General features: G+C 66.9%; 104 protein-coding genes and 2 tRNA genes (2 of these 106 running past the window's edge). 58 read left to right on the top strand and 48 right to left on the bottom strand.

Annotation, left to right across the window (positions count from 1 at the left end):
* Positions 1–324 carry the beginning of a complex I NDUFA9 subunit family protein gene (locus R5H32_RS06720; RefSeq protein WP_318337920.1) on the bottom strand. Its footprint begins 663 nt before the window's first position, so 324 of the gene's 987 nt are visible here — the first part of the coding sequence; it begins with the start codon at positions 322–324; its stop codon lies beyond the left edge, outside the window.
* Between the two features lie 148 nt (positions 325–472).
* Here R5H32_RS06720 and R5H32_RS06725 point away from each other — a divergent pair.
* Positions 473–557, top strand: a tRNA-Leu gene (locus R5H32_RS06725).
* A 179-nt stretch (positions 558–736) separates the two neighbouring features.
* Positions 737–1,324 carry a VOC family protein gene (locus tag R5H32_RS06730; RefSeq protein ID WP_318337921.1) on the top strand — a complete coding sequence of 196 codons (588 nt, stop codon included), beginning with the start codon at positions 737–739 and terminating at the stop codon, positions 1,322–1,324.
* 94 nt (positions 1,325–1,418) lie between these two features.
* Here the strand turns inward: R5H32_RS06730 and R5H32_RS06735 are convergent, their stop codons facing one another.
* From R5H32_RS06735 to R5H32_RS06750, 4 genes are all read right to left on the bottom strand, one after another.
* On the bottom strand, positions 1,419–2,660 hold the full coding sequence (locus tag R5H32_RS06735) for a saccharopine dehydrogenase family protein (protein WP_318337922.1): 1,242 nt from the start codon (positions 2,658–2,660) through the stop codon (positions 1,419–1,421).
* A gap of 38 nt (positions 2,661–2,698) precedes the next feature.
* Entirely contained in the window at positions 2,699–3,793 is a 1,095-nt protein-coding gene (locus R5H32_RS06740) for a carboxynorspermidine decarboxylase (protein ID WP_318337923.1), read from the bottom strand.
* A gap of 90 nt (positions 3,794–3,883) precedes the next feature.
* The gene (locus tag R5H32_RS06745; RefSeq protein WP_318337924.1) at positions 3,884–4,588 is read right to left on the bottom strand and encodes a helix-turn-helix domain-containing protein; all 705 of its coding nucleotides are present in this window, start codon (positions 4,586–4,588) and stop codon (positions 3,884–3,886) included.
* Positions 4,589–4,607: 19 nt separating this feature from the next.
* Entirely contained in the window at positions 4,608–4,856 is a 249-nt protein-coding gene (locus R5H32_RS06750; RefSeq protein WP_318337925.1) for a hypothetical protein, read from the bottom strand.
* 172 nt (positions 4,857–5,028) lie between these two features.
* Here R5H32_RS06750 and R5H32_RS06755 point away from each other — a divergent pair, with 172 nt between their 5' ends.
* The 7 genes from R5H32_RS06755 (at position 5,029) to R5H32_RS06785 (ending at position 13,897) form a co-directional block, all read left to right on the top strand.
* Complete coding sequence (locus R5H32_RS06755) at positions 5,029–5,556, top strand: hypothetical protein (protein WP_318337926.1); 528 nt, start codon at positions 5,029–5,031, stop codon at positions 5,554–5,556.
* A 122-nt stretch (positions 5,557–5,678) separates the two neighbouring features.
* Complete coding sequence (locus R5H32_RS06760) at positions 5,679–6,314, top strand: ribonuclease HII (RefSeq protein ID WP_318337927.1); 636 nt, start codon at positions 5,679–5,681, stop codon at positions 6,312–6,314.
* 84 nt (positions 6,315–6,398) lie between these two features.
* On the top strand, positions 6,399–7,514 hold the full coding sequence (locus R5H32_RS06765) for a site-specific DNA-methyltransferase (protein WP_318337928.1): 1,116 nt from the start codon (positions 6,399–6,401) through the stop codon (positions 7,512–7,514).
* A gap of 303 nt (positions 7,515–7,817) precedes the next feature.
* A complete protein-coding gene (locus tag R5H32_RS06770) occupies positions 7,818–9,164 on the top strand; it encodes a DUF3300 domain-containing protein (protein WP_318337929.1) in 1,347 nt (448 codons plus the stop codon).
* 1 nt (position 9,165) lies between these two features.
* The gene (locus R5H32_RS06775; protein ID WP_318337930.1) at positions 9,166–10,071 is read left to right on the top strand and encodes a DUF2950 family protein; all 906 of its coding nucleotides are present in this window, start codon (positions 9,166–9,168) and stop codon (positions 10,069–10,071) included.
* 184 nt (positions 10,072–10,255) lie between these two features.
* The gene (locus tag R5H32_RS06780; RefSeq protein WP_318337931.1) at positions 10,256–12,379 is read left to right on the top strand and encodes an amidohydrolase family protein; all 2,124 of its coding nucleotides are present in this window, start codon (positions 10,256–10,258) and stop codon (positions 12,377–12,379) included.
* 435 nt (positions 12,380–12,814) lie between these two features.
* Positions 12,815–13,897 carry a saccharopine dehydrogenase C-terminal domain-containing protein gene (locus tag R5H32_RS06785; RefSeq protein WP_318337932.1) on the top strand — a complete coding sequence of 361 codons (1,083 nt, stop codon included), beginning with the start codon at positions 12,815–12,817 and terminating at the stop codon, positions 13,895–13,897.
* A 59-nt stretch (positions 13,898–13,956) separates the two neighbouring features.
* Here R5H32_RS06785 and R5H32_RS06790 read toward each other — a convergent pair whose 3' ends face one another.
* The gene (locus R5H32_RS06790) at positions 13,957–14,154 is read right to left on the bottom strand and encodes a hypothetical protein (RefSeq protein ID WP_318337933.1); all 198 of its coding nucleotides are present in this window, start codon (positions 14,152–14,154) and stop codon (positions 13,957–13,959) included.
* A gap of 146 nt (positions 14,155–14,300) precedes the next feature.
* Here R5H32_RS06790 and R5H32_RS06795 point away from each other — a divergent pair, with 146 nt between their 5' ends.
* Positions 14,301–16,301 carry a BTAD domain-containing putative transcriptional regulator gene (locus R5H32_RS06795; protein ID WP_318337934.1) on the top strand — a complete coding sequence of 667 codons (2,001 nt, stop codon included), beginning with the start codon at positions 14,301–14,303 and terminating at the stop codon, positions 16,299–16,301.
* Positions 16,302–16,473: 172 nt separating this feature from the next.
* Here the strand turns inward: R5H32_RS06795 and R5H32_RS06800 are convergent, their stop codons facing one another.
* The gene (locus tag R5H32_RS06800; RefSeq protein WP_318337935.1) at positions 16,474–18,300 is read right to left on the bottom strand and encodes a DUF3604 domain-containing protein; all 1,827 of its coding nucleotides are present in this window, start codon (positions 18,298–18,300) and stop codon (positions 16,474–16,476) included.
* A gap of 124 nt (positions 18,301–18,424) precedes the next feature.
* Between R5H32_RS06800 and R5H32_RS06805 the strand changes: the two genes are divergently transcribed.
* The 3 genes from R5H32_RS06805 to R5H32_RS06815 all read left to right on the top strand — a co-directional run bounded on the left by R5H32_RS06805 (position 18,425) and on the right by R5H32_RS06815 (position 21,467).
* A complete protein-coding gene (locus tag R5H32_RS06805) occupies positions 18,425–19,135 on the top strand; it encodes a Crp/Fnr family transcriptional regulator (protein ID WP_318337936.1) in 711 nt (236 codons plus the stop codon).
* A 462-nt stretch (positions 19,136–19,597) separates the two neighbouring features.
* The gene (gene cysK / locus R5H32_RS06810) at positions 19,598–20,668 is read left to right on the top strand and encodes a cysteine synthase A (protein WP_318337937.1); all 1,071 of its coding nucleotides are present in this window, start codon (positions 19,598–19,600) and stop codon (positions 20,666–20,668) included.
* 97 nt (positions 20,669–20,765) lie between these two features.
* Positions 20,766–21,467, top strand: coding sequence for a DUF1194 domain-containing protein (locus R5H32_RS06815; protein WP_318337938.1), 702 nt, complete (start codon positions 20,766–20,768; stop codon positions 21,465–21,467).
* A gap of 13 nt (positions 21,468–21,480) precedes the next feature.
* Here R5H32_RS06815 and R5H32_RS06820 read toward each other — a convergent pair whose 3' ends face one another.
* The 7 genes from R5H32_RS06820 to R5H32_RS06850 form a co-directional block, all read right to left on the bottom strand.
* A complete protein-coding gene (locus R5H32_RS06820) occupies positions 21,481–22,248 on the bottom strand; it encodes a hypothetical protein (RefSeq protein WP_318337939.1) in 768 nt (255 codons plus the stop codon).
* An 82-nt stretch (positions 22,249–22,330) separates the two neighbouring features.
* Positions 22,331–23,362 (bottom strand): trans-3-hydroxy-L-proline dehydratase, encoded by a 1,032-nt coding sequence (locus R5H32_RS06825; protein WP_318337940.1) that lies wholly within the window; start codon positions 23,360–23,362, stop codon positions 22,331–22,333.
* A 14-nt stretch (positions 23,363–23,376) separates the two neighbouring features.
* A complete protein-coding gene (locus R5H32_RS06830; RefSeq protein WP_318337941.1) occupies positions 23,377–25,050 on the bottom strand; it encodes an aconitase family protein in 1,674 nt (557 codons plus the stop codon).
* Positions 25,051–25,066: 16 nt separating this feature from the next.
* Positions 25,067–26,068, bottom strand: a complete 1,002-nt coding sequence (locus tag R5H32_RS06835; RefSeq protein ID WP_318337942.1) for a 4-hydroxyproline epimerase — start codon at positions 26,066–26,068, stop codon at positions 25,067–25,069.
* Positions 26,065–27,351 (bottom strand): NAD(P)/FAD-dependent oxidoreductase, encoded by a 1,287-nt coding sequence (locus R5H32_RS06840; protein ID WP_318337943.1) that lies wholly within the window; start codon positions 27,349–27,351, stop codon positions 26,065–26,067. The genes R5H32_RS06835 and R5H32_RS06840 overlap by 4 nt, the downstream gene beginning before the upstream one ends.
* A gap of 22 nt (positions 27,352–27,373) precedes the next feature.
* A complete protein-coding gene (locus R5H32_RS06845; protein WP_318337944.1) occupies positions 27,374–27,499 on the bottom strand; it encodes a hypothetical protein in 126 nt (41 codons plus the stop codon).
* Positions 27,499–28,389, bottom strand: a complete 891-nt coding sequence (locus R5H32_RS06850; protein WP_318337945.1) for a dihydrodipicolinate synthase family protein — start codon at positions 28,387–28,389, stop codon at positions 27,499–27,501. The genes R5H32_RS06845 and R5H32_RS06850 overlap by 1 nt, the downstream gene beginning before the upstream one ends.
* Positions 28,390–28,528: 139 nt before the next feature.
* Here R5H32_RS06850 and R5H32_RS06855 point away from each other — a divergent pair, with 139 nt between their 5' ends.
* Positions 28,529–29,188: a GntR family transcriptional regulator gene (locus R5H32_RS06855; RefSeq protein ID WP_318337946.1), complete on the top strand. Its 660-nt coding sequence runs from the start codon at positions 28,529–28,531 to the stop codon at positions 29,186–29,188.
* A gap of 117 nt (positions 29,189–29,305) precedes the next feature.
* On the opposite strand, the gene R5H32_RS06860 is transcribed toward R5H32_RS06855, so the two are convergent.
* From R5H32_RS06860 to R5H32_RS06895, 8 genes are read right to left on the bottom strand one after another with little or no spacing between them, the layout of a single operon-like run.
* On the bottom strand, positions 29,306–29,821 hold the full coding sequence (locus R5H32_RS06860) for a DUF2478 domain-containing protein (RefSeq protein ID WP_318337947.1): 516 nt from the start codon (positions 29,819–29,821) through the stop codon (positions 29,306–29,308).
* A 12-nt stretch (positions 29,822–29,833) separates the two neighbouring features.
* Positions 29,834–30,448 carry a carbonic anhydrase gene (locus tag R5H32_RS06865; RefSeq protein ID WP_318337948.1) on the bottom strand — a complete coding sequence of 205 codons (615 nt, stop codon included), beginning with the start codon at positions 30,446–30,448 and terminating at the stop codon, positions 29,834–29,836.
* Between the two features lies 1 nt (position 30,449).
* Entirely contained in the window at positions 30,450–31,241 is a 792-nt protein-coding gene (locus tag R5H32_RS06870; RefSeq protein WP_318337949.1) for a peptidylprolyl isomerase, read from the bottom strand.
* Position 31,242: 1 nt separating this feature from the next.
* Positions 31,243–31,926, bottom strand: a complete 684-nt coding sequence (gene narI, locus R5H32_RS06875) for a respiratory nitrate reductase subunit gamma (RefSeq protein ID WP_318337950.1) — start codon at positions 31,924–31,926, stop codon at positions 31,243–31,245.
* Positions 31,927–31,938: 12 nt separating this feature from the next.
* Complete coding sequence (narJ, locus tag R5H32_RS06880; RefSeq protein ID WP_318337951.1) at positions 31,939–32,640, bottom strand: nitrate reductase molybdenum cofactor assembly chaperone; 702 nt, start codon at positions 32,638–32,640, stop codon at positions 31,939–31,941.
* Positions 32,637–34,157 (bottom strand): nitrate reductase subunit beta, encoded by a 1,521-nt coding sequence (gene narH, locus R5H32_RS06885; protein WP_318337952.1) that lies wholly within the window; start codon positions 34,155–34,157, stop codon positions 32,637–32,639. Before narH ends, narJ begins: the two co-directional genes overlap by 4 nt.
* Positions 34,154–37,897 (bottom strand): nitrate reductase subunit alpha, encoded by a 3,744-nt coding sequence (locus R5H32_RS06890; RefSeq protein ID WP_318337953.1) that lies wholly within the window; start codon positions 37,895–37,897, stop codon positions 34,154–34,156. The genes narH and R5H32_RS06890 overlap by 4 nt, the downstream gene beginning before the upstream one ends.
* A gap of 17 nt (positions 37,898–37,914) precedes the next feature.
* Positions 37,915–40,644 carry an MFS transporter gene (locus R5H32_RS06895; protein ID WP_318337954.1) on the bottom strand — a complete coding sequence of 910 codons (2,730 nt, stop codon included), beginning with the start codon at positions 40,642–40,644 and terminating at the stop codon, positions 37,915–37,917.
* Between the two features lie 258 nt (positions 40,645–40,902).
* Between R5H32_RS06895 and R5H32_RS06900 the strand changes: the two genes are divergently transcribed.
* The 8 genes from R5H32_RS06900 to R5H32_RS06935 all read left to right on the top strand — a co-directional run bounded on the left by R5H32_RS06900 (position 40,903) and on the right by R5H32_RS06935 (position 49,818).
* Positions 40,903–41,649, top strand: coding sequence for a helix-turn-helix domain-containing protein (locus tag R5H32_RS06900; RefSeq protein ID WP_318337955.1), 747 nt, complete (start codon positions 40,903–40,905; stop codon positions 41,647–41,649).
* A 364-nt stretch (positions 41,650–42,013) separates the two neighbouring features.
* Positions 42,014–42,241, top strand: coding sequence for a hypothetical protein (locus tag R5H32_RS06905; protein ID WP_318337956.1), 228 nt, complete (start codon positions 42,014–42,016; stop codon positions 42,239–42,241).
* 225 nt (positions 42,242–42,466) lie between these two features.
* A complete protein-coding gene (locus tag R5H32_RS06910) occupies positions 42,467–44,617 on the top strand; it encodes an FAD-dependent oxidoreductase (RefSeq protein WP_318337957.1) in 2,151 nt (716 codons plus the stop codon).
* Positions 44,618–45,238: a CDP-alcohol phosphatidyltransferase family protein gene (locus R5H32_RS06915; RefSeq protein ID WP_318337958.1), complete on the top strand. Its 621-nt coding sequence runs from the start codon at positions 44,618–44,620 to the stop codon at positions 45,236–45,238.
* An 18-nt stretch (positions 45,239–45,256) separates the two neighbouring features.
* On the top strand, positions 45,257–46,444 hold the full coding sequence (locus R5H32_RS06920) for an ABC transporter substrate-binding protein (RefSeq protein WP_318337959.1): 1,188 nt from the start codon (positions 45,257–45,259) through the stop codon (positions 46,442–46,444).
* Positions 46,441–48,150: an ABC transporter permease gene (locus R5H32_RS06925; protein ID WP_318337960.1), complete on the top strand. Its 1,710-nt coding sequence runs from the start codon at positions 46,441–46,443 to the stop codon at positions 48,148–48,150. The genes R5H32_RS06920 and R5H32_RS06925 overlap by 4 nt, the downstream gene beginning before the upstream one ends.
* 47 nt (positions 48,151–48,197) lie before the next feature.
* Positions 48,198–48,785 carry an ATP-binding cassette domain-containing protein gene (locus tag R5H32_RS06930; protein ID WP_318337961.1) on the top strand — a complete coding sequence of 196 codons (588 nt, stop codon included), beginning with the start codon at positions 48,198–48,200 and terminating at the stop codon, positions 48,783–48,785.
* Between the two features lie 322 nt (positions 48,786–49,107).
* Positions 49,108–49,818, top strand: a complete 711-nt coding sequence (locus R5H32_RS06935; RefSeq protein WP_318337962.1) for a hypothetical protein — start codon at positions 49,108–49,110, stop codon at positions 49,816–49,818.
* An 11-nt stretch (positions 49,819–49,829) separates the two neighbouring features.
* Here the strand turns inward: R5H32_RS06935 and R5H32_RS06940 are convergent, their stop codons facing one another.
* Together R5H32_RS06940 and R5H32_RS06945 are read right to left on the bottom strand one after the other, a co-directional pair.
* A complete protein-coding gene (locus R5H32_RS06940) occupies positions 49,830–50,711 on the bottom strand; it encodes a LysR family transcriptional regulator (protein WP_318337963.1) in 882 nt (293 codons plus the stop codon).
* A complete protein-coding gene (locus R5H32_RS06945; RefSeq protein WP_318337964.1) occupies positions 50,711–51,286 on the bottom strand; it encodes an isochorismatase family protein in 576 nt (191 codons plus the stop codon). Before R5H32_RS06945 ends, R5H32_RS06940 begins: the two co-directional genes overlap by 1 nt.
* A 108-nt stretch (positions 51,287–51,394) precedes the next feature.
* Here R5H32_RS06945 and R5H32_RS06950 point away from each other — a divergent pair, with 108 nt between their 5' ends.
* The 7 genes from R5H32_RS06950 (at position 51,395) to R5H32_RS06980 (ending at position 64,080) form a co-directional block, all read left to right on the top strand.
* Positions 51,395–53,839, top strand: a complete 2,445-nt coding sequence (locus tag R5H32_RS06950; RefSeq protein ID WP_318337965.1) for an FAD-dependent oxidoreductase — start codon at positions 51,395–51,397, stop codon at positions 53,837–53,839.
* Positions 53,840–53,907: 68 nt separating this feature from the next.
* Positions 53,908–56,352, top strand: a complete 2,445-nt coding sequence (locus R5H32_RS06955; protein WP_318337966.1) for an FAD-dependent oxidoreductase — start codon at positions 53,908–53,910, stop codon at positions 56,350–56,352.
* A gap of 88 nt (positions 56,353–56,440) precedes the next feature.
* Entirely contained in the window at positions 56,441–58,000 is a 1,560-nt protein-coding gene (locus tag R5H32_RS06960) for a trimethylamine methyltransferase family protein (protein ID WP_318337967.1), read from the top strand.
* A complete protein-coding gene (locus R5H32_RS06965) occupies positions 58,000–59,436 on the top strand; it encodes an aldehyde dehydrogenase family protein (protein ID WP_318337968.1) in 1,437 nt (478 codons plus the stop codon). The genes R5H32_RS06960 and R5H32_RS06965 overlap by 1 nt, the downstream gene beginning before the upstream one ends.
* A gap of 20 nt (positions 59,437–59,456) precedes the next feature.
* Positions 59,457–60,356 carry an NAD(P)-dependent oxidoreductase gene (locus tag R5H32_RS06970; protein ID WP_318337969.1) on the top strand — a complete coding sequence of 300 codons (900 nt, stop codon included), beginning with the start codon at positions 59,457–59,459 and terminating at the stop codon, positions 60,354–60,356.
* Positions 60,357–60,444: 88 nt separating this feature from the next.
* Positions 60,445–62,061 carry a GMC family oxidoreductase gene (locus tag R5H32_RS06975; RefSeq protein WP_318337970.1) on the top strand — a complete coding sequence of 539 codons (1,617 nt, stop codon included), beginning with the start codon at positions 60,445–60,447 and terminating at the stop codon, positions 62,059–62,061.
* A gap of 9 nt (positions 62,062–62,070) precedes the next feature.
* Positions 62,071–64,080 carry a hydantoinase/oxoprolinase family protein gene (locus tag R5H32_RS06980; RefSeq protein WP_318337971.1) on the top strand — a complete coding sequence of 670 codons (2,010 nt, stop codon included), beginning with the start codon at positions 62,071–62,073 and terminating at the stop codon, positions 64,078–64,080.
* Between the two features lie 3 nt (positions 64,081–64,083).
* Here the strand turns inward: R5H32_RS06980 and nadC are convergent, their stop codons facing one another.
* Genes nadC through nadA form a run of 3 tightly spaced genes read right to left on the bottom strand, consistent with a single transcriptional unit; the run spans position 64,084 to position 67,526 of the window.
* Positions 64,084–64,926, bottom strand: coding sequence for a carboxylating nicotinate-nucleotide diphosphorylase (gene nadC / locus R5H32_RS06985; protein WP_318337972.1), 843 nt, complete (start codon positions 64,924–64,926; stop codon positions 64,084–64,086).
* Complete coding sequence (locus R5H32_RS06990; RefSeq protein WP_318337973.1) at positions 64,923–66,488, bottom strand: L-aspartate oxidase; 1,566 nt, start codon at positions 66,486–66,488, stop codon at positions 64,923–64,925. Before R5H32_RS06990 ends, nadC begins: the two co-directional genes overlap by 4 nt.
* A 6-nt stretch (positions 66,489–66,494) precedes the next feature.
* Positions 66,495–67,526, bottom strand: coding sequence for a quinolinate synthase NadA (gene nadA / locus R5H32_RS06995; RefSeq protein ID WP_318337974.1), 1,032 nt, complete (start codon positions 67,524–67,526; stop codon positions 66,495–66,497).
* Between the two features lie 244 nt (positions 67,527–67,770).
* On the opposite strand from nadA, the gene bioB reads away from it, so the two are divergent.
* The 6 genes from bioB to R5H32_RS07025 are packed head-to-tail and all read left to right on the top strand — an operon-like array spanning position 67,771 to position 73,193.
* Complete coding sequence (gene bioB / locus R5H32_RS07000) at positions 67,771–68,748, top strand: biotin synthase BioB (protein ID WP_318338243.1); 978 nt, start codon at positions 67,771–67,773, stop codon at positions 68,746–68,748.
* Entirely contained in the window at positions 68,745–69,884 is a 1,140-nt protein-coding gene (locus tag R5H32_RS07005; protein WP_318337975.1) for an 8-amino-7-oxononanoate synthase, read from the top strand. Before bioB ends, R5H32_RS07005 begins: the two co-directional genes overlap by 4 nt.
* Complete coding sequence (gene bioD, locus R5H32_RS07010; RefSeq protein WP_318337976.1) at positions 69,881–70,522, top strand: dethiobiotin synthase; 642 nt, start codon at positions 69,881–69,883, stop codon at positions 70,520–70,522. The genes R5H32_RS07005 and bioD overlap by 4 nt, the downstream gene beginning before the upstream one ends.
* Positions 70,509–71,792 (top strand): adenosylmethionine--8-amino-7-oxononanoate transaminase, encoded by a 1,284-nt coding sequence (gene bioA, locus R5H32_RS07015; protein ID WP_318337977.1) that lies wholly within the window; start codon positions 70,509–70,511, stop codon positions 71,790–71,792. The genes bioD and bioA overlap by 14 nt, the downstream gene beginning before the upstream one ends.
* Before the next feature lie 7 nt (positions 71,793–71,799).
* Positions 71,800–72,417 (top strand): pimeloyl-ACP methyl esterase BioG family protein, encoded by a 618-nt coding sequence (locus tag R5H32_RS07020; RefSeq protein WP_318337978.1) that lies wholly within the window; start codon positions 71,800–71,802, stop codon positions 72,415–72,417.
* Complete coding sequence (locus tag R5H32_RS07025; protein ID WP_318337979.1) at positions 72,414–73,193, top strand: methyltransferase domain-containing protein; 780 nt, start codon at positions 72,414–72,416, stop codon at positions 73,191–73,193. The genes R5H32_RS07020 and R5H32_RS07025 overlap by 4 nt, the downstream gene beginning before the upstream one ends.
* On the opposite strand, the gene rlmN is transcribed toward R5H32_RS07025, so the two are convergent.
* From rlmN to R5H32_RS07045, 4 genes are all read right to left on the bottom strand, one after another.
* Positions 73,177–74,376, bottom strand: a complete 1,200-nt coding sequence (gene rlmN, locus R5H32_RS07030) for a 23S rRNA (adenine(2503)-C(2))-methyltransferase RlmN (RefSeq protein WP_318337980.1) — start codon at positions 74,374–74,376, stop codon at positions 73,177–73,179. The two genes, R5H32_RS07025 and rlmN, sit on opposite strands and share 17 nt — an antisense overlap.
* Positions 74,377–74,545: 169 nt before the next feature.
* Complete coding sequence (locus R5H32_RS07035; RefSeq protein WP_318337981.1) at positions 74,546–74,935, bottom strand: rhodanese-like domain-containing protein; 390 nt, start codon at positions 74,933–74,935, stop codon at positions 74,546–74,548.
* 92 nt (positions 74,936–75,027) lie between these two features.
* The gene (gene cysK, locus R5H32_RS07040; protein ID WP_318337982.1) at positions 75,028–76,023 is read right to left on the bottom strand and encodes a cysteine synthase A; all 996 of its coding nucleotides are present in this window, start codon (positions 76,021–76,023) and stop codon (positions 75,028–75,030) included.
* A 32-nt stretch (positions 76,024–76,055) separates the two neighbouring features.
* Positions 76,056–76,595 carry a YgjV family protein gene (locus tag R5H32_RS07045; protein ID WP_318337983.1) on the bottom strand — a complete coding sequence of 180 codons (540 nt, stop codon included), beginning with the start codon at positions 76,593–76,595 and terminating at the stop codon, positions 76,056–76,058.
* 192 nt (positions 76,596–76,787) lie between these two features.
* Here R5H32_RS07045 and R5H32_RS07050 point away from each other — a divergent pair, with 192 nt between their 5' ends.
* Positions 76,788–77,405, top strand: coding sequence for a TetR/AcrR family transcriptional regulator (locus R5H32_RS07050; RefSeq protein WP_318337984.1), 618 nt, complete (start codon positions 76,788–76,790; stop codon positions 77,403–77,405).
* A gap of 90 nt (positions 77,406–77,495) precedes the next feature.
* Here the strand turns inward: R5H32_RS07050 and R5H32_RS07055 are convergent.
* From R5H32_RS07055 to R5H32_RS07070, 4 genes are all read right to left on the bottom strand, one after another.
* A tRNA-Thr gene (locus R5H32_RS07055) sits at positions 77,496–77,571 on the bottom strand.
* A 163-nt stretch (positions 77,572–77,734) separates the two neighbouring features.
* Complete coding sequence (locus R5H32_RS07060; protein ID WP_318337985.1) at positions 77,735–79,222, bottom strand: heme biosynthesis protein HemY; 1,488 nt, start codon at positions 79,220–79,222, stop codon at positions 77,735–77,737.
* A gap of 7 nt (positions 79,223–79,229) precedes the next feature.
* Positions 79,230–80,696: a hypothetical protein gene (locus tag R5H32_RS07065; RefSeq protein ID WP_318337986.1), complete on the bottom strand. Its 1,467-nt coding sequence runs from the start codon at positions 80,694–80,696 to the stop codon at positions 79,230–79,232.
* Positions 80,697–80,783: 87 nt separating this feature from the next.
* Entirely contained in the window at positions 80,784–81,506 is a 723-nt protein-coding gene (locus R5H32_RS07070; RefSeq protein ID WP_318337987.1) for a uroporphyrinogen-III synthase, read from the bottom strand.
* 72 nt (positions 81,507–81,578) lie between these two features.
* On the opposite strand from R5H32_RS07070, the gene tsaD reads away from it, so the two are divergent.
* From tsaD to R5H32_RS07095, 5 genes are read left to right on the top strand one after another with little or no spacing between them, the layout of a single operon-like run.
* Entirely contained in the window at positions 81,579–82,673 is a 1,095-nt protein-coding gene (tsaD, locus tag R5H32_RS07075) for a tRNA (adenosine(37)-N6)-threonylcarbamoyltransferase complex transferase subunit TsaD (RefSeq protein ID WP_318338244.1), read from the top strand.
* A complete protein-coding gene (locus R5H32_RS07080; RefSeq protein ID WP_318337988.1) occupies positions 82,670–83,635 on the top strand; it encodes an NAD(P)H-dependent glycerol-3-phosphate dehydrogenase in 966 nt (321 codons plus the stop codon). The genes tsaD and R5H32_RS07080 overlap by 4 nt, the downstream gene beginning before the upstream one ends.
* A 2-nt stretch (positions 83,636–83,637) precedes the next feature.
* Positions 83,638–83,907, top strand: a complete 270-nt coding sequence (locus R5H32_RS07085; RefSeq protein WP_318337989.1) for a YciI family protein — start codon at positions 83,638–83,640, stop codon at positions 83,905–83,907.
* Complete coding sequence (locus R5H32_RS07090) at positions 83,907–84,320, top strand: EVE domain-containing protein (protein ID WP_318337990.1); 414 nt, start codon at positions 83,907–83,909, stop codon at positions 84,318–84,320. Before R5H32_RS07085 ends, R5H32_RS07090 begins: the two co-directional genes overlap by 1 nt.
* A gap of 60 nt (positions 84,321–84,380) precedes the next feature.
* The gene (locus R5H32_RS07095; RefSeq protein WP_318337991.1) at positions 84,381–84,773 is read left to right on the top strand and encodes a DUF1761 domain-containing protein; all 393 of its coding nucleotides are present in this window, start codon (positions 84,381–84,383) and stop codon (positions 84,771–84,773) included.
* Between the two features lie 202 nt (positions 84,774–84,975).
* Here the strand turns inward: R5H32_RS07095 and R5H32_RS07100 are convergent, their stop codons facing one another.
* The 3 genes from R5H32_RS07100 to R5H32_RS07110 form a co-directional block, all read right to left on the bottom strand.
* Positions 84,976–85,317, bottom strand: a complete 342-nt coding sequence (locus R5H32_RS07100; RefSeq protein WP_318337992.1) for a DUF2853 family protein — start codon at positions 85,315–85,317, stop codon at positions 84,976–84,978.
* A 209-nt stretch (positions 85,318–85,526) separates the two neighbouring features.
* Entirely contained in the window at positions 85,527–86,921 is a 1,395-nt protein-coding gene (gene ahcY / locus R5H32_RS07105) for an adenosylhomocysteinase (protein ID WP_318337993.1), read from the bottom strand.
* Between the two features lie 121 nt (positions 86,922–87,042).
* Positions 87,043–87,372: a hypothetical protein gene (locus tag R5H32_RS07110; RefSeq protein WP_318337994.1), complete on the bottom strand. Its 330-nt coding sequence runs from the start codon at positions 87,370–87,372 to the stop codon at positions 87,043–87,045.
* A gap of 168 nt (positions 87,373–87,540) precedes the next feature.
* On the opposite strand from R5H32_RS07110, the gene R5H32_RS07115 reads away from it, so the two are divergent.
* Positions 87,541–88,143 carry an HD family hydrolase gene (locus R5H32_RS07115; protein WP_318337995.1) on the top strand — a complete coding sequence of 201 codons (603 nt, stop codon included), beginning with the start codon at positions 87,541–87,543 and terminating at the stop codon, positions 88,141–88,143.
* Between the two features lie 4 nt (positions 88,144–88,147).
* On the opposite strand, the gene R5H32_RS07120 is transcribed toward R5H32_RS07115, so the two are convergent.
* Positions 88,148–88,300 carry a DUF1127 domain-containing protein gene (locus tag R5H32_RS07120; protein ID WP_318337996.1) on the bottom strand — a complete coding sequence of 51 codons (153 nt, stop codon included), beginning with the start codon at positions 88,298–88,300 and terminating at the stop codon, positions 88,148–88,150.
* Positions 88,301–88,398: 98 nt separating this feature from the next.
* Here R5H32_RS07120 and R5H32_RS07125 point away from each other — a divergent pair, with 98 nt between their 5' ends.
* Positions 88,399–89,280 carry a LysR family transcriptional regulator gene (locus tag R5H32_RS07125; protein ID WP_318337997.1) on the top strand — a complete coding sequence of 294 codons (882 nt, stop codon included), beginning with the start codon at positions 88,399–88,401 and terminating at the stop codon, positions 89,278–89,280.
* Here R5H32_RS07125 and R5H32_RS07130 read toward each other — a convergent pair.
* The 3 genes from R5H32_RS07130 to R5H32_RS07140 all read right to left on the bottom strand — a co-directional run bounded on the left by R5H32_RS07130 (position 89,277) and on the right by R5H32_RS07140 (position 91,059).
* Positions 89,277–89,591, bottom strand: coding sequence for an H-NS histone family protein (locus R5H32_RS07130; RefSeq protein WP_318337998.1), 315 nt, complete (start codon positions 89,589–89,591; stop codon positions 89,277–89,279). The genes R5H32_RS07125 and R5H32_RS07130 overlap by 4 nt on opposite strands.
* 101 nt (positions 89,592–89,692) lie before the next feature.
* The gene (locus R5H32_RS07135) at positions 89,693–90,247 is read right to left on the bottom strand and encodes an ActR/PrrA/RegA family redox response regulator transcription factor (RefSeq protein ID WP_318337999.1); all 555 of its coding nucleotides are present in this window, start codon (positions 90,245–90,247) and stop codon (positions 89,693–89,695) included.
* Positions 90,248–90,303: 56 nt separating this feature from the next.
* A complete protein-coding gene (locus R5H32_RS07140) occupies positions 90,304–91,059 on the bottom strand; it encodes an SCO family protein (RefSeq protein ID WP_318338000.1) in 756 nt (251 codons plus the stop codon).
* On the opposite strand from R5H32_RS07140, the gene regB reads away from it, so the two are divergent.
* The 12 genes from regB (at position 91,027) to R5H32_RS07200 (ending at position 107,314) form a co-directional block, all read left to right on the top strand.
* Positions 91,027–92,439, top strand: coding sequence for a sensor histidine kinase RegB (gene regB, locus R5H32_RS07145; protein ID WP_318338001.1), 1,413 nt, complete (start codon positions 91,027–91,029; stop codon positions 92,437–92,439). The genes R5H32_RS07140 and regB overlap by 33 nt on opposite strands.
* A gap of 107 nt (positions 92,440–92,546) precedes the next feature.
* Positions 92,547–94,148, top strand: a complete 1,602-nt coding sequence (locus R5H32_RS07150) for a PAS-domain containing protein (protein ID WP_318338002.1) — start codon at positions 92,547–92,549, stop codon at positions 94,146–94,148.
* A 51-nt stretch (positions 94,149–94,199) separates the two neighbouring features.
* Positions 94,200–94,718 (top strand): tRNA (adenosine(37)-N6)-threonylcarbamoyltransferase complex ATPase subunit type 1 TsaE, encoded by a 519-nt coding sequence (gene tsaE / locus R5H32_RS07155; RefSeq protein WP_318338003.1) that lies wholly within the window; start codon positions 94,200–94,202, stop codon positions 94,716–94,718.
* Positions 94,711–95,730, top strand: coding sequence for an aminoglycoside phosphotransferase family protein (locus R5H32_RS07160; protein ID WP_318338004.1), 1,020 nt, complete (start codon positions 94,711–94,713; stop codon positions 95,728–95,730). The genes tsaE and R5H32_RS07160 overlap by 8 nt, the downstream gene beginning before the upstream one ends.
* Positions 95,706–96,407, top strand: coding sequence for a nucleotidyltransferase family protein (locus R5H32_RS07165; protein WP_318338005.1), 702 nt, complete (start codon positions 95,706–95,708; stop codon positions 96,405–96,407). The genes R5H32_RS07160 and R5H32_RS07165 overlap by 25 nt, the downstream gene beginning before the upstream one ends.
* Positions 96,400–99,345 carry a double-strand break repair protein AddB gene (gene addB, locus R5H32_RS07170; protein ID WP_318338006.1) on the top strand — a complete coding sequence of 982 codons (2,946 nt, stop codon included), beginning with the start codon at positions 96,400–96,402 and terminating at the stop codon, positions 99,343–99,345. The genes R5H32_RS07165 and addB overlap by 8 nt, the downstream gene beginning before the upstream one ends.
* Positions 99,342–102,704 carry a double-strand break repair helicase AddA gene (addA, locus tag R5H32_RS07175; protein ID WP_318338007.1) on the top strand — a complete coding sequence of 1,121 codons (3,363 nt, stop codon included), beginning with the start codon at positions 99,342–99,344 and terminating at the stop codon, positions 102,702–102,704. Before addB ends, addA begins: the two co-directional genes overlap by 4 nt.
* 58 nt (positions 102,705–102,762) lie before the next feature.
* On the top strand, positions 102,763–103,083 hold the full coding sequence (trxA, locus tag R5H32_RS07180; RefSeq protein ID WP_263335112.1) for a thioredoxin: 321 nt from the start codon (positions 102,763–102,765) through the stop codon (positions 103,081–103,083).
* A 110-nt stretch (positions 103,084–103,193) separates the two neighbouring features.
* On the top strand, positions 103,194–103,751 hold the full coding sequence (gene hslV, locus R5H32_RS07185; RefSeq protein WP_318338008.1) for an ATP-dependent protease subunit HslV: 558 nt from the start codon (positions 103,194–103,196) through the stop codon (positions 103,749–103,751).
* Positions 103,744–104,835, top strand: coding sequence for a hypothetical protein (locus R5H32_RS07190; protein ID WP_318338009.1), 1,092 nt, complete (start codon positions 103,744–103,746; stop codon positions 104,833–104,835). The genes hslV and R5H32_RS07190 overlap by 8 nt, the downstream gene beginning before the upstream one ends.
* The gene (hslU, locus tag R5H32_RS07195) at positions 104,832–106,133 is read left to right on the top strand and encodes an ATP-dependent protease ATPase subunit HslU (protein ID WP_318338010.1); all 1,302 of its coding nucleotides are present in this window, start codon (positions 104,832–104,834) and stop codon (positions 106,131–106,133) included. Before R5H32_RS07190 ends, hslU begins: the two co-directional genes overlap by 4 nt.
* Positions 106,134–106,156: 23 nt before the next feature.
* A complete protein-coding gene (locus tag R5H32_RS07200; RefSeq protein ID WP_318338011.1) occupies positions 106,157–107,314 on the top strand; it encodes an alpha/beta hydrolase in 1,158 nt (385 codons plus the stop codon).
* Here the strand turns inward: R5H32_RS07200 and R5H32_RS07205 are convergent.
* The 3 genes from R5H32_RS07205 to R5H32_RS07215 are packed head-to-tail and all read right to left on the bottom strand — an operon-like array spanning position 107,311 to position 109,465.
* Positions 107,311–107,892 carry a Smr/MutS family protein gene (locus R5H32_RS07205; protein WP_318338012.1) on the bottom strand — a complete coding sequence of 194 codons (582 nt, stop codon included), beginning with the start codon at positions 107,890–107,892 and terminating at the stop codon, positions 107,311–107,313. The genes R5H32_RS07200 and R5H32_RS07205 overlap by 4 nt on opposite strands.
* Positions 107,889–108,809 carry a murein transglycosylase A gene (locus R5H32_RS07210; protein ID WP_318338013.1) on the bottom strand — a complete coding sequence of 307 codons (921 nt, stop codon included), beginning with the start codon at positions 108,807–108,809 and terminating at the stop codon, positions 107,889–107,891. The genes R5H32_RS07205 and R5H32_RS07210 overlap by 4 nt, the downstream gene beginning before the upstream one ends.
* Entirely contained in the window at positions 108,809–109,465 is a 657-nt protein-coding gene (locus R5H32_RS07215) for a Tim44/TimA family putative adaptor protein (RefSeq protein ID WP_318338014.1), read from the bottom strand. The genes R5H32_RS07210 and R5H32_RS07215 overlap by 1 nt, the downstream gene beginning before the upstream one ends.
* 120 nt (positions 109,466–109,585) lie before the next feature.
* On the opposite strand from R5H32_RS07215, the gene R5H32_RS07220 reads away from it, so the two are divergent.
* Genes R5H32_RS07220 through idi form a run of 3 tightly spaced genes read left to right on the top strand, consistent with a single transcriptional unit; the run spans position 109,586 to position 111,147 of the window.
* The gene (locus R5H32_RS07220) at positions 109,586–110,065 is read left to right on the top strand and encodes an FxsA family protein (protein WP_318338015.1); all 480 of its coding nucleotides are present in this window, start codon (positions 109,586–109,588) and stop codon (positions 110,063–110,065) included.
* A gap of 60 nt (positions 110,066–110,125) precedes the next feature.
* Entirely contained in the window at positions 110,126–110,626 is a 501-nt protein-coding gene (gene secB, locus R5H32_RS07225; protein WP_318338016.1) for a protein-export chaperone SecB, read from the top strand.
* A complete protein-coding gene (idi, locus tag R5H32_RS07230; RefSeq protein ID WP_318338017.1) occupies positions 110,623–111,147 on the top strand; it encodes an isopentenyl-diphosphate Delta-isomerase in 525 nt (174 codons plus the stop codon). Before secB ends, idi begins: the two co-directional genes overlap by 4 nt.
* Before the next feature lie 72 nt (positions 111,148–111,219).
* Here the strand turns inward: idi and R5H32_RS07235 are convergent, their stop codons facing one another.
* The 3 genes in view from R5H32_RS07235 to R5H32_RS07245 are tightly spaced (each overlapping or abutting the next) and all read right to left on the bottom strand, a layout consistent with a single transcriptional unit that may run on beyond the window.
* Positions 111,220–111,522 carry a DUF4387 family protein gene (locus tag R5H32_RS07235; RefSeq protein WP_318338018.1) on the bottom strand — a complete coding sequence of 101 codons (303 nt, stop codon included), beginning with the start codon at positions 111,520–111,522 and terminating at the stop codon, positions 111,220–111,222.
* The gene (locus tag R5H32_RS07240; protein WP_318338019.1) at positions 111,515–112,879 is read right to left on the bottom strand and encodes an acyclic terpene utilization AtuA family protein; all 1,365 of its coding nucleotides are present in this window, start codon (positions 112,877–112,879) and stop codon (positions 111,515–111,517) included. The genes R5H32_RS07235 and R5H32_RS07240 overlap by 8 nt, the downstream gene beginning before the upstream one ends.
* A protein-coding gene (locus R5H32_RS07245; protein ID WP_318338020.1) for a tripartite tricarboxylate transporter permease crosses the window boundary here: on the bottom strand, positions 112,879–113,269 show its 3' end. The gene runs 1,130 nt beyond the window's last position; 391 of the gene's 1,521 nt are visible here — the last part of the coding sequence; its start codon lies off the right edge, out of view; it ends in the stop codon at positions 112,879–112,881. Before R5H32_RS07245 ends, R5H32_RS07240 begins: the two co-directional genes overlap by 1 nt.

The raw sequence follows: 113,269 nt of genomic DNA on the forward strand, positions 1-113,269 counted from the left end.
GCCGGTCTCGGCGGCGATTCGGGCGATCCGCGCGGCGCCTTCGGACTGCACGGCCTCGAAGTTGTTCCTGCCGCCCTTGTCGAAGGTGCCAACACAGTTCACGACCGCGTCGGCCCCGCTCATCGCGGCCCGCACCGAAGCGTCGTCGCGGATATTGGCGAAGACCGGCTCGACCTGGCCGACGGAGCCGTAGGGCTTGACGAACAGCGCCTCGTTCGGGCGGCGGCAAGCGACGCGGACGCGCCAGCCCTCCTTGGCCATCCGCCGCGCGATGTACCGCCCGAGAAATCCCGAACCGCCGTAGATCGTTACGAGTTTCGACATGGGCAAAGCCTCCGGCAACCATCCGCTCTTGCCCCTGATTAGCGCCGCGCGACGTTGTGAACAAGGCGCGAATGATCGCAGGCGGGATTCGTGCCGGACCCCGTTGACAGTGCATCGCGGCCCCTATACATCGCCCGTCACGACACCTGCCCAGGTGGCGGAATTGGTAGACGCGCACGGTTCAGGTCCGTGTGCCGCAAGGCGTGGAGGTTCGAGTCCTCTCCTGGGCACCAAGTCGATCCAAAGCCCTTGGAAATTCGTTTTTCCGAGGGTTTTTTGTTGCCGGGACGGTTCCCGCGCCATCGGCCCATACTAAACGCCCCAAAGCAATCGCCAGCCCCAGACTGAGCATCAGCCTCTTTCGTTCCTGCTGCGTGAGGAAGCTGCTAACATCCGCCCAACGGAGGTGGCCATGCGAAAGATCCAGGCTCAGGGCGTTCACCACATCACCCTGATGGGGGCGGACCGAAAGACGTCGATCGACTTCTGGGAAGGGCTGCTAGGCATGCCCTTCGTCTTCGACCAGCCCAATCTCGACAATCCGGGCGAGGGGCATCTCTATTTCGATCCCGGCGACGGGCGGCTGATCACCGTCTTCACCAACGAGGACCGGGCGGCCGATCCGACGCCGCGCCGGCCGTTGCCGGGCGAGGTGCACCACATCGCCTTCGCCGTTTCCAAGGCGAGCTTCTCGCAAGCCGTCGAGCGGCTCGACGAACGCGGCGTCAGCCATTCCGGCGTGAAGGATCGCGGCTTCATGGATTCGATCTATTTCCGCGATCCGCTGGGCCTTCTGGTCGAACTCGCCGCCTACCGGTTCGAGCCGCCCTTCGGCTACAGCCACGCCGACGTGCTGCACGAGGCGCACCGGATCCGGGTCGAACGGGGCGACTACAACATCGCCGAGATCCACCTCGCCGACGCGATCGAGGTGCTGATCGCGCGGCGGCAGGGCTCGCTCTCTCAGGACCGGGCGCCGAAGGATCCCTACAATAGCTGAGGACGCGGGGCGCGCAGGTTGGCTCCATCCTTAGCCCGGAAAAGCAAATGGCGGCGCCGGGGCGCCGCCATTCGCTGTTTTCGGAACGGCGATCTCAACCGAAATCGACGGCGCGGTCGCCCGCGGCATCCTTTACCCGCGTCGGCAGGCCGATGCGGTTCAGGAGGCTGATGAAGGGCTTCGGGTCGAGATCCTCGACATTGGCCATCTTCTTCACGTCCCAGGTGCCGTCGGCGATCAGGATCGCTGCGGCGACCGGCGGCACGCCGGCGGTGTAGGAAATGCCCTGGCTGCCCACCTCATTATAGGCGTCCTTGTGGTCGGCGACGTTGTAGATGAAGACCTCGGCCGGCTTGCCGTCCTTGGTGCCCTTCACCAGATCGCCGATACAGGTCTTGCCAGTATAGCCGGGCGCGAGGCTCGCCGGATCGGGCAGGGCCGCCTTGACGACCTTCAGCGGCACGACCTCCAGCCCCTCGGCGGTCGTCACCGGCTGTTCCGAAAGCAGCCCGATCGACTTCAGCACCGTGAAGACGTTGATGTAGTGATCGCCGAAGCCCATCCAGAACCGCACGTCCGCCTTGGGATAGCGATTGGCGAGCGAATGCACCTCGTCATGGCCCGACATGTAGGCCTTCTGCTTGCCGACGACGGGCAGATCCCACTCCTTGCCCACCTCGAACATCCTGTTCTCACGCCACTCGCCGCCCTGCCAGGAATAGACCGTGCCGGTGAACTCGCGGAAATTGATCTCGGGGTCGAAGTTCGTCGCGAAATACTTGCCGTGGGAGCCGGCATTGATGTCGACGATGTCGATTTCCGTGATCGTGTCGAGATACTGGTCCTCGGCGAGCCGCGCATAGGCGTTCACCACGCCGGGATCGAAGCCGACGCCGAGGATCGCGGTCACGCCCGCCTTCTCGCAGGCCTCGCGCTTCTTCCATTCGTAATTCGCGTACCAGGGCGGGGTTTCGCAGATCTTCGCCGGATCCTCGTGGATCGCCGTGTCCATATAGGCGACGCCGGTCTCGATGCAGGCATCGAGGACCGACATGTTGACGTAGGGCGTGCCCACGTTGATCACGATCTGGCTGCCGGTCTTGCGGATGAGATCCGCCACCGCGCCCGTATCCTTGGCGTCGAGCGCATGCGCCTCGAACGTGCCCGCGACCTTCATTGCGCCCTTCTCGTGGACGCTCGCGATGATGTCGTCGCATTTCGATTTTGTCCGGCTGGCAATGTGCAGCGCGCCCAGCACGTCGTTATGCTGCGCACATTTATGCGCCACGACCTGCGCGACGCCGCCGGCGCCAATGATCAGCACGTTCTTTTTCACTTCGGTGTGTCTCCCTTCGTCAGGCGGGGAATGGAACCTCAGGAGAGGCTGTCCTGGTAATCCTGGTAGCCGAATTCGCGAACCAGGCGGATGGTCCCGTCAAGCTCCCGAATCGCGATTGCCGGCATGTTGACGCCGTTGAACCAGTTCTTCTTGACCATCGTGTAACCGGCCGCGTCGCGGACCGAGATGCGGTCGCCGACGGCGAGCGGGCGTTCGAACCGCGCCTCGCCGAAGATGTCGCCGGCCAGGCAGGATTTCCCGCAGATCTGGTATTCGTGATTCCCGGTCTGCGGCAGCTTGGCGCTTTCGCGGTAGATCAGGAGATCGAGCATGTGCGCCTCGATCGAGCTGTCCACGATCGCGAGATCCTTGCCGTTGTTGAGAAGGTCGAGCACGGTCACCTCGAGCGAGGTCGAGTTGGTGATCGCGGCCTCGCCCGGTTCCAGATATACCTGCACGCCGAACTTCCCGGCGAAAGCCTTCAGCCGGGCTGCCAGCGCGTCGACAGGATAGCCCTCACCGGTGAAATGGATGCCGCCGCCGAGGCTGACCCATTCGACCTTTTCGAGAAGGTCGCCGAACTCCGCCTCGATCCGGGAAAGCTGGTGGTCGAAGAGGTCGAAATCGCGGTTCTCGCAATTGTAGTGGATCATGAAGCCCGAGATCCGGTCGATCACTGCCATGATCTTCGTCGCGTCCCATTCGCCCAAGCGCGAGAACGGCCGCGCCGGGTCGGCGAGGTCGAAGCCGGATGTCGAGAAGCGCGGATTGAGGCGCAGCCCACGATGGATGCCCGCCGACTGGTTGTCGAAGCGTTCAAGCTGACCGATCGAGTTGAAGATGATCTTGTCGGCGTAGCCCACCGCCTCCGCGATCTCGTGATCGGCCCAGGCGACGGAATAGGCGTGGGTCTCCTTGCCGAACTTCTCGCGCCCGAGCCGCAGCTCGAAGAGCGAGGAGGAGGTCGTGCCGTCCATATGCTCGCGCATCAGGTCGAAGGCCGACCAGGTCGCAAAGCACTTAAGCGCCAGGAGCGCCTTGGCGCCGGAACCCTCGCGCAGCCGGTCGATGACTTCCATGTTGCGAAGCAACTTCGCCTTGTCGATCAGATAGAAGGGTGTCTGGATCACGCGCGCCCCCCGGTCGGCAAGTAGAAGCGTCGGTATAATTCCGTGGACCTTTGCGCGCAAGTGCGGCTTGGCCGCGCCCGGCGCAAGGGCTCAGATCATCCGGATCGTGTCCTTGTCGACCGCGAGCATGTAGCCGCGCCGGGCGATGTTCTTCACGAGAAGCTCGGACACGATCTGGTTTCCGAGCGCATCCCTCAGCCGCTTGATCCGCATCGCGCCCGCACTCTCGTCGCAGTCGGCGGCGTTCTTGCCCGAGATCACCGCCTCGATCTCGGCGCCGGACATCACGTCGTCGTCCATCCGCGCCTCGGCAAGGACCGAGAGCGTCTCGACCGCGGCGGGGGTGAGCTTGAACTCCATGTTGTTCAGCACGACCGCGTTCTGCGCCCGGCTGATCAGGAGCGAGGAGATCTGGATGCCCTGACGCTCGATCTCGCCCATGCGCTTGTTGAGCGCGACGATCATCACGAGAAAGACGAGCGCCGCGATCAGAAGCCCGGTCGCGAACAGCAAGAGCACGAAGATCACCATCCGGTAGCTCGTCAGCACCTCGGCGAAGGCGGTACCGGATTGGGCGAGAACCTCGAGGAGCTTGATCTGTTCGCGTGTCGTGAGCGCGTCGTTCTCGATGAAGATGCGCTCGACGCGGGCGTTGAAGATGTTGGCGTCGGGAAGCGCCAGGAACAGGAAAACCGCCGCAAGGGCGAGGATGCCGACGATGCCGGCGATGCCCCAGACCACGACTCGGTTGCCGGAGCGCAGGGCTTCGGTTGTCACGCTGACGGCTTCGGCCACGTCTTCTCCCTCGGTGCGGTTATCCGCCGCCAAGGATGGAGACAATGGCCAGCAGCGTCCAGCCTTCCTTTTTGAGCCGCGGCGCCAGTGCCTTGGCGGCGGCCTCTTTCGAGGCGCAGGCGCTGTCGGGCAGTTGGGCGGTGCCGAAATCGAGGCGCAGGGGGTTGTCCTGCTTCGCCTTGTATTCGACGCGGCAGGCGGCGGAGGCCGGATCGGCCTGCGTCAGGGCGGCGAGCGCCAGAAGGATGGGTGCCATGCGTTTCATCATGCCGCCAACCTGCGACGGCACAAAAGGCTAATCAATAACAAAGCCGTGCCTTGCCGGAGTTATCCGCTAGCAGGGCCGCGTTATTGCTTGTCTCGGTGTGCGGCGGCCAGTCTCGGCCACGACCCGGGCGGCATCGCGCCCTGCTCGCCACCAGACAGCAAGGAGGTCCACGATGAAGAATCGACTGATCGCCGCTGCCGTCGCTGCCGCCCTGGCCCTGTCCTCGGTCGGCGCCGCGCCGGCCACCGCGCTCGATAATGACGAGGCGCTCGGCCTCGCGCTCGGCGCGATCACGCTGGGGCTGATCCTCAACGAAACGAACAAGCGCAAGTCCTACGGCTATGCGTCTCCCAACCGGTCCTATCAGCCCTACCGGCCGTATTACGGCTTCAACGACGACCGCCGCTATTTCGACGACCGGGACGACCGGCATGTCTACAAGCGCAAGTACGCCCACAAGAGGCAAAAGCCCTATGGTTACGCGCGCCGCCAGATGATACCGGCGCAATGCGTGTTCCCGATCCGCAGCGGCTATGGCCGTCGGGAGGTGGTGTCGGCGCGCTGCCTGTCGGAATTCGGTCGCGGCTATCGCCTGCCGGACGATTGCGCCTTCCGCATCCGCGACCGTTGGGGCAACCGCACGGTCTACGGCACGAATTGCCTCCAGAACCGGGGGTTCCAGATCGCACGAGTCCGCTGAATCGCGGGCCGGTCGAGCAGTCGGCGACGGTTATGTTGTGCACCGAAGCCGGACCTGAGGGCGGGTGATCATCACCCGCCCTTTTTTCTTGCGCCCGCCGCTCGGCCGCGCAAGGTGGCCGCATGACCGATGGACCCGATTTCAGCTTCGAGCTGGCCGCCTTCGTACGCGGCCTGACCTATGTCGCCGGCGTCGACGAGGTCGGCCGGGGCCCGCTCTGCGGCCCGGTCGTCGCCGCCGCCGTGCGGCTTGATCCGGCAAGGATTCCGCCCGGCCTCAACGATTCCAAGAAACTCACGCAGGCCCGGCGCGAGGCCCTGGCGGCCGAGATCATGGCGCAGGCCGATGTCGCCGTGGCCGAGGCGAGCGTCGAGGAGATCGACCGGCTCAACATCCTCCAGGCAAGCCATCTGGCGATGTGCCGGGCGGTCGCCGGGCTGGCGCAGGCGCCCGACCATGTACTCGTCGACGGCAACCGGCTGCCGCGCGACCTCTCGCTTTCGGCGGAGGCCGTGGTGAAGGGCGATGCGCGTTCGCAGTCGATCGCGGCGGCCTCGATCGTCGCCAAGGTGTGGCGCGATCGCATCATGGTGGATTTGGCGCAACAGCATCCGGGCTACGGCTGGGAAAGAAACGCCGGTTACCCGACCAAAGATCACCTCGAGGCGCTCCGAAATCTTGGTGTGACCCCACACCATAGACGTTCGTTCAAGCCGGTGCACCATATCTTGTATCAAGGCCAAACCATAAGTCGTTGATTCAAAAAAGAATTTGACGGCGAATCGGTCCTGACTCATCTTGGAAGCAACAAGAACGGCGCCAACGCCGGGGATGAGGCAGCGATGACGAAGACGATGGTAAAGGGGGCCCTGGGGCTTCCGCGCAATGAAATTCTGGCCGGCGATTGCATCGAGGTGATGCGCTCGCTGCCCGAGGGCTCGGTGGATCTGATCTTCGCGGATCCGCCCTATAACCTGCAGCTTCGCGGTGACCTGCACCGCCCGGACAACTCCAAGGTCGACGCGGTCGACGACCATTGGGACCAGTTCGACAGCTTCAAGGCCTATGACAAGTTCACGAAGGACTGGCTCGCCGCCGCCCGCCGACTCCTGAAGCCCAATGGCGCGATCTGGGTGATCGGCTCTTACCACAACGTGTTTCGCATGGGGGCGGAGCTGCAGAACCAGGGGTTCTGGATCCTGAACGACGTGGTGTGGCGCAAGTCGAACCCGATGCCAAACTTCCGTGGCAAGCGGCTGACCAATGCGCATGAGACGCTCATCTGGGCCTCGAAATCCGAAGCCGGCAAGTACACGTTCAACTACGAGGCGCTGAAGGCGCTGAACGACGGCGTGCAGATGCGGTCGGACTGGGTGATCCCGCTTTGCACCGGGCATGAGCGGCTGAAGGACTCGAACGGCGACAAGGCGCACCCGACCCAGAAGCCCGAGGCGCTTCTGCACCGGATCCTCGTCGGGACGACCAATCCGGGCGATGTGGTGCTCGACCCGTTCTTCGGCACCGGCACGACCGGCGCGGTCGCCAAGATGCTCGGCCGCGACTTCATCGGGATCGAGCGCGAGGAAAGCTACCGCGAGGCCGCTGCGAAACGGATCGCCAGGATCCGCAAGTTCGACCGCGAGGCGCTGGAGACGAGCCAATCGAAACGCGCCGAGCCGCGCGTGCCCTTCGGCCAGGTCGTCGAGCGCGGCATGCTGCGTCCGGGCGAGGAGCTCTACTCGATCGGCAACCGCTTCAAGGCCAAGGTGCGCGCGGATGGCACGCTCATTGGCAATGACGTCAAGGGCTCGATCCACCAGGTCGGCGCGCATCTGGAAGGGGCGCCATCCTGCAACGGGTGGACCTACTGGCACTTCAAGCGCGACGGAAAGATGGTGCCGATCGACCTCCTGCGCCAGCAGATCCGGGCCGAGATGGACGACGCGCGCCCGCACTGAGAAACACGTTACCGCCGGTGCCCGTGGGGAGTACCACGGCACAACCTTGCCCCGCCGGATTGCACCCCCGGCGGGGTTTTTTTATTCGCGGCGGACATTCGCGTTTACGCCCGCACGAGTCTGCGGCAACTCAAGGCGGCGTTCGTGAACCCCAGCACAACGTCCGAGTTCTCATGGCAAAAAAAGATGCTACACTGTTCAAATTCGAACAAAACCGAACTGAAAACTGGATTTTTATGACCTTGTCGTCTGCCGAATGAAAATTGGCGCTCAAGCCCACGGCACCTATCAGGGAGGAAGTTGATGAACATCAAATCCGTGTGCATCGTGGCCGCCGGGCTGGCCTTCGCGACCGCACCACTTGCGCAAACGACCGGAACCGAAACAGGCGACGTGACCGCAAGCATAGAGGACGTCGGAGCCCTGCTCACGCAAGCAGAGCTTGAGACGCTTGTCGCTCCGGTCGCACTCTATCCCGATACGCTTCTCATGCAGGTCCTTATAGCCGCGACCGCGCCACTCGACGTGATCAAGGCCGACAACTTCCTGCAGTCCAATCCCGATGCCGATCCCGACGCGCTCAAGCAGGAGATCGAGGCGACGGATTGGGACATCAGCGTACAGGTTCTCGCGACCGCGTTTCCCGACGTCATCGGCGACATGGCGGACAACATCGAATGGACCGAGACGATTGGCGACGCGATGCTGGTGCAGAGTGACGATGTCATGAAGGCCGTCCAGACCATGCGCCAGTCGGCGATCAACAACCAGGTACTCGTCAGCGGCGAGCAGCAGACGGTCGAAGTGACCCGTGACGAAACCACCCAGGCGGAGACCGTAGTCATCCAGCCGACGAATCCCGAAGTCGTCTATGTTCCGCAGTACGACCACAACACGGTGTTCAATGATGTCGGCGGCGCCCTGCTCACCGGCGCCATGGTCTGGGGGACGGTGTCGATCATCGACGAGATCTTCGACGATGATGACGACTGGAACAACTACTGGGGCTGCCGCAACTGCGGCGGCTGGAACGGGCAGCCGATCATCCGCAATCCCAACATCGATCTCGACGTCGACGGGAACGTCAATATCGGGAACCGGGTGAATATCGACCGGGACAAGGTCGCGTGGAAGCCTGACAACAGCAGGCAGATTCAGGCGAAGCAGCGAATCCAGCGGAACCGGAACGAATCTGGCAACACGAAGCTGAAGATCGACAAACGTCCATCGAGGCAAGACGAGCTGCGCAGTTCGATCGGAAACAGGACGGGAACTCGAGACATATCCCGAAGGGGCGATCGCGACCTATCCGGCAGGACCGACCGCGACATATCCCGCAGGACCGACCGCGACCGGGCTGGCAATATCCCGCAGGTCAATCGGCCATCGAAGGTCAGCCCCGAGCGCAAGGCTGAAGCCGTTCGGAAGACCAAGTCCGGCGACCGGGGCGTGCGGTCCTCTGCGACCCGAAAGCCTTCTGCCGCCAAGCCGATCGCAAAGAGCGGATCACGTCCCAAGAAGCCCGTGGCCTCCGCCGCACCGGCGAATAGAAAGAGTGCCATTAAGAAGAATGCGCCCGCGAGGAAGACGAAATCCGCATCGCGGCGCGGCAACAAGGGCGGCTCGGCGCAGATCAAGAGGAGAAGATGACATGAAGATGCCTGCATTGCCAGCGGCCTGTCTGCTTGCCGTCGCGACGACCTCCTCGGCGCTTGCCGCCCCGGCCGTCTACGACGCCCCGCAAGACGCTCTTTCCGCCCTGATCTCGGCCGTGGAGGACCGCGACCGCGCAGCGATCCTCGCGGTCTTCGGCGAGGAGGCGGAGGATCTCTTTTCCGAGGACGGCAAGGAACTGAGGCGCCAGCGCCGGCAGTTCCTCGAAATGTACGCGGAAGGCTACCGCTTCGTGCCGCAGGAGGACGGCGGCGTCGTGCTCGAGATCGGTGCCGACGGCTGGCCGTTTCCCATCCCGCTCGCGCAAGGAGACGCGGGCTGGTCCTTCGACACCGAAGCGGGCCGGGTGGAAATGGCCGCGCGCGAGATCGGCATGAACGAGCTAGAGGTGATGACCCTGCTCGAGGCCTATATGGACATTCAGATCCAGTACCGGCTGACTGATCACGACGGCGACGGCGTGATGGAATTCGCGCAATCCGTGGTGTCTTCTGAAGGTCAGCGGGACGGACTCTACTGGCCGGGGGACGACAGCCCCATCGGCGAGGCCGGCGCCCGTGCCTCGCTCGACGGGTTCAACGACGGAACCGAGGACGTCCCGCCCGAACCCCACAATGGCTACTACTTCCGGATCCTGACCGGCCAGACCCAGAACGCCCCCGGCGGCGAGATGAGCTATGTCGTCAACGGCAACATGACCGGCGGCCACGCGGTGCTCGCGGTACCGGCCGATTACGGCGTTTCCGGCGTGCACAGCTTCATGGCCTCCGAGAACGGCACGATCCTGGAGGCGGATCTCGGCGAGGAGACGCTCGAGAAGGGCTTCGCGATCACGCTTTACGATCCCGGCGAGGGATGGACCCCGGCTGAGCTGGAGGAATAACGCGAGCGGAGGGTTCGGGGTCGGCGTGCGGCCGAGGCATTCCTCTCAGCCGCCGTTTCCGGCGGCCTCCCAATCGCTGACTGACGAAGGCAGGTGAGGCGCCGCAACGTCACCCACAAATGATCTTAGGATACTCGGTTTCGATTCTTGCAAGCCGGCGGGCCAACCAGAAGGGGGTTCCAAGTTGATCAAAGATTTCGGTAGGCCACTCAGCATCGGCCTGTTCTTCTCAGCCTGCGCGTTTGGCGCATCGGCGCAGGATGCCGCAGAGACCCTCTATTTCGGTGGCGATATACTGACAATGACTGGTGACGCACCGGCCTATGTCGAGGCACTGGCAGTCCTAGACGGAAAGATACTTTTCGCCGGCTCCCGCGACGAAGCTATGGCTATGACCGATGGCAGGACCCGACTTGTCGATCTCGGTGGCAAGACCTTGATGCCGGCCTTCATCGACGGGCACAGCCACTACATCAACTCGCTGCTCGTCGCCAACCAGGCCAAGGTCTATGCGCCGCCGTCCGGCCCCGGAAAGGATGTCCCGAGCATTATCGCCGAGATCCAGCGGTTTGCAGCGGAACGCAATATCTCGAAGGGCGAACTGATCATGGCCTATGGCTACGACGACTCGGTCATGCCCGATGGGCGCCTGCTAAACCGCGATGACCTTGATGAGGCCTTCCCCGACAACCCGGTTCGTGTCGACCATGTCTCCATGCATGGCGCGGTCATGAACAGCCTCGCCCTCGAGAAATACGGAATCTCCGCCGCGACCGAGACGCCTCCGGCCGGCGTCATCGTCCGCAAGCCCGGAACCCAGGAGCCCTGGGGTCTGATCATGGAGACGGCGTTCCTTCCGGTGATGGAGAAGGCAGAACCGATGACCGCTCAACAGGAGATCGACTGGAGCCGAGCTGGCCAAATGCTCTACGCCGAGGCGGGTATCACCACCGCGCACGAAGGTGCATCGCACCTTCCGCAGTTCGAAACCATCCGTCGGGCAAGCGAGGCCGGAGCGAACATCATCGACGTCGTCGCCTATCCGTTCATCACCGATCTCGACAAGGTGCTCGGCGAATTCCCCGTCAGCAAATGGGGCAGCTACCACGATCACTTCAAGGTCGGTGGCGTCAAGATCACGCTCGATGGCTCTCCGCAGGGCAGAACCGCCTTTTTTACCACGCCCTACCTTCAGGGCGGCCCGGCAGGCGAACAGGATTGGTACGGAGAACCGACCTTCCCGCAGGATCTGGCTAGAAAGATGGTCAAGAAGGTCCATGATCTAGGCGTGCCGCTGATCGTCCACACAAACGGGGACGCCGCGATCGACGCCTTCCTCGAAGCCTACAAATTTGCCCGCGAGGGCGACGACGGCCATCCCTGGAACGTTACGACCATTCACACGCAGTTCCTGCGCAAGGACCAGATCCCAGCCTTCGTCGAGTACGGGGTCCGTCCATCCTTCTACACCCTGCACACCTTCTATTTCGCCGACACTCACATCGCCAATCGTGGCGAGGCGCAGGGCAGCTACATCAGCCCGATGCGCGATGCGATCGACGCCGGTCTCAAGCCGACGAACCACTCCGATTTCGTCGTCGCGCCGCTTGACCAGATGATGATGCTCTGGTCCGCGGTGAACCGGGTTTCGCGCGCAGGACGCGATGTTGGCCCCGACCAGCGCGTGACGGCGTTCGAAGGGCTCAAGACCATGACAGAATGGGCGGCCGAGCAATATGACGAGGAAGCCAGCAAGGGTACGCTGGAGGCTGGCAAGCTCGCTGATCTCGTCATACTCGATGCCAACCCGCTTAAGGTGGATCCTATGGCGATCCGCGACATAAAAGTCGTAGAGACGATCAAGGAAGGCAGCACGATTTTCCCGATGCCAGAGGGCGGTTTCCCGGCGACCAAGGCTCCGGCTGACGCGGGGGCGACCTATGCTTGGTCGATCGAGGCCTGCGACATCGCCGACGTCAACACCGCCGCGAACAAGACCTGGACGCTGACTGGGTTGGCAGGAACTGTCATTGAGGCACAAACGCCGCCGTCCATGCTGTTCAGCAAAGGCCAGCTTTCGGTCTTTGGGGGCGTCAACCAGATCAGCGGATCCTACGCGCTGGTAAACGACGCGGTGGTGATGGGCGAGCTGATCAGCACCAAGAAAGCTGGGCCGCCCGAACTGATGGATCTTGAGGATCGCTTCATAAAGGCCTTGGCCGGGGTGAACGGCTTCACCGTTGCCGGCGAGAAACTGACGCTCTTGACGGACGGCAAGGAAGTCGCCGAATTCCAGTCGTCAGAATGATCCCACCAGGATGGCCCGCTTTCGCAGGCCGGAATATCGTTCTCGTTGAAGCAGTGGCTTAGGGAAACCCGATGAAGGGGAGCCTAGGTTCAAGATGTTAGTGACGGCGCGCAGCGAGACCGTTTCCGCAATGCCCGGACACCTGCCCGAAACCATGCACCAGAATGGTTCAGACTTGCAGAAACGGCTCTTGGTCCTCGCATGCTTCGATTTCTGCATTTGGTATAGATGGCGGATTAGGGCTCAAAGCGAACGTCGGCCGTATGGGTTGAACCCCATGCTCGCCCCCCGGCAGAATGACCGACAACCCCGGCACTTTTTTGCACCCGAGGCCTGAAACCGCCGGAATGGCTGGCGAAATCGCCCGTGGGCCGGGGCAGTTTGGGCGCAACCGGCGCCACGCCGGACATTCAAAATAACGAAAGGAAATCGGGAATGTCGTTTACCAGAGTCGCGGTTCTGGGTCTTGGCAAGGTGGGCCACCTTGCGGCGGAGCTTCTGGCCGAGGCGGGCTTTGCCGTCACCGGCGTCGATGCGCGCGAGGTTTCGGGCTGTCCGTTCCCGGTCCGGACTGCCGACCTCACCGACAAGGACGCGCTGGCCGCGATCCTGAGGGATCAGGAGGCGGTCCTGTCCTGCCTGCCCTATCACCTCAATATCGGCGTCTCGACCGTCGCCCACGGGCTCGGGCTCCACTATTTCGACCTGACCGAGGACGTGCCGACGACCCAGCACATCCGAGGCCTCGCCGAGACCTCGAAGGGCATCATGGCCCCGCAATGCGGCCTCGCGCCCGGTTTCGTCGGCATCGTCGGCGCGCATCTCGCGGACATGTTCGAGCGTGTCCGTTCGATCCGCCTCCGCGTCGGTGCCTTGCCGCAAAACCCGACCGGGCTTCTCGGCTACGCCTTCAACTGGTCGCCCGAGGGCGTCGTCAACGAATACCTCAACGACTGCGAAGTGATCGAGGAGGGCGTGCACAAGACCGTCTCGGCGATGGAATGGCTGGAGACGATCTATATCGACGGCGTGAAGCTCGAGGCCTTCACGACCTCGGGCGGGCTCGGCACGATGTGCGAGACCTATGCCGACCACATCGAGAACCTCGACTACAAGACGATGCGCTATCCGGGCCATGTGGAGCTGATGAACTTCTTCTTCCACGAGCTCCTGATGCGGGAAAACCGCGAGGCTGCGGGCAAGATCCTGACCCACGCGAAGCCCCCCGTCGACGAGGACGTGGTCTATGTCCATGTCGCCGCCGAGGGCTGGGTGGAAGGCCAGCTGAAGCGCAAGGAGTTCGTCCGCGCCTACTATCCGCTGGAGATCGGCGGCAAGCGGCGAACCGCGATCGCCTGGACGACCTCTGCCTCGGTCGTTGCCGTGATCGAGATGGTGCGGGCGGGCAGGCTGCCGCAGCAGGGGTTCCTCAAACAGGAAGAAATCCCGCTCACGCCCTATCTCGAGACCCGCACGGGCAACTACTACAATATCGGTCACAAGGGCCGGCACGGCTGAACCGCCGTCGTTCGGGGGGCGTAAACCGCCCCCCGGAAAGGCCCGCCGGCGTCAACGGATCAGGCCCGTGTCGCGGTGGCCGGGGTCCACATGCCGCCCCGGCGCCGCACCCGCCTGGCCCCCTCCATGAGGCCGCGCAGCCGCTCGGCGCGCCAGCCGGTCAGGGGGCCGGCGGCGTGTTCATAACCGGCCCGGGTATCGCGGGTCAGGTTGCGCAGATACATCTCGTGGGCCCGCGGATTCACATCGAAACACATGATCTGTCCTTTCCGTTTTTGGATTGTGGGTCGATGCACCTAAGATGCAGGTGGGGCGCTCGGGATCCGTACGGCCCGGCGTGACGGGGGCGTGAAATCGTCGTCGCCTCCCGTAAAATCGACCGCGGCATCCGGGGGCTGGAACCTTGACGAAACGCAACCGCCTTCACCTCCGGCTTCTGGGCCCGCTGTCGGCCACAGGCAGCGACGGAACGTCCGCATTCTTCCCGACGCAGAAATCGCAGGCGCTTCTGGCAATGATCGCGATGGCCGGACCCGGCGGGCTGCACCGCGATACCGCGGCCGACCTCTTGTGGAGCCGCAGCGATCAGGCGCAGGCGCGCACCAATCTCCGCCAATCGCTCGCGAGCCTGCGCAAGGCGCTTGGCACGGATGCCGATGTCATCGAAACCCGGGGGGCGATGCTCGGGCTGCGGTTCGATGCGGTCGAACTGGATATCGACGCGCTCGGGAAGGATGCCCCGCCACGGACAGCCGCGCAGCGGCTCGACGGCCTTGCGGCGACGTCGACCCTGCTTGCCGGGCTGTCGGTCAACGAGCCACCGTTCGAGGACTGGTTGACGGCCGAACGCGCGAAATACGCAGCCCTCGTGACGTCGGAACTCGCCCGGATCGCCGAGGCGCTGATCGGAGCGGGAAACCTCTCCGGCGCGTCCACGGCGGCCCGCAAGCTCCTTGAGCTCGACGAGTTCAACGAAGCGGCGCATCGGCTGGTGCTGCGGATCCTCCACGCGCAGGGGGAAACCGCCTCGGCGCTCCGGCACTACGACGCGATGCGGGACCTGTTTTCTGATGAGCTCGGCATTCAGCCGGGACCAGAAACCACCGCCTTGATCGGGCGCATCCGGACAGCCGCCGACGGGCCATCCACCTCCGACGCTCAGGCGCGATCGATGGCCGAAGCCGCCAAGCCTCGCGACAAGCCCTCGGTCGCGGTGCTGCCGTTCACCAACATGAGCGGCGATCCCGAACAGGACTACTTCAGCGACGGGATTACCGAGGACATCATCACCGGCCTGTCGCGGTTCCGGACCCTGTTCGTCGTCGCGCGCCATTCCTCGTTCGCGTTCCGCGACGAGAATCTCGGGGTCCGGGAAATCGGCCAGAGGCTCGGCGTCCAGTATGTGGTCGAGGGCAGCGTGCGCCGCGCCGGCAGCAAGGTCCGCATCTCCGCGCAGCTCGCCGATGCCCTGACCGGCAACCATGTCTGGGCGGAGCGCTATGACCGGGAGCTCGACGACATCTTCGCCGTGCAGGACGAGGTCACGCGCAGCATCGTCGCCGTCCTGCCCGGACGGGTGCAGGAGGACGTGGCCGAACGCGCCTCGCGCATGCCGACAGAGAACATGAAAGCCTACGAATACATGCTCAGGGGCAAGTCGCTGCGCGACGGGTTGAATGCCGAGGATACCGCCGAGGCCCGCGAGCTGTTCAACAAGGCGCTGGAACTCGACCCGCGCTACGCCCGTGCCTACATGTATCTCGCGGATACCTATGTCGTCGATGGATGGCTCGGCCTGGCCGAGGAGGGCGCCTCGGGCAAGTCGCTCGCGCTGTCGCGCAAGGGAGCGGGGCTCGACAACACCGACGTCTATATCCAGGACCAGCTCGGCTACGCGTTCCTGTGCGAGGGGCTCTGGGACGAGGCCGAGGTCCAGTTCGAGAAGACCCTCTCGAAGATCGTGAACGAGGCGGAATCGATGGCCTGGTGCGGCTATGCGTTCCTGCTTCTCGGCCGGCGCGAGAAGGCGCTCGAGGTCGTCCTCGAGGCGATCCGGCTCGATCCCCTGCACTCGCCCTCGATCGACTGGATCCTCGGTCAGGTCCACTTCTTCGCCGGCGATTACGGAGCTGTCGTGCAGGTGCTGATCGGCGAGGCGCTTCTCAATTCGCTCGCCCATGCCTTTCTGGTCAGCGCCTATGCCCATCTCGGCCAAAGGGAGGAGGCGAAGGCGGCCCTGGCGGAGTTCATCCGCATGCGGCGGCGGGAGTTCGCGAGCCGGGGCATCGCCATTCAAAACGATACGGTCGAGAGCCTCGCGGGCGCCTATCGGGCAATGTGGCGTGACCCGAGTGATTGGGAGCATCTGGTCGAAGGGCTCAGGAAGGCCGGGCTGCCGCACTGAACGCGGCGGGCGTGACGCTCTGAAACTCAAGGGAGTGTCAGCAAGTCGTGTTGGTCCGCTTCGAGCCCGGAGCAGACTCAACAAGAAAGGGCGACGCCACGAGGAAAGCGCCGCCCTTGCCGTGCCCAACCGAGATGTTCGAAATAACTCGGTTTTGCTGGACCTAGGTGTCTTAGCCTTCTGGAGCGTACCAAATTGGAGAGGACCAGGCGCGTTCCTGGATCGACGCGGGCAGGCCCTCCGGGATCTCCACGCCGAGTTTTGCAGCGTCGTAGGTCGACCAGCGCGGCGTCGGGATCTGCAGAACACGGGCATAGTACAGTGACGGCACCGCCGGGTCGAAGTCGGGATCGGTCCAAGCCGCCATCAGCTCATTCGCACCTATGTCGTTGGTGTAGCTGGCCGCAGCCACGTCGACCGTATTTCCCACCGGTTCGCTGCCGTCAGTCCGGTCATCCGAGAGAGCCACATCGTAAATTTTCTCCATCTGCTCGCCGTTCTCGATCCAGCCCTTGACGATCTGAATACGGTCCAGATTGGCGCCGTCGGGTTCCTTGATCGCAGCGACGAGGAACGTGGGAGACTGCCCATCGGTCGCCGCGGGTAAGTCCCCGCCCATCGGTACGCCACCGTCATAGGCCGCCTGCAGCCAGTCGGTACTGTCCATCACGCCCTCTGCATAGCCGTAGCCGCCGAACATGCGGACCTTCAGGCGCGGGCCTGAGGTGGCGAAGGTCTCCTTGCGCACCATTGCATCGAAGATCGCCTCGCGGGTATTCGCCTCAGCCCAGACGCCGGCAACCCCGCCACTGCTGAACTCTCGTACCTGCTTGGCGGCTGCCTCGCTGACGCCCGGCGGGCCTTCGAGACGGTGTTCCGGGCTGTTCTCGAAGCCGAACTTGCCAGTGTAGTTGTTCTCCTCAATCGCGGCGGCGGAGTTGTGGGTGTCACTGTCGCCGATGAAGCCGTACTTGAACGGGTTGCCGTTGCCTTCGGAGTTGAGCGCAAGACCCCGGATCAGTGCCTCGCGCATATAGCCGCCAACCTTGTTCTCGGGTGGAGTCGCGGTCGATGCCAGTGTGTAGTCCCAGATCTCGAAGTTTGAGAACTCATCGTTTGGGCTCATCGATGGGTGGACTTCGGATGTTCCCTTGATCTGGGTGAGTTCGTAGAGCGGTTCGTTGCGCATCCGGGTCTCGGCATAGGCGCTGTTGACGTCGCTTCCGCCGTATGAAGTTCCAATCGGGAACATCAGACCGTCGCTAGCATTGCCGTTGTGAGGCACGGCGAGAAGCTCGGCGCCGCTCTCTCGCTGCAGGTCCATCCAGGCCCAGAGGTCTTCCTCCCGGTCGGATTCGATTGCTGAGAAGGCGTGATCGGAAATGTTCTCGGTGTCTCGGAAGATCACCACCCGATGCAGGTTGCGCCAGCCGGGATTCGAAGTCCATTCGAACCCGGCGAACGTGGTGAACTCTCCGGGTTGGTAGTGCTGGTCGGCAATTTCGATGATCTTGTCCCAGACGCTCGCCAGAAGTTCGGGATCGCCGAGGATCGGATCGTTTCGCCGGTTGGATATCCCGTCGAGGATTTCGGTGTAGGCATTGAACGAGGCTTCGGGATCGTCTCCGCTGATCGCGCCTGAAAGTGGATGCTTGCTGACCGGGCTGTCCGGATCGGCCATGAGCGGCAACGATCCCAGGTATTCCGCATGGTCCCCCACGGAATACCAATCGAGCGGGCGCAGGATCTTGAGATCGGGGCCGCCTTCGCCGCCGGGGATCGCCTCACCCTTCGCCCAGCGATAGGCTTCGTCGGGACCGGCGATTGCACCGTTGATGTTGGCGTCGAAAGACCATGCAGTGTGGACGTGGAGGTTGCCGAAATAGGCATTTCGAAGCGGGTTCGAATCGACGTCCTGTGCGAAAGCGTTGTTCGCCACAAGCGGCACCAGCGCCGCGACACATGCTAACACCGAGTTCCAAGCAGTTCTCCGAGCCATTCTGTCCTCCCCAGATATCTCGTTGACCCAACTTATCGCGGGACGATCTCTTACGTCCCACTTGTTTACCACAGTGCCCTGAGGCGAAACTGTCGCCTGCAGACAATTCTCATGGGCGTGGAGCATGGCGAATACCAAGATCGACGAGGCGCGGGCTTTTCTGAAGCGCCGGGGCTGGCTGAGTGGGACGCCGTCGCGCTTCGCGGACGCGCTGCTTTCGCGCTGCCAATTGCGCTCAGCGGAACGCGGTGTTGCCGTGTATCGGATCGGTGCACCGTGCGACGGGTTGTACGGGGTGGTCTTAGGTGGCTTTGCCTTCGAGATCGCGCCTTACGAGCGCGGGCCGAACCTCGCCCATTTCTTCCGGCCCGGATTCTGGTTCGGGGAGGCCGAAATCTTCGATGCCCGACTGCAGATCGCAACGATCGTTGCTACGCGAGACAGCACCTTTGTTCACCTGTCGCTTTCGGAACTTCGAGGTCTGATTGCCGAGGAACCTGAAACCTGGCGCTGGATCGGGCTGCTCTGCGGACAGCATCTCATACTCACCCTCGGCGTCGTCGATGACCAGATGCTTCGAGATCCCGGGGAGCGCATCACCGCGATCCTCCTGCGTCTTGCCGACGTGCGCCAAGCCGACGATCCCGAAGACCCGCACCCGGAGATCGACGTCACTCAGAGCGATCTTGCGCAGCTCGCCAATCTGTCGCGTGCGGCCGTCGTTAGCAAGCTCCAGGCGCTAGAACATGAAGGACTGATCGCCCGCAGTTATGGCCGAGTAACACTTCTGGACACTGGAGCGATGCGGTCGCGGATAGCGATCAGCGGCGAATGAAGGGTGAATCTTTCTCCACGCGGTTGACGTAAGCATTTCCAACTTGCCAATCGCAGAAACCGGCGAGACCGTGCTGCACCTGCGGACCATATCTCGCGAACGGCTGAAAAGTCCGCATGTAGGACATCGAAGCAGCGCGCAGCGAAGGGCCGGTTCGGATCTTGACCGAATTGGCCTGTTTCAATGACCGCTTCCGGGAAGTCGTGCAGCAGCGCGGCGGGCCGTTCCATGACTCGGTCGAGCCGCCGACTTGAGTTTCGCTGCATCGGCCTCAGGCGGCTTCGTCCGCAAGGCGGACCAACAGGATTTGCGGATCTGTCCAACATCTACGTGTTGTGCCGGTCGGTCGAGCAGCCGGGAAACCGACACTGAAAAGACCGGGTGAGGATTCCCGATGGGCTGGTATAGTCACGATGTCCAATCGGGGCTTTGGGCCCCGACCACATAACTCTGGGGGGATACATGGCCATCAGAACAACCAACGGCAGGGGCCGGCTTTTCGACAGCGTACTCGACACGATCGGCGATACGCCGGTGATCCGGGTGAACAATCTCGCTCCCGACCATGTGACGATGTACGTCAAGGCCGAAGCTTTCAATCCGGCCGCGTCGGTCAAGGACCGGCTCGCCGTCAACATCATCGAGGCGGCCGAGCGCGACGGCACGCTGAAACCGGGCCAGACCGTGGTCGAGGCGACCTCGGGCAATACCGGCATCGGGCTTGCCATGGTCTGCGCGGCCAAGGGATATCCGCTCGTGGTGACCATGGCCGACAGCTTCTCGATCGAGCGGCGGCGGCTGATGCGGATGCTTGGCGCCAAGGTGGTGCTGACGCCGCGCACCGAGAAGGGCACCGGCATGTACAACAAGGCCGTGGAGCTTGCCGAGAAGCACGGCTGGTTCCTCGCCCGCCAGTTCGAGACCTCGGCCAACGCCGACATCCACGAGTCGACCACCGCGCGCGAGATCGTCGGCGACTTCGCCGGAAAGCGGCTTGATTACTTCGTCACAGGCTATGGCACCGGCGGCACGCTGACCGGGGTCGGACGTGTCCTGCGCAAGGAGCGGCCGGAGGTCAAGCTCATCCTCTCCGAACCGGCCAATGCCGCGCTCGTCTCCTCCGGCACCAAACAGGAGCGTGGGGCCAACGGATCGCCGGCCGCGAGCCACCCGGCCTTCGAGCCGCACCCGATCCAGGGCTGGACGCCTGACTTCATTCCGCTCGTCCTGCAGGAGGCGCTCGACAAGGGCTTCTATGACGAACTGATCCCGGTCACAGGCCCGGAAGGCGTCGCCTGGGCGAAGAAGCTCGCCCAGAAAGAGGGGATCTTCACCGGCATATCCGGCGGCTCGAGCTTCGCCATCGCGATGCGGATCGCCGAAAAGGCGGCGCCGGGGTCGGTGATCCTCGCCATGCTGCCCGATACCGGCGAGCGCTATCTCACCACGCCGCTCTTCGAGGGCATTCCCGAGGACATGGACGACGAGGAGCGGCAGATCTCGCTCTCCACGCCGGGCTACCACATGCCCTGAGACCGCAGCGAAGATCCGGCGACGGCGGCGGCGATCTGTGCTATCATGACGGATCGCCGCTGCCTCCTAGCGCCGCGGCACCGACACGGGGGGCGAGATGGGCAACCCGATCTGGCTTGGAACAGCATTGACCGTTGCACTGACGTTCGGCGCGCCGAGTGACGCGTCGACCTGCCGGCTTGCGCTGGTCCTGGCCATGGATGTCTCGAAAAGCGTCGATGGGCGCGACTACAGGCTCCAGCTCGGCGGCCTCTCGGCCGCGCTGCGCGATCCCGATGTCCGCGCAGTGATCCTCGAAGCGGACAAGCCGGTCGCCATAACCGTCTTCGAATGGAGCGACGCGACCCACCACGAGGTCATCGCCGACTGGACGCTGGCGGAGAGCGCGGGCGACCTCGACGGGATCGCCGCGCGGCTCGACCGGCATGAGCGCACGGGCCGGGGCCGGCGCACCGCCGTCGGTTCGGCGCTGCAATTCGCCCATGCGGAGCTTGCGCGGATGCCGGATTGCGCGCGGCAGACGATCGACCTGTCGAGCGACGGCTACAGCAACCGCGGACCGGAGCCCGAAACCGTTTACCTCGCGCGCGACTTCGAGGCCACGACGGTGAACGCGCTGGTGATCGGAGGTCAGGCCCGCCCTGAACTGATGCGCTACTACGAGACAAGGGTGATCCGCGGCGTCGGCGCCTTCGCGATCTCGACCCAGGATTTTTCCGACTACAAGACCGCCATCCGCGAAAAGCTGCTGAGGGAACTGGCGCCTTCCGCCCTCGTCGCGTCAGCGCCCGCCGACTGAACCGCCCGCTCTGTCAGCCGCCGCCGATCTCCGTCTCGAGCAGGCGCTCGAACGCGACTGGCGGCAGCGCGCCGGGGGCCGAGAAAGGGTCGGAGAACGCGAAGATGATGAACATCACGATGCCGCTGAAGCCGCCGTAGACGCTGAGCAGCATGAGATGCAGCCGCGTCGGCGCGAAGATGAAGTAGGGCAGCGTCACAAGCAGAACGCCTGAAAGTGCCGCGACCCAAAAGAGACTGTTCGGACTGTCAAGCGCGCTGTTCTCGCGCTCCTGCCGAAGCTCGGCGATGACTTGGGCCCGGTCGATCATGCGGTATCGCAAGGATTCCTCGCGCAGGTTCGTAGGCACGAGATCAAGCGCGGCCTGATAGACGACCTCGCGCAGGCGCCAGCCTTCGGCTGAGAGCCGGTCGGCTTCGGCGAGAAGCGGCCATTCCTCCTCGACCACCACCCGCACATATTTCGAGAGCGCGGCCTGAACCTCGGCCTCGCTCTCGGCACCGTAGCGGCGGATGTCGTTGTAGATGTCGGCGATCGCGGTGGCCTCGTCGACGAGGTCGTCGCGCACGAGGTTGTAGTTCTGGATCTCCTGCGCGAAGACCAGGGCGAGGATCAGCCCGTGCAGCGCCGAGACCCGGAAGATCACCGACCCGGCGAGATCCTGGGTTTCGGAGGCGTAGTCGGCGCCGAAGCTCAAGCGCATCGCGGAATACACCAGGAGCGCCGCCGCGATCGTACCGAAGACGAACAGTGCGCCGACACCGAGCGTCATTGGATCCATGGCAGGCGGCTCCCTTCACATTCACATCGGTGAACGAAGCTAACCGCATGGTTTCCCAAGCGTCCAACAAAAAGAAAGGGGATCAGTCTCCCGCGCCCCAAGTGTCCTTGAGCCGGTAGCCCTGCGGCCAGGGATCGTCGGGGTCGAGCAGGTGCTGGTGGATGCCGGTGATCCAGCCGCGGCCGCTGATCTCGGGCACGATGGCGGGCCGGCCGGCGACCTTCTCAAGCGCCGCGATGCGCCCGGTGAAGGTGCTGTCGATGATCGAACGCGCGGTGAGCGTCTGGCCCTCGGCCATCATGCCCTTGGCGTGCAGCACCGCCATCCGCGCCGAGACGCCGGTGCCGGTTGGCGAGCGGTCGATCTTGCCGGGCTGGATCGCGACAGCGGAGCGGGCGGTGAAGCCGGTCGCGTCGGGGTCGAGCGGCCCGGCGAAGAGGCAAAAGGAGATGTGGTCCCAGTCCGGCCGCTCGGGATGGGAAAAGCCGAGCTGGGCATTCGCTGCATTGGTGATGCGGGTGCCGAGCCGGGCAATGTCGCGCGCCTCGTCGGGGGCGATCCTAAGGCCCAGCGCGGCAGCATCGACGATCACGAAGCTGTCGCCGCCGAAGGCGGTGTCGACGGTGAGCGCCCCGATCCCCTCGACCTCCAGCTTGGCATCCAGCCGGTCGGCGAAGGAGGGCAGGTTCCTGACCGTGATCCGCTCGGCCTTGCCGTTCCGGCAGTCGGCGCGGACCCGGACGAGGCCGCCGGGCGCTTCGAGCGTCAGTTCGGTCACGGGCTCGGTCATCGGCAGGATGCCGGAATCGAGAAGCACCGTCGCGACGCAGATCGAATTCGAGCCGGACATGGGCGGCGTGTCCTCGGGCTCCATGATGATGAAACCCATCTGCGCTTGCGGATCCTTCGGCGGCACCAGCAGGTTGACATGGCGGAAGACCCCGCCCCTCGGCTCGTTCAGCACGAAGGCGCGCAGGATGCCTTCTTCGGCGATGTGGCGCCGCTGGTCCCAGAGCGTCGCGCCGGGCGGCGGTGCCACGCCGCCGACGATGACGTCGCCGACCTCGCCCTCGGCATGGGCGGAGATGACATGGATGGTCTTTGTGCTGCGCATCGGGGTCGTCCTTGTCAGGTGAGCCAGTCGGGCGGGGTGTCGGGCGCCCTGCCGGTCAGCGCCGCCGCGACGCAATCGGCAAGGCTGCCGAAGCGGACGGCGCGGCCGGAGAGCGCCGGGGCGTAATGGGCGTATTTGCCGGAATTGGTCATCAGCGTGCGGGCGGCCGGCGGAAAGACCGGCTCGGAGATCGAGCACCAGCAAAGGTCGGGCACGATGCGGATGCCCGCCGCTTCGAGCCGAGCGAGCGTGCCGTCGGCGCGGGTTGCGGCGAGCGTGTCGCGGCCGAGGGTCACGATCGCGGCGGTGCCGGGATGGCAGTGGTGCCCGACAACGAGATCAGCCAGTTTCCGGCATTCGGCGGCGGAGAAATGCGGCGAGCCGAAGGCGACGAGATCGACCTCGGGCGGGCCGGCATTGAACTGCGCCCAAGTCCGGGCCAAGTCGGCGCGGGTGATCCGCGCTTCGTCGGCACCTGGCGCCGGGGCAAGCCCGGCCTCGGGCGTGATCCCCGCGACATGCAGCATCGGCGCGGCCGACGTCGTGCCGAAGGCGGCGCAGAGCGCCTTCAGGTCGTCCTCCGAAGGGTGTGTGCCCTCAAGCCCGGTCAGGAGCGGGATGCGGTCGGGCGCGAGCTTGCCGGCGAGATAGCCGAGCATCGGCCAGAGCGCATCGTCATGCGCCTCGGGCAGCTCCACCCGGATCACGCGGCCAGCGCGGCGGTTCTCTTCGAGATAGACGCCCGAGAGCGGTGCCCGACCGGTCAGCGCGATGCAGAGGTCGAGAAAATCCGGGTGCTTCACGGTCCGCGCGCCGAGCACCGAATTGGCGTAAAGGACCGCGTTGGATTCCGCCCAGGCAATCGCCTCGCCAGTCGCCGGAGCGGCGTCGAGCAGGTAGGGCGCGCAGGTGAAGCTCGGGGCGGCGCCCATCTCGACGTAAGCGTCGGCGAGCCGCGCCGCCGGGTCGCCGAAGGCGGGCGGCACGCCCTGCGCCCGCCAGTTCGCGTGATCGACCGAGATCGCGTTGGTCGTGGTCGGGATCCGCACCCGCGCACCCATGTCGGCCATGGTCCGGGCGAAGGTGAGGTTTGCCGGGCTCGCGTAGATGCAGCCGTCGATATGGGCGCGGGTCACGTCGGTCAGCGCCGTCGCCCCCTGCGCGGCGGCCATGGTGCCGATGATCTCCATCGCAAGGCGCGCCGCCTCGCCCTCCGTGCCTGAGAGCATGGCGCGGTCGCCGGGCATCAGCGCAAGGTCGCCGGACAAGGGCGTGAGCGGCAGCGAGAGGCCCTCGGCCTCGACATGCGTTCCGGTGATTCGCGCCGCCGGCTTCGCGGCAAGCGCCGCGTAGCTGTCGGCATCGAGCCGCAGCACCGAGAGCGGCCGGTCGTAGAGGCGGTCCGCGATGAGCGCGCCGAGCGTCAGGATATCCTCGGCCTCGCGGAAGATCAGCGCGGCGGGGGCATGGCCGTTCAGGGCCAGTTCCAGAAGCACGCCGCTGCCCGAGCAGGAGCCGCGGCTCGTCGGCATCATCACGATGCGGCCCGCAAGCGCCGCGCCGCAATCCGGGTGGTGGGCGTCGATCACCTGCCCGCTAGCGGGATCGACTCCGCCCCAGAAGCTCAGGCCTTCACCCAGCACGACGACCGGCGCTTCAGCCTCGGCGGCGATGATGCTCGTGGCCATTTCCGGTCCCCCGTGGTCAGGTCACGACGAAGCCATGCGCGAACGGGTCGCGGTCGTCGATGAAGATCGTGTTGTAGCCCGTCACCCGCGCCCAGCCGGCGATCGAGGGGATGATCGCGTCGCGCTCGCCGACTTTCGTCCGCCCCTCGATACGGCCCTTGAAGAGCGAGCCGATGATGCTTTCGTGGACGAAGTCCTCGCCCTCCCTGAGCCGCCCTTGCGCCGCCCACTGCGCCATCCGCGCCGAGGTGCCGGTGCCGCAGGGCGAACGGTCGATGGCCTTGTCGCCGTAGAAGACCGCGTTGCGGGCGGTGGCCTCGGGATGCTTCGGCGTACCGGTCCAGAGGATGTGGGACAGGCCCCTGATCTCGGGCTTCTCGGGATGGGTGAAGGTGTATTTCGCGTTCAGCGCGGCGCGCAGCTTCGGGCTCCAGCCGACAAGGTCGATTGCGCGGTGATCCTCGATGTCGCGGAAGTTCGGCTGACTTTCGACGATGGCATAGAAGTTGCCGCCATAGGCGACATCGACGGTGATCTCGCCAAGACCCTCGACCTCGGCGGTCAGCCCCTCGGCATGAAGGAAGGCGGGCACATTCGTCAACCGCACTTCCTCGACGGAGCGCCCCTCCTGCCGGTATTCGGCGATGACGAGTCCCGCCGGCGTGTCGAGCCGCAGGATACCCGGCTTCCTGGGGCTGACGAGGCCGTTCTCGATGGCGGTCGTGACCGTGCCGATGGTGCCGTGGCCGCACATCGGCAGGCAGCCCGAGGTCTCGATGAAAAGGACGCCGACGTCGCAATCCTCGCGCGTCGGGGGATAGAGGATCGAGCCCGACATCTGGTCATGGCCGCGCGGCTCGAACATCAGCCCGGTCCGGATCCAGTCGTATTCGGCGAGGAAATGCGCGCGGCGCTCCAGCATGGTCGCGCCCTGAAGCTGCGGCGCGCCGCCGGCGACGAGGCGGACCGGGTTGCCGCAGGTATGGCCGTCGATGCAGAGGAAGGTGTGGCTGGTCATATGAGGCCCTTGAAACGGTCCGGGGCGAAGGGGGCGAGGTCGATGGCCGGCGTCGCGCCGGTCAGGAGGTCGGCGACCAGATCGGCGGTGGCAGAGGACTGCGTCAGCCCCAGATGGCCGTGGCCGAAGGCATAGATCACGTTCCGCGCGCGGCTCGCCCGGCCGATGGCGGGCAGCGTATCGGGAAGCGACGGCCGGAAGCCCATCCATTCGGTGCCGCCCTCGGTCTTCAGACCGGGCAGGAAGCTCGCGGCCTTCTTCAGCATCGCCCGCGCGCGGGCGTAGTTCGGCGGCAGGTCGAGCCCGCCAAGCTCCACCGCGCCGCCGATGCGGATGCCGGTCGACAGCGGCGCCGCGACGAAGCCGTGTTCGGAGAACGTGATGTGGCGGCGAAGGTCGAAGGCGCCCGGCGGCAACGTGGTGTTGTAGCCGCGTTCGGTCTCGAGCGGGATACGGTCGCCAAGGCTTGCGGCGAGCCGGTGCGAATGGGCGCCGGCGGCAATCACCACGCGGGAGGCCGTGATCGTGGAACCGTCGGCTAGATGGATCGTCGCGCCCTCGAGGCCGGTCTCGACCGCCCGCGCCTCGGCGGTGTCGATCCATCCGCCCTTGCGGATCAGCGTCTCGGCGAGTGCCAACGTGTAGAGCTTCGGATCCGCGATGGCCCACCATTCCTCGGTCGCGATGCCGTGGGTGAAACGCGGCGAGAGGCCGGGCTGCACCTCGGCGATCGCGTCGGCACCGACGAGCGTCCGGTGACTGTAGCCGAAATGCCCGGCCTCCTCGCACTCGCGTCGCGCGGCGTCGAAGGCACGAGCCGATTCCAGCACCTGAATCTGGCCGGTCTTGCGCAGCATATCCGCGGTGCCGGTCAGCGCCATGAAGGGTTCGAGCGTCATTTTCGCGTGGCCCATGAGCGCCGCCTGCGCCCGCGTGGAGGCGGCGACGCGGCCCGGCAGACTGGCCTTCGCGAAGCGCAGCATCCACGGCACGATGCTCGGCGCATAGCGCGCCGGGATCGACAAAGGCCCCAGCGGATCGAGCAGCCATTTCGGCGAGGCGAGCAGCGTGTCGGGCGAGGCGAGCGGGTGGATCTCGGAAAATGCGAAGCCACCGGCATTGCCCGCCGAGGCACCCGAGGCGGGGCCGGTGCGGTCGATCACGCGGACGCTGAGCCCGCGCGAGAGCGCGGCATTGGCGACGGAGAGGCCGATGACACCCGCGCCGATCACGACCAGATCGGCGGGGGAGGTCGGAGCGGCGGGGCGGGTGGTGGCGGTCAATTCGGGCCCATTTCCTGAAAGATCATGCCATGAGAGAGGCGGTTTTCACGGCCGTGCGGAACCCGGCCGTGGGCAGCTTGACCATGACCATAGCGGCCTCCTCATTGGCCCGAAAGTGGGGCGCTTGACCAAGGATCGGGTATTCCATCAGGCCGCCTTGGCGAACCTGGCGAGGTCCGGGCGGCAGGCGATGCGCTCGCGGATCAACCCCTCGACCCGTGTGCGGTGCTCACCCGTCAGAGGCATGCGCGGGGCGCGGACATGCTCGCTCGAGCCGAGCGCCATCGCCTCGGCAAGCTTGATCTGCTGCACGAGGAAGGTCGAGACGTCGAGGTCGAGAAGCGGTCGCAGCCAGCGGTAGATCTCGCGCGCCTCCACGATGCGGCCCGCCTTGGCGAGGTCGTAGATTGCCTGGTTCTCCTTCGGGAAGGCGATGGAGACACCGGACACCCAGCCGTCGCAGCCCATCAAGAGCGCCTCCAGCCCGAGGTTGTCGACCCCGGTCAAGACCTTGAAGCGGTCGCCCACGGTGTTGAAAATCTCGGTGCAGCGCCGGATGTCGTCGGAGCTTTCCTTGATCGCGACCATGAGCGGGTTCTCGGCAAGTTCCAGCATCATCTCGGGCGTCACGTCGACCCGGTAGCCGACCCGGTTCGAGTAGATCATCACCGGCAGCCCGCCGGCGTTGGCGATCGCATTAAGGTTGGCGATCGTCTCGGCGCGGTTGGTGTGGTAGATCGGCGAGGGCACGATCATCAGCCCGTCGGCCCCGGCCTTCGCGGCGCGGGCGGCCAGCGCGCAGGCCTCGCGGGTGCCGGCTTCGGAAATCGTCAGAAGCGCAGGCTTCTTGCCCGCCACCGATTTCGCGGTCTTCAGCACGTCGAGCCGCTCGTCGGGCGACAGCATGTTGCCCTCGCCGAGCGTTCCGCAGGTGATGAGCCCGGCATTGCCGGCCTCGATCTGGAGCGTGAAGCACCGCTCCATCTCGGCGTGATCAAGTTCGCCCCCGGCGGTGAACTTGGTTGTCACGGCGGGCATCATTCCACTCCACATGGGCGGTCCTTTCCTGGGATGGGGCCGGTGCGGCGGGCATCGGCAGAATCTGCGTGACCTGGTTATCGAATATTGGATACAATATGCAAGAAGAAATTGGATCCAATCTGCGATCGGAGGCGACGTGCAGATCGACAGCGTGAATATCGGCCAGACCGCCTCGGCGGCGGTGATCATCTACGAGGCCCTGAAGAAGGCGATCATCGAGGGTCAGCTCAAGGATGGCGAGCCGCTGCGTCAGGACGAGATCGCGCGCATGTTCAACACCAGCCGCATCCCCGTGCGCGAGGCGCTGACCATGCTCGAGCAGCAGGGACTGGTGGCCACCCAGCGCTACAAGGGCGCGGTCGTCGCCGGGATCTCGCCCGACGAGGCAGCGGAGATCTGGGATTTCCGCGCGCTGGTCGAGGGCCGCGTCATCGAGGAGGCGGTGCCGCGGATGACGCCCGAGACGCTCGCCGCCGCGCGGGCGCATCTCGCGGCCTTTTCAGAGGCGACGAATCCGGTCGAATGGGGCGACCACAACCGGCGTTTCCACACCACGCTCTACCGTGACAGCGCGCTTTCCTACCATCTCGGCATCGTCGAGAAGACGCTGGACCGGGTGGACCGCTACCTGCGGGCGCAGCTTTCGCTGTCGAACGGGGTGGCGCGCGCGGATGCCGAACACGAAGCGATCCTCGCCGCCTGCGAGGCCGGCGACCCGGCGCGGGCGGGGGCGCTGACGCGGCAGCACATCCTCGGCGCCAAGGCCAACCTTCTCGATCTGCTGCGGCGCGGCTGAGGCCGGCCGTTCACGAGTCGCCAAGGCCTCTCGAACAACGTCGACCGGAGTTGGGCCGAGAGGAGACGCGGGCGGCCACCAACTCCGGCAGTCGTATCCGGGCGTTGTCAGTTCCTGTCAGGCGGCCTCGGCCATCGCGCAGCTGCACCATGCGAGGATCGCGGCGGGGTCGGCGGGAAGCTCCTCGCCCAGCCCCTCCGAGAAGGTCGCGAATGCATCCAGGTTGAGCGCGTTGACGCCGAGAACGACCGGTAGCTCCATCGCCAGCGCCTCGGCGATGACTGGACGGAACCCGCGGCCCTCGGCCTCGTGCTTGCCGAACTTGTTGAGAATCAGAAGATCGGCGCGGCCGGAGGCGAGGCGGGCCGAGACATCGGCCACCGCGCCCTCGAGGGCTCCGGGATCGAGCCGGCAGCCGCGGGCATTGGCGCCGAGGTTCTGGGTAATGCCGATGGTGGGCCCGTCCGGCAGGATCCGGAGGTCCATGTCGCAATGGAACCGCTGCGGCCGCTGGATGTTGGTCTGCACGACCCCGGTCAGGCGCAGGCCGCGCTTCGCGAGAAGATCGGCGGCCTCGGCAAGAACGCGGTCGGTGAGGCCCTTTTCGCTGGCGGTGATATAGGCAAGGCGCATGGTCTTCCTTTCTCAGCGGGCGTCGGCGCCGCTGATAGTGCAGTCGAGGTTTCTCAGGACCCCGTCGCGGATCCCGTAGATGAGACCGTGCAGCAGCGGGAATTCGCCCTTCGCCCAGGCCCGGCGCAGGATCGGGGTCTCGGCCACGCGGGCGACGCTTTCCAGCACGTTCAGTTCCGCCAGCCGGTCGCGGCGCATCTCGTCATCCTCGATCCGCGCCAGCTCGTGGGCATGTCGTTTCGCGAGCCGCCGGATCGGTTCCAGCCAGTGGTCGGCGAGACCATGCGGCATGTCCTCCTCGGTCGCGGCGCGAACTCCGCCGCAGCCGTAATGGCCGCAAACTATGATCTGGCGGACCTTGAGCGTGTCGACAGCGAATTCGAGCACCGAGAGCAGGTTCATGTCGGACGAGTGCACGACGTTTGCCACGTTGCGGTGAACGAAGACCTCGCCCGGCGCGAGGCCGGAGATCACGTTCGCCGGCACCCGGCTGTCGGAGCAGCCGATCCAGAGGAACTCCGGGCTTTGCTGTTCTGCGAGGCCGTCGAAATAATCGGGGCTTTCGGCCCGGATCTGCGCCGACCACTCGCGGTTGCGCTCGAGAAGAGCTTCGAGGACTTGTGCCATGTCATGCCGCCTTCAGATCTATGCCGGTGACCTCGGCAGCTTCGGCTAGGCTTTCGACAAAGGCACGCGCGGCCCTGGCCCATTCCGCCTTGGCCAGCATCGCGCCTATGCGCGGCGCGGCGGCCTCGAACGGAAGCACCGCGCCTTCGGCGCGTGCGTCGAGGCGGATGATGTGAAGCCCGTAGCGGGTCGTGATCGGCTCGGCCGCGATCTCGCCTTCGGCGAGGCGGTCGAGCACCGCTTCGAACTCGGGCACGGTGTCGCCGGTCGCGATCTGGCCGAGCCTGCCGCCGGCGTCGCGGGACGGGCATGCGGACAACTCGCGCGCGAGCCGGTCGAACTCCCGCGGTGCGCGCGCGAGGTCGGCGAGAACCGCCTCGGCCTTCTCGCGCGCCGCCTCGAGCGCGGCGGCATCGCCGGGCCGCACCGGGAAGAGGATATGCGCGGCCTCGTAGAGCGTCGGCGCGCGAAACTTCGCCGGATCGGCGTCATAGGCGGCGCGGACGGCGTCATCGCCCGGCGCGGCGGGGGCCACCGCCTCGTCGAGGAGCTGGCGCACCAGCGCCTCCTCCTCGGTCTCGGCGCGGTCGGCCTCGGTGACGGGTTCCGCCACCAGCCCGCGCCTGCGCGCCTCCTGCAAGAGAAGCGCGCGGATCGCGAGCGCCCGCCCGGCGGCGCGCCAGGCGATGCCCGGCTTGCCCTTCGGCGCGGAATGCATCTGCGCCTCGGCGGCGATGGTGGCGGCGGGGATAACCTCGCCGTTCACCGTGATGTCGCTCAGGAGCGGTCCCATCTCAGGCCCCGCGCTTCTTCGTCCGCACGATCTGGTAGCCGGGCCGCCAGATGTAGCGGATCGGGGCCGAGAGCATGTGGACAAGCCGCGTGAACGGGAAGAGCAGGAAGATCGTCAGCCCGAGGAAGATGTGCAGCTTGAAGAGCCAGCTCACGTCGGCGATGTAGCTCGCCGCCTGGCCGTCGAAGGTGAAGATGCCGAAGGCCCAGGACATGAACTTCGTCATCTCGTGGCCATCAAGGTGCTGGAGCGAGACGAAGATCGTCAGGATGCCAAGCACGAGCTGCACCATGAGGAGGATCAGGATCCCGGTATCGGCGAAGGTCGAATTCGCCCGGATGCGCGGATCGTAGAGCCGGCGATGCAGCAGCATCGCCCCGCCCGCGAGTGCCATGATCCCGGCGATGCCGCCGACGAGAACCGCCATGGTCTGCTTGAAGCCGTGGCCCACGCCGAAGGCGTCGAAGATCTGGATCGGCGTTAGGAGCCCGATCAGGTGGCCGAAGAAGATGATCAGCACGCCGACATGGAAGAGGCTGGAACCGATCACCAGCTGCTTGCGGCGCAGGAGCTGCGACGACGATGATTTCCAGGTGAACGGGTCGCGTTCATAGCGCGCGATCGAGCCCAGAAGCAGCACCGAGAGCGCGATGTAGGGATATGTTCCGAAGAAGAATTCGTGCATCGTGAGCCCTCCTTACTGGGCCGGCCCGGCTGCGGCCGGGGTTCTGGGCAAGTCCATCCGCGCGAGGATGTCGCGCGAGATCGGGCAGCCCGCGTTCGGGTCGGGGGCGAAGGTGACCTGCGCCTCCTCGTAGACCGCGTCCAGAGCTTCGAGGTCCTCTGGGTCGTCGTCCTTTTCCGACAGAAGCGCGGTGGCCTCGGGGCTGTCGGTACCGGCCCTGGCGAGCTTCGCCAGCGCCGTCAGGACGGCCGCGTAGGGCGTGTCGCGCCGGGTCAGACGTTCGGCGAGGACGGCGATGATGTGACCGGCATCGGCGAGGATTTCCTGCGCCTCGGCCAGGGGCCGGGTCGAGAGGAATTCCAGCAGAACCGGCAGGTGGTCGGGAAGCTCCGGCCCGGTGAGGTCGAAGCCGCCCGCCCGGTAGGTCTCCAGGAGATCCACCATCGCGCCGCCGCGATCCCGGCTTTCGCCATGGATATGCTCGAAGAGATTGAGCGAGAGCGTGCGCGAGCGGTCGAACAGGAGCACGTAGCGCTCCTGCAGGTCGTAAATGTCGCCCTCTTCCATCCCGGAGAGCAGCGGCTCCAGCGCAAGGCGCTGGCCGAGATGCAGGAGGCCGTCAGCCTCCAGCACATCGCGGATCGCCGGCACGGCGGACTGAAGGTCCGCCGTCGGGTAGGAAAGGAGCGCGGAGATCGCCTTGAAGGTCTTCATTTCCAGCCCTCCGCAGGTGTCACGAACTTGCGGCTGCCGAAGAGCTTGCCGCCGGTCGTGCCGGTCGAGCAGCCGTTGCCGTCGGTGAAGCCGCAGCCGCCGCGCAGGTCGTAGGCGTCCTCGACCAGCTCGCGGTGCGTCGTCGGGATGACGAAGCGGTCCTCGTAGTTGGCGATGGCCATGATCCTGTACATCTCGTCGATCTGGTGCGGCGTGAGGCCGACCCGGTTGGCAACGCCGAGATTGACGACCCCGTCCACGGTCTTCGACCGCATGTAGGAGCGCATGGCGAGCATCCGCTCCAGCGCGGTGATCACCGGCGCCTCGTCGCCCGCCGTCAGCATGTTGGCCAGATAGCGGACCGGGATGCGGAGCGATTTCACGTCCGGCATGTCGTCCTTCGCCGCGATCTGGCCAGCGGCCGCCGCGTTCTGGATCGGCGAGAGCGGCGGAATGTACCACACCATCGGCAGCGTCCGGTATTCCGGATGCAGCGGGAAGGCGATTTTCCATTCCATAGCCATCTTCCAGATCGGCGACTTGCGGGCCGAGGCGATCCAGTCCTCCGGCACGCCTTCGGCGCGGGCGGCCTCGATCACGGCAGGATCATTGGGGTCGAGGAAGACGCCAAGCTGGGCGTCGTAAAGCTCCTTCTCGCCCGCGACCGATGCCGCTTCCGCGATCTTGTCGGCGTCATAGAGCATCACGCCGATGTAGCGGATCCGGCCCACGCAGGTTTCCGAGCAGACCGTGGGCATGCCGGATTCCAGGCGCGGATAGCAGAGCGTGCACTTCTCCGACTTCCCCGTCGACCAGTTGTAGTAGATCTTCTTGTAGGGGCAGCCCGAGACGCACATCCGCCAGCCGCGGCACTTCTCCTGGTCGATCAGGACCACGCCGTCCTCTTCGCGCTTGTAGATCGCGCCGGAAGGGCACGACGCGGCGCAGGCCGGGTTGAGGCAGTGCTCGCAGAGCCGCGGCAGGTACATCATGAACGTATTTTCATACTGTCCGTAGATGTCCTTCTGGATGCCCTCGAAGTTGTAGTCCTTGCCACGCTTCTCGAACTCGCCGCCGAGGATCTCCTCCCAGTTCGGACCCCATTCGATCTTTTCCATCCGCTCGCCCGAGATCTTCGAGCGTGGGCGCGCGGTGGGGAAGGCCGGCATTTCGGGGGCCGATTTCAGGTGGTCGTAGTCGAAGTCGAACGGCTCGTAGAAGTCGTCGATCTCCGGCAGATCGGGGTTGGCGAAGATGTTCGCGAGGATCCGCCACTTGCCGCCCTGCTTGGGCTTGAGGCCGCCCGACGAGGTCCGCTCCCAGCCGCCGTTCCAGCGCTTCTGGTTCTCCCAGTCCTTCGGATAACCGATGCCGGGCTTGGTCTCGACGTTGTTGAACCAGGCGTATTCGACGCCGTCGCGGCTGGTCCAGACGTTCTTGCAGGTGACGGAACAGGTGTGACACCCGATGCATTTATCGAGGTTCAGCACCATGCCGATTTGTGCGCGTACTTTCATTCCGCAGCCTCCACTTTCGAGACCGGCGTGTCGAGCCAGTCGACATTGTCCATCTTGCGGACCACGACGAGTTCGTCGCGGTTCGCACCGACGGTGCCGTAGTAGTTGAAGCCGTAGCTCTGCTGGGCGTAGCCGCCGATCATGTGCGTGGGCTTGACGATCGCGCGGGTGACGGAGTTGTGGATGCCGCCCCGCTTGCCGGTGATGTTCGATCCCGGCGTGTTCACGATCTTCTCCTGCGCGTGGTACATGAAGAGCGTGCCGTCCTTCATCCGCTGGCTGACGACCGCACGGGCGGTGAGAACCCCGTTGGTGTTGAAGACCTCGACCCAGTCGTTGTCGACGATCCCCGCCACCTTGGCGTCATTCTCGGAGATCCAGACGACCGGCCCGCCCCTGTTCAGCGTGAGCATCAGGAGGTTGTCGGAATAGGTCGAGTGGATGCCCCATTTCTGGTGCGGCGTGATGAAGTTGAGGACGACGTGCTTCTCGTTTGCGCCGAGATGGCCCGTCGCGCCCGCAGTGATGGTCTTGAGATCCACCGGCGGCCGCCAGGTCACGAAGAATTCGCCGAAGGCCTGCATCCATTCGTGGTCCTGGTAGAGCTGCTGGCGGCCCGAGACGGTGCGCCACGGGATCAGCTCGTGGACGTTGGTCCAGCCGGCGTTGTAGCAGACCTCCTCGCTCTCGATGCCCGACCAGGTCGGGGACGAGATGATCTTGCGCGGCTGCGCAGCGATGTCGCGGAAGCGGATCTTCTCGTCTTCCTTGACCTCGGCCAGGTGGGCGTGTTCACGGCCCGTGGCCTTCGACAGCGCCTCCCAGGCCTTGACCGCAACTTCGCCGTTGGTTTCCGGCGCGAGCATGAGGATCACTTCGCAGGCGTCGATCGCGGTCTCGATCTTTGCCATGCCCTCGGTCGGGCCGCTGACATGGGTGCCGTTCAGGTCCTTGAGGTGATGCACCTCGGTCTTGGTGTCCCAGGCGATGCCTTTGCCGCCGTTGCCGACCTTGTCCATGAGGGGGCCAAGCGAGCGGAAGCGGTCGAAGAGGTTCGGATAGTCCCGCTCCACCGCGATATAGGCCGGCGCGGTCTTGCCCGGAACGAGGTCGCATTCGCCCTTCTTCCAGTCCTGGACGATCGGCTGCGCGATCTCGCCGGGGCTGTCGTGCTGCAGCGGAAGCTGCACCACGTCGGTCTCCACCCCGAGGATCTCGGGCGCGACCTCGGAGAATTTCTTCGCGATCGACTTGAAGATCTCCCAGTCCGACTTCGACTCGTAGGCCGGATCCACCGCCGCCTGCAGCGGGTGGATGAACGGGTGCATGTCGGAGGTGTTGAGGTCGTCCTTCTCGTACCACGACGCGGTCGGCAGCACGATGTCGGAATAGACCGCCGTCGTCGACATGCGGAAGTCGAGCGTGACCAGAAGGTCGAGCTTGCCCTCCGGCGCCTTGTCGTGCCAGCGGGCCTCGACCGGCTTCTTGCGGCCTTCCTCGCCCAGATCCTTGCCCAGAACACCGTGATCGGTGCCGAGAAGGTGCTTGAGGAAGTATTCGTGCCCCTTGCCCGACGACCCCAGAAGGTTCGAGCGCCAGACGAAGAGGTTGCGCGGCCAGTTCTCCGGCGCGTCCGGATCCTCGGCCGACATCTCCAGCGTCCCGGCCTTCAACTGCTCGGCGACATATTCCGGGATTGCCTTGCCCGCCGCCTTCGCCGCGCGGCCAACCTCGAGCGGGTTGGTGCGGAGCTGCGGCGCGGAGGGAAGCCAGCCCATCCGCTCGGCGCGGATGTTGTAGTCGATGAGGCTGAGGTCCTTGTAGTCGCCCTCCGGCGCGGTCGGCGAGAGGATCTCGGACGACGACACCGTCTCGTAGCGCCACTGGTCGGTATGGGCGTACCAGGCCGAGGTCGAGTTCATGTGCCGCGGCGGACGCGCCCAGTCGAGCGCGAAGGCGAGCGCGGTCCAGCCGGTCTGCGGACGCAGCTTCTCCTGGCCCACGTAATGCGCCCAGCCGCCACCGGATTGACCCACGGCGCCGCACATCACCAGCATGTTGATGACGGCCCGGTAGTTCATGTCCATGTGGTACCAGTGGTTCATCGCCGCGCCGATGATGATCATCGACTTGCCGTTCGTCTTCTCGGCATTGGCGGCGAATTCCCGTGCGACCTGGATGATCCGGTCGCGCTTCACGCCGGTGATCTTCTCCGCCCAGGCGGGCGTGAAGGGCACGTCGGCATTGAAGTCGCTGGCGACATGATCGCCGCCGAGGCCGCGATCGAGGCTGTAGTTGGCGCAGAAGAGGTCGAAGACGGTGGCGACGTAATGCTCCTCGCCGTCCGCGAGCTTGATCTTCTTCACCGGCACGTTGCGGGTCAGCACCTCGCCGCGCGCGTCGTTCTCCCAGCCGTTCGAGGCCATGCCGCCGAAATAGGGGAAGTCGACGCCGATCACGTCGTCGCGGTCGGTGTCAAGGACGAGGCTCATCTTGAGCGTCACGTCCTTGCCCTCGGCCTTCTCCTCCAGGTTCCACTTGCCGGTCTCGCCCCAGCGGAAGCCGACCGAGCCGTTCGGGACGATGATCTTGCCCGACTTCTCGTCGATGGCGACAGTCTTCCATTCGGGGTTGTTCGACTGGCCGAGCGACTTGTCGAAGTCGGAGGCCCGAAGCTGCTTGCCGGGAACGTAGCCGTCGCCCTTCGGCTCCAGCTTCACCAGCATCGGCATGTCGGTGTACTTGCGGCAGTAGTCCTCGAAATACTCCGCCTGCCGGTCGAGGTGGAACTCGCGCAGGATCACGTGGCCCATCGCCATGCCGAGCGCCGCATCCGTGCCCTGCTTGGCGTTGAGCCAGATGTCGGAGAACTTCGCGGCCTCGGAATAGTCGGGGCTGACGACCGCCGACTTGGTGCCGCGATAGCGCGCCTCGGTGTAGAAATGCGCGTCCGGGGTCCGGGTCTGCGGCACGTTCGAGCCCCAGAGGATCAGGTAGCCCGCATTGTACCAGTCGGCCGATTCCGGCACGTCGGTCTGCTCGCCCCAGGTCATCGGCGAGGCCGGCGGCAAGTCGCAATACCAGTCGTAGAACGACATGCAGGTGCCGCCGAGGAGGCTGAGGTAGCGCGAACCGGCCGCGTAGGAGACCATCGACATTGCCGGGATCGGCGAGAAGCCGAAGACCCGGTCGGGGCCGTAGGTCTTTGCCGTGTAGGCGTTCGCGGTCGCGACGATCTCGGTCACCTCATCCCAGCTCGCGCGGACGAAGCCGCCCTTGCCGCGGGTCCTGGTATATTCGGCGCGCTTGGCCGGGTCGGACTGGATCGCGGTCCAGGCCTCGACCGGGCTCTTGGTGCGGCGCAACTCGCGCCACATCCGCATCAGCCGGCCGCGCACCAGCGGCGTCTTCACCCGGTTGGCCGAGTAAAGATACCAGCTGTAGGAGGCGCCGCGCGCACAGCCGCGCGGCTCGTGGTTCGGCAGGTCCGCGCGGGTGCGCGGATAGTCGGTCTGCTGGGTCTCCCAGGTCACGATCCCGGACTTGACGTAGATCTTCCAGGAGCACGACCCGGTGCAGTTCACCCCGTGCGTGGAGCGCACGATCTTGTCGTGGCGCCAGCGGTTCCGGTAGGTGTCTTCCCAGTCGCGGTTTTCGATTGTGGTCTGTCCGTGCCCGTCCGCAAAGGTATCCTTGCGGACGGACTTCAGGAAGTTCAGACGGTCGAGAAGATGGCTCATCTTGCTCTCCTATTGGTTCAGGCCTGAGCCGGTTTGGCCGCGATCCGGCCACGCTCGAGGTCATGGAGAAGACCGCCGGGCCGCGTGTAGTAGACCCAGGTCAGGACAACGCAGATCGCGTAGAAGCCGAGGAAGCCCCAGAGCGCCATGAAGGGGGCGCCGGTCATGGCGATCGAGGTGCCGTAGGCCTTCGGGATGAAGAAGGCGCCGTAGGCTGCGATCGCCGAGGTGAAGGCGATGATCGCGGCGCTCTCGCGCTCCGCCTGCTTGCGGATCGCGGGGGCGTCGAGGTTCGGCATGAGGCGCGGGATCTCGCGGCCCATGATCGCCGGGATCATCTGGAAGGTGGAGGCGTTGCCGACACCGGTCAGGAAGAACAGCGCCATGAAGCAGGCGAAGAAGCCGGCGAAGGAACCGCCCGTGCCATCCGTCGGCAGGAAGGTGATCACGCCGAAGACCGCCACGATCATGCCGAGGAACACCCAGAAGGTCACGCGGCCGCCGCCGAACTTGTCCGAGACCCAGCCGGTGGCTGCACGCGACAGCGCGCCGACGAGGGGGCCGAGGAAGACGTACTGCAGCGCGTTCACTTCCGGGAACATGAGCTTGGTCAGGAGCGGGAAGCCCGCCGAGTAGCCAATGAAGCTGCCGAAGGTCCCGGTGTAGAGGATGCACATGATCCAGTTGTGGAAGCGGGTGAAGATCACCGCCTGGTCACGGAACGAGGCCTTCGCGTCGGCGATGTCGTTCATGCCGAGCCAGGCCGCGATGGTCGCGACGATGATGAACGGAACCCAGACGAAGCCCGCGTTCTGCATCCAGAGCTGCGCGCCTTCCGCGGTGGTCTGCGCTTCGCCGCCCATGGCGCCGAAGACGCCCATGGTGATGACGATCGGCACGAGGAACTGCATGACCGACACGCCGAGGTTGCCGAGGCCCGCGTTGAGCGCCAGCGCGTTGCCCTTTTCAGCCTTCGGGAAGAAGTAGGCGATGTTGGCCATCGAGGAGGCGAAGTTGCCGCCGCCGAGGCCGCAGAGAAGCGCCAGCACCATGAAGATCAGGTAGGGCGTCTCCGGGTTCTGCACCGAGTAGCCGATGCCGATGGCGGGCAGCAGGAGCGATGCGGTCGAGAGCGTCGTCCAGAGCCGGCCGCCGAAGATCGGCACCATGAAGCTGTAGAAGATGCGCAGGGTCGCGCCCGAAAGGCCGGGCAGAGCGGCGAGCCAGAAGAGCTGGCCGGGCGTGAAGTCGAAGCCGATGGCGGGCAACCGCGCGACGACCATCGACCACACCATCCAGACCGAGAAGGCCAGGAGCAGCGCCGGGATCGACAGCCACAGGTTGCGGCGCGCGATCTTGCGGCCCTTTTCGTCCCAGAACGCCTTGTCCTCGGGACGCCAGTCGTCAAGCGTATGAGTGGTCATTACCGTTTTTCCAGGGATGTGGATGGGCTGCATCTCGGGCAGGCCCGGAAGCTCGTCGAGCGTCTTGCCGATGGCGGCACGTTCCATCTGACGGATGGACATGTGCATCCAGACGAGCGCGATCGCGACGAGGATGAAGAGCAGAGCGAAGCAGCTCGTGTAGATGCCGGTCAGGTCGAGAAGTGCCCCGAACAGGATCGGCAGGATGAAGCCGCCGAGGCCGCCGATCATGCCGACGAGGCCGCCGACCGCACCGACGTGCTTGGGATAGTAGACCGGGATGTGCTTGTAGACCGCGGCCTTGCCGAGCGACATGAAGAAGCCGAGGCAGAAGAGCGTCACGACGAAGGGCCAGCGCCCCATCTCAGTCGAGAAGTGGATCGGGCCGTCCTTGCCCTGGATGACGTATTCGGTGGGCGGATAGGACAGCATGAAGAGGAAGATCAGCGAGAAGCCGAAGGTCCAGTACATCACCGAACGGGCGCCGAAGCGGTCCGAGAGGTGGCCGCCATAGGCGCGGAAGAGCGAGGCCGAAAGCGAGAAGGCCGCCGCCGACATGCCCGCCGTCTTCACGTCGACGCCATAGACGTCGATCAGGTAGTGCGGCATCCAGAGCGCCAGCGCCACGAAGGCGCCGAAGACGAAGAAGTAGTAGAGCGAGAAGCGCCAGACCTGGAGGTTCCTCAGGGGTGCGAACTGCTCACGCAGGCTCGGCGCCTTGACGCCGGTCTTGCGGCGCTCGACCAGCATCGGATCGTCCTTGGCGAGGAAGAAGAAGATCACGCCCATGAGCGCGATGCCCACGGCCCAGACCTGCGCCACGCCTTGCCAGCCATAGGCGACCATGACGAAGGGCGCGAGGAACTTGGTCACCGCCGCGCCGACGTTGCCGGCGCCGAAGATGCCAAGCGCGGTGCCCTGCTTGCCCGGCCCGTACCAGCGCGAGACGTAGGCGACGCCGATTATGAACGAGCCGCCGGCAAGGCCGATGCCCAGCGCGGCGATCAGGTACATCACATAGGTATGGGCGAGCGTCAGCGCCCAGGTCGCGAGACCCGTCAGGATCATCTGCAGCGAGAACACGATCTTGCCGCCGTATTTCTCGGTCCAGACGCCGAGGATCAGGCGGGTGAGCGAACCGGTAAGGATGGGGGTCGCGACCAGAAGGCCGAACTCGAACTCCGAGAGCCCGAGCTCCTTCTTGATCGCGACGCCGATGATGGAAAAGATCGTCCAGACTGCAAAGCAGACCGTGAACGCAATGGTGCTGAGTGCAAGGGCGCGGGTCTGGTCGCCCTTCGACACATGCGAGCCATCTAGCATAGTCGCCTCCGTGAGTGGTGGCACGGGTGGCATAGGCCCCCCGCGATTGGCGGCAAAGAACCACCACGCCGCTTCTCAAGGTTTGATCGAAGTCAAATTTTCGCGCTTTTCCCGGAAAATTCAGGCTCTTATGAAGAATGTCGGGTGAGCCGGAAAAATCGTTCTTCCCGCGTCCGGACATTTTCCCGGACCGAGGTCGACACTTGCCGCGCCGACCCTTAACATTTATCAAGCTTACATTTCCGCTTCTGGTGATTCATGCGCGACGCCGACCTCGAAGAGATCCGCGCCCTGTCGCTGTTCCGCGACATGGATGACGTGCATTTCGCCGCGCTGATGCGCGGCGCCTATCACCAGTCCTTCCCGCCGCAGGTCACGCTGATCGAGGAGGGCCAGGCGGCCGACTTCCTGCATGTCGTCACTGAAGGCGCCGTGGAGATGTACGCCGGCTGGGAGGGCCGCGAGACGACGATGGCGGTGGTGCGCCCGGTCTCGACCTTCATCCTCGCGGCCTGCATCAACGACGCGCCGTATCTGATGTCGGCGCGCACGCTGGTGCCGTCGCGGATCGTGCTGATCCCGGGTTCAGACCTGCGCACAGCTTTCGCCAAGGATCCCGCCTTCGCGAAGGCGATCGTCGGCGAGCTCGCCGGCTGCTACCGCAGCGTCGTGCGCCATGCCAAGGACCTGAAGCTGCGCGCCTCGCGCGAACGGCTCGCGGCCTATCTGCTGCGCCACACCCCCGCCGACGGTACAAAGGAGTTCGACCTGCAGATCGAGAAGCGGCTTCTCGCCTCCTATCTCGGGATGACGCCCGAGAACCTGTCGCGCGCGCTCCGCTCGCTGCGCGACGACGGCGTCACGGTGGAGGGCCAGCGCGTGACGATCTCGGATCTAGACGGTCTGATCGCGGTCGCCCGGCCGACGGCGCTGATCGATGGCCCCGATTGCTGCAGCGGCGAGGCGGCCGAATCCCCGTCCCGGCGCGATCCCGGCGGTCTTTGAGCCGCAAACAGCCCGCAGGACCAATCCCGGCGCAGCAGTCTCCGCGATGTGCGGGCATGCACAAGCCGTGTGCATGGGCTGGCCCCACCAGCTGAAAGACTCCGACCTACGCCGCCGTGAGTGGCCAGCCCGGCCCGGCGGCGGTGCCTCACGGTGTTTTCTGCCGAACCGCAGGGGGTTGCGGCGACCGGTCGCACGCCCGTGACTCCCTGAAACATCGCGGGCACGGCCCGGCAAATCCGCGTGAGCGGACGCGATCCGACTGTGATTTCCCTCCGCAGCGCCCTGCGCGCATCTTGATACCACAGGGCACACCCGGCCCGACCGTTCGAAACACCCGAACCCGATATTGAAAGGACCGAAGATGAAACGCCTGATGATCGCCACCGCTCTCGTTCTTGCCGCCGCCGGTACTGCCTCGGCCGTCACCGACCCCGGCGAACTGAGCGCGCCCGCCCGCATGGAAGCCCAGCGCCTGGTTCCGAATGGTGACTTCGACAACCTGAGCGCGGCGCAGGCCGACGCGATCCGCTCGATCCTGTCGAGCGACGAAGATGCCCGTGGCGGCCAGATCCGCTCGGTGCTGAACTGACATGTTTCCATGAGGGGTTTCGGGCGCCCGCCAAGCGGGCGCCCTTTTCATGCCAACGAGTGGCAACGGCGCGTTCACGAGATGCGGACATTTCTGTAACGGTCTTGGCCTGACCCCGGCCTTCGTTGCACAACTGTCGGAAATAACTGGGGATCGCATGACCGGACCGAACATGAACCGTCGCGCGGCACCGGCCAAGGCCAGCAATGACCGGACCCGGCGCGCATGAGAAAGCCGGCGCTCTTTCTCGCTCTTGCCGTCGTCATCGCCGTCCTGATCTGGCTGATCGGCCGCAATCCGCCCGATCTCGACATGCTGCGCGCACAGCTGATCGACCTCGATGCCTGGCGCGTCGAGCGGCCCCTGCTCGTCGCCGCGCTCTTCTTCGCGGCCTATGTCGCGGTCACCGCGCTGTCGTTGCCGCTCGCGGTGTGGATGACGCTGGCGGCCGGCGCGCTCTTCGGTTTCGGCTGGGGGCTCGTCCTCGTTTCCTTCGCCTCGACGATCGGCGCGACGCTCGCATTCCTTGCCGCGCGTTATCTCCTCTCGGACTGGGTGCACGAGAAATTCGGAAACCGCCTGCAGGCAATCGACGAGGGGATGGCGCGGGACGGGGCATTCTACCTCTTCACGCTTCGGCTGATCCCGGCGGTGCCGTTCGTCGCCATCAACCTCCTGATGGGGCTGACGCCGATCAAGGCCTGGGTCTTCTACCTCGTCAGCCAGATCGGCATGCTGGCCGGTACGGCGGTCTATGTAAACGCGGGCACCCAGCTTGCCCATCTCGAAAGCCTGTCGGGCATCCTGTCGGCACCGCTGATCCTGTCCTTCGTGCTGCTCGGCCTCTTTCCCTGGATCGCGAAACTGGCCCTGCGCCTCGTGAAGCGGCGGCGCGCCCATGCCGGCTGGGCCCGGCCCGCACGCTACGATCGCAACCTCGTGGTGATCGGCGCGGGCGCGGCGGGTCTCGTCTCGGCCTATATCGCGGCGGCGGTGAAGGCGAAGGTGACGCTGGTGGAGGCCCACAAGATGGGCGGCGACTGTCTGAACTACGGCTGCGTGCCGTCGAAGGCGCTGATCCGCTCGGCCAAGCTTGCCCACCAGATGCGCCATGCCGACCGCTACGGGCTCACGGCGACGCAGCCGGAGTTCTCCTTCCGCGCCATCTTCGAGCGCATCCATGCCGTGATCGCCGCGATCGAGCCGCATGACAGCGTCGCGCGTTACGAAGGGCTCGGTGTCGACGTGAGGCGCGGCCACGCGCGGCTGATCGATCCCTGGACGGTGCAGATCACCGACGACTCCGGCAATGCCGAACGGCTCACGACCCGCGCCGTGATCCTCGCCACCGGCGCGGCACCCTTCGTGCCGCCGCTGCCGGGGCTCGACGCGGTGGGCTATCTCACCTCCGACACGCTCTGGGAGGAGATGGCACGGCGCGAGATCGGGCCGAAGCGGCTCGTGGTGCTCGGCGGCGGGCCGATCGGCTGCGAGCTGGCGCAGAGCTTCGCGCGGCTCGGCTCCGAGGTCACGCAGATCGAGATGCTGCCGCGCCTTCTGATCCGCGAGGATGAAGAGGTTTCGGCGCTGGTGCAGGCGTCGATGGAGGCCGATGGGGTCACCGTGCTGACCGGGCACCGGGCGCGCTCCTGCGCCATCACCGACGGCGAGAAATGGATCGAGGTCGAGGCCGGGGGACAGACACGACGCATCGTCTTCGACGATCTCCTCGTCGCGGTCGGGCGCGCGGCCCGGCTCGACGGCTACGGGCTCGAGGAACTCGGCATCCCGACCGGGAAGGTCATCGAGACCAACGAATACCTGGAGACGCTTTACCCCAACATCCTCGCCGCGGGCGACGCGGCGGGGCCCTTCCAGTTCACCCATACCGCCGCGCATCAGGCCTGGTTCGCGACCGTCAACGCGCTCTTCGGCAAGTTCAAGCGGTTCCGCGCCGATTACCGGGTGATCCCCTGGGCCACCTTCACCGATCCCGAGATCGCGCGGGTCGGCCTGAACGAGGCGGAAGCGCGAGAGAAGAAGATCCCCCACGAGGTCACGCGCTACGGGATCGACGATCTCGACCGGGCGATCGCCGACGGTTCGGCGGAAGGCTTCGTCAAGGTGCTGACGCCGCCCGGCAAGGACGAGATCCTCGGCGTCACCATCGCCGGCGAACATGCGGGCGACCTCATCGCCGAGTTCATCTTCGCGATGAAGCAGGGCCACGGGCTGGGCAAGATCCTCTCGACGATCCACATCTATCCGACGCTGGCCGAGGCGAACAAGTTCGCCGCCGGCGAATGGCGCAAGGCGCATGTGAACGGGATGGCGCTGCGGCTCCTCGAGCGGTTTCATGCCTGGCGGAGAGGCTGAATGATCGATCGTTACCTCCTGCCCCTGCAGCGCGCGGCCCTCGTCCGCCCGGCGCGGGCGCTCGTCCGGCGCGGTGTCGGCGCAGATCAGGTGACGCTCGCGGGCTTCGGGCTCGGGCTCATCGCGGTGGGCGCGCTGGCGGCGGGGGCATACACGCTGGCGCTCTTCCTGATCGCGATGAACCGGCTCGCAGACGGGCTCGACGGCGCGGTCGCGCGCGAGGTGGGGCCGACCGAGCGCGGCGCCTTCCTCGACATCGCGCTCGACTTCGTCTTCTACGCGCTGGTGCCCTTGGGCTTCGCGCTCGCCGACCCCGCCGCCAATGCGCTCGCGGCGGCCGCGCTCATCGCCGCCTTCGTCGGCACCGGATCGAGCTTTCTCGCCTTCGCCGCCATCGCCGCGCGGCGCGGGCTTTCCGCCGAAGCCTATCCGGCGAAGGGCATCTATTACCTCGGCGGCCTGACCGAGGGCGCCGAGACCATCGCGGTCTTCGCCGCGATGTGCCTCTGGCCCGCCGCCTTCCCCACGCTCGCCTGGAGCTTCGCCGCGCTCTGCGCGATCACCACGTTAAGCCGCTGGCACCAGGGCTGGTCCGCCTTCGCCACGGCCGAACCCCGCTGACCCGGAACAGGAGACGACATGCGCCTACCCCTTCTCGCCGTGCTGGCCCTCGGCCTCGCCGCCCCCGCCCTCGCAGGGGGCTGGGACGACACCGTCGCCGCCGCGCGCGGCCAGACCGTCTACTGGAACGCCTGGGGCGGCGACGAGCGCACCAACGACTTCATCGCCTGGGCAAGCGGCGAGCTTCAGGCGCAATACGGCGTGACGATCAGCCACGTGAAGCTCTCCGACACCGCCGAGGCGGTGACGCGGGTGATCGCCGAGAAGGCGGCGGGGAAGGCGGAGGGCGGCTCGGTCGACCTCATCTGGATCAACGGCGCGAACTTCCTGTCGATGAAGGAGCAGGGGCTCCTGCACGGCCCGTTCCTACAGGACCTGCCGAACGCGCGCTATCTCGACCTCTCCGAGGGTTCGGCGGCGGTGGTGGATTTCACGATCCCGACCGAGGGCTACGAGAGTCCCTGGCGACTCGCGAAATTCGTCCTGTCCCATGACAGCGCGCGGGTGGCAGAACCGCCGCGCTCGATGGCGGCGCTCCTCGACTGGGCCAAGGCCAATCCCGGCCGCTTCACCCACCCGGCGGTTTCGAACTTCATGGGCTCCACCTTCCTCAAGCAGGCGCTGATCGAGCTCGCACCGGACGCCTCGGTGCTTCAGGCCGAGGCCACGGATGAAGCATTTTCGGCTGCAACAGAGCCGCTTTGGGCCTGGTACGACGCGCTCCGCCCCAATCTCTGGCGCGAGGGCAAGACCTTCCCCGAGAACGAGAGCGTGCTGCAGCAGATGCTGAACGACGGCGAGGTCGATTTCGCCATGGCCTTCGATCCGGCGGCGGCGGCGGCGGCGGTCGAACGCGGCCTCCTGCCCGAAACGGTCAGGAGCTACGCGCCCGAGGCGGGCTCGATCGGCAACATCAGTTTCGTCGCGATCCCTTTCAACGCCGCCCACAAGGAGGGCGCGATGGTGGTGGCGAACTTCCTCCTCGACCCTGCGGTGCAGGCGCGGGCGCAGGACATCTCCGTGCTCGGCAGCTATTCGGTGCTCGACCCCGCGAAGCTCGACGACGCGGCGAAGGCGGCCTTCGATGCCCTGCCCGCTTCCCCTGCCCTGCCCTCGAACGAGGCCCTCGGCCCGACCCTCGGCGAGCCGCATCCGAGCTGGATGACCCGCCTCGCCGAGGACTGGGCGCGGCGCTACACCGAATGACGGCGCGCGAAGGCCGCCTGCTCCGGCTTCTGGTGCTCGGCGTGGTTGCGGGCGGCCTCGTGCTGCCGATCCTCGCCGGGCTCTGGGAAACCGCGCGGGCGGCCTTCGGCCACCTGCCTGCCATCGGGGCGGAGGGGCTTTCGCTCGACCCCTGGCGGCGGCTTTTCGACCTGCCGGGTTTCGGCACCAGCCTGACGCTGACGCTCTGGACCGGCTTCGCCTCGACCGCGCTGGCGCTGATGCTCGCGGTCAGCTTCGCGGCGGCGATGTACGACCGCGCGGGCTTGCGCGGCGGCGCCCGGCTGCTGGCGCCCTTCCTCGCGACACCGCATGCGGCGCTGGCAATCGGCCTTGCCTTCCTGATCGCGCCCTCGGGCTGGATCGCCCGCCTCCTCAGCCCCTGGGCGACCGGCTGGGACCTTCCGCCCGACCTCGCCACGGTCAACGATCCGGCGGGGCTCGCGCTGATCCTCGGGCTCTTGGTCAAGGAGGTGCCGTTCTTCCTCCTGGTGATCCTTGCGGCACTGTCGCAACTGCCGGTGCGCCGCCACCTCGAGGCGGGCCGCGCGCTCGGCTACGGGCGCGGCGTGGTGTGGATCAAGGTGATCGGCCCGCAGCTCTACCCGCTGATCCGGCTGCCGGTCTACGTCGTCCTCTCCTTCGCGCTCTCGGTCGTCGACATGGCGATCGTGCTCGGCCCCTCGAACCCGCCGGTGCTGGCGGTGGCGGTCACGCGCTGGTTCCTCGCCGCCGACACGACGCTGATCCTGCCCGCCTCGGCGGCGGCGCTCCTGCAAAGCGCGGTGGTGGCCGGCGGCATCGGCCTCTGGTGGGCCGCGGAACGGACGCTCGCGCGGATCGGCCGGATCTGGATCCGGCGCGGTGGACGCGGGGTCTCGGCAGAGCCGGGGCTCGTCGCGGCCGGGGCGGCGGTCACCGGGCTGATGGCGCTCGGCGTGGGCGCCCTGATGGCGCTCGCCGTCTGGTCGGTCGCCTGGCGCTGGTCCTATCCGCGCGCCCTGCCGGAAAGCTGGAGCCTCGCCGCCTGGGGTCGTTCGGCCGCAGGCTGGGGAATGGCGGTCGAAAGCACGGTGATGATCGGCGTCGCGACGACCGCGCTGGCGCTGATCCTCGCCGTGGCCTGGCTCGAAGGCGAGGACCGTGGCCACCTGCCCCGCGCCACCTGGGCCGAGGCGCTGGTCTACCTGCCACTGCTCGTACCGCAGATCGCCTTCCTCTACGGACTCCACGTCGTCTTTCTTAAGGTCGGGATCGGCGGCGGGATCGGCGCGGTTATCTGGGCGCATGCGCTTTTCGTCTTTCCCTATGTGATGATCGCGCTCTCCGATCCGTGGCGTGCGCTCGATCCGGCGTACATTCGCGCGGCGGCGGCGCTTGGCGCCGGGCCGGTGCGGCGGCTCTTCGCGGTCAAACTGCCGATCCTGCTGCGCCCGCTGATGACCGCCGCCGCTATCGGCTTCGCGGTCTCGGTCGCGCAATACCTGCCGACGCTCTTCATGGGAGCAGGCCGGGTCGCGACGCTGACGACCGAGGCGGTGACGCTTTCGTCAGGCTCCGACCGCCGGGTCACCGGCGTCTACGCGGTACTGCAGGCCGCGCTGCCGTTCCTGGCCTATCTCGCCGCGCTTGGCGTGCCGGCGTTCCTCCACCGCCACCGGGCCGGTCTGTCAGGGGGTGCCGCTTGAGGGGTTTGGCGCTCAGATTAGTGTCTATTCAGGCGGAAAGTGCCGCTATGCCGCTCTTTCCTTCGCTCTCTCTTGCGGTCGCGCCGGGCAGCGTCACGACCATTGTCGGCCCCTCCGGCATCGGCAAGTCGACGCTGATGGAGTTCATCGGAGGCCATCTGCCGCGCAGCTTCCGCGCGGCGGGCACAGTGATCCTCGACGGTCGCGACGTCACCCGCCTGCCGGCCGAAGCACGGCGCATCGGCGTCCTGTTTCAGGACGCGGCCCTCTTTCCGCATCTCTCGGTCGGCGACAATCTCGCCTTCGGGCTTGCCGCCCATGTCCGCGGCCGCGCGGCGCGGGCGGTGGCGGTGGCAAACGCGCTCGATCAGGCCGGGCTTCCGGGCTTCGCCGCGCGCGATCCCGCGACGCTCTCGGGTGGCCAGCGCGCCCGCGTCGCGCTGATGCGGACGCTGCTCGCGGAGCCTTGCGCGCTATTGCTGGACGAACCCTTCGCGAAACTCGACCCGGCGCTGCGCGAAGAGTTGAGGCGCTTCGTCTTCGACCATGTCCGCGACCGCGACATTCCCGTGCTGATGGTCACCCATGACGCAACCGATGCCGAGGCGGCCGGCGGCCCCGTGGTCAGCCTTTAGCCCCCTCTGCGGACGGCGTGTAGGGTTCGTAGCCGGGGACCTGCCTGATCAGCCACCGCGCCGTGGCGCGGCCGAGACTGTCGAAAAGTGTCTATTCCGGCGGGAAATGCAACAATCATGACCGCCTCCGTGTCGTGATCCGGTCACTGGCAGCGGCGCTTGCAACGTGAAGCGCGGTTCCGCCACCGGGAATCCTGCTGATCCGGGTCCTGAATAGGATATGATGCGCGCCGGGGTCCTGGTCATCAACTGGCCTCAACGCGCACCGAGCCGGGTGTAACGGACGCCGACCCGGACGCCGGCGGCGCCGGAAGGAAACGAAGTGAGAGACGAGCGGAAGACTGCGCCGGACCGCCGTGACGCGCGGACCGGCCGATTGCGCGCGTGGATCGGCCGGATCGGCTTGCGGCTCGTGGTGCTCTTGTGCCTGGTCTGGGCGGCGCATGGTCTGATCGGCTGGACGATGGCGGAGTCGCGGGCGCTGAAGGACGGTGCCAGCCCGGCGCTCTGGCTGCTGGTGCTTCTTCTCGTCGCCTATGCGCTTCTGATCGCGCTGCCGTTCGTGCCGGGGGTGGAGCTTGGCCTCACGCTGCTGATGATCGAGGGGGGCTGGATCGCACCCTTCATCTGGGGGGCAACGCTTGCCGGGCTGATGCTGTCGTTCCTGGCCGGACTGACTCTGCCCTACCCTGCGCTTCAGCGCACGCTGGCCGATCTCCGGCTCCGGCGCGCGGCCGAGCTTGTGGCGCAGATCGAGCCCCTGGACCGCGAGGCGCGGCTCGACCACTTGCGAAGCCACCTGCCGCGCTGGCTGGCACCGCTGGCGCGGAACTACCGCTATCTCCTGCTGGCGCTCCTGATCAACCTGCCGGGAAACTCGTTGCTCGGCGGCGGCGGCGGCATCCTCATGCTCGCAGGATGCAGCCGCCTCTTCGCGGTGCCGGTCACGCTTCTGACCGTGGCGCTCGCGGTCGCGCCGGTGCCGATCCTCGTCTTCGCGCTCGGCGAGGGACTGCCGCTGCCGGGCTTCTGACGCCCGCCGCCTCAGCCGACCCGGCGGCGGGCGAGGCTCGGTCCCGAGGGTGCGAAGCGGTTGCGCAGGATCTGCAGGAGCCGCCTGTGCATCGAGCGGTGGCGGTTGCGGATATGCAGGCCGGCATAGATCGGCTGCGGGATCGGCGGCGCGTCGCCGACCAGGCGGCAGGTGCCGGCGCGGGTAAGCTCGGCGGCCGATTGGCGCAATACGTAGGCCGTCCCGCCGAGCGAGCCGAGAAGCGCCACCATCGCCGCGTTCTGGCCGATCGACAAGCTCGCGGCGGCCAGCCGCGGATGCATCTGCGCATGGATCTGCGGCATCGCGTCGGAATAATGCGGCATGATGTAGGTCTCGCGGTTCACCTCGCCGAGGCGGTCGGTCTCGGTCGACACCATGAGATAGGTGATCTCGCCCAAAGTCTCGAAATAGAGATCGGGGTGGAAGCGCGGGGTGAAGAGGATCGCGAAATCCTCGACGCCGGTGGAGAGGTCGGAACTCATCTGCGCCGAGTAGTCGGCCTCGAAGAGGAAGGACGTACCGGGCAGCGCGGCGCGGAAATCCTTGATCAGTTCGGAGAAGTGGATGCCGACGAGATCATGCTGGATGCCGATCCGCATCGTCACCGCGCCGGAACCGGATTCGCCGATCGCGTGGCGCGCCTCGGTCCAGCCATGCAGCAGCGCGCGCGCATGCGGCGCGAAGCGCAGCCCCTCGGTCGTGAGCTCGGTGCCAGAGCGCGAGCGGATGAAGAGCCGGTGGCCGAGCGTGGCCTCGAGCGAGCGGATGCGGCCCGACACGGTGGACTGGGTGATTCCGAGCCGGTCGGCGGTGCGGTTGAAACTGCGGGTGGTGCAGAGGTCGAGAAAGGTCTCGATGAGTTCGATCTGCATCAGAGCGTCATCCCGTCGGGCAGGGGGCCGAGATCCGCGCGGACCGTCGCGAGCGTGTCGAGATCGCGCACCCATTCGTAAAAGATGCCCTTCACGGTCGTCACGGTGATCCCGGCGTCGCGCATCCGGTCGAGCCCGGCCTCATGGCAGGTTCCCGGCGATCCGGTCGCATCGGCCAGCACCGCGACCCGGTACCCGGCGGCGATAAGCCCGAGCGCCGACTGGGCGACGCAGACATCGGTCTCGAGCCCCACAAGCACCGCCTGCGGCCGGTGGAAGGCGCGGGCGGCGGCGAGAATGTCGGGCTGTCCGGCGAGTCCGAAGACCCGTTTGTCGTGGACCGGTACCTCCGCACCGAGCGCTGCGACGATCTCGGGCAGGGGCGGGCCGTTCCGGGCGACATCCTCGGCCATGGCGAGGACCGGGACACCGAGCCTTCGGGCGGTGCCGATCAGCCAGCATATGCGGCCCGCAAGAGGGCCGCGCGCCTCGGGCGCGAGCTTGTCGACAAAGACCTTCTGCACGTCGATCACGGCGAGGAACGACTTCGTTCGGTGGAACAGGGGATCGGACATGCAGCGCCTCCACTAATCGGCCATTCCGATCAATAATACGACACCTGACGAATTGAAAGCGGAACGAACTGCCCCGATACTCCGGCCGCAAATCACTTGGGGGGCGTCATGGCCGAGATTCCGACGACAGCGCGTGTGGTCATCATCGGGGGCGGCGCCGTCGGCGTCTCGACCCTCTATCATCTGGCCAAGGCCGGCTGGACCGAATGCGTGCTGCTGGAGAAGAACGAGCTGACCGCCGGATCGACCTGGCACGCGGCGGGCAACGTGCCGACCTTCTCGACCTCCTGGTCGATCATGAACATGCAGCGCTATTCGACCGAGCTCTACCGCGGCCTCGGCGAGGCGGTCGACTATCCGATGAACTACCACGTCACCGGCTCGATCCGGCTTGCCCATTCCAACGAGCGGATGCAGGAATTCGAGCGCGCGAAGGGCATGGGCCGCTACCAGGGCATCGACATGGAGATGCTCGGGGTGGACGAGATCCAGGGCAAGTATCCGTTCATCGAATTGCATGACCTGAAAGGCGCGCTCTACGATCCGACCGACGGCGACATCGACCCCGCGCAGCTGACGCAGGCGCTGGCCAAGGGCGCCCGCGACCTCGGCGCGACGATCCTGCGCTTCACCCCGGCGACGGGCGTGAGCCGCGAGAACGGCGAATGGATCATCCATACCGAGAAGGGCGACATCCGCTGCGAATACGTCGTCAACGCCGCCGGCTACTACGCCCAGAAGGTCGGCGAATGGTTCAAGCCCTATGGCGGGCGCACCGTGCCGATGATGGTGATGAGCCACCAGTACCTGCTCTCGGAGCCGGTGGCCGAGCTCGAGGCCTGGTCGAAGGAGAACGGCCGCAAGCTGCCGCTCCTGCGCGACGTCGACACCTCCTACTACCTGCGTCAGGAGAAGACCGGCTTCAACCTTGGGCCTTATGAGCGCAACTGCAAGGCGCATTGGGTGACGCCGAACGACCCGTTCCCGGAGGATTTCTCGTTCCAGCTCTACCCGGACGATCTCGACCGGCTGGAATGGTATATCGAGGACGCGATGGCGCGGGTGCCGCTCCTCGGCTCCTCGGGCATCAGCCGGGTCATCAACGGCCCGATTCCCTATGCGCCGGACGGTCTGCCGCTGATGGGGCCGATGCCGGGCGTGCCGAACGCCTTCGAGGCCTGCGTGTTTACCTTCGGCATCGCCCAGTCGGGCGGCGCGGGCAAGGTGATGGCGGAATGGATCACCGAAGGCGCGACCGAATGGGACATGTGGGCGGTCGATCCGCGCCGCTACACCGACTACACCGACCGCGACTACTGCATCGCCAAGGGCATGGAGACCTACGGCCACGAATACGCGATGCATTTCCCCTGGCACCGCTGGCCCACCGCGCCGGACCGCAAGCTATCGCCGGTGCATGACAAGGTGAAGGCGCTTGGCGGACAGTTCGGGGTCTACAACGGCTGGGAACGCGCGACCTGGTTCGCCAAGCCCGGCGACGACACCTCGGAGGAGGCGACGCATACCTGGGGCCGCTCGGGTCCGTGGGAACAGCGGATCAAGGAAGAATGCGAGGCGGTGCGCGACGGGGTCGGCGTGCTCGACCTGCCGGGCTTCTCGCGCTTCAACCTCTCCGGGGCGGGCGCGGCCGACTGGCTGCGAGGCATGATCTCGGGCGGTTTGCCGAAGGTCGGGCGCATGAACCTCGGCTATTTCCCCGACAATCGCGGCCGGATCCTGACCGAGATGTCGATCCTGCGCCACGGCGAGGAGGAATTCACGCTGATCACCGCGGCCACCGCCCAGTGGCATGACGGCGAGCATCTGAAAAAGAACCTCGCGGCGGGCCTGACGCTGACCGACCACACCACCGAATATGACACGCTGATCGTCACCGGGCCGAAAGCGCGCGACCTCTTCGCAGCGATCGGCGAGGCGGATCTGAAGCTGCCCTGGCTGTCGATCCAGACCGGTACCGTTGCGGGCAAGCCGGCGATGCTGGCGCGGGTGAGCTTCGCGGGCGAGCTTGGCTGGGAGGTTCACGCCAAGGTCGCCGACATGCCGGCGATCTATGACGCGGTGCTCGGCGCCGGTTCGAAGCCCTTCGGCATGTGGGCGCTGAACGCGCTTCGCATCGAGAAGGGCTACCGGGCCTGGAAGGGCGATCTCTCTACCGATTACTCGCTCTTGGAAGGCGGGCTGGAACGGTTCGTCAAGTTCGACAAGCCGCAGGACTTCCCCGGCAAGGCAGCCCTTCTGGCCGAGAAGCAGCAAGGGTCGAAGAAGCGGTTCGTGACGCTGACCGTCGAGGCCGGCGAGGCGGATGCGCCCTACATGTCGACGCTCTGGCACGATGGCCAGGTCGTGGGCGAGACCACGTCGGGCGCCTGGGGCTACCGGGTCGGCAAGTCGATCGCGCTCGGGATGCTGCGGGCCGATCTCGCGGTGCCCGGCACCGAGATCGAGGTCGAGATCTACGGCGAGCGGTGCCGCGCGGTGGTCGAGGAAGACCAGCCGCTCTGGGATCCGGAGAACGCGCGGATCCGCGCGTGACGGGCGGAGGCCGGGGGTTTCACCCCCGGACCCCCAGGATATTTTCAGCAAGATGAAGGGTCAGAACAGTGACTAACCTGCCTAAAAAAGCTCGGGTCGTGATCGTCGGAGGGGGCGTGGTCGGGTGTTCGGTCGCCTATCACCTGACCAAGCTCGGCTGGAAGGACGTGGTGCTTCTGGAGCGCAAGCAGCTCACCTGTGGCACGACCTGGCATGCGGCGGGGCTGATCGGCCAGCTCCGCGCCTCGGCCAACATGACGCGGCTCGCCAAGTATTCCGCCGATCTCTATCGCGGGCTCGAGGCGGAGACGGGACTGGCGACCGGGATGAAGCAGGTGGGCTCGATCTCGGTGGCGCTGACCGAGGCGCGGAAAGAGGAGCTTTATCGCGGCGCCTCGATGGCGCGGGCCTTCGGCGTGCCGGTGGAGGAGATCTCGCCCCAGGAGGTGAAGGAGCGCTATCCGCATCTCAACATCGAGGGCGTGAAGGCGGGCGTCTGGCTGCCGACGGACGGGCAGGGCGATCCGGCGAACATCGCTCTGGCCTTGGCCAAGGGCGCCCGCCAGCGCGGCGCGGTCGTGGCCGAGGGCGTGAAGGTGACGGGCATCGCGGTCGAGGGCCGTCGGGCTAAGTCGGTCTCGTGGGAGCAGGGGGGCGAAAAGGGCACGATCGAGGCCGAGCATGTCGTCAACTGCGCCGGCATGTGGGGCCATGAGGTCGGCCGCATGGCAGGCGTCAACGTGCCGTTGCACGCTTGCGAGCATTTCTACATCGTGACCGAGCCGATCCCGGGCCTGACGCAGATGCCGGTGCTGCGGGTGCCGGACGAATGCGCCTATTACAAGGAGGATGCGGGCAAGTACCTGCTCGGCGCCTTCGAGCCGAATGCGAAACCCTGGGGCATGAACGGCATCCCGGAGGATTTCTGCTTCGACCAGTTGCCCGAGGATTTCGACCATTTCGAGCCGATTCTCGAACGCGCGGTGAACCGGCTGCCGATGCTGGCCGAGGCAGGGATCCATACGTTCTTCAACGGGCCGGAGAGCTTCACGCCGGACGACGCCTATAATCTCGGGCTCTCGCTTGAGGTCGACAATTACTGGGTCGCGGCCGGATTCAACTCGATCGGCATCCAGTCGGCCGGCGGCGCGGGCATGGCGCTCGCGCAGTGGATGGAGACGGGCGAGAAGCCGTTCGATCTCGGCGATGTCGATGTCGGCCGCAACCAGCCCTTCCAGGGCAACCGGCACTATCTTTTCGAACGCTCGAAGGAGACGCTGGGCCTGCTTTACGCCGATCACTATCCCTACCGCCAGAAGGCCACCGCGCGCGGGGTGCGGCGGACGCCGTTCCACGGGCATCTGGAGGCCAACGGCGCGGTCTTCGGCGAGATCGGCGGCTGGGAGCGGGCGAACTGGTTCGCGAACGAGGGCCAGGAGCGGGACTACCAGTACAGCTGGGGGCCGCAGAACTGGTTTTCCAACCAGGCCGCCGAGCACAGGGCGGTCAGGACCAATGTCGGCATGTACGACATGTCGTCCTTCGGCAAGATCCGGGTCGAGGGGCGCGATGCCGAGGCCTATCTCAACCATATCTCGGGCGCGGACATGTCGGTGGCGCCCGGCAAGATCGTCTATACCCAGTTCCTGAACAGGACGGGCGGGATCGAGGCCGACGTGACCGTGACGCGGCTCTCCGAGACCGCCTATCTGGTGGTGACGCCGGCCGTGACGCGGCTCAAGGACCAGGTCTGGATGCGCCGGCATATCGGCGCGTTCAACGTCGTCCTCACCGATGTGACGGCGGGCGAGGGCGTGCTGGCGGTGATGGGGCCGAACGCGCGCAAGTTGATGCAGGCGGTGAGCCCGAACGACTTCTCGAACGGGGCGAACCCCTTCGGCACCGCGCAGGAGATCGAGATCGGCATGGGCCTCGCGCGGGCGCATCGCGTGTCCTATGTCGGCGAGCTCGGCTGGGAGGTCTATGTCTCGTCCGACATGTGCGGCCATGTCTTCGAGACGCTCTGGGAAGCTGGTCAGGGCATGGGGCTGAAGCTCTGCGGCATGCACATGATGGATTCTTGCCGGATCGAGAAGGCATTCCGGCATTTCGGCCATGACATCACCTGCGAGGACCATGTGCTGGAGGCGGGTCTCGGCTTCGCCGTGAAGACCACGAAGCCCGATTTCATCGGCCGCGACGCGGTCTTGCGGAAGAAGGAGGCGGGGCTCGAGAAGCGACTGGTGCAGTTCAGGCTCTCCGATCCCGGGGTGATGGTCTATCACAACGAGCCGCTGATCCGTGACGGCAAGATCGTGAGCTATCTGTCGTCGGGCGCCTATGGCCACCATCTCGGTGCCGCGATCGGCATGGGCTATGTGCCCTGCAAGGGCGAGACGGCCGCGGACGTGCTGGGATCGGCCTATGAGGTCGAGGTGGCCGGGCGGCGGGTGAAGGCGGAGGCGTCGCTGGCGCCGATGTATGACCCGAAATCGGAACGCGTGCGCATGTGAGTGAGCGCCGGGGGGCCGTCTGCCCCCCGGACCCCCCGAGGATATTTCTGAAAAGAAGATGCCCATTGGCATTTCAGGAGAGACGGCAATGTCTGATGAATCCACGAATTGCGAACCGCGGCGGGCGGCACGGGCCGGCGGGCGCGAGGCGCGCCGGGCAGCGCGGGCGGCGCCCCTGGCCGAGGGTATGCGGCCGATCCGGGCCGGACTGCCGGGCGGGCAATACAAGCCCCTGACCGAAGCGGGGATGGCGAAGATCCATCAGGCGGCGCTCGACGCGCTGGAAGTGATCGGGCTTTCACAGGCGCCGGCATCCGGCGTCGAGATCATGACAAAGGCTGGCGCGATACAGGGCGATGACGGGCGGCTCCGGTTCCCGCGCGCGCTGGTCGAGGACATGCTGGCGAAGGCGGCGCGCGACATCACGCTCTGCGGCCGCGATCCGAAGCACGACCTGCATCTGAGCGGGACCAACGTGCATTTCGGCACCGCCGGGGCGGCGGTTCACATCGTCGATCTGGAGACCAACACCTATCGCGATTCGACCGCGCAGGACCTCTTCGACGCGGCGCGGATCACCCACAATCTCGACAACGTGCATTTCTTCCAGCGGGCGATGGTCTGCCGGGACGTGCTCGACAATCTCGAGATGGACCTCAACACGGTCTATGCCTGCGTCTCGGCGACGACCAAGCATATCGGCACGTCCTTCTCCGACCCGAGCCATGTCGAGCCCTGCATGGGTCTCATTCACCGGCTCGCGGGCGGCGAGGAGGCCTGGCGGGCGCGGCCCTTCATCTCGAACTCCAACTGCTTCGTCGTGCCGCCGATGAAGTTCGCCGAGGAGAGCTGCGTGGCGATGGAGCACTGCATCCGCGCCGGGATGCCGGTTCTCCTCCTGTCGGCCGGGCAGGCGGGCGCGACCGCACCGGCGCCGATCGCACTCGCCATCGTGCAGGCGGTGGCGGAATGCCTTGCGGGCGTCGTCTACGTCAACGCGATGAAGCCGGGCCATCCGGCGATCTTCGGCACCTGGCCCTTCGTCTCGGACCTGCGTACCGGGGCGATGTCGGGCGGCTCGGCAGAGCAGGCGCTGCTGACGGCCGGTTGCTCGCAGATGCACAAGTTCTACAACCTCCCCGGCGGGGCGGCGGCGGGGATCTCGGATGCCAAGCTGCCGGACATGCAGGCGGGCTGGGAGCAGGGCATCACCAACGTGCTGGCCGGGCTTTCGGGCCTCAACATGGTCTATGAATCGGTGGGGATGCATGCCTCGCTTCTCGGCTTCTGTCTCGAAAGCCTCGTGCTTGGCGACGATATCCTCGGCCAGGTGCTGCGCACCGTGCGCGGCATCGACGTGACCGAGGACTCGACCTCGATCGAGGCGATGAAGGCGGTGTGCCTTGGCGGCCCCGGCCATTACCTCGGCTCGGACCAAACGCTTCAGCTCATGCAGACGGAATACGTCTACCCGACGCTCGGCAACCGGATGAGCCCGAAGGAATGGGTCGAGGCCGACCGGCCGATGCTTCTCGACAAGGCGATCGCGCGCAAGAACGAGATCCTGTCGAAGGCCGGGATCCAGGTCGACCCACAGCTCGATGCGGCGATCCGCAAGGACTACAACATCTATTTCGGGCTGAAATAGTGTCTGTTCTTGCGCGTCTGGGGCAGTTCTACATCAATGGCGCCTGGGTCGGTCCGGGCGCCGGGGCGAGAACCATGCCGGTCGAGAACCCGGCGACCGAGGAGATCGTGGGCGAGGTCGCCATCGGCACGGCGGAGGATGCCGACCGGGCGATCCTTGCGGCACGGGCGGCGTTTCCGGCCTTCTCGGCCAAGCCCGCCTCCGAACGCGTCGCGCTCCTGAAGCGGGTGCGCGAGGTCTATCTCGACCGCGCCGAGGATCTCGCGCAGGCGATGTCGGTCGAGATGGGGGCGCCGATCGGCTTTTCCCGCGAGGCGCAGGTCTGGGCGGGCGACGTGCATCTCGCCGCCACCATCGACGCGGCCGAGCGCTTCCCCTGGGAGGAGCTGCGCGGCACCACGCTCATTCAGCGCGAGGCGATCGGGGTGGTGGGGCTGATCACGCCCTGGAACTGGCCGATGAACCAGATCGTCTGCAAGGTCGCTCCGGCGCTCGCGGCGGGCTGCACGATGGTCCTGAAGCCCTCCGAGATCGCGCCGCTGTCGGGGCTCATCTTCGCCGAGATCATGGATGCGGCGGGCGTTCCGGCCGGGGTCTTCAACCTCGTGAACGGCGACGGGCCGGGCGTGGGTGCGCGGCTTTCGTCGCATCCCGAGGTCGACATGGTCTCCTTCACAGGCTCGACCCGGGCCGGGATCCTCGTGGCGCAGGCCGCCGCGCCGACGGTCAAGCGGGTGGCGCAGGAACTGGGCGGCAAGTCGGCCAACATCATCCTCGCCTCAGCCGATCTGAAGGCGGCGGTCGAGGGCGGCGTCGAGGCCTGCATGGCGAACACCGGCCAGAGCTGCGATGCGCCGACGCGGATGTTCGTGCAGCGCGCGGCGCATGAGTCGGCGCTGGGCATTGCCGGGGCGAAGGCCGCGAGCCTCCGCGTCGGCGACCCGAGTGATGCGGCGGTGGCGCTCGGTCCCGTCGTCAGCGGGGTGCAGTACGAGAAGATCCAGGGGCTGATCCAGACCGGCATCGACGAGGGCGCGGTTCTGGTCGCGGGCGGGCTCGGCCGGCCGGACGGCCTCAACCGGGGCCATTTTGTGCGCCCGACCGTGTTCGGCAATGTCACCCCCGGCATGACCATCGCGCGCGAGGAGATCTTCGGGCCCGTGCTCGCGATCATGCCCTATGACAGCGTGGACGAGGCCGTCGCGATGGCCAATGACAGCGTCTACGGTCTCGGCGGCTATGTGCAGGGCGAGATCACCGAGGCCCGCGCGGTGGCGCGGCGCCTGCGCACCGGGCAGGTGCAGATCAACTACCCCGACTGGGACACCTTCGCCCCGTTCGGCGGTTACAAGCAATCTGGCAATGGCCGTGAATATGCCGACTGGGGCATCCACGACTTCTGCGAGACGAAGGGCATCATCGGATACGGCGCCTGAGGCGCCAAGGGAGACTCTCCATGCATTACGGTTACATCGGCCTCGGCAATCTCGGGGCGGCCTGCGCGGACTGCCTTCTGAAGGCGGGCTTCAAGGTCACGGTCACGGACCTCAAGAAGGAACTGGCCGAACCCCTGATCGCGGCGGGCGCGACCTGGGCGGACAGCGCCGAGGAGGTCGCGGCCTCGGTCGATCACGTCATCACCTGCCTGCCGTCGCCGGCAGTCACCGAAAAGGTGCTGGCGCAGATTCTGCCCAAGATGAAGAAGGGGGCGACCTGGATCGAGATGTCGACGCTTGGCCGCGACGACGTGCTGGCCTTCGCCAAGGTTGCCGAGGCCCACGGCATCCACATGCTGGAGCTTCCGGTGACCGGCGGCGTCCACCTCGCCTATCGGGGCGAGATCACCATGCTGCCGGGCGGCGACAAGGAGATCGTGGACCTGCACTGGAAGGCCTTCGAGGCGATGGGCAACCGCGTCTTCCACATGGGGCCCCTGGGCTCCTCCTCGATCATCAAGGTCATCACCAACATGCTGGCCTTCATCCACCTCAAGGCCTGCGGCGAGGCGCTGATGCTCGCAAAGCGCGGCGGGCTCGATCTCGGCCAGGCCTGGCACGCCATCGCGGCGTCGTCGGGCAATTCCTTCGTCCATGAGACGGAAGGTGCCCTGATCCTCAACGGTTCCTACGACATTGCCTTCAACATCGACCTCGCGCTCAAGGATCTCGGTTTCGCGCTGAACTTCGGCAAGGAGTTCGGCGTGCCGCTGGAGCTCGCCTCGATGACCAACCAGACCTATGTCGCGGCAAAGGCGGCCTATGGCGGCGACGCGCAGTCGCCTATGATCGCCAAGCTTCTTGAAGACCAGCTCGGCACCGATCTGCGGGCTCCGGGATTCCCGGCGCGGCTGGAATAGTCCCGAAACGACGCATTCCGTCGCGGAACGGAGTGACGAGGCGCCCTGCCTGAGGCATCAGGGCGGGGCGCTTTTTCATGAGGGCGAAATGGACGGATACGACTACATCATCGTCGGCGCGGGGTCTGCGGGCTGCGTTCTTGCGGAGCGGCTTTCGGCCAATGGCCGATACAAGGTTCTGGTGCTGGAGGCGGGCGGAACCGACCGGCGCTTCTATGTCCATCTGCCCCTGGGCTACGGCAAGCTCTTCTTCGATCCGGCGGTGAACTGGATGTACCGGACCGAGCCCGATCCGGGCCTTGCCGGGAACCGCGATTTCTGGCCGCGCGGCAAGATCCTCGGCGGGTCGAGCTCGATCAACGCGATGGTCTGGATCCGGGGCCATGAGAGCGATTATCACGATTGGGAAGCCGAGGCCGGACCGGGATGGGGCTGGGAGGCCGCGCGCGCGGCCTACCGGGCGATCGAGGACAACGAGGCCGGCGGCAACGACCTGCGCGGCACCGGCGGACCCTTGTTCATCTCGGCCAACGGCCGCGACCTCCATCCGCTGGTCGAGAGCTATATCGGCGCGGCCGAAGCGACCGGCCTGCCCCGCAACACCGATTTCAACGGGGCGGAGCAGGAAGGCGTCGGCGTCTACCAGATGACGATCAAGGGCGCGCGCCGCAACTCCAGCGCCCGCGCTTTCCTGAGACCCGCGATGAAGCGGCCGAACGTGACCGTCCTGACTCATGCCCAAGTGACCCGCGTGCTCTTCGAGGGCCGCCGGGCGGTCGGGGTCGAGTATTCCCGGAAGGGCGTTTTGAGCCGGGTCAGAGCCGCATCCGAGGTCATCCTCGCGGGCGGCGCGATCAACAGCCCGCAGCTTCTGATGCTCTCGGGCGTCGGCCCGGCGGAAGATCTGAAACGCCACGGGATTGAGGTCGTTGCCGACAACGCGCAGGTCGGACGGAACCTCAACGACCATCAGGGCGTCAACTACACCTGGCGGATGAACGTTCCGACATACAACGACATCCTGCGGCCCTGGTGGGGCAAGATGATCGTCGGCATGAAGTACTTCATGGGCGGCAAGGGGCCGCTTGCGAAGTCGATCAACCACGGCGGCGGCTTCTTCCGCACCGCGCCTGAGCTCGCGCGCCCGAACATGCAGCTCTACTTCCAGGCGTTTTCGACGCTGATCCCGCGCGAGGGCGAGCGGCCGCTCCTGACGCCCGACCCGTTCTCGGGCCTCTCCATCGGCCTGTCGAACTGCCGTCCGACCAGCCGGGGCGAGATCACGCTTCACTCCGCCGATCCTTTCGCCGCCCCGCGGATCGTGGCGAACGCGTTCTCCACCGACCACGACGTCAAGGAGATGCTGGCGGCGGTGAAATACCTGCGCCGCATCGCCGCCGAGGAGCCGATGCGCTCGCTCATCGCCGAGGAACTGCGTCCGGGGCCGAAGGTCACGACCGACGACGAGCTCATCGCCGATTTCCGCGCCCGGTCGGGCACCGTGTTCCATCCGTCCTGCACGGTCCGGATCGGCTCGGACCCCGCGACCTCGGCGGCGGACCCGGATCTGAAGGTGCGCGGCGTCGAGGGGCTCCGGGTCTGCGACGCTTCGGCCTTTCCAACGCTGATCGGCGGCAATACCAATGCGCCGAGCATTCTCATGGGCTGGATGGGCGCCGAACGCATCCTTTCGGGCCGTAACTAGGGGACGATCATGGCTTACCTTCTCGGCGTCGATACCGGCGGCACCTATACCGACGCGGTGATCCTCGACGAGCGCGAGGACCGAGTCGTCGCCTCGGCGAAGTCGCTGACCACGCGGCCCGACCTCTCGCTCGGCGTCGGCCGCGCCATCGACGCGGCGATCGAGAAGGCAGGGGTGAAGGCGGCGCAGGTCGCGATGGTGTCGCTTTCGACCACGCTCGCGACCAACGCGCTGGTCGAGGGGCAGGGTGGGCGCGTGGCTTTGGTCTTCATCGGCTTCGAGGAATCCGAACTTGCCCGCGCCGGCCTGACCGAGGCGCTGAAGGGCGACCCGGTCATCCGGCTCGCGGGCGGTCACAACCATGGCGGCGGCGAGGTCGCACCGCTCGATCTGGCACGGCTGGAGACCGAGATCGCCGCCCTCGGCCCCGACATTACCGGCTTTGCCGTGGCCGCGAGCTTCGCCACCCGCAACCCGGCGCACGAGAACGCGGCCCGTGACCTGATCCGCGAGAAGACCGGCAAGCCCGCCACCTGTTCGAGCGAGCTTTCCGCCGGTCTGAACGGCCCGCGCCGGGCGCTCACGGCCGTGCTGAACGCCCGCCTCATCGGCATGATCGACCGGCTCATCAATGCCTGCGAGGCGCATATGGAAAGCCTCGGCATCGACGCGCCGCTGATGGTGGTGCGCGGCGACGGCGCACTGGTTTCCGCAGACCTTGCCCGCGATCGGCCGATCGAGACGATCCTGTCCGGCCCTGCCGCCTCGATCGCCGGGGCGAGCTGGCTCACGGGCGAGACCGACGCTCTGGTGTCGGACATCGGCGGCACGACGACGGATGTCTGCCTTCTCAAGGATGGCAAGCCGATGATCGACCCGATGGGCGCGCGGGTGGGTGAGTTCCGCACAATGGTCGAGGCGGTGGCGATGCGCACCACCGGCCTTGGCGGCGACAGCGAGGTGCATCTGATCGAGGGCCTCGTGACCAGCCTGCGCCTCGGGCCGCGGCGGCTGGTGCCGGTCTCGCTCGCGGCGCGGGATCATCCGACGCTGGTGCATGACGCACTCGACGGCTGGCTGGCGCTCGATGCGGTCGGCGAGCATGACGGGCGCTTCGCGATCCCGATGTGGCGGGACACGCCGCCCGAGGGGCTTTCGGGCCGCGAGGGCGCGGTGGTGGAGCGGCTGCTGGCCGGGCCGCGTCGGGTGGCCGATTGCGTGCGGACGCGGCTGGAGCTGCCGGCGCTGAACCGGCTCGTGGCGCGCGGCCATGTCATGATCGCTGGCGTGACCGCTTCGGACGCGGCGCATGTGCTCGGCCGGCTCGACAGCTGGGACGCCGAGGCCGCGCGCAAGGCGGTGACGCTCTTCGCCCGGCGCCGGAACGGGCGCGGCGACCGGATCGCGGCGGGGCCGGAGGCGCTCGCGCAGGCGATCATCGACCAGCTCACCGCGCAGACCGTCGACTGCCTGCTGGAGGCCGCCTTCGCAGAGGATCACCGCGACTGGGTCGAGGCGCCGGAGGTGCTTGCGCGGCACCCGCTGATGCGAGCCGGGCTCGACCGCCATTCCGGGGTGGTCCAGGTGCAGGCGAGCCTCGCCGTTCCCGTCATCGGGCTTGGCGCCTCGGCGCCCTCCTATTACGGCGCGGTGGGCGACAGGATCGGCGCGCGGATGGTGCTGCCCGAACATGCCGGCGTGGCGAACGCGATCGGCGCCGTCGTCGGCCAGATCGCAATGCATGCGGAAGGCATCGTCACCAGCCCCGGCCCGGGTCTTTTTTCGGCCCATCTCACCGACGGCCCGAAGCGGTTCAACGACCGCGACACCGCACTTGCGGTGCTCGAAGCCGCGCTGACCGAGGATGCCGAGGGCCGCGCCCGGCTTGCCGGGGTCGAGAAGATGCGGATCACGGTGGACCGCGAGATTTCCGAGATCGAGATCGAGGGCCAGCCGATGTTCATCGAGGCGCGGCTTCGCGTCACCGCGCAGGGCCGGCCGCGGATCGCGGTCGGCTGAGGCTCAGAAATCGAGGCCGAGGTCGAGTGTGCGCGCCGAATGGGTGAGCGCGCCGACCGAGATGTAATCGACGCCCGTCGCCGCGACCTCGGCGATGCGGCCGAGCGCCATGTTGCCCGAGGCCTCGGTGATCAGCCGCCCGGCAACCATCCTGACCGCCTCGGAAAGCGTCTGGGTCTCCATGTTGTCGAGGAGGACCGCGTCGGCACCGCCGACCTTCAGCACCTCGGCGAGCTGGTCGAGCCGGTCGACCTCGATCTCCACCCGCATCATGTGCGAGGCGCTGGCTTTCGCCGCCGTGAGCGCGGGCGCGATGCCACCGGCGGCAGCGATGTGGTTGTCCTTGATCAGGATCGCGTCGGACAGCGAGAAGCGGTGGTTGAAGCCGCCGCCATGCAGCACCGCCTGCTTCTCGACGAGGCGCAGGCCGGGTGTCGTCTTGCGGGTGCAGGTGATGCGCGACCGCGTGCCCCTTGTCTCGGCCACGAAGTCGGCGGTCTGGCTGGCGATGCCCGAGAGACGCCCGGCGAAATTGAGCGCCACCCGCTCGCCCATCAGGATCGAGGCGGCATCGCCCGCGATCTCCATCAGAACGTCGCCCGCAGCGCAACCCGCACCGTCGGGAACCTTCGTGGTGACGGTGAGCGCCGGATCGACCAGGCGGAAGGCGAGTGCCGCGACCTGCATCCCCGAGACGCGGCCCGCCGCGCGGGCGTTCAGCCGGGCGGTGTAACGGGTGCCGGCGGGGATCACTGCGCGGGTCGTGACGTCGCCATAGGTGCCGAGGTCCTCGATCAGCGCGGCGCGGACGAGGGGTTCGATGATCAGGTCGGGAAGCGGGGTCATGTCGGCTCCTTCTCGGGCAGGGCGCGGAGCGCCATTGCCTCGGCGAGTGTCAGGCGCGAGCGGCGGGCCGCGTCGGCGGCGCGCGGGAAGTCGCTGCGGAAATGCGCGCCCCGGCTTTCCTCGCGCATCAGCGCGGCGGCGGCGATCAGCGTCGCGGTGGCGGTCATGTTGCGGAAGCTGGCGCTGTCACCATGTCGGGCCTCGAGCGCGGCGATGGTGGCGAGCGCACCGCGCAGGCCCTTTTCGTCGCGGATCAGGCCCACATCGGCGGTCATCACCTGCCTGAGGCGGGCGATCGCTTCGGAGTCGACGGGCACGCCGCCGGGCCGGAACTCGGGCACGACGGGCGCGGCGGGGGCGGGGGCGGGAAGGGTGGCGGCGATCCCCTCGGCGCAGGTCTCGGCATAGACCAGCGCCTCCAGAAGCCCGTTCGAGGCCAGCCGGTTGGCGCCGTGGAGCCCCGTCGAGGCCGCCTCGCCGCAGACCCAGAGATTGCCGAGCGAGGCGCGGCCCCCGGCATCGGTCGCGATGCCGCCCATGTGGTAATGTGCGGCGGCGGCGACGGGGATCGGCTCCGTGACCGGGTCGATCCCGGCGCGGGCGCAGGCGGCGGCGACGGAAGGAAAGCGGGTCAGGACCGAGGCGCCCAGCGCGGCGCGGGTGTCGAGCATCGGTCGGTTGCCCTGACGCCATTCGGCATGGATCGCGCGGGCAACGATGTCGCGGGGCGCAAGCTCGGCATCGGGGTGGATCTCGGCCATGAAGCGGCGGCCGTGGCGGTTGATCAGGATCGCGCCCTCGCCCCGCAGCGCCTCGGTGGCAAGGGGTGCGGGATCCTCGCCGGCGTCGATCGCGGTCGGGTGGAACTGCACGAACTCAGCATCCGCGATCGCCGCCCCGGCGCGGGCGGCTAGGCCGATCACCTGGCCCCGTATGCGCGGCGGGTTGGTGGTGAGCGCGTAGAGCCCGGCCGAGCCGCCGCCGGCGAGAAGGATGGCGGGTGCGGCGATGAAGACAGGCTCTGAACCGGCCGGATCGGCGGATTCCACCACCACGCCGGTGACGGTTCCGCCCGCCACCTGAAGCCCCGTTGCCATCGCGCCTTCGAGCACCTGAACTGAGGCCGCGCGCCGCACCTCGGCGACGAGTGCCCGCATGATCTCGGCCCCGGCCTGGTCGCCCTTGACGCGGACCACGCGGGCGAAACTGTGCGCGGCCTCGCGCGACAGCACATAGCCGCCCGAGGCATCGCGGTCGAACGGTGCGCCGAGCCGGGTAAGGCTTTCGATATGGCCGGGGGCGGCGGCGGTGACTCGATGCGCGACGCCCGCATCCACGGTCCCGGCCCCGGCGCGGATCGTGTCGGCGGCATGGGCCTCGGGCGTGTCGGCCGCCGCCATCGCGGCGGCGACGCCGCCCTGCGCCCAGGCCGAACTTGCGCCCTCGCCAAGCCGCTCGGGCGAGATCAGAACCACCGGATGCGGCGCGAGCCGGAGCGCCGCCGACAGCGCGCCAAGCCCGGCGCCGACGATGATCACCCGGTCGGTCGCGATCCGTTGCACCAGAGGTCAGACCCCGAGCTGGCGCGAGAATGCGATCATCTTCTCTACCGCCACCCGCGCGCGGGCGGCGACGCCGGCCTCGACCTCGACCTCGCCGGTCATGGTGTGGAGCGCGTAGAGCACCTTCTCCAGCGTGATCTTCTTCATGTAGGGGCACATGTTGCAGGGACGGGCAAAATCGACCTCCGGCAACTCGTCGGAGATGTTCGTCGCCATCGAGCATTCTGTGACCAGCATCGCCTTCGCGGGCTTGTGGTCATGCACCCATTTGATGATCCCGGCGGTGGAGCCGGTGAAATCGGCCTCGGCCACGACCTCGGGGGTGCATTCGGGATGGGCGAGGATCTTCACCTCGGGATCGTGCGCCCGGTAGGCACGCAGGTCCTCGGCGGTGTAGAGCTCGTGCACGATGCAGGAGCCGGGCCAGAACACGACCTTCTTCGAGGACTGGTTGGCGACGTTCTGGGCGAGGTAGCGGTCGGGCGTCATGATCACCGTCTCGCCCTCCATCGCCTCGACGATCTGGAGCGCGTTGGCCGAGGTGCAACAGATGTCGGAGGCCGCCTTCACCTCGGCGGTGGTGTTGACATAGGAGACGACCGGCGCGCCGGGATAGCGGCGGCGCATCTCCTCCACCCCCTCGGCGGTGATGCTCTCGGCGAGCGAACAGCCCGCCGCCATGTCGGGCATCAGCACGGTCTTGGACGGATTGAGGATCTTCGAGGTCTCGGCCATGAAATGCACGCCGCACTGCACGATCACATCGGCCTCGACCTCGGTCGCCTTGATCGCGAGCTGAAGGCTGTCGCCGACATGGTCGGCGATGCCGTGATAGATGTCGGGCGTCATGTAGTTATGCGCGAGAATCACCGCGTTCCGCTCTTTCTTCAGGCGGTTGATCGCGGCGACATAGGGTGCGTGGATCGCCCAGTCGGCGAAGGGCAGAACCCGGTCCATGCGGGCATGGATGTGGCGCTGCGACTCCGCCAGGTCGAGCGAGGGCGCGAGGTCGTAGTGATCGGCAAGGGTCGCGCGCATGTTGGCGAGGTCAAGCAATGGAATTCCCCCCGGAAAACGACGTTGACGTTGCGTATACGAGCGTTTCGCGAAGTGCCAGAGGCGGATGCGATGTTAGCGCCGACAAGGGCGGGCGGGTGCGGACGGGCGCCGAACGCCCGGAATCGCCGCACTTGCAAAGCGTTTGCGCAACGACTAGTCGATGCTCGGTGGCGGGATCGGTGACGGGCGCGGCACCGGGATATCTCAGGAACGGGAGACGGCAGTGCTCGACGATCTGACCATCCGGACTGACTGGACCCGCGAGGAAGCGGACCGGATCTACAACCAGCCCTTCAACGACCTGCTGTTTCAGGCGCAAACGATCCACCGGCAGCATTTCGACCCGAACCAGGTCCAGCGGTCGAAGCTTCTCAGCATCAAGACCGGCGGCTGTGCCGAGGATTGCGCCTATTGCAGCCAGTCGGCGCGCAACGGCGCGACGCTCTCGGCCTCGAAGCTGATCGAGGTGGAGCGGGTGCTGGCCGAGGCGCGCAAGGCCAAGGACGCGGGCGCCACGCGCTATTGCATGGGGGCCGCCTGGCGTTCGCCGAAACAGCGCGACATGGACACGCTGGTGGCGATGGTCGAGGGCGTGAAGGCGCTCGGCATGGAAAGCTGCATGACGCTCGGGATGCTCGATGAGGGCCAGGTCCTGAAGCTGAAGGGCGCCGGGCTCGACTACTACAACCACAATATCGACACCTCGGAGCGCTACTATTCCGAGATCATCACGACCCGAACCTTCGCCGACCGCATCGAGACGATCAACCGCGTGCGCGAGGCCGGGATCAAGGTCTGCGCCGGCGGCATCATCGGCATGGGCGAGGAGCAGATGGACCGGATCGACATGCTGCTGGCCCTCGCGACGCTGGAGAGCCATCCGGACTCCGTGCCGATCAACATGCTGATCCCGATCGCCGACACGCCGCTCGCAGAAACCAAGCCGCTCGACCCGATCGAGTTCGTCCGCACCGTGGCGCTGGCGCGGATCCTGATGCCGAAGAGCCATGTCCGCCTCTCCGCCGGGCGGACCGAGATGTCGGACGAGATGCAGGCGATGTGCTTCTTCGCCGGGGCGAACTCGATCTTCGTCGGCGACACGCTGCTGACCGCCGACAATCCCGGCGAGGACAAGGACGCGGCGCTCTTCGCCCGGCTCGGCATCACCGCGATGGCGCCGGGGTGCGACGGGCAGAGATGAGCGGCCTTGCGCGGCAGGTCCGCGCGCTTGAGGCGCTCGAGGCGCGGGGGCGGCTCCGCCGCCTGATGCCGCGTGCGGGCGCCGATTTCGCGTCGAACGACTATCTCGGGCTGGCGGGGTCGGACCTTCTGCGGCAGGCCGCCGCGGACGCCCTGGCGCGCGGCGTCGCCGTCGGCGCGGGCGGCTCGCGGCTCCTGCGCGGCAACGACGTGGAGCATGAGGCGCTGGAGGCGGAGGCCGCCGCCTTCTTCGGCACCGAACGCGCGCTCTATCTCGGCGGCGGCTTTCCCGCCAATCTCGCGATCTTCTCCGCGCTGCCGCAGCATGGCGACCTCGTGCTGCATGACGCGCTCATCCATGCCAGCGCCCACGACGGGATGCGGCTCGGCCGGGCCGAGGCGCGCAGCTTTCCTCATAACGACGTGACCGCGGCCGAGGACGCGATCCGCGACTGGCGCGGGAAGGGCGGGACCGGGCAGGTCTGGATCGCCGCCGAGGCGGTCTATTCGATGGACGGCGATCTGGCGCCCATCGCCGATCTCGCCGCGCTCGCCGAAGGGCACGAGGCGATGCTGATCGTCGACGAGGCCCATGCGACCGGGCTCTTCGGCCCCGATGGACGCGGGCTCGCCCATGCCGTCGCGGGGCGGGAGAACGTGGTGTCGCTTCATACCGGCGGCAAGGCGCTCGGGGTGCATGGCGGGCTCGTGACGGCCGCGGCGCCGCTTATCGACACGCTGATCAACAAGGCGCGGAGCTTCATCTACGCGACCGCGCCGTCGCCCCTGAACGCGGCGCTGCTGCGGGCGTCGCTCCGTGACCTCGCGACAAACCCGGCGCGGCGCGAGGCGGCGCTGGCGCTGCGCGCCCACGCGCATGAGGCGGCGCACACACTTTGCGGGCTGGACGGCTGTCAAAGCCAGATCCTGCCGGTGATCCTCGGCGACGACCGCCGCACGATGGCGGTGGCCGAGGCGCTGCAGGCGCGCGGCTTCGACGTGCGCGGCATCCGCCCGCCCACGGTGCCGCGCGGCACTTCGCGGCTGCGCATCTCGATCACCCTCAACACCAGCGCCGAGGTCGTGACCGACCTCTTCACCGCGCTCGCCGAGATTACGGAGGCGGTACCGGCATGACGAACGCACTCATCGTCGCGGGCACCGATACCGGCATCGGCAAGACGCTGGTCGCCGCCGGGCTGACCGGCGCGCTGGCCGCGCGCTACTGGAAACCCGTGCAATCGGGGCTCGAGGAGGAGACCGACAGCGAGGTCGTGGCCCGCCTCACCGGCGCCGAGACCCTGCCCGAGGCCTACCGGCTGAAGCTCCCCGCCTCGCCGCATCTTTCGGCCGAGGCCGAGAGAGTGGCGATCGACCCGGCGCGGCTTGCCTTGCCCGAAGTCGCGGGGCCGCTTGTCGTCGAGGGCGCGGGCGGATTGATGGTGCCCCTGAACCGGCAGCTTCTCCAGATCGACCAGTTCGCCGACTGGGCGGCGCCGATGGTGCTTTGCGCCCGCACTGCGCTCGGCACGATCAACCACACTCTTCTGTCGCTCGAAGCCGCGAAGGCGCGAGGGATCGAGGTTCTGGGCGTGATCTTCGTCGGTGACGCGGAACCCCTTGTCGAGGCGACGATCCGCGATTTCGGCGGGGTTCGCCATCTCGGGCGGCTGCCGAGATTAGACCCTGTTACGGCGGAAACGCTGCGGTCTGGCATCGGAGCAGGCATCGACCTCGCAGCCATCCGCGAAAGGCTCGGCCATGTCGCAGCTTGAATTCGACCGCGCCCATCTCTGGCATCCCTACACCAACGTCGTGAAGCCGGGCGCCACCTTCCTCGCGAAATCCGCGGAGGGCGTGCGGATCACGCTCGACGACGGGACCGAGCTCATCGACGCGATGTCGTCCTGGTGGAGCGTGATCCACGGCCACCGCCACCCGGCGATCATGAAGGCGGTGCACGACCAGCTCGACCGGATGCCGCATGTGATGTTCGGCGGGCTCACCCATGACCCGGCGGTCGACCTCGGCCGCAAGCTTCTGGCGATGGTGCCGCCGTCTCTGACACGGATCTTCTATTGCGATTCCGGCTCGGTCTCGGTCGAGGTGGCGATGAAGATGGCGGTGCAGTACCAGCATTCCGCCGGGCGGCCCGAACGCAGCCAGTTCGCCACGATCCGGGGCGGCTATCACGGCGACACCTGGAAGGCGATGAGCGTCTGCGACCCGGTCACCGGCATGCATCACCTCTTCCGTGGCGCGCTCTCGGTCCAGCACTTCGCCGAACGCCCGTCGCTGCGCCTGGGCGACGACTGGAACGAGGATCCCGCGCGGAACGGTCTCGGCGATCTCGCCCGCGTGGTGGAGGCCAACCGCGACCGCCTCGCGGCGCTGATCCTTGAACCCGTCGTGCAGGGCGCGGGGGGCATGTATTTCTACCACCCAGAATACCTGAACCGCGCCCGCGCGATCTGCGATGAGCACGGGCTTCTCCTCATCTTCGACGAGATCGCAACCGGCTTCGGTCGGGCGGGACGGCTCTTCGCCACCGGATTCACCGGGATCGAGCCGGATATCCTGTGCCTCGGCAAGGCGCTGACCGGCGGTACGATGTCCTTCGCGGCGACGCTCGCCTCGGACGCTGTAGCCGAGGTGATCGGCGGCGGCGAGCCGGGGCTTTTCATGCACGGGCCGACCTTCATGGCCAACCCGCTGGCATGTGCCGCCGCCTGTGCGAGCCTTGATCTGCTGGCGACCGGCGACTGGGGGAGGCAGGTGGCCTTGATCGAGGCGCAGATGCAGGCCGAGCTTGCGCCGGCCCGCGCGCTGCCGGGCGTGGCGGATGTGCGCGTCCTCGGCGCCATCGGCGTGATCGAGATGGACCATGCGGTCAGCGCCGACCTTGCGCACGGGCATTGCCGCGAGTTGGGCGTGTTCCTGCGTCCCTTCGGGCGCAACATCTACGCGATGCCGCCCTTCGTCACGACGCCCGACGATCTCAGCCGCATCACCGGCGGGATGCTGGCGCTCGCGAAGGTGCTCTGAGGCGGCAATGGAGGCGATCTGGCTCAGACGGGACGGCGCGGCGCGGGTGGTCGTTTTCTTCGCCGGCTGGGGGGCGGAGCCCTCGGACATCGCTGGTCTCGGCGGGGCATATGATGTGCTCTTTGTCCGCGACTGGCGCGCGCTCGGCGACCTGCCGGACCTCTCGTCCTATACCGAACGGCTGCTCGTCGCCTGGTCCTTCGGGGTCGCCGCCTATGGCCACTGGCAGGCGGGCCGGGCCGATCCGTTCACCCGCAAGGTCGCGGTGAACGGAACGCTCGCGCCGGTGGACCGCGAGCGCGGCATTCCACCGAGGGTCTTCGCGATGACGCTCGCGGGCCTCAGCGAGGAGAATTTCCACGCCTTCCTCGCCCGATCCCACGGTGCCGACCAGCCGCGCCGCACGGTCGATGTCGCGGCGCTGACAGCCGAGCTTGAAGCGGTGCGCGACCGGGGACCGGCGCCTGAGACCCTCTTCGACCGGATCTGGATCAGCGAAGCCGACGGCATCATCCCGCCCGCGAACCAGCGCCGGGCCTGGGAGGGACAGGCCGACCGGATCACCGGGATCGACGCGGCCCATGCGCCCTTCGCCCATTGGTCGGATTGGGAGGCGCTCTCGTGACCGCCCGCACCGGCAGCGCCCGTGTCCATGACAGCTTCCGCCGCAGCCTCGGCTCCTACCATGCCGAGGCCTCGGTGCAGGCCCGGATCGCGCGGCACCTGGCAACGCTTCTTGTCGAAGCGGGCGCGCCCAACGCCTTCGACCGGGTGTTCGAATTCGGCGCCGGGACCGGGCATCTGACCGGCGCGCTCCTCGACCGGTTCACCGTGTCGGAGCTTACACTCAACGACCTCGTGGCCGAATGCCGGCCGCATCTCGCCCCGCTGGTCGGGGACCGTGTCTCCGGCTGGTCCTTCCTCTCCGGCCCCGTGGAATCCGCGCCGCTCTCCGGCGTCTACGACCTCATCGCCTCGGCCTCGACGGTGCAGTGGCTCGACGACCCGGCAGCACTTCTCGCCCATCTCTCCGCTCACCTCCGACCCGGAGGCTGGATGGCACTCAGCGGCTTCGGCCCCGGTCAGTTCGCCGAGCTCGATGCGCTCGGCGCAACCGGTGCCGCGCCGCATTACGCTACGGTGGCAGAATGGCGCACGCTCCTGCCTGCGGACCTCAGCCTCGTCGCGGCGGAGGAGCATTCGGAGCGCCAGCATTTCGCCGATCTGCGCGCGCTTCTGCGGCATCTCAGGCAGACCGGAGTCAACGGTCGCGCGGGTGGCGCCTGGACGCGCGGACAGCTCGCTTCGATCGAAGACGCCTATCGCCAGCGTCATTCCGACGGTGGCAAGCTCCGGCTGACCTATGCGCCGGTCTACCTGGTCCTCAGGAAAGAGGGTTGAGCCCGGCTTCGGCCTCAATCTCGGCGCGGCTCTTGCGCGCCCGTTCGGTCGCCGACTTGAGCTGGCCGCAGGCCGCCATGATGTCCTCGCCGCGCGGAGTGCGGATCGGCGAGGCGTAGCCGGCCTTGTAGACGATATCGGCGAAAGCCTCGATCCGCTCCCAGTCCGAGCGTTCATAGGGCGAGCCGGGCCATTCGTTAAACGGGATGAGGTTGATCTTGGCCGGGATGCCGCGGATGAGCTTCACCAGCCGCTTCGCGTCCTCGTCACTGTCGTTCACGCCCTTCAGCATCACGTATTCGAAGGTGATCCGCTCCGAGTTCGACAGGCGCGGATAGTCGCGAAGCGCCGCAAGCAGCGTCTCGATGTTCCAGCGCTTGTTGATCGGCACCAGCTTGTCGCGGATCTCGTTCGTGGTGGCGTGGAAGCTGACGGCTAGAAGGCAGCCGATCTCCTCGGCCGTCCGCGCGATCTCGGGCACGACGCCGGACGTGGACAGCGTGATCCGGCGGCGCGAAAGCGTCAGCCCCTCGCCGTCCATCACCACCTTCATCGCGTCGCGGACATTCTCGAAATTGTACAAGGGCTCGCCCATGCCCATCAGCACGACGTTGGAGACAAGCCGGGTCTCGTTCTTCGGCGCCCCCTGTTCGGGCCATTCGCCCAGATCGTCGCGGGCAAGCATCACCTGGCCGACGATCTCTGCCGCCGTGAGGTTGCGCACCAGCTTCTGCGTGCCGGTATGGCAGAACGAGCAGGTCAGCGTGCAGCCGACCTGGGAGGAGATGCAAAGCGTGCCGCGATTCTCCTCGGGGATATAGACCGTCTCGACCTCATGCCCGCCGGCGATGCGGAGGAGGTACTTGCGGGTGCCATCGGCCGAGACCTGGCGGGTTACGAGTTCGGGCAGGGCGATCTCGAACTTCTCGTCCAGCATCGCCCGGTAGTCCTTGGCGAGGTTGGTCATCGACGCGAAGTCGCGCACGCCCCAGTGATAGATCCATTGCCAGATCTGGCCCACGCGCATCTTCGCCTGCTTCTCGGGCGTCCCGGCGGCGATCAGCGCGTCGCGCAACTGGTCGCGGGTCAGGCCGACGAGGTTCACCCGGCCGCCTTCCGGCAGCTTGCGGGCAATCGTCACCACATCCTGGGTGATCGGTGTGGAGGGGCGGGTGTCGGTCATGCGTCTCGGTCCAAAAGCTCAAGGCTGCATCATATAGTCGAAGATTGGCCGGAACGGAACAGGATGAATCCGGCCGCCATTGCGCAGGGGAACTGGCCCGTTCACGGCATGAAACAGCGCCGCCCGGTGCGGGCGGCGCTGCGAGGTTCGACGATTGTACGGGGCGGCGTCACCCGAGCGGAGAGGTCACCTCGGCCTCGGTCGGGTGCCCGGCCTCGCGCCATTCCTGAGTTCCACCGGAGAGGTAGTGGACATCGGTGAAGCCGCGCATCTGGAGGGCATGCGCCGCCAGTGCGCCCATCGGGCCGGCCTGGCAGGCACTGACAATGGGGGTGGTCCGGTCCTGGAGCGCAGGCGGCAGCATCCCCTCCCGCAGATCGTCCAGCCCGACATTGTACGCGCCGGGGATCAGGCCCGTCGTGGAGGCGATGGCCTCGGCAGGGCGCGGGTCGACGAAGACGGCCGTTCCCTTCGAATGGAGGTCATGGGCTTCACGAACCGAAATCGCGGGAACGGCGGTCTTGGCTTCAGCCACGAGGGTATCGAAACACTTGGTCATCTTCTTCTCCTGTTCTGCGGTTGGCTGGCGCGAGAGGACTATCCGCAGCGCCCGGCCTGCCAGCGAGCCGGGGCGGCCGCTCGATTCTTGGATCAGTCTTCCCCGAACCCGTCGAAAAGCGCGGTCGACTGGTAGCGTTCGGCGGCACTCGCGAAGATCGTGACGACGGTCTTGCCCGCCATGCCCTCGCGGGCGGCGACGCGGAGCGCGGCATGCAGCGCGGCGCCTGACGAAATGCCCGCGGCGATCCCCTCCTTCAAGGCCATGTCCCGGGTCGCGGCAAAGGCGGCGTCGTTCGAGACGGTCTCGACCGAGTCGACCAGCGTGACATCGAGGTTTTCGGGGATGAACCCCGGCCCGATCCCCTGGATCATGTGCGGCGAATGCTCGCCGCCGGAAATGACCGGGCTGTTTTCCGGCTCGACTGCGATGACGCGCAGCCCGGGTTTCTTCGCCTTCAGCACACGCGCAATGCCCGTCAGCGTACCGCCCGTCCCGGTCCCGAGAACAACGGCATCCATCGCCCCGTTCGTGTCCCGCCAGATCTCCTCGGCGGTGGTGCGCGAATGAATCTCGGGATTTGCCGGGTTGCCGAACTGCCAGGGCATGACCGCACCCGGCGTTTCGGCGACGATCTCCCGCGCCTTCTCGATCGCGGCGTTGATGCCCTTCTCCTTCGGCGTGAGGACGAGTTCGGCCCCGAGGAACCGCATCAACTTGCGGCGCTCGACCGAGAAACTGTCCGGCATCGTGAGGATGCAGCGGTAGCCCCTCGCGGCGCAGGCAAAGGCGAGCGCGATGCCGGTGTTGCCAGAGGTCGGCTCGACGATGGTGCTGCCCGGCCCGACCTCGCCCCGCACCTCCATCGCGTCGAGCATGGCGACACCGATCCGGTCTTTCACGCTTCCGAGCGGATTGAGGAATTCGAGTTTGGCAAGGACGCGCGCCTCGGCGCCGCGTTCCTGCGCCATGCGGTTGATCCGGACGAGCGGCGTGTTGCCGACGGTTTCGGTGATCGAGCCGTAGACCCGGCCGCGGGCTTCGATCACAGGCGTCGCGGTAACGATCGTTTGCATTTGATTGGTCATGACAGAGTCCTTTTCTGGGTTGATGGGGTTGGTCAGGTGGTGCGGTCGGATGACCGCTTGCGGATCTCGCGGCACAGAGCCATTGCCGCGAGGGTGGCGGAGAGGCAGGCGCCGGCGAGGCCGAGCATCGAGCCGACGGCGAGGTCGTGGCCCATGCCGAAGGGCGCGGCGGCGAGCATCAGGGAACGGAACCGGAGAAGATCGCTCTGGAGACGGCCGAGCATGACGAGGCTGCAGGCCGTCATCGAGCAGAATGACGGCAGGCCCGACCAGGTCAGCAGACAGACCGCGACGACGACGGGGAGAAACCCGAGACCCATCCAGCGCAGCCAGGGCCGGTTCCCGGCCATCAGCGCGATCATCGTCTGCGTCGCTCCGAGCGCACAGACGCCGGCACCGCTCCAGGCATCGATAAGCGCGTATTGCGCTCCGTAATTCGCGCCAATCCCGAACTGTACGCCGAGCATCGCCCGTCGCGAGGAGAAGAACGGCCAGATCAGTTGGCAGGCAAGTCCGGCGATACCGAACATCGCAGCGACGGGTTGTTGCGTGATGAGGCTGATCGGGTCCATCGGTTTGTCTCCCAATACATACCAACTGGTCGGTATGTATGACAGACCAATCGGTATGGCGTCAATAAAATTTCCGTTATCGGATCTCAGAATCTTGTAATTTACGGTATTCAATCACTTAAAATTCTTGTTTTCGGCTTGAGAAATGACCCGCCAAGCTCTATATACAAACTAGTTGGTATGGAGCATCACATGACCCAGAAGGCAGAATCGACTCGCGATCGGCTGCTTGATGCCGCGGGGGCGTCCGTGATGGCGAAGGGATTCGCGGGCACCTCTATCGACGATGTCCTGAAGGCCACAGGTCTGACCAAGGGCGCCTTCTTTCACCACTTCAAGGGAAAGGCGGATCTCGCCCGCGAGCTGGTTAAGCGGTACGCGATGAAGGACCTGAAGATGTTCCAGGAGTTCCAGCGCCAGGCGCAGGAACAGAGTGACGATCCGCTCGAACAGGTCACGGCGTTCCTGAAGCTGTTCGAGATCTACATCAGCAATTCCGTGGATCCCGCCCCCGGCTGCATGTACGCGGTCTACACCTACGAGAGCCGGCAATTCGACGCCGATGTGCTCGATTTCGTTTCAGACACGCTGCGGCAATGGACCTCGATCTATGTCCGCATGTTCCAGGATGTCCTCGACCGCTATGACCCGGCGCTGCCGATCACAGCACGGCAACTGGCCGAGATGATCGTCTCGGTCATCGAGGGCGGGCTAGTCCTGCAAAGGGCCCATGGCGACACCGACACCACGCGGCGGCAGTCCGAGCAGTTCCGGAGCTATCTGACGCTGCTCTTCCCGACGGCGGGTTGATCCGGACAAACCCGTGCCGGGGCGGTGCGCCGCTTGGCCCGCAACCATCCGTCTAAACCGAGACTGAGGGCCATGGCTTCCCGAGAAGGATGGTGCCGGTGAAGGGACTCGAACCCCCGACCCCATCATTACGAATGACGTGCTCTACCAGCTGAGCTACACCGGCATCCTTCTCGTTGCGGACACGAGGTGGCCGCATCTTCAACCCTTGCGCAGTTCCATTCGGCCTCGCGCGTTATTTCCGGCCAGTGCCTTCGACGCGCTTGCCAAACCGATTTGCGCCGGGATGGTGGCGGGCTGATAGCATCATCGCAGGCAGGTGTGTAGCCCTAAATTTGCGCTTTCCGGCCGACTTCCTCGTCGAGGATCAACGCGTCCTCGGCGCCGTCTTCACCGCCGTTGCCATCCGGTTCGTCGATCGGCTCCACATCGGCTTTGGCCGGGCTGCCGACGATCAGCGGCAGCATCTCGGAGCCGTTCGGCATCTGCACCGCGCTCTTCGGCGGCTCGCGCCAGCTCAGCGTGTCGAAGCCGCCGCAATTGTCGCAGGTCGGCGCCCAGTCGGAGTGGATGTTGTGGCACTTGTCACAAACCCATTGCGGGCCGCGGCTCGCGGTCAGAGCCCGCGTCAGCCAACCGCGCACGAAGGCGTCGTCCTCGCCCTCGCCGCGGGCGATCGCGGCGCGGATGGTCAGGCTGCGCGCGGTCGGGTGGGTCTCGGTCAGGTCGCCGAGCGCGCGGCGGGCGGCGGGGAAGTCCTCGGCCGCGATCAGAAGCTCGGCCCTGAGCAGCCGGGTCTCCTCGTGGTCGGGATGGATGGACAGCAGGGTTCCGAATCGCTTCAGCCGCTCGGACGGGCTCTCCTCTGGCGCGATCGCCGCGAAGGCGGCGGCGAGATCGGGATGGGGCTGCGCGTCCCAGGCCTTCTTGAGCACCCGCGTCGCATATTTCGGCTTGTCGGCCTGAACGTAGCCCTGCGCGGCAAGGACCGCCGCGGGAATGAGATCGGGCGACAGCCGGTTGGCCTCGATCGCCGCCTCGCGCACCTCGATCGGCGCGTCTTCGGAGAAGACCTCCTTGGCCTCCTGCAACGCGAGGACTGCGTCGCGCCGGCGATGCACGTCGCGCGGAAGGAGCCCCTGCTTGAGCTTGGTGCCAAGCACCTGGCGTGCACCCTTCCAGTCGCCCTTCGCGGTCTGAAGCTGCAGGAGCGTGTCCTGCACGTCCTCATGCTTCGGCTTCAGCGCATAGGCCTTCTCGGCGAGCTTCAGCGCGGTCTCGGTATCGCCCTCGGCGAGCTTTTGCTTCATCAACCCGCGCACGCCGACGAAGCGGGTGCGGTCGTCGGTCAGGAGCCGCTTGTAGACCTCGGCCGCGCGCCTGGTGTCGCCGGTCAGCTCGGCAGCCTGCGCCGCGATCAGGTTTGTCAGCTCCGGTCGGCCGAGAAACTTTTCGGCCCGCGCCGCCTGCGACATCGCCAGCCGACCCTCGCCCGAGGCGACCGACATCATCCCGTCGGCCAGCGCCTGGTATCCCTTGCGCTCGCGGTTGCGGTCGAAATAGCGGCTGACCGCCGTCTCGTCGCCGTTGAGGAAACGCAGGATCGCGACCAGAAAGCCCGCGATCTTGAGCGCCAGCCAGAGCAGGAGAACCAGCAGCAGGACACCGATCACCGCCTGGACGGGGCCAAGGGTGAATTCCATGTTGGCGAGCGTGATGCGGATGCCGCTGCCGGTCTCGGCAAGGTAGCCCGCGCCGAGGGTCAATGCCGCGACAACCGCGACGAAGATTACGATCTTGATGAAGGACCAGATCATCGCAGCCTCACTCCAACGCGTTTTCAACACTCGTCACCGCAGCCTCCGCCGCGATCCGCCGTTCGGCAAGGGCAATCCATTCAGCCATGCGCGCGAGACCGTCCTCGGGCAGACCCTTGAGTTCGCCGATCGCCGCAGCCAGATCGCCGGCGCTGAGCGCCGCTTCGGCCCTCGACAGGACCGCATCGGGATCGTCTCCGGCGCGCGGCGACAGCGACCGGGCGCCGGACTGGCTACGCAGGAAAGCACCGATACGGTCTATCGTTCCGCCACCGGCGGTCGCCTTGATCGACACGGCCAGCGCATCGCGCGCAGCTGGCGGGAACGCGTCTCGCAGCGCCGCGAGTGTCGGGATGCCCTGGGACTGGTCGGTCAGTTCCTGCGGCACCTCGACCCCGGCCGCCGCGAGTTCGGAGAGGCTGCCGTTCAGCGCCGCGCCGGTGTCGAGCGCGGTCTGGATCCGGCTCAGGGCGGCCCGTGCGGTGGCCTGCTGGGCAACCGTTTCGGCTTCCTCGCGCAGCCGCTTGGCGTCTTCCTCGGCGGCGGCAAAGCGGGCGGAGGCAGCTTCCGCGGCCGTGGCGATCTCCTCACGCGCCGCCTCGTTCGCCTTGCGCTGCGCCTCGATCTCCGAGCGCATCTGCGCCATGTCGCGATCGAAGGCCTCAAGGGCCGTCGCAGAGGCGGCGCCGCTGGCCACGGGCCGCTTCTCGATCGCGGCGAGCCGTGTGTCGAGCGCACCGATCCGCTGCGCCTCGTTCACCAGCCGGTCGTCGAGTGCGCTCACGGTCTGGCGGAAAGCGTCGAAATCCTGGGCGAGCTTGGCCGCGCGGACCGCCTGAGCCTCGGCGGCCTCCGCTGCGGCGGGATCCGAAGCGATCGCGGTGACCTCGTCGGACAACGCGGAGATGCGCGCCTCCTGCTGGCGGAGTAGTTCGGTGAGCGCGGCAAGCTCTTCGTCGGGCCCCGGGGCTGTCAGGAACTGAGGCAGCACATAGGTCGCGGCGCCGAAGCCGAGACCGGCGGCGACAACGCCGCCCAGGACCAGGGGAAGAAAGCCCCCGCGTTTTGGCAGTTCCGCCGATTCGGAGCGCGGAGGCACAGCGGTGGCGGTCCGTGCCGGCTCGGCCTCCTCCGGTACCTCCGCGGATGCCTCGGGGGCGGCGTCCAGCGTATCGAACCCGGTCTCGTCATGTTCGGAAGACGGAGCCGGCTCGTCGGAAGATACGGTTTCTTCGCCGATGGCGGGCGCGGCGTCCGGGTCCAGCGCGGCTTCGGATTCCAAGGTCTCTTCGACCTCTATCGTCCCATCCTTCGCTGAACTATCGGAGGTCTCGGCCTGCGTCGGCTCGTCGGCCTCCGGTTCGGGTTGTGCGGTCGCTTCTGCGGCGGTGTGTTCGGTCGAAACTTCTGCTGGAGTCTCGCCGTCTACCGACCCGGTGTCGTCTCCGCTGGTCTTCTTGCGCGCTCTGGCCACCGGCAATCCCCCTTCGCGATTATAACGGAAACGGGCCAAAGTCTGCACCGCCCACTTTTGTCAATCTAGAGGGCAAGGGCGGGCCCCTCAACCCGTCTTGGCTGCGGCAATGAGCGCATCGAGCGCGTCGAGCATTGCCGGCGCATCCGGCGTGCGGGCGATGCGCAGCCCCTGAGGCGAAAGCGCTGCTGCGGCCTCAGCGACCGCAGGGCTCATCGCCGCGATCCAGAGCGGCGCCTCCGCGATGGCGAAGGCTGTGGCCGCAAGACGCGCCGAACGCGGCGAGAACAGCGGCAGAAGGACCGGGGATGTTCCCCGCAGAGCCGCGGTGGCGGCATTATTGGCCGGGCAGGAGATCTGTTCGTAGACCAGCGCCGAAACAGTGTCTATTCCAGCGGAATTCAACATTTCCGCCACGTCTCGGGCGGCATGGACCGGACGCGGCCAGAGTAGCCTCGCCGTTTCGCCGGAGGCGGTGATGGTCCGCGCCAGCCCCTCGGCATCGCCCGGGCCGATCCGCGTTGCGAATCCAGCCTCGCGGGCAGCCTCTTCGGTCCTTGTCCCTACGCACCAAGCCCTGGCCCCGCGTCTCGGAGCGAGCCGCGCGAAGGCGGCAACGGCGTTCTCCGACGTGAAGACGAGGTCGCGGTCGCCATCGGGCAGGGGACCGGGATCGAGGGGCCGGATCGCGGTCAGCGGCGAGAGGATGACCGGCCAATCCGCGCCGAACCGGTCGCGAAAGGCGTCCGAAAAGCGCCGCGACTGCGCTTCGGGCCGTGTCAGGAGCAGGATCGGCCGGTGTGATTCCAAGTCGCCCTCGGGATTGTGCGGCTCTCCTGCCGGTGTTACCTGCCTGTTATGCCTCACGCAACCGACGGCACGATGCGCGAACCGATCACGATCCTGGGCCTCGAGAGCAGCTGCGACGACACCGCCGCCGCCGTGGTCCGGCTTTCGGGCAGCAAACCCGAGATCCTGTCCTCGGTCGTCTATGGCCAGACCGCGCTTCATGCCGACTTCGGCGGCGTGGTGCCAGAGATCGCGGCCCGCGCTCATGCCGAGAAGATCGACCTTTGCGTCGAGGAGGCACTGCAGGCGGCAGGCGTAGCACTTGGCGCCATTGACGCGGTGGCTGTGACGGCCGGACCGGGGCTCATCGGCGGCGTGCTGGCCGGCGTGATGTGCGCCAAGGGGATCGCGGCGGGGACCGGGCTGCCGCTCGTCGGCGTCAACCACCTTGCCGGTCATGCGCTGACGCCGCGGCTCACCGACGGGCTGTCGTTTCCCTACCTGATGCTCCTCGTCTCGGGCGGGCATTGCCAGTTCCTGATCGCCCATGCGCCCGACCGGTTCACCCGGCTCGGCGGCACGATCGACGACGCGCCCGGCGAGGCCTTCGACAAGACCGCGAAGCTTCTCGGCCTGCCGCAACCCGGTGGTCCTGCCGTCGAGGCTGCGGCGCGGGCGGGCGATCCCGCACGTTTCGCCTTTCCGCGGCCGCTCCTTGACCGTCCGGGCTGCGATCTTTCGTTTTCCGGGCTGAAGACTGCGCTCCTGCGCGCCCGCGACGCGGTGGTCGCCGAGAAGGGCGGTCTGACCGAGCAGGACCGCGCCGATCTCTGCGCCGGGTTCCAGGCGGCGGTGTCCGAGGTTCTGGCCGAGAAATCGCGCCGCGCCATCGCGGAGTACCTGGCGCTGGATCCGGCCGAGCCGATCTTGGCGGTGGCGGGCGGCGTCGCCGCGAATGGCGCGATTCGGGCTGCATTAGAGACTGTTTCGGCGAAAAGCGGGCTGCGCTTCACGGCCCCGCCCCTGGCGCTTTGCACCGACAATGCGGCAATGATCGCCTGGGCGGGGATCGAGCGGTTCCGGCTCGGGCTCATCGACGATGCCGATCTGGTGGCGCGGCCGCGCTGGCCGCTCGATCAGAGTCAGCCTGCTCTGATCGGTTCGGGAAAGAAGGGGGCGAAGGCATGACGATCGCGGTTCTAGGAGCCGGTGCTTTTGGCACGGCACTTGCGATCGCGCTGGCGCGCCATGGCGCCAGGGTCGTGCTCTGGGCGCGCGATGCGGATCAGGTCGCGCGGATGCAGGCGGACCGGATGAACGCCCGCCGCCTGCCCGGAGTGAGCTTTCCGAAGCCACTGGAGGTGACCGCCGATCTGGCGGCGACCGACGCGGCCGATATCGTGCTCCTCGCGGTGCCGATGCAGCAGACCGCCGGGCTTCTTGCCGCCGAGGCACGACGGCTCGACGGCCGCGCGCTTGTCGCCTGCGCCAAGGGGATCGACCTCGTCTCGGGGCGCGGGCCGACCGCGATCATCGCCGAGACCTGCCCGGCGGCACGCCCCGCCGTGCTGACCGGGCCGAGTTTTGCCGCCGACATCGCGCGCGGCCTGCCGACCGCGCTGACCCTCGCCTGCGCCGACGATGCGCGCGGCGCCAAGTTGCAGGCGGCGCTGGCGACGCCTGTGCTGAGGCTTTATCGCAGCACAGACTGCAAGGGAGCCGAGCTTGGCGGCGCGTTGAAGAACGTCATCGCCATCGCAGCCGGCGTGGTGGTCGGCGCCGGGCTTGGCGACAGCGCCCGTGCGGCACTGATGACCCGCGGCTTCGCCGAAATGAACCGGCTCGCGCTGGCGCTCGGGGCACAGGCCGAGACCCTCGCGGGGCTTTCGGGCTTTGGTGATCTGGTCTTGACCTGTACCTCGACGCAGTCGCGCAACTTCCGCTTTGGCCATGCACTTGGCGCGGGTGAAGTCTTCGACGCCACGACCACGGTGGAAGGCGTCGCGACCGCAAAAGCAGTGTCTGTTCTGGCCGAAAAGCACCGTATCGACCTCCCGGTCGCGGCCATGGTCGCGGCTCTCGTCGACAATCGGATCTCGGTGCCCGACGCCGTCACCGCACTTCTCTCCCGCCCCCTCAAGAAGGAATGACCATGCTCTTTGCCGTGATCTGCCGCGACAAGCCCGGCCATCTGCAAACCCGCCTCGACACCCGCACCGCGCATCTCGGCTATATCGAGCAGACCGGCATCGTGAAGATGGCCGGTCCGCTCATCGAGGCGGGGGAGATGCGCGGTTCGCTGATCGTGCTGGAGACCGACAGCCTCGCGGCGGCGGAGGCCTGGGCGGCGGGCGATCCCTACAAGGCAGCCGGGCTCTTCGACAGCGTCGAGGTGATCGAGTGGAAGAAGGTGATCGGCTGATGGCCTACTGGCTCTTCAAGTCCGAGCCCGACACTTGGAGCTGGGACCAGCAGGTCGCCAAGGGCGCGGCCGGCGAGGAATGGAACGGCGTCCGCAACTACCAGGCCCGCAACAACATGCGGGCGATGAAAGTCGGCGATCTCGGGTTCTTCTACCACTCCAACCAGGGCAAGGAGGTTGTCGGCATCGTCGAGGTCTCGGCCGAGAGCCATCCAGACAGCACCACCGATGATCCGCGCTGGGACTGCGTCGACATCCGCGCCGTGAAGCCGCTCGCCCGGCCGGTCACGCTGGAACAGGCCAAGACCGAACCTCGGCTGGCCGACATGGTGCTCGTGAACAACACGCGGCTCTCGGTCCAGCCGGTGACCGAGGCAGAGTGGAAGGTGATCTGCGAGCTTGGCGGGCTATAGACCGCGAGCATTTTCCCCGGCATCATGCGGGCCGGGGAAAATGCGCGAAAGGTCAAAGGGATGGCTTTCTTCAGTGTGATCGTCGCGGCGGCTGCGGCCTATGCGTTCGGCGCTTTCTGGTACATGAGATGGGCGACCCAGTGGGTCGCCGCGACCGGGATCAGCGTCGATGCCGACGGCAAGCCGCGCAACAAGAGCGTCGTACCCTACATCATCGCCGGAATCGCGATGCTGGTCGTGGCCGGCATGATGCGGCACATGTTCGGAATGGCGGGGATCGACACGCTCATCAAGGGGCTGGTCTCGGGCTTCGGGCTCGGCACCTTCGTTGCGCTGCCGTGGATCGTCGTCAACTACGCCTATGCGGACCGGCCGCGGCAACTGACCTATATCGACGGCGGCTATGCGGTGATCGGTTCGACCATCATCGGCGCGGTGCTCGGCCTGTTCTGAAACGACGAAGGGCCCCGGCCACCCAACCGGGACCCTCCTCCACCCCAGTGCACCCCTGCACCGTGCGAAACTGAAAAGGTCTCGGCCGTCCTGGCCTGTAGTTGAGACCCTAGAGGGTGCGGCGGATTCGGGCAAGCCTCGAATACCGAGAATATTGTTCAAAACCAGCGCTTTATGGTCAGGTTCGCTTAACAAAGCCGCGTCAGGCGTAGTGGGCTTCCTTGCCGAAATGCTTGACGAGCATGTAATAGACCACGGCGCGATACTTGTTGGTCTCCGAACGCCCATAGGTGTCGATCACGGCGTTGATCGCATCCATGAGATGCGGCCCGTCGCCCAGCCCGAGCTTCTTGACCAGGAAGTTGTTCTTGACGGTTTCCAGTTCGCCCGCCTGTGTCGCGGCCACGGTAGAGGCATCGGCATCGTAGATCGCGGGTCCGCACCCGATGGTGACCTTTTCGAGAAGCGCCATGTCCGGCACCATGCCGCACTTGGTCTTCAGATCTTCCGCATAAGTGGCAATTAACTCGTCGCGTCTGCCCATGGCCATCTCCGCTCTTGCAAATCCGGTATGAATTTCCGGGACATGGCCCCCGAAGAAGCCGCCCGCGCGGAGGTTAGCGTCGAATGGGCCGAGTTGGAAAAGAAATTTTTCCGAATCGCGAATTGACGGAACGGAACTTCGGTCAGAAACGCGAAAACCGGAACAACGTCACAGAAGAAAAGGGGGCCGGGACCGGCCCCCTTCGGCGGTCAGTAGCGGTAATGGTCCGACTTGAACGGACCGGCCACGGTAACGCCGATGTAGTCAGCCTGTTCCGGGCGCAGTTCGGTCAGCTTGACGCCGATCTTGGCCAGATGCAGTCGCGCGACCTTCTCGTCGAGGTGCTTGGGCAGGATGTAGACGCCGGGCTTGTAGTCCTTGCCCTTGGTCCAGAGCTCGATCTGCGCCAGCACCTGGTTGGTGAAGCTCGCCGACATCACGAAGCTCGGATGACCGGTGGCGTTGCCGAGGTTGAGGAGCCGCCCCTCAGACAGAAGTATGATCCGGGCGCCCGAGGGCATCTCGATCAGGTCCACCTGGTCCTTGATGTTGGTCCACTTGTGGTTCTTCAGGCTCGCCACCTGAATCTCGTTGTCGAAATGGCCGATGTTGCCGACGATCGCCATGTCCTTCATCTCGCGCATGTGCTCGATGCGGATCACGTCGCGGTTGCCGGTCGTGGTGATGAATATGTCGGCGGTCGAGACGACATCCTCCAGCAGCACCACCTCATAGCCGTCCATCGCCGCCTGCAGCGCGCAGATCGGGTCGATCTCGGTCACCTTCACCCGCGCTCCGGCACCGCGAAGCGAGGCGGCCGAGCCCTTGCCGACATCGCCATAGCCGCAGACGACGGCGACCTTGCCGGCCATCATCGTGTCGGTGGCGCGGCGGATGCCATCCACGAGCGATTCCTTGCAGCCGTACTTGTTGTCGAACTTCGACTTGGTGACGCTGTCGTTCACGTTGATCGCCGCGAAGGGCAGCAGGCCCTTCTTGTGCAGGTCATAGAGCCGGTGGACGCCGGTCGTCGTCTCCTCGCTCACGCCCTTGATCGAGTCGCGCTGCTTGGTGAACCAGCCGGGGCTTTCCTCGAGCCGCTTGCGGATCTGGTTGAAGAGGCAGACCTCCTCCTCCGATCCGGGCGTCTCGATCAGGTGGGTCTCACCGTTCTCGACCCGCGCGCCCATCAGGATGTAGAGTGTCGCGTCGCCGCCGTCGTCGAGGATCATGTTGGCTGTGCCGTCCGGGAACCGGAAGATCTGGTCGGTATAGGCCCAGTAGTCCTCCAGCGTCTCGCCCTTGACCGCGAAGACCGGCACGCCGCTTTCGGCGATCGCCGCGGCGGCATGGTCCTGGGTCGAGAAGATGTTGCACGAGGCCCAGCGCACTTCGGCGCCGAGCGCGGTCAGCGTCTCGATCAGCACCGCGGTCTGCACGGTCATGTGCAGGCTGCCGGCGATCCGCGCACCTGCAAGCGGCTTCGAGGTGCCGAACTCCTCGCGCAAAGCCATCAGGCCCGGCATTTCGGTCTCGGCGATGTCGAGCTCCTTGCGGCCGTAGCCGGCAAGCGAGATGTCCCTGATGATGTAATCCTTGGCCATGCGCGTTTCTCCGGAAATGTTCGAGTTGGCGGTCAGATATCACCCTGAGGGCCGGGCGGCAATCAATGCCCTGACCCGCGCGCTCGCAATCCCAGTATGGCCTTGGGTTGGTCCAGTGCCGTCAGCCCGACGCGGGCTCGGCGTCGTCGGCCGCATCGGCGGAGGAGGGCGGCGAGAGTTGCCAGTATTTTCCGGAGGCGACAAGGCAGCTCATGCCGTTCGGGCGCGTAATGATGATCGAGAAGGTGCCGGTCTCGGCCGAACTCCACAGTTCGACGAGCTGCTTCGAGCTTTGCAGCCCCGCGCCCGTCAGGCTCTCGCTGTATTTGCGCGACAGGGTTTCGGTCATCTCGTCGCGGTCGGCGCAAGAGAGCTGCGTCTGCGCGATGGCCGGGGGCGCCATCGCGGCGGCACCAAGGATCATGGCGGAGGTGAAGATGCGTTTGAACATGGCGTTTCCTTTCCGTTTCCGGCGGTCCGCCCTGCCGGGGCAGAACCGCCCTCATTGCAGAATGTTGTGAAGGAGAGATATGGGTGAGGGGCCGTCGTCGCCATTAACGGCGCGACACATTTCCGCGACCCCGCGCGAGCGGGCCCGACCGACAAGGACCGAAGACCGATGCCGCCGAAACCCGCCCGCGCCTGGCAACGCATGCTGTCAGGCCGCCGGCTCGACCTTCTCGACCCGTCGCCGCTCGACGTGGAGATCGAGGACATCGCCCATGGCCTAGCCTTCGTCGCGCGTTGGAACGGACAGACGATCGGCGATTTTCCTTATTCGGTGGCCGAGCATTCTCTGCTGGTCGAGGAGATCTTCGCCCGTGCAAACCCCGGCATCGCGGCGCGCTGGCGGCTGGCGGCGCTTTTGCATGACGCTCCGGAATACGTCATCGGCGACCTGATCAGCCCGGTGAAGGCCGCGGTCGGACCCGGCTACGAGGCGCTGGACGAACGGCTGGCCGTCGCGGTGCATCTGCGCTTCGGTCTTCCGGGCGAGCTTCCCGCCGCCATCAAGACGGCGATCAAGCACGCCGACCATCTCTCGGCCTGGCTAGAGGCCGTGCAGATCGCCGGGTTTTCCCGCGCCGAGGCCGACCGCTTCTTCGGCGTGCCCGACGCGCTGACGGTGCGGGGCCTGTCGATCCGGCTCCGCCCGCCGGTCGAGGTGCGTGCCGAGTTCATCGCCAGGCACGCGGCGCTGATGAAGGAAGTGCTTACCTGAGACCTCACCGCCGGAGCCCGATGTCGCGCATCAGGTGGTCGTCGAGATCGGCGAGCTCGCGACGCAGACGGCGGCGCTCGGCATCGCGATCGGAAGTCGAGCGGCCGCGGTTCTGGAATGTGGCGATGCGGAAGGTATCTGCAAGAACGGTTAACATTTTGATGTCCTCCGACTGGATTTGATGGGGGTAATCTAGCTATCATTGGGGGACTCAGCGAGTCAGAAGGATTTCCAAACTGTTAGCAGAACTTACATATGCCTGATCTGAACTGGCTGCATTTTCCGCCGCTTCCGGCGCTTCGCGCCTTCGAGGCGACGGCGCGGCTCGGCGGCTTCAGCGCGGCGGCGCGGGCGCTGAACGTCACCCATGCGGCGGTAGCCCAGCAGGTGCGCGCGCTCGAGGCGCATCTCGACCTTGCGCTGGTGCGCCGCGACGGGCGCGCGATCGCGCTGACCGAGGACGGCGTCCGGCTTGCCGCTTCGCTGTCGGAGGGGTTCGGCGCGATCCAGGCCGTCTTGGACGAACTGCGCGAAGGAGGTGCGGATCGCCCGGTGACGGTGACGCTCACCCCGACCTTCGCGAGCAACTGGCTGATGCCGCGGCTGGGTCGGTTCTGGTCCGAACACCCCGAGGTCGCGGTTTCGCTCCGCCCCGACCCGCGCGTCCTCGATCTTCGGCGCGAGCGTCTCGACTTCGGCATTCGCTTCGGCGAGGGCAACTGGCCGGGCGTCGAGGCGACCTACCTCACCTCGGCGCGCTATATCGTCGTCGGGGCGAGCAAGCTGTTTCGTGGGCCCGATCCGCTGACGCGCGAGGAGATGGAACGGCTGCCCTGGATCCTAGAGCCGGACTGGCCCGAGCAGCGGCAGTGGATCGCCTGCTGCACCGGGCTCGATCCCGACCGCCTGCACATCACCGAATTCGCCACCGAGGAACTTGCCCTCTCGGCGGCCCGTCAGGGATACGGACTCCATATAACGAGCGCCGCGCTTGTCGAGGCCGATCTGCGCGCCGGCGAGATGCGGATCGCTGTCGAGACAGAGGACGACAATCCCGGCTATTACGTCGTCACGCCGCCGGGCCCGCTGCGGCGCCCGGCGCGGATCTTCATGCGCTGGCTGCTGGCAACCGTCTAGATCGCGAGGTCGTCGAGCGACTTGCCGGCCTTGAGCGCAGCGTCAACCCAGCGCGGCCGGCGCCCGCGGCCGGTCCAGGTTTCCGCGCTGTTTTCCGGATTGGCATATTTCGGCTTGGCGGATTTTCTTTTCTTGACCGGCGCCACATCGACCAGATCGGCAAGAGTATAACCCATGGCCTGGGCTTGTTCCTTGATCGCCGCGAGCGCCTCGCGCTTCTTGCGCTCTTCGAAATCTTCGATCTTTTTGGAAACCTGCGCCTGGAGGGTCTTGAGCTCTTTCAGCGACATTGCATCGAGATCAAATTTCACGGAGACGCTCCCTGTTTTTCTATTTGTGCATTCGACCGGCCGGGACGGAATCCCGATTTGCCTTGATTTGGTACTAGCGTCTTATTCTCTGCGTTTCCAGCCTATTTGGGGCTGCGTTTCGCCAATATCCGCTGAAGAGTGCGTCGGTGCATGCTCAGCCGGCGCGCGGTCTCGGAAATATTGCGGTCGCAAAGCTCGTAAACGCGCTGAATATGCTCCCAGCGGACGCGGTCGGCCGACATCGGATTTTCCGGCGGGGGCGGGTGGGCTTCGCTGCGCGACAAAAGCGCATTGGTAATGTCATTCGCGTCGGCGGGTTTCGACAGGTAATCGACCGCCCCGATTTTCACCGCAGCGACCGCCGTCGCGATCGCGCCGTAGCCGGTCAGCACAACGACCCGGCAATCGGGCCGACGCTCGCGCAGAACCTCCACGACATCGAGCCCGTTGCCGTCCCCGAGCCTCAGATCGACCACCGCGAAGGCTGGCGGGTGGGCCTGGGCGATAGCGCGGCCCTCGGCAACGCTTTCGGCGGTTTCGGGCTGAAACCCGCGTTTCTCCATCGCGCGCGCCAGCCGGCTGACGAAGGGCGCGTCATCGTCGACCAGCAGCAGCGTCCGGTCGGGTCCAAGTTCGTCAAGCTCGTCTTCGGCCATGGTTTCCCCGCATCGCTTTCACCCGGTTCTAGGGTGTCCCGCGTCGGCGGTCAATTTCACTCCCGCGCCGCCTCGATGAAGCAGGCAGTTCGGCTGGCGATATCCTCGGGCGTATCGTCGCGCGAGAAAAAGTCGGCAAAACCTATTTCCGGCAGCATCAGATAGGTCTGGGTCATGTGATCGACCAAGTAATAGTCGTCGCCAGGACTATCGGGAACCTTGAAATAGGTACGATAACTTTTGGCGACCGCGTCGATTTGTTCTTCCGTGCCGGTAAGGCCGATCATTCGCGGATGAATATAATCCGTCCATTCCTTCAGGACCTCGGGCGTGTCGCGCTTCGGGTCGACGGAAATCAGGACCGGCGTCACCTCGTATCCCATCTCCTCGAGGACATCCACGGCCTCGGCGTTGCGACCGGTATCGGCCGGACAGATATCCGGGCAAAAGGTATATCCGAAATAGACGAGGCTCGGTTTCGTGAGAACGTCGCGCTCCGTCACGCTGCGGCCGTCCTCGTCCGTCAGGGTGAAGGATCCTCCGATCGCGGCGGCGCCACCCGATATCCGGCTCTCCCGACAGTCCGCGAACCGGTCGGTGCCGTTCTCGGTGACGGCATAGATCGCAACCAATCCGATCGCTACCGCAGAGACCGCCGCGGCGGCGTAGGTTCTGGTCGATATCGGCATCTCGTTCCCCCGGTTTGAGCGGCGCCATTGATCGCGCATCCGGCGCCGACTATCAATCTCTGGCGTAGGAATGCGACAACAGGACCTGAGATGACCCAGCCGGCCCCCGGCACTCCGGCGCATGCGCCCGGCCCCGACCGCGTTGGGCGCATCGCCCACAGCGACTGGGTTCGGCTCACCACCCTCGTCCTGTTGCGCTGGACCGCGGTCTTCGGCCAGGCGGCCGCGCTGCTCGTCGCCTGGAAATACTACAGCATCGATCTCGACCTCGCGCTTTGCTTCGCGGTGGTCGGTTCCGCCGTCGTCGTCAACCTCGCCTCGATCTCGATCTATCCGCGCAACAAGCGCCTGACGGAGACCGAGGCGGCGCTGACGCTCCTGTTCGACACGTCGCAACTTGCGCTGCTGCTGTTTCTCACCGGCGGGCTCAACAATCCCTTTGCGCTCCTGATCCTCGCGCCGGCGACGATCGCGGCGACGGCGCTGCAGACCCGCGCGACGGTCTTCGTCGGGATCGTCACGATCGCGCTCGTAACCCTGATCGCCTTCGTTCACATGCCGCTTCGGACGACCGACGGCAGCCCGGTCGTGGTTCCGCCGATCTTCGGCTTCGGCTTCTGGCTCGCCATCGTCATCGGCGTGGTGTTCCTCGGCCTTTATGCCCGTCGGATCGCCTCCGAGATCCATTCGATGGGCGACGCATTGCTTGCCACCCAGATGGCGCTCTCCCGCGAGCAGAAGCTGACCGATCTCGGCGGGGTCGTCGCCGCGGCCGCGCATGAACTCGGCACGCCGCTCGCCACGATCAAGCTCGTCAGCACCGAGCTCGCCGAAGAACTCGCCGACATGCCTGAACTGCGCTCGGATGCCGAGCTGATCCGTCAGCAGGCGGATCGCTGCCGCGACATCCTGCGGTCGATGGGGCGGGCGGGGAAGGATGACCTGCACCTGCGCAGCGCGCCGCTCTCGGCGGTGCTGCGCGAGGCCGCCGAGCCGCATATCGACCGGGGCAAGACCCTGGTGTTCGGCATCGGCGACGATCCGCAGGCGGACCCGCACCAACCGGTGATCGCACGCCAGCCCGAGATTGTTCACGGCCTGCGCAACCTGATCCAGAATGGGGTCGATTTCGCGCGGGAGCGCGTCTGGGTCGACGCGTCCTGGACCGATCAGACCGTGACCGTGCGGATTGCGGACGACGGCGACGGCTTTCCGCCCCATCTCATCGGGCGCATCGGCGATCCCTTCATGCGCCACCGCCGCGACGAGAACCGGACACAGCGGCCGGAATACGACGGTATGGGCCTCGGTCTCTTCATCGCCAAGACTTTGCTCGAACGGACCGGTGCCCGGCTGAACTTCGCAAATGGCGCCGATCCGTTCCTGTCGGAGGACGAGCGCCCCGCCCGAAGCGGCGCCGTGATCGAGGTGACCTGGCCGCGATCGCGGATCGAGGCGGTCCGCTCCGGCGGGCTCGGGGAGAACCGGCGGATCGATACCTAGCAGCCGCCACCAATTCGCCAAATGGTTGCGAAATTAACGCCTCTTTGACCCATTAGGCGAAATGTAACCACGGAAGAAATGTTCTCCGAGGAAGATGCGAGTTGGTCATGATTGAACTGTTTGCCCAAGCTGCCATCCTCTTTGCGACATCACTCGGTTCTGCGCTCGCCGCGTTGCTCCTGCTGTCGTTTCTCCCTCAACGCCGAGGCCCGGCGACCAGCCTGTCCGGGAATATCCGCGCTCTCGAGCAGGCGGTGTTCCTGTTTGCCGATGACGAACTGATCGATTCGACACGGTCGGCGCGCGACCTGCTGAAGGCGATTCCGGGCTCCGGCACGGAGTGGCAACGCCTGCACACATTCCTCTCGCAGCGGATCGACGGCATCGACGACGCCCTCGCCAGCCTACCCGACCGCGGGGAGGTCGAGCTCGAGAGTCGTGGCGATGCCGAGATCCGCGTCGCTGCGGAATGGCTTGACGGGGTGACGCGCGTGACGGTCACCGATCTTTCCGCCGAGGGGCAGAATGTCGTCGTGGATGGGTTGAGCCATCGCGCGGAGCGCCAGGAACTGGAGGCTCTGCGCGAGACACTCGCGGCCGCGCCACTGCCGGTCTGGCGCACCAATGCCGATGGTGCGGTCAGCTGGGCAAACCCGGACTATCTCGACCGGATCGCCGAGCAGCGCGGAGCCGAAAAGGGCGGCCTGATAACCTGGCCGCTGCCATCGCTCTTCGCTGCGGCCCCTGCGGAAACGCGCGAGCCGAAACGCCAGAAACTGTCCACCGGCGCCGGAAAATCCCTGCGTTGGTACGAGTGCCACAGCTTTCCGGCCGCGACCGGCACGCTGAACTTCGCACTTCCTGCCGATCGCGAGGTGAAAGCCGAATCTTCCCTGCGCGAGTTCCTGCAAACACTCACCAAGACCTTCGCGCATCTTCCGATCGGCCTTGCGGTTTTCGACCGCAAGCGCCAGCTTGCGCTCTTCAACCCGGCGCTCGTGGACCTGACCTCGCTCGGCGTCGACTTCCTGTCGGCGCGACCGTCGCTCGTCTCCTTCCTCGACCGCCTGCGCGAAGCGCGCGTGATTCCCGAGCCGAAGGATTACCACGGCTGGCGCCAACAGATGTCGGAACTGGAGAAAGCTGCCGAATCCGGGTTGTACGAAGATACCTGGACCCTGCCTTCGGGCCAGACCTACCGGGTCACTGGTCGTCCGCATCCCGACGGCGCCGTTGCCTTCCAGATCGAGGATATCAGCTCCGAGATTGCGCTGACGCGCCACTTCCGGTCCGAGATCGCGCTCGGCCAATCGGTCGTGGACACGCTGCGCGAAGCGATCGCGGTCTTCTCGACCGCCGGTGAGTTGATCCTGTCGAATACAGCCTATGATCGGCTCTGGGACGTCGAGACCGGTTCGACGCTCGGCACCGTCTCGATCACCGATTCCAGCCGGATCTGGCAGGCGAGCTCGGCGCCGACACCGGTCTGGGGCGAAATCCGCGATTTCGTCGGCGCGATCGAGGAACGCGCCGCCTGGTCGGCGGAGATCACTCTTGCCGAAGGTGAGGTGATCGGCTGCCGCTGCGTACCCCTGGCCGGCGGTGCGACACTCGTCGGCTTCGCGCGCCTGGGGTACGAGGGGGAAGACGTGCACACCTGCGAGGAAGGAACGCCCGCGCTCGCGGCGCTCGATCTCGCCACGCTCTGACGCGCTCGCAATCGCCTTGCGGGCCGGCTGCCAGCGGTTAAAAGTCGGCGCATGACCGCGCCCCGACCCGATCCATTTGTTGCGACCCTGATCCTGCCGACGCCGGAGTCGACCACCGCGCTCGCGGAATCACTGGGCGAGCAAATCGGCCCCGGCGACGTGATCCTGATCGAGGGGCCGATCGGCGCGGGAAAATCCCATTTCGCCCGCAGCCTGATCCAGGCGCGCCTGCGCGCCGCCGGACGGATCGAGGATGTGCCGTCGCCGACCTACACGCTCGTCCAGGTCTACGAGGTGGACGGCACCGAGATCTGGCACGCCGATCTCTATCGCCTGACCGCGCCCGAGGAGGTTGCGGAGCTCGGGCTCGACGAAGCGTTTGAGACCGCGATCTGCCTCGTCGAATGGCCCGACCGTCTGGGCGATTATCGTCCCGAGAAGGCTCTGACCCTGTGCCTTTTGGCCTTGCCCGAGGGTGAATCGCGACAGGCGTGGCTCTCGGCATCCGATCCGCGATGGACCCCGGTTCTGGCCCGGATCGCACAGGCGGGGGCGGGCCGGCATGACTGACCGCACGAACCTCGCCCGGCAGTTCCTTGCCACGGCCGGCTGGAGTGGCGCGGACCGGGCGGCCCTCGCCGGCGACGCCTCGGCACGGCGCTATGAACGGTTGCGGCTGGACGGTCGCCCCGCCGTGCTGATGGACGCGCCGCCCGAGCGCGGCGAGAGCACCGAACGCTTTGCGCGGATGGCGGACTGGCTTTCGGGTCATGGCTATTCCGCCCCGGCGATCCTCGCTGCCGATCACGATGCCGGGTTCCTGCTGCTCGAGGATCTCGGCGATGCGCTCGTCGCGCGGCTGGTTGCGGAAGATCCGAAGCGGGAGCCCCCGCTCTATGCCGCCGCGACCGATTTCCTTGCCGACCTTCACCGCCACGCGCCGCCGGACTTCGTCGCACCGCTCGACGGCCCGGCGCTGGCCGAGTTTGTGGCGCTCACCCCGCGCTGGTACCTGCCCGGCATCGGCGCGGCGGAGACGCAAGCCGGGAAGTCGCTGCCGGAGCAGGTCGCGGAGACCTATCGCCGCCTCGCCGACCCGGCGATGGTCACGGCGCTCCGCGACTTCCACGCCGAGAACCTGATCTGGCTGCCCGACCGGAAGGGCCCCGCCCGGCTTGGCCTTCTCGACTTCCAGGACGCGGTCGTGGCGCATCCCGCCTACGATCTCGTCTCGCTGCTGCAGGATGCCCGCCGCGATGTCACCCCCGCGACCGAGGCGGAGATGCTCGACCGCTACACCACCGCGACCGGGCGCGACGCCGACCAGTTCGCCGCGATCTATGCGCTCCTCGGCGCCCAGCGCGCGCTCAGGATCGTCGGCGTCTTCGCCCGGCTGACGCTGCATTTCGGCAAGCCGCACTACCTCGGCTACCTGCCGCGTGTCTGGGGCTACCTGCTGCGCAACCTCGCCCACCCCGCGCTTGCCGACCTCGCCCGGACGGTGGCCGAGGCGCTGCCCGAACCGACCCCGGAGCGTGTGCAAAGGATCAAGGACCAATGCGGCAGCTACCAGACACCCTGATGCTCTTCACCGCCGGCCTCGGCACACGGATGCGCGCGCTGACCACGACCCGGCCGAAGCCCTTGATCGAGGTTGCCGGGCGGGCGCTCCTCGACCATGCGCTCGCGCAGGTGGATGGGGCCGGGGTCGGGCAAATCGTGGCCAATCTCCACTACCTGCCCGACCAGATCCGCACCCATCTCGCCCACCGCCCGGAATTGCGGTTTTCCGACGAAACAGAGACGATTCTCGAGACCGGCGGCGGGCTTCGTCACGCGCTGCCGCTCCTTGGTTCCGGCGCGGTCTTCACTCTGAATACCGATGCGGTCTGGACCGGGCCGAATGCGCTCGCCCAGCTTCGCGCGGGCTGGGATCCCGCGCGGATGGACGGGCTCCTGCTGCTCGTGCCGCGGGAGCGGGCGACGGGCCATACCGGATCCGGCGACTTCGATCTCGACGCAGAGGGACGGCTCAGTCGCGGCCGCGGCTACGTCTATACCGGGGCACAGATCCTCAAGTCCGACGGCCTCGCGGAAATCCCGGACCAGGTGTTCTCTCTGAACCGGCTCTGGGACCGGATGCTCGCCGAAGGCCGGCTCTACGGTGCCGTTCATGACGGCGGCTGGTGCGATGTCGGGCGGCCAGAGGCGATCCCGCTTGCCGAGGCGCTTCTCAAAGAGGCGGAACGCGATGTTTGAACCTTCCGCCGCGCCGCGCCTCTTCGGCCTGCCGCCCGGTGCCGACTTTCCCGCGGCCCTCGTCTCCGGCCTCGTCGCGAAGATGGCGGATCAGCCGCCTGCGGCGATGGCGCGGGTCACGCTCTACCTCAATACCGGGCGGATGCAGCGCCGGGTCCGGGCCGAGTTCGACCGCCACGGCGCACGGTTTCTGCCGCGGCTGCGGCTCGTCACCGATCTCGGCCGCGATCCCCTCGCCGGGCTGCCGCCGCCGGTTCCGGCGCTGCGGCGGCGGCTGGAGCTGGCGCAGCTCGTCGCGGGCCTCCTCGCGCGGCAACCCGACTTCGCCTCCGGCACCGCCGCGATCGACCTCGCCGACAGCCTCGCCCGGCTGATGGCGGAGATGCAGGGCGAGGGCGTCGCACCCGCTGCTTTGGAAGCGCCGGACCTCGCCGAAAACCATGCCGCGCACTGGGAACGGAGCCTCGCCTTCATCCGCATCGTCGCGCGCTATTTCGCCGATGACGCGGTGCCGGACGCCGAGGCGCGGCAACGCCGTATCGTGGAGGCGCTGGCCGAACGCTGGGCGAAGGCGCCGCCCGAGGACCCGGTCCTGATCGCCGGATCGACCGGCTCGCGCGGCGCGACGCTCGCGCTGATGGCGGCGGTGGCGCGGCTGCCGCAGGGCGCGGTGGTGCTGCCCGGCGTCGATTTCGACATGACGGACGCGGCCTGGAACAGTCTCTCTTCCGGCCGAATTCCGGCCGAGGACCATCCGCAATACCGGTTCCTGAAACTCGTTGAAACGCTCGGCCTGCCCGCCGACGCGATCCGTTCCTGGCCCGGCGCCGCACCGGATCCTGCGCGCAACCGGCTGATCTCGCTCGCGCTGCGGCCCGCGCCGGTCACCGACCAGTGGATGGCGGAAGGCGCGAACCTCGGCCCCCTCGCGCCCACAGTGGAAAGGCTCTCGCTGATCGAGGCGCCCTCGCCGCGGGCCGAGGCGGTAGCGATCGCGCTCCGCCTGCGCAGGGCGGCGGAGGAGGGCCAGCGGGCGGCGCTGATCTCGCCCGACCGGATGCTGACCCGGCGCGTCGCGGCGGCGCTCGACCGCTGGGGGATCCTGCCCGACGACAGCGCCGGCCAGCCGCTCGCGCAATCCGCACCGGGCCGGTTCCTGCGCCATGTCGCGGGGCTTCTCGGGCGGCGGCTCTCGGCCGAGGCGCTGCTGATCCTGCTCAAGCACCCGCTGACCGCGACCGGATCGCATCTGCGCGGCGATCACCTGCGCTTCACCCGCGATCTGGAACTGAAGCTGCGTCGCAGCGGGCCGCCCTTTCCCGAAGGCGCCGATCTACGCTCTTGGGCGAAGGCGCGCGGCGAGGCCGAGCGGATCGCCTGGGCCGACTGGATCGGCGGCTGGATCGCCGAGCTAGACGCGGGCAAAAAACGCCCGCTTTCGGCATGGACAGAGACGTTTCTGGCGCTCGCGGGCAAGATCGCGGCCGGTCCGGGCGGCAACTCCGACGACAGCGAGCTCTGGCGCGAGGAGGCGGGCCGGGTCGCCCTCGCGGCGATGGAGGAGTTGCGGCGGGAGGCCGGGCATGGCGGCGACTACGGGCCGGCCGATTTCGCCGACCTGATCACCGCGCTCCTCGGCCAGGGCACGGTCCGCCGCACCGAGGGCGCGCATCCCCTGATCGCGATCTGGGGCACGCTCGAGGCGCGGGTGCAGGGCGCCGATCTGGTGATCCTCGCCGGGCTCAACGAGGGCATCTGGCCGGCGCTGCCCGCGCCCGATCCGTGGCTGTCGCGGCAGATGCGGCTGAAGACCGGGCTCCTCCTGCCCGAACGCCAAGTCGGTCTTTCGGCACATGACTTCCAGCAGGCGGCGGGGGCGCCCGAGGTGATCTTGTCGCGGGCGGTCCGCGACGACGAGGCCGAAACCGTGCCCTCGCGCTGGCTCGCGCGGCTGACGAACCTGCTCGACGGCCTTCCGGCGCAGGACGGCAAGGAAGCCTTGGCCGCAATGCGGGCGCGTGGCGCGGGCTGGCTTGATCTTGCCGCCGCGCTCGAAGCGCCCGAGGTCACGACCGACCCCGCGCGCCGCCCGGCGCCGCGCCCGCCGGTCGCCGACCGCCCGCGCGAGCTTGCGGTGACCGGGATCCGCACGCTCATCCGCGATCCCTACGCGATCTATGCCCGCTACATGCTCCGGCTGAAGCCGCTCGACCCCCTGCGCGCCACGCCCGACGCCCGCCAGCGCGGACAGGTGCTGCACCGGATCGTCGAGGAGTTCATCCGCGGCCGTCCCGAGGGCGAAAGCGAGGCGGCGGCCCGCGACCGATTGATGACGCTGGCCGAGACTATCCTCGGCGAGGAGATCCCCTGGCCCAGCGCGCAGCGGATCTGGCTCGCCAAGCTCGGCCGCGTCGCTGACAGCTTCGTCGCCGCCGAGGCGCGGCGCGAGGCGCGCGGTGCGCCGGTGATCCTTGAAAAAAAAGGCTCTGTTCCGCTTGAATCCGGCCATTTCACGCTTGTCGCCAAGCCCGACCGGATCGACCTTCTCGACGATGGAAGGGTGCATATCTACGACTACAAGACCGGTCGCCCGCCCAGCGACAAGCAGGAGGAAGCGTTCGAGAAGCAGCTTCTCCTTGAAGCGGGGATGGCCGAACGCGGCGGCTTCGCCGATCTCGGCCCGCGCGCGGTCGAGGGGGCGACCTATATCTGGCTCGGCGGCGACGGCAGTGAGAAGCCCTCGAAGATCGACGATGCGGTGATTGCCCGGACCTGGGCCGAACTTGAAAGGCTCATCGCCGCCTACCGCCGCCGCGAGACCGGATACGCCTCGCGCCGCGCGGTGTTCGAGGCGCGGCGCGACGGCGACTACGACCACCTCGCGCGGTTCGGCGAATGGGAGATGGGCGACGGGCCGGAACCGGAGGATGTCGGATGAGGCGCAACGACGCGAGCGAGGCCCAGGTCCGGGCCGCCGATCCGGCGCAGTCGACCTGGCTTTCGGCCAATGCCGGCTCCGGCAAGACGCGGGTGCTGATCGACCGGGTGGCGCGGCTTCTCCTGGGCGGGACCGAGCCGCAGAAGATCCTCTGCCTTACCTATACCAAGGCTGCGGCGAGCGAGATGCAGAACCGGCTTTTCCAGCGGCTTGGCGGCTGGGCGATGCTGTCCGAGCCGGATCTGCGTGAAGCACTTGGCGAGCTCGGTGTCGATGACAGGATCGACGCCGAGACGCTGGCCCGCGCGCGTCGGCTTTTCGCGCGCGCGATCGAGACGCCGGGTGGGCTGAAGATTCAGACGATCCACTCCTTCTGCGCCGCGCTTCTGCGCCGCTTCCCGCTCGAGGCGCGGATCTCTCCTGGCTTTGCCGAGCTTGACGACCGTGCGGCAAAGTTGATCCGCGAAGAAATCCTGGAGGAGCTTGCCGCCGGCGCGGATGTCGGGGCTGTCGATGCGATCACCGCGCATTTCTCGGGCGACGACCTCGCGGGCTTTCTCGCCGATTTGTGCCGGAACAGTGACGCTTTTTCTTCCCCGCTCGCCCGCAATGGGGCGCTCGCGCTGTTCGGTCTGCCGACGGGATTCGCGGCTGCCGACCTCGTGGCCGAGGCCTTTATGGGCGGCGAGGCCGAGGTCATCGCCGCGCTCGTGCCGCTGCTCGCCGCCAGCGGGCCGAAGGACGCGAAGGCGGGGCTGAAGCTCGCGGGCCTGTCGTTCGATCCGCCGGGTCTCGCGACGATCGAGGGGCTGGAAGGCGTGCTGCTTTACGGCAAGGACGCCAAGGCCGGCGCCTTCACCGCGAAGATCGGCGATTTCCCGACCAAGGGTCTGCGCGAGGGCCCGGCGGCCGTGCTGATGCCGCGGATCGAGGCGCTGATGCGGCGCATCGAGGCCGGGCGCGACCGCCGGATAGCTCTTCTGGCGGCCGAGAAGACCGCGGCACTCCACCGGTTCGCCGCCGCCTTCTTGCCGCGCTATGCCCAGCGCAAGGCCGCCGCCGGCTGGCTCGACTTCGACGACCTCATCACGCGCGCCGCCTCCCTGCTCTCCGACCGCTCGGTCGCGGCCTGGGTGCTGTTCCGGCTCGACGGCGGCATCGACCACATTCTCGTCGACGAGGCGCAGGATACCAGCCCCGGCCAGTGGCAGGTGATCGAGCGGCTGGCCGAGGAGTTCACCGCCGGCGAGGGTGCGCGGGGTGCCGCGCGGACGATCTTCGTCGTCGGCGACAAGAAGCAGTCGATCTATTCCTTCCAGGGCGCCGATCTCACCGCCTTCGACGCGATGAGGGCGCATTTCGCGGCCAAGTACGCCGCCGTTTCCGTCGGGTTCCAGCAACAGGAGCTGATGCATTCGTTCCGCTCTTCGGACGCGATCCTGAGGGTCGTCGACCTCACCTTCGACGAACGCGTCAACCGCGGGCTCGGCGGCTTTGCGAAGCATATCGCCTTCAACAGCGGCCTGCCGGGCCGGGTCGACCTCTGGCCGCCGGTGCCGAAGGCGGAAAAGCCCGAGCCCGAGAACTGGTACGACCCGACTGACATCCTGCCCGAGGACCACGAGACGGTGATCCTCGCCCGCCGCATCGCCGCCGAGATCCGGCGGATGATCGAGACCGGGGTGCAGATCGTCGCGAAAGGCGCGGCGCAGCCGGTCCATGCTGGCGACTTCCTGATCCTCGTCCAGCGCCGCTCGGACCTCTTTCACGAGATCATCCGCGCCTGCAAGGCCGAGGCGCTCGACATCGCCGGGGCCGACCGGCTGAAGATCGGCGGCGAGCTTGCGGTCAAGGACCTCTCCGCGCTCCTGCGCTTTCTCGCCACCCCCGAGGACGACCTCTCGCTCGCCGCTGCCCTGCGCTCGCCGCTCTTCGGCTGGTCGGAGGCCGAGCTCTACGACCTCGCGCATGGGAGGGGCGAGCGCGTCTTTCTCTGGACCGCGCTCCGCGATCGCGGCGGCGATTTTCCCGAAACGCTCGCGGTGCTTGACGACCTGCGCAAGCGGACCGACTTCCTGCGGCCCTACGATCTCGTCGAGCGGATCCTGACCCGCCATGACGGGCGGCGGAAGCTGCTCGCCCGGCTCGGGGCCGAGGCCGAGGACGGAATCGACGCGCTCCTCAACCAGGCGCTCGCCTTCGAACAGGCCGAGGTGCCGAGCCTCACCGGCTTCCTCGTCTGGCTTGAGGCCGACGAGGTGGAGATCAAGCGGCGGCTCGACACCGCCTCGAAGGCGATCCGGGTGATGACAGTGCATGGCGCCAAGGGGCTCGAAGCGCCGATCGTGATCCTGCCAGACACTGCGAAACGCCGCGACGAGCTGCGCGACGAGATCCTGACGCTCGGCGGCAGCGCGGTCTGGAAGACCCGCGACGCCGAGAGCCCAGCGGCGATCGGCGCGGAACGCGCGCGGCTGATCGAACGCCAGCGCGAGGAGCGGATGCGGCTTCTCTATGTCGCGATGACGCGGGCCGAGAACTGGCTCATCGCCTGCGGCGCCGGCGACGTCGGGCAGGGGGCGGAGAGCTGGTACGGGCTCATTGCCGATGCGGTGGGAAAAGCCGGCGGTGCGAACCTTCCGGGTGGTGGTAGACGGTTCGAGCATGGGGCATGGCCCGCGCACGCGGCGCCGGATGCGGCCGAGGCGGAGCCGCGCCCCGAGATCCCCGGCTGGGCGCGCGATCCCGCGCCGGTTCCGGCCGTTGCGGAGAAACCGCTGTCGCCCTCCGGACTGGGCGGCACCAAGGCGCTGCCCGGCGAGGCGGGGCTCGACGAGGAGGCGGCGAAGCGCCGTGGCACCTTCCTGCATCTTCTCCTTGAACACCTGCCGCTCTGGCCCGAGGCCGACTGGCCGGAGATCGCCGCGGCGCTTCTCGTCTCCGGCGAGGAACCGGGCGATCCGGGTGAAACAGAGACGCTTCTGGCCGAAGCGAGCGGGGTTCTCGCCGCCCCCGGCATGGCGCCCCTGCTCTCCGCAGGCGCGCTGGCCGAGGTCGAGGTGACGGCGCGTCTCCCGGAACTCGGCGGTCGCATCGTGCATGGCACGATCGACCGGCTGCTGATCGAGCCCGACCGGGTGCTCGCGGTCGATTACAAGTCGAATGCCGTCGTGCCCGCCGCGCCGGAACTCGTTCCCGACGGGATCCTGCGCCAGATGGGCGCCTATGCCGCGATGCTCGGCCAGATCTATCCGGGCCGGCGGATCGAGACCGCGATCCTCTGGACGCGGACCGGACAGGTGATGCCGCTGCCTCCCGAGATCGTGAGGGAGGCGCTGCTCACGACCACCATCCCTTGACGAGCCCCATAGGCGCCCATACTTTCTGTCGAACGCATTCCGAAACTGGAGACTGAACATGGCCACCGTCGCCGTCACCGACGCCACCTTTGACTCCGAAGTCCGGCAGTCCGCCATCCCCGTCGTCGTCGATTTCTGGGCGGAATGGTGCGGCCCCTGCAAGCAGATCGGCCCGGCGCTCGAGGAGCTGTCGGAGCATTACGCCGGCAAGGTCAAGATCGTGAAGGTGAACGTGGACGAGAACCCCGATTCGCCGGCGCAGATGGGCGTGCGCGGGATTCCGGCGCTGTTCATGTTCAAGGACGGCCAGATCATCTCGAACAAGGTCGGCGCGGCCCCGAAGGCGGCACTGCAGAACTGGATCGAATCGGCAATCTGATCCCGACCACGGGACGGATCACGGGGGCGCCTTCGGGCGCCCTTTTCGTTGCGCCGGTTGCGGGCGGCGGCCCGTGCCGCCATATAGGACCGGACGAACGGAGGGCTTCGATGGCGGACGAGAAATTCCCCGGCTGGCACGGCACGACGATCATCGGCGTGCGCAGGGGCGGCGAGGTCGTGGTTGCGGGCGACGGGCAGGTGAGCCTTGGCCAGACCGTGATCAAGGGCACCGCGCGCAAGGTGCGGCGCCTTAGCCCCGGCGGCCGCGACGTGGTCGTGGGCTTCGCCGGCTCCACCGCGGACGCCTTCACGCTGCTGGAACGGCTGGAGAAGAAGCTCGAGGCCGCGCCGGGGCAACTCACGCGGGCCTGTGTCGAGCTGGCCAAGGACTGGCGCACCGACAAGTACCTGCAAAAGCTTGAAGCCATGCTGATCGTCACCGACGGGGCGACGCTTCTCGTCGTCACCGGCGCGGGCGACGTGCTGGAGCCGGAACATGACGTGGCCGCCATCGGCTCGGGCGGCAACTTCGCGCTCGCCGCGGCGCGGGGTCTGATGGAGACGGCGCTTTCCGCCGAGGAGATCGCGCGCAAGGCGATGGCCATCGCCGCCGATATCTGCGTCTACACCAACGGCAATCTCACGGTAGAGACGATCCGTGGCTGAGGAACCCAAGACCTTCGGCCCGACCGACCTCCGCGCCGCCGTCGCCGCCGGGATCGTGACCGAGGCGCAAGCGGCGGCCGTGACCGCGCTCGCGCATGACCGGGCGGGCAAACGCGCCGCGCTGGCGGCCGAGGACGAGCCATTCGAGTTCTTCAAGGGCTTTGCCGAGATCTTCGTCGCCACCGGCCTCGCGATCCTTCTCGGCGGGCTCGGGCTGCTTCTCGGCGTGATCGGCGGCGTGACGATCCTGATCCTGATCCCCGCGATCATCGCCGCGGTGGCCTGGTGGATGGCCCGCTACTTCACGCTGAAGCGGCGGATGAATCTGCCGTCGATGGTGCTCATCAGTGCCTATTCCGGCGGAATCTATGTCTCGGCCCTGACGCTTCTCGGCCAGATGGACTTCGGGCTGAAGGGTGTGGCCTTCGCCTCGGCCGCCATCGCGGCGGGCGCCGCGGCGCTCTGGTTCCGCCGCTTCAAGCTGCCCTTCGCGATGTTCGTCTTCGGCGGCTTTGCCCTCATGGCGACCTACGCGGTCTTCACCCGCTACAATCCCGGCGCCACGGTCGAGAGCCTCGACAGCTGGGCCCGCAGTTTCGTGCCCCGCGCCAATCTGACGCTCGCCTCGCTGGTCTTCGGCATCGGCGCCTTCCTGGGCGCCATGTGGTTCGACATGAAGGACCCGCACCGGATCGGGCGGCATTCCGCGACCGCGTTCTGGCTGCACCTTCTCGCCGGCGCGGCGCTGGTGAACTCGATCGCCGGCAATATCTGGGGCGCGGGCGGCAGCGGGGCGATCCTGCCCACCACGGCCGCACTTCTGGTCTTCGCCCTGATCGCGCTCGTCATCGACCGCCGCTCGATGCTGACGGCCGGCATCGTCTATATCGGCGCGGTGATCTACTGGGCGGTGGCGGGCGACGGCTTCGCGGATGCGTTGGACTGGGCCAAGATCCTGATCATCCTCGGCGCCTTCTTCACCGTGCTCGGCACCTGGTGGGTGCCGCTCCGCGCGGCGCTGATGCGCGCGCTTCCCGCTTTTCCCGGCAAGGACCGGCTGCCGCCTTACTCGGAGACCCCATGACCAACCTCACCCCCCGCGAGATCGTCTCGGAACTCGACCGTTTCATCATCGGCCAGAAGGACGCCAAGCGCGCCGTCGCGGTGGCGCTGCGGAACCGCTGGCGTCGCAAGCAGCTTTCGGACGACCTGCGCGAAGAGGTCTATCCGAAGAACATCCTGATGATCGGCCCCACGGGCGTCGGCAAGACCGAGATCTCGCGGCGGCTCGCGAAGCTCGCCAGGGCGCCCTTCCTCAAGGTCGAGGCCACGAAGTTCACCGAAGTCGGCTATGTCGGCCGCGATGTCGAACAGATCATCCGTGACCTGATGGACACCGCCATGATCGAGACCCGCGAGCGGATGCGCGAGGAGGTCAAGGCCCGCGCCCATCAGGCCGCCGAGGACCGGGTGATCGAGGCGATCGCCGGCGCGGACGCCCGCGAGCAGACGCGCGAAATGTTCCGGACACGGCTGAAGAAGGGCGAACTCGACAACACCGTGATCGAGCTCGAAGTTGCCGAGGCCGCGCCGCAGATGCCGATGCTGGACCTGCCCGGCCAGCAGGGCATGGGGATGATGAATCTCGGAGACATCTTCGGCAAGGCCTTCGGCGGGCGGCGCACCCGCAAGAAGCTGACCGTGGCCGAGAGCTACGAGGTGCTGATCTCCGAAGAGGCCGACAAGCTTCTCGATGACGAGGTGGTCAAGCTGGCGGCGCTTGAGGCGGTGCAGGAAAACGGCATCGTCTTTCTCGACGAGATCGACAAGGTCTGCGCCCGCGCCGAGACCCGCGGCGCTGATGTCAGCCGCGAGGGCGTGCAGCGCGACCTCCTGCCCTTGATCGAGGGCACCACCGTCAGCACGAAATACGGGGCCGTGAAGACCGACCACATCCTCTTCATCGCCTCCGGCGCCTTCCACATCGCCAAGCCGTCGGACCTCCTGCCCGAACTGCAGGGCCGGCTGCCAATCCGGGTCGAACTCAGGGCGCTCACCGAGGATGATTTCGTCCGAATCCTCACCGAGACCGACAATGCGCTGACCCGGCAATATTCGGCGCTGATGGCGACCGAGGAGGTCACGGTGGACTTCTCCGAGGACGGCATCAGGTCGCTCGCCCACATCGCCGCCGAGGTCAACCGCAGCGTCGAGAACATCGGCGCGCGGCGGCTCTACACGGTGATGGAGCGGGTGTTCGAGGAATTGTCGTTCACCGCGCCGGACCGGGCCGGGGACAAGGTCACGGTCGATGGTGCATTCGTCGAGAAGAACCTCGGCGACCTCGCCCGCTCGACCGATCTCAGCCGCTACGTTCTCTGAAGCGCTGGCAAGACCGGAGAGCTTTGGTTATCCAGATCGCGTGGCAGGCACAGGCGGGCAAGGTGCGGATCGTATCGTCAATTCTGGTCGTCCTGGCGCTCGCGGCCTGCGAGCCGCGCGGCAGCGTCGTGGTCGACCCTGCCGCAGCGCGTTCAGGCAGGATAGAGACGCTTTTCATCGGCACAACCCGCGGCGCCGACACGGCTACGGGCGAGGCCTTCGGAAAGGTCCGAAGCCCGGTGACGCGCTTCGTCCGCATTGACGTGGCCATTCCTCCGCAGCATGTCACCGGGGAAATCTCCTGGCCCGAGCCGAACCGCCCGGCCGATCCCGCGACGGACTTCCTTGCGGTCCAGCAAAAGATCTACGCGGATGCCAACAGCTTCCGCGCGGACCTCGGTGCCGAGCTGGTCCGCAACCCGCGCAGGCAGCGCGAAGCGGTGGTCTTCGTCCACGGCTTCAACAACAACTTCGCCGAGGGTGCCTACCGCCTCGCACAGATCGGAAACGACATCGGCATCGAAGGGGCGCTCGTCCATTATTCCTGGCCGTCGCGGGCCAATCCGCTCGGCTATGCCTATGACCGCGACAGCGCGCTCTTTGCCCGCGACGGTCTCGAGACGCTCCTGCGCGAGGTCGCTGCGGCGGGTGCCGAGCGCATCCTGATCGTCGCGCATTCCATGGGCTCGTCGCTGACGATGGAGACGCTGCGCCAGATCGCGCTCAGGGACGAGGGCAAGCTGCTCGACCGGGTGTCCGGCGTGATGCTCGTCTCGCCCGACATCGACGTCGACGTGTTCCGCGCGCAGGCAGAGCGGATCGGTGATCTGCCGCAGCCCTTCGTGATCTTCTCCTCCAAGCGGGACAGGGCGCTGGCCCTCTCGGCGCGGCTCACCGGTCAGCGCGACCGGCTCGGCAATGTCGGTGACGTGACGGAGCTCGCGGACCTCAAGGTGACGCTGCTCGACACGACGGCCTTCTCCAAGGGGTCGGGCCATTTCAACCCCGGAGAGTCGCCGGCGCTCATCGCGATCCTCGGCCGGCTCGCCGAAGTCGACAGCGCCTTTGCGCAGGACAGGACGGGCCGCACGGGGCTCCTGCCCGGCGCCGTGCTGACGGTGCAGAACGCCACGCAGGTCGTGCTGTCCCCTGTCACGGCGATCTCGCAGATCCAGCCCTAACCGCGACGCAGGTAAACGTAAAACGCGCCGCCGCCACCGTGCTTCAGATGCGCGGGCACAACCTGCAGCACCACCGTGCCAAGGGGCGGCTGGGTCAGCCAGGTCGGCAGCTGGTGGCGCAGAACGCCCATCCGCTGCGGGATCGGGCCGGGGTCGTCGCGCAGCTTGCCCTTGCCGGTGATCACGAGAACCATGCGCTTTCCCGCCGCCTGCGCGCTGAGGATGAAGCGGATCAGTTCGGGATGGGCCTCTGCCAGCGTCATGCCGTGAAGGTCGATCCGCGCCTCGGGCTTGAGCTTGCCGCGCAGCATCTGCTGATGGGTGCGGCGGTCCATGCGCAGGGGTTGCGCCGCCAGACGCTCCTCGAGCGCGGGCACGAGGTCATGCGCCGCCGTCAGGGGCCGCGCCGTCTCGCCGATGTGGAAATCCAGCGGGGTCGGATGCGGTTTCCTCGGCTTCGGCTTCGCCTCGGCCTCGACCGGCTTCAGCTTGCTGGGCCGCATCGCCCGAGCCGAGGCGGCGACGCGGCTCCAAAGCTCTTCATCCTCCGGGCTGAGCCCGCGCCGGCGGCGCGTCACCGGGCAATCCTCCTAGCCATGCCGCTTGGCAGAAGTGTCACCAGCCTGCCCGAAATCCGCATATCGCCAGCCCATAGCCCGGCCTCTGCGCCGGTGCCGCAGAAGATGTCGCCGCGCTGCGCGCCCCTGATCGCGCTGCCGGTGTCCTGCGCCACCATCAAAGCCGCAATACCACCCCCCTCGACCCAGACCGGAGCGCCGAGCGGGATATGGTCCGGATCGACGGCGAGGCTGCGGAGCGCGGTGACGGGCCGGCCCATCGTTCCAATCGGGCCGCTGTCGGGCGGCAGGCCGAGGTCGCGGAAGAAGACGAAGGACGGGTTGTGGCGCAATAGCGCGGGCGTCTCGTCCGGATGCGCCCGGCACCAGGCGCGGATGCCGTCGGCGGTGATCCCGGCCGGCCCGCCTTCGCCGCGGCGCGTCAGTTCCTGCCCGATCGAGCGGTAGGGATGGCCGTTCTTCGCCGCGAAGCCGAACCGGCGCACCGACCCGTCGGCCAGCCGCACCCGCACCGATCCCTGCACCTGTGCCAGGAACGCCTCGACCGGATCGGCGAGCCAGACCAGCTCCCGCCCGGCAAGAAGATCGCCCGCCTCGATCTCTTCGCGGCTAAACCAGGGCCGGTCGGCGGGCAGATCGGCCGGCGCGGCATAAAGAGGATGGTCGAAACCCTCGCCCCGGTCGGTGCGGCCCGGGATTTCGGGCTCATAGTAACCGGTTAGCAGTCCGGGCGGCGTGCCGATCTCGACCGGCGTGAAGGAAGCCTCGAAAAAGGCGCGCGCATCGCCCGACGCGGGCGCCGGCCAATCGGCGCCGACAAGGTCGGCGGTCACGCTATAGGCGGCGAGGGCCGCGGCATGATTGTCCTCTGCCCAGCCCGGCAGGCTGGAGAAGTCGAGCAGCCGCGCGGCGCCCATCACTCGCCGGTTGCGACGAGTTGCCAATTGGGATCGTTCTGACCCATCTTGCGGGCGAAGGTCCAGACGTCACGCTGGCGTCGGACCTCGTTCAGGTTTCCCTCGACGACCTCGCCGGCCGCGTCGCGCGCCGCCGAGATCAGCTCGCTCGCGAAGCGCACAGTCACCTCGGCCTCTCCGGTCCGGCGGTCGAACTCCGCCCGCTGCACCGAGACCTCGCGGGTGCCCATGAACTCCGCCGTCACGGTCAGCCCGCGCGAGGCGCGCGCGGCGACGACTTCGACCAGGGTGTCATAGACCTCTTCGGAGAGGAACGGCTGCACCTTCGACAGGTCGCCCTTCTCGAAGGCCATCAGGATCATCTCGTAGGCGCCGCGGGCGCCGGTGAGGAATTCCGAGACCGAGAAGCTGGGCTCGACCTGCTTCATCGCCGCGAGCGCCTGCGCGGCGTCGCTGCCCTCTTCGACATGGTCTGTGATGTCACGGTCCGGACCGCCCTCGATCACCTCGAACTTGCCCTTGCGCGCGCCCGGCAGCGGTGTCGGCGCTTGCGGCTTCTCGAAGCCCTCGCGAGTGCCCAGAACGCTCCTCAACCGCAGGATCAGGAAGATCGCGATCCCGGCGAGGACTAGGAGCTGGATAAGGGCATTGGACATTGTGCTGCGCCTCTGACGCCACAGCACGAGCTGCGGCAGGGTTGGTATATTTGCTTCGCTCCCCCTATGTAAGTCACGGGTGGGGTCAAGTCTACTCCACGGACCGGAAAGGAGAGGCCCATGTGGCTGCTGATCGCGTTCCTCGCGGTACCCATGATCGAGATCGGCCTGTTCATACAGGTTGGCGGCATCATTGGTCTGTGGTGGACGCTCGCCATCGTGCTCGTAACCGCGGTCGCGGGCAGTTTTCTCGTGCGGATGCAGGGCGCGCTGGCGCTCGCGCAGCTGCGCGGCGCGCTTGGCGAGCTGCGCGACCCGACCGAGCCCATCGCCCACGGCGCATTGATCCTTTTCGCCGGCGCGCTTTTGCTGACGCCGGGCTTTTTCACCGATACGGTCGGCATCCTCCTCCTGATCCCGCCGGTACGATCGGCGGTGCTGCGCTATCTTGCCGCGCGGGTGCGGGTGGAACGGTTCACCGTCGGCGGCATGCCGCCCCGGCGCGAGCCGAACCGGCCGGACGTGATCGACGGCGAATTTCACGAGATCGACTCCGAGCGGCCGATTTCGGACCGTCCTTCGGGCTGGACCCGGCATTGAGGCCCGCAAGCCAAGGTGCTACACCAGCGGCCAAACCGGATTTCCTTGGGAGAATTGAACATGGCCGAGAACGGCAACGGGGCTGAAACGACGGAAGCGCCGCAGGTGAAGATGAGCGTGCTGGGGCAGTTCATCCGCGACATGTCCTTCGAGAACATCGTAGCCCAGAAGGGGATCAGCGCCAGCGAGGTGACGCCCGAGATCCAGGTCCAGGTCAGCCTCGACGCCCGCAAGCGCGCGATCGAGCACCAGTACGAGGTGGTCTCCAAGTTCAAGGTCACCTCGACCAACAAGTCCGACAAGTCGCCGCTCTTCCTGATGGAGCTCGACTACGGCGCGATTTTTCATGTCGAGGGCGTGCCGGAGGAGCAGCTGCACCCGTTCCTGCTGATCGAATGCCCGCGCATGGTGTTCCCCTACGTCCGCCGCATCGTCTCGGACGTGACGCGCGATGGCGGCTTCCCGCCGCTGAACATCGACACGGTCGATTTCCTCGCGCTCTATCGTCAGGAGCTTGCCCGCCGCGCGTCGGCGCAGAAGGCCGTCGAACAGCCCTCGTGAGCGCGGCTGACCTCATCCCGACCTGGGTCGAGGGGCGGCTCGCGCCCTTCGACAAGCTTGGCGCGCATCTCAAGGGGCTGCGGCACAAGGCGGTGTCGGTGTTCCTGATGGAGGGCGACCGGGTGCTGATCCAGCGCCGGGCGCTTGGCAAGTACCACACGCCGGGGCTCTGGGCGAACACCTGCTGCACCCATCCGCATTGGGACGAGGCGCCCGTAGACTGCGCCCGCCGCCGGTTGCGCGAGGAGCTCGGCATCGAAGGCGTGGCGCCGGTCTTCGCCGATCAGGTCGAATACCGCGCCGAAGTCGGCGGCGGCATGACCGAGCACGAGGTCGTTGACATCTTCACGGCGCGGGCGCCGGAGGGGCTGACCGTCACGCCCAACCCCGACGAGGTGATGGAAGTGCGCTGGATCACCCTCGCCGATCTCGTCGCCGAGGTGGCGGCGTCGCCGGAGCACTTCACGCCCTGGCTGCGGATCTACCTCGCCGAGCATCGCGCCCGGATCTTCGGCGCCTGACCCGGCTTCGGCAGCCGGGGGACGTCGCGTCCCCCGGACCCCCTGCGGAGTATTTCCGGACAGAAAGTGGGGTCAGTCGATCTCCATCTCCTCGACGAGCGCGGCCCAGGCGGCGCCGTGCATGTCGCGGTCGGCGCGCGTGCCCTGCACGGCGGGACGCGGCAGCGAAAGCTTCACGACGTTCAGATCGGCGATGTCGAAGCGTTTGATCGCCTCTGGATCGGTGCGGAAGCGGGCGGCGAGGCTCGCGGTCGCGAGGCCGGTCGAGATCCGCTCGAAATCGACCCTGTTCCGGCAGAAAATGTCGATCGTCAGCCAGAACGGGCCGGCATTCTTGGAGCGGACCTTCTGCGCGATCTGACCGATTTCAGCCATGGCCGACCTCGTCGGTGACGATGCGGAACGGTGCCATCGGATCGTCGAGCCCAAGGACATGGTTGAGGCAGAACTCGTATAGCGCGCCTCGGCTCATCTCGGCCGGAGAGAAGGGGAAGGCGAAGGTCGGCATCGGCTCGTCCTCGGTCAGTGCGTGATGCAGGAGATAGGGGTTTAGGATCTTGCCGATCTCGGCAGCCTCGGCCTCGGTCGGCGCGGTGGCGATGGCGAGGACGCCGATTTCGGCGGGCATGGGACCGGGGGTTTCCAGCGGGCCGAGCGTGGCGTCACGGCCGATGAGCCTCAGCTCGATGTCGAAGCCGTCTGGCGCCAGCCCCATCCGCTCGCTCACATCCGCTCGTGCGCGGGCCGCGACCTGCGCTGCCCAGCCGCTGGCATTGGCGACATAGCGGCGGTCGCGCAGAAGCGTCAGGCTCACGGTCTGGTATCCGGCAATACGGGCGCCCTCGAGCTTGACCGTGTAGGGTCCCGGCCGCCAGACCGAACCCTCGACCCGCACCCGGCGGTCGTCGAGCGCCGTGTAGGTCGCGGCGGTGACATCGAGAACGCCACCCGGTTCGTAGAGGAGGAATGGGTCGGAATTCTCGTAGAGCATATGCGCCGAGACCGTGTAGGGCGTGGCGCGGGCGGAAAGAGCCATGGGGTCGACGGTGAAGCCCGCATCGTCGAATTCGATCAGGATCGTGCCCGAGGCAGGATGAGTGGTGGCGATTGCCCCGCATTCCCCGATCTTCGCGCCGTGCCAGGCGGCGCCCCCATGACAGCCCCGCACGATCGGCAGGGCGGCGATGATCGCCGTGTCGGTGGTCCGGCCGGCAATGACGATGTCCGCGCCGGTGGCGAGCGCCGCGGCGACTTGTTCGGCGCCCGCAAGCGCCACGATGTTGCTGCACGCGCGGATCGTGTCGGTATCGACCTCCGGCGCGGCGGGCAGGGGCGTGATCCGGCCCGCCTCGAAGGCGGTGGCGATATCGGCCGGATCCTGGCCGGTATACAGCCGCGTCACAGTCAACCTCTGGCCAAGCTCCGCGGCCAAGTCGCGGGTGATGTCAAAAAGCCAGTCGACGGTGGCATCCGCCCCGCAGGTTCCTGCCGTGCCGATGATCAGGGGCACGCCGGCCTCGGCCCGCGCCTGCATCAGCTCGCGCCATTCCGCCCGCGTGGTGGCGCGGGAGTATTTCGACGCGCCCCGGCCAAGATAGGCCGGGCCGCTGTCGGTCGAACCGCCGTCGACCGCGATGATGTGCGGCTTCGCCGCGATCCCTCGCGCCAGCGCCGCCCGGTCATAGCCGAGGCCCAGCGCCCCGGTCGGGATCAGGACCCGCGTTTCCGGCATCAGTCCACCAGCTCGTCGGCGTCGCGGATCGCTGGTTTCTTGAGGATCCCGCGCAGGAACATCGGCGCGATGAAGCCGGCGATGGCGGCGATCCAGAGACCGATCGAGATCGGCGTCGCGAACAGGTAGGTCCAGTCGCCGTCCGAGATCACCATGGCACGGCGCAAGGAGTCCTCCATGTGATTGCCGAGGAGGATGCCGAGGATCACCGGCACGGTCGGGATGTCGAGTTTCCGCAGCACGTAGCCGAGCGCGCCGAAGGCGATCATCAGGACGAGATCGAAATAGCTCCCGGTCAGCGAGTAGATTCCGACGAAGGAGACCATCGTGACCCCGGGCAGCAGCACCCAGGCCGGCACGGTCAGCACCTTCACGAAGATCTTCACCATC

This window comes from Defluviimonas sp. D31 (assembly GCF_033436765.1).
Taxonomy (GTDB): domain Bacteria; phylum Pseudomonadota; class Alphaproteobacteria; order Rhodobacterales; family Rhodobacteraceae; genus Albidovulum.

What these genes read in the sequence shown, in the direction of transcription:
- addB (WP_318338006.1), top strand. Translation starts at nt 96,400, where the DNA reads ATGTTTGAACCTTCCGCCGCGCCGCGCCTCTTCGGCCTGCCGCCCGGT.
- tsaE (WP_318338003.1), top strand. Translation starts at nt 94,200, where the DNA reads ATGACCGCGCCCCGACCCGATCCATTTGTTGCGACCCTGATCCTGCCG.
- addA (WP_318338007.1), top strand. Translation starts at nt 99,342, where the DNA reads ATGAGGCGCAACGACGCGAGCGAGGCCCAGGTCCGGGCCGCCGATCCG.
- R5H32_RS07220 (WP_318338015.1), top strand. Translation starts at nt 109,586, where the DNA reads ATGTGGCTGCTGATCGCGTTCCTCGCGGTACCCATGATCGAGATCGGC.
- R5H32_RS06825 (WP_318337940.1), bottom strand. Translation starts at nt 23,362, where the DNA reads ATGCGCAGCACAAAGACCATCCATGTCATCTCCGCCCATGCCGAGGGC.
- ahcY (WP_318337993.1), bottom strand. Translation starts at nt 86,921, where the DNA reads ATGGCCAAGGATTACATCATCAGGGACATCTCGCTTGCCGGCTACGGC.
- R5H32_RS07140 (WP_318338000.1), bottom strand. Translation starts at nt 91,059, where the DNA reads ATGCGCCGGAGTGCCGGGGGCCGGCTGGGTCATCTCAGGTCCTGTTGT.
- R5H32_RS06785 (WP_318337932.1), top strand. Translation starts at nt 12,815, where the DNA reads ATGTCGTTTACCAGAGTCGCGGTTCTGGGTCTTGGCAAGGTGGGCCAC.
- narH (WP_318337952.1), bottom strand. Translation starts at nt 34,157, where the DNA reads ATGAAAGTACGCGCACAAATCGGCATGGTGCTGAACCTCGATAAATGC.
- R5H32_RS07135 (WP_318337999.1), bottom strand. Translation starts at nt 90,247, where the DNA reads ATGGCCGAAGACGAGCTTGACGAACTTGGACCCGACCGGACGCTGCTG.
- R5H32_RS06980 (WP_318337971.1), top strand. Translation starts at nt 62,071, where the DNA reads ATGGCTTACCTTCTCGGCGTCGATACCGGCGGCACCTATACCGACGCG.
- bioD (WP_318337976.1), top strand. Translation starts at nt 69,881, where the DNA reads ATGACGAACGCACTCATCGTCGCGGGCACCGATACCGGCATCGGCAAG.
- R5H32_RS06945 (WP_318337964.1), bottom strand. Translation starts at nt 51,286, where the DNA reads ATGTCCGATCCCCTGTTCCACCGAACGAAGTCGTTCCTCGCCGTGATC.
- bioA (WP_318337977.1), top strand. Translation starts at nt 70,509, where the DNA reads ATGTCGCAGCTTGAATTCGACCGCGCCCATCTCTGGCATCCCTACACC.
- R5H32_RS06800 (WP_318337935.1), bottom strand. Translation starts at nt 18,300, where the DNA reads ATGGCTCGGAGAACTGCTTGGAACTCGGTGTTAGCATGTGTCGCGGCG.
- R5H32_RS07115 (WP_318337995.1), top strand. Translation starts at nt 87,541, where the DNA reads ATGCCGCCGAAACCCGCCCGCGCCTGGCAACGCATGCTGTCAGGCCGC.
- R5H32_RS06755 (WP_318337926.1), top strand. Translation starts at nt 5,029, where the DNA reads ATGAAGAATCGACTGATCGCCGCTGCCGTCGCTGCCGCCCTGGCCCTG.
- R5H32_RS07150 (WP_318338002.1), top strand. Translation starts at nt 92,547, where the DNA reads ATGATTGAACTGTTTGCCCAAGCTGCCATCCTCTTTGCGACATCACTC.
- R5H32_RS06830 (WP_318337941.1), bottom strand. Translation starts at nt 25,050, where the DNA reads ATGGCCACGAGCATCATCGCCGCCGAGGCTGAAGCGCCGGTCGTCGTG.
- narI (WP_318337950.1), bottom strand. Translation starts at nt 31,926, where the DNA reads ATGCACGAATTCTTCTTCGGAACATATCCCTACATCGCGCTCTCGGTG.
- hslV (WP_318338008.1), top strand. Translation starts at nt 103,194, where the DNA reads ATGGCGGACGAGAAATTCCCCGGCTGGCACGGCACGACGATCATCGGC.
- R5H32_RS06895 (WP_318337954.1), bottom strand. Translation starts at nt 40,644, where the DNA reads ATGCTAGATGGCTCGCATGTGTCGAAGGGCGACCAGACCCGCGCCCTT.
- R5H32_RS06920 (WP_318337959.1), top strand. Translation starts at nt 45,257, where the DNA reads ATGCGCCTACCCCTTCTCGCCGTGCTGGCCCTCGGCCTCGCCGCCCCC.
- R5H32_RS07085 (WP_318337989.1), top strand. Translation starts at nt 83,638, where the DNA reads ATGCTCTTTGCCGTGATCTGCCGCGACAAGCCCGGCCATCTGCAAACC.
- R5H32_RS06835 (WP_318337942.1), bottom strand. Translation starts at nt 26,068, where the DNA reads ATGACCAGCCACACCTTCCTCTGCATCGACGGCCATACCTGCGGCAAC.
- R5H32_RS06910 (WP_318337957.1), top strand. Translation starts at nt 42,467, where the DNA reads ATGAGAAAGCCGGCGCTCTTTCTCGCTCTTGCCGTCGTCATCGCCGTC.
- tsaD (WP_318338244.1), top strand. Translation starts at nt 81,579, where the DNA reads ATGCGCGAACCGATCACGATCCTGGGCCTCGAGAGCAGCTGCGACGAC.
- R5H32_RS06865 (WP_318337948.1), bottom strand. Translation starts at nt 30,448, where the DNA reads ATGGCACAAGTCCTCGAAGCTCTTCTCGAGCGCAACCGCGAGTGGTCG.
- rlmN (WP_318337980.1), bottom strand. Translation starts at nt 74,376, where the DNA reads ATGACCGACACCCGCCCCTCCACACCGATCACCCAGGATGTGGTGACG.
- R5H32_RS06770 (WP_318337929.1), top strand. Translation starts at nt 7,818, where the DNA reads ATGAACATCAAATCCGTGTGCATCGTGGCCGCCGGGCTGGCCTTCGCG.
- R5H32_RS06845 (WP_318337944.1), bottom strand. Translation starts at nt 27,499, where the DNA reads ATGGAATACCCGATCCTTGGTCAAGCGCCCCACTTTCGGGCCAATGAG.
- R5H32_RS07240 (WP_318338019.1), bottom strand. Translation starts at nt 112,879, where the DNA reads ATGCCGGAAACGCGGGTCCTGATCCCGACCGGGGCGCTGGGCCTCGGC.
- R5H32_RS06815 (WP_318337938.1), top strand. Translation starts at nt 20,766, where the DNA reads ATGGGCAACCCGATCTGGCTTGGAACAGCATTGACCGTTGCACTGACG.
- R5H32_RS07095 (WP_318337991.1), top strand. Translation starts at nt 84,381, where the DNA reads ATGGCTTTCTTCAGTGTGATCGTCGCGGCGGCTGCGGCCTATGCGTTC.
- R5H32_RS06975 (WP_318337970.1), top strand. Translation starts at nt 60,445, where the DNA reads ATGGACGGATACGACTACATCATCGTCGGCGCGGGGTCTGCGGGCTGC.
- R5H32_RS06805 (WP_318337936.1), top strand. Translation starts at nt 18,425, where the DNA reads ATGGCGAATACCAAGATCGACGAGGCGCGGGCTTTTCTGAAGCGCCGG.
- R5H32_RS06850 (WP_318337945.1), bottom strand. Translation starts at nt 28,389, where the DNA reads ATGCCCGCCGTGACAACCAAGTTCACCGCCGGGGGCGAACTTGATCAC.
- R5H32_RS06765 (WP_318337928.1), top strand. Translation starts at nt 6,399, where the DNA reads ATGACGAAGACGATGGTAAAGGGGGCCCTGGGGCTTCCGCGCAATGAA.
- R5H32_RS07080 (WP_318337988.1), top strand. Translation starts at nt 82,670, where the DNA reads ATGACGATCGCGGTTCTAGGAGCCGGTGCTTTTGGCACGGCACTTGCG.
- R5H32_RS06900 (WP_318337955.1), top strand. Translation starts at nt 40,903, where the DNA reads ATGCGCGACGCCGACCTCGAAGAGATCCGCGCCCTGTCGCTGTTCCGC.
- R5H32_RS07120 (WP_318337996.1), bottom strand. Translation starts at nt 88,300, where the DNA reads ATGTTAACCGTTCTTGCAGATACCTTCCGCATCGCCACATTCCAGAAC.
- R5H32_RS06970 (WP_318337969.1), top strand. Translation starts at nt 59,457, where the DNA reads ATGCATTACGGTTACATCGGCCTCGGCAATCTCGGGGCGGCCTGCGCG.
- R5H32_RS07005 (WP_318337975.1), top strand. Translation starts at nt 68,745, where the DNA reads ATGAGCGGCCTTGCGCGGCAGGTCCGCGCGCTTGAGGCGCTCGAGGCG.
- R5H32_RS06940 (WP_318337963.1), bottom strand. Translation starts at nt 50,711, where the DNA reads ATGCAGATCGAACTCATCGAGACCTTTCTCGACCTCTGCACCACCCGC.
- hslU (WP_318338010.1), top strand. Translation starts at nt 104,832, where the DNA reads ATGACCAACCTCACCCCCCGCGAGATCGTCTCGGAACTCGACCGTTTC.
- nadC (WP_318337972.1), bottom strand. Translation starts at nt 64,926, where the DNA reads ATGACCCCGCTTCCCGACCTGATCATCGAACCCCTCGTCCGCGCCGCG.
- R5H32_RS07035 (WP_318337981.1), bottom strand. Translation starts at nt 74,935, where the DNA reads ATGACCAAGTGTTTCGATACCCTCGTGGCTGAAGCCAAGACCGCCGTT.
- R5H32_RS06730 (WP_318337921.1), top strand. Translation starts at nt 737, where the DNA reads ATGCGAAAGATCCAGGCTCAGGGCGTTCACCACATCACCCTGATGGGG.
- R5H32_RS06905 (WP_318337956.1), top strand. Translation starts at nt 42,014, where the DNA reads ATGAAACGCCTGATGATCGCCACCGCTCTCGTTCTTGCCGCCGCCGGT.
- R5H32_RS07020 (WP_318337978.1), top strand. Translation starts at nt 71,800, where the DNA reads ATGGAGGCGATCTGGCTCAGACGGGACGGCGCGGCGCGGGTGGTCGTT.
- R5H32_RS07210 (WP_318338013.1), bottom strand. Translation starts at nt 108,809, where the DNA reads ATGGGCGCCGCGCGGCTGCTCGACTTCTCCAGCCTGCCGGGCTGGGCA.
- trxA (WP_263335112.1), top strand. Translation starts at nt 102,763, where the DNA reads ATGGCCACCGTCGCCGTCACCGACGCCACCTTTGACTCCGAAGTCCGG.
- R5H32_RS06915 (WP_318337958.1), top strand. Translation starts at nt 44,618, where the DNA reads ATGATCGATCGTTACCTCCTGCCCCTGCAGCGCGCGGCCCTCGTCCGC.
- R5H32_RS06870 (WP_318337949.1), bottom strand. Translation starts at nt 31,241, where the DNA reads ATGGGACCGCTCCTGAGCGACATCACGGTGAACGGCGAGGTTATCCCC.
- R5H32_RS06775 (WP_318337930.1), top strand. Translation starts at nt 9,166, where the DNA reads ATGAAGATGCCTGCATTGCCAGCGGCCTGTCTGCTTGCCGTCGCGACG.
- regB (WP_318338001.1), top strand. Translation starts at nt 91,027, where the DNA reads ATGACCCAGCCGGCCCCCGGCACTCCGGCGCATGCGCCCGGCCCCGAC.
- R5H32_RS06950 (WP_318337965.1), top strand. Translation starts at nt 51,395, where the DNA reads ATGGCCGAGATTCCGACGACAGCGCGTGTGGTCATCATCGGGGGCGGC.
- R5H32_RS06925 (WP_318337960.1), top strand. Translation starts at nt 46,441, where the DNA reads ATGACGGCGCGCGAAGGCCGCCTGCTCCGGCTTCTGGTGCTCGGCGTG.
- cysK (WP_318337982.1), bottom strand. Translation starts at nt 76,023, where the DNA reads ATGACCAATCAAATGCAAACGATCGTTACCGCGACGCCTGTGATCGAA.
- R5H32_RS07090 (WP_318337990.1), top strand. Translation starts at nt 83,907, where the DNA reads ATGGCCTACTGGCTCTTCAAGTCCGAGCCCGACACTTGGAGCTGGGAC.
- R5H32_RS06820 (WP_318337939.1), bottom strand. Translation starts at nt 22,248, where the DNA reads ATGGATCCAATGACGCTCGGTGTCGGCGCACTGTTCGTCTTCGGTACG.
- R5H32_RS06890 (WP_318337953.1), bottom strand. Translation starts at nt 37,897, where the DNA reads ATGAGCCATCTTCTCGACCGTCTGAACTTCCTGAAGTCCGTCCGCAAG.
- narJ (WP_318337951.1), bottom strand. Translation starts at nt 32,640, where the DNA reads ATGAAGACCTTCAAGGCGATCTCCGCGCTCCTTTCCTACCCGACGGCG.
- secB (WP_318338016.1), top strand. Translation starts at nt 110,126, where the DNA reads ATGGCCGAGAACGGCAACGGGGCTGAAACGACGGAAGCGCCGCAGGTG.
- R5H32_RS07160 (WP_318338004.1), top strand. Translation starts at nt 94,711, where the DNA reads ATGACTGACCGCACGAACCTCGCCCGGCAGTTCCTTGCCACGGCCGGC.
- R5H32_RS06760 (WP_318337927.1), top strand. Translation starts at nt 5,679, where the DNA reads ATGACCGATGGACCCGATTTCAGCTTCGAGCTGGCCGCCTTCGTACGC.
- nadA (WP_318337974.1), bottom strand. Translation starts at nt 67,526, where the DNA reads ATGCGCGCGACCCTTGCCGATCACTACGACCTCGCGCCCTCGCTCGAC.
- R5H32_RS06790 (WP_318337933.1), bottom strand. Translation starts at nt 14,154, where the DNA reads ATGTGTTTCGATGTGAATCCGCGGGCCCACGAGATGTATCTGCGCAAC.
- R5H32_RS07110 (WP_318337994.1), bottom strand. Translation starts at nt 87,372, where the DNA reads ATGTTCAAACGCATCTTCACCTCCGCCATGATCCTTGGTGCCGCCGCG.
- R5H32_RS07045 (WP_318337983.1), bottom strand. Translation starts at nt 76,595, where the DNA reads ATGGACCCGATCAGCCTCATCACGCAACAACCCGTCGCTGCGATGTTC.
- R5H32_RS07125 (WP_318337997.1), top strand. Translation starts at nt 88,399, where the DNA reads ATGCCTGATCTGAACTGGCTGCATTTTCCGCCGCTTCCGGCGCTTCGC.
- R5H32_RS06960 (WP_318337967.1), top strand. Translation starts at nt 56,441, where the DNA reads ATGTCTGATGAATCCACGAATTGCGAACCGCGGCGGGCGGCACGGGCC.
- R5H32_RS06750 (WP_318337925.1), bottom strand. Translation starts at nt 4,856, where the DNA reads ATGATGAAACGCATGGCACCCATCCTTCTGGCGCTCGCCGCCCTGACG.
- R5H32_RS07100 (WP_318337992.1), bottom strand. Translation starts at nt 85,317, where the DNA reads ATGGGCAGACGCGACGAGTTAATTGCCACTTATGCGGAAGATCTGAAG.
- R5H32_RS07165 (WP_318338005.1), top strand. Translation starts at nt 95,706, where the DNA reads ATGCGGCAGCTACCAGACACCCTGATGCTCTTCACCGCCGGCCTCGGC.
- R5H32_RS06860 (WP_318337947.1), bottom strand. Translation starts at nt 29,821, where the DNA reads ATGCGCCTTGCCTATATCACCGCCAGCGAAAAGGGCCTCACCGACCGC.
- R5H32_RS07215 (WP_318338014.1), bottom strand. Translation starts at nt 109,465, where the DNA reads ATGTCCAATGCCCTTATCCAGCTCCTAGTCCTCGCCGGGATCGCGATC.
- R5H32_RS07050 (WP_318337984.1), top strand. Translation starts at nt 76,788, where the DNA reads ATGACCCAGAAGGCAGAATCGACTCGCGATCGGCTGCTTGATGCCGCG.
- cysK (WP_318337937.1), top strand. Translation starts at nt 19,598, where the DNA reads ATGGCCATCAGAACAACCAACGGCAGGGGCCGGCTTTTCGACAGCGTA.
- R5H32_RS06930 (WP_318337961.1), top strand. Translation starts at nt 48,198, where the DNA reads ATGCCGCTCTTTCCTTCGCTCTCTCTTGCGGTCGCGCCGGGCAGCGTC.
- R5H32_RS07235 (WP_318338018.1), bottom strand. Translation starts at nt 111,522, where the DNA reads ATGGCTGAAATCGGTCAGATCGCGCAGAAGGTCCGCTCCAAGAATGCC.
- R5H32_RS07060 (WP_318337985.1), bottom strand. Translation starts at nt 79,222, where the DNA reads ATGATCTGGTCCTTCATCAAGATCGTAATCTTCGTCGCGGTTGTCGCG.